This is a genomic window from Bacteroides cellulosilyticus (assembly GCF_020091405.1).
Classification (GTDB): Bacteria; Bacteroidota; Bacteroidia; order Bacteroidales; family Bacteroidaceae; genus Bacteroides.
On the sequence record NZ_CP081903.1, the window covers coordinates 2249187 to 2364529 of the forward strand.

Below are 115343 nucleotides of genomic sequence, written 5' to 3' on the forward strand. Positions count from 1 at the left end.
TACCGCTACTTTCCGTGCCGATGGTTCTTCAAAGTTCTCGCCTAATAAACGTTGGGGTTATTTCCCTTCTATTGGTACCGGATGGGTGATTAGTGAGGAAAACTTCATGAAAGGCATTAAGCAAATTAATTTTCTGAAGCTAAAGGCCAGCTGGGGGCAGTTGGGTAACGATAAGATAGGAAATTATTTATGGTTTCCCACAATCAACCCGATGGGGCAGCAAGTCGTAGTAGATGGAAAGACCTATTATATCCCTACGGTAAGCAATATGGTAGATGAGAATATTCATTGGGAAGTGGTCAGCGGATTTGATGTCGGCATTGAAGGACGTTTCTTTGATTCAAAACTGAGCGTTGACTTAGGCTACTATACTAAAAAGACGAGCGACCTGCTTGCACGTGTAGCTCCTCCGGTTTCTGTGGGTGCAGGTTATGCCATTACTAATGCAGGTTCAATCAGAAACAAGGGATTTGAGTTTGTGATTGGCTGGCGGGATAATATAGATGACTTCTCTTATGGAATAAGTGTCAATGGCTCTACCTTGAAGAATGAAGTGCTTGAGTTAGGCAATGATAATTCTGATATCGTATCCGGTACGTACCATCGTACTTCTGTGGGGCACTCTGTTGGTTCCATGTATGGTTATGTTCAGGACGGTATTTTCCAGAATCAGGCGGAAATAGACAACTACTATCCGGCATCCTGGAAATCCAGACCGGGAGATATCCGTTATAAAGACTTGAATGGTGATAAGAAAATAGATGATAAGGATAGAACTTTTATCGGTAATAACCTTCCTGAATTTACTTATGGCATCAATTTGAATGCAGGTTACAAGAACTTCGATTTGTCAATAGACTTTAATGGATTGACCGGAAGAGACATTATTAATACTAAAAAGCTGATGTCATTCTCCCAGTTCAATTATTATGAATTTAATTTAGGACGTTGGCATGGTGAAGGTACTTCTAATTTTGAGCCTGTTATTGATAATACGCGTTCTCACAACTACTTACCATCAACAAACTTACTTGAAGACGGCTCTTATTTCCGTATCAGAGAGATACAGCTGGGCTATTCGTTTTCCAAGAAGGTACTGAAGAGCCTTGGCGTAAATAAATTCAGAATTTATGTAAATGCCCAGAATCCGCTGACCTTTAAGCATAATTCCGGTTACACCCCTGAAATTACTGGAAGTATCCTGGAAGGTGGTGTTGATGGTGGAGGCACGTATCCTCTTCCTACTACCTATACGGCTGGAGTTTCTTTGAGTTTCTAAACCAATAAAAGATATAACGATGAAAAATGTAATTTATATAATATTGCTGGCATGTGTTTTCACATCCTGTTCTGATAGTTTTCTGGATCGATTTCCTAAGGGACGTTGGCATCATGGGAATTATACTCCCGATCAAGAGTTAGATAATGCGATTCTGGTGCAAGCTAAGCTGCAACAAGCCTATGCCGATTTACGCAATTATTCTTATTGTACAGGGGTTTTAGGCATGGAAAACTTTACAACTCCGGATGCGGAAAAGGGGAGTACCGCCAGTGATGGTGGACAATTGGTAGAGTTCAAACCGATGAGTTATACAGCGGCTAATACACGTATCCGTGATTATTATAAGCTTTGCTATACGACAATCTATAAAACCAATGAAGCTATGGCGTTGTTACAGACTGTTCCGGATAGTGAACCGACCAAAGAAAGGCTTAATGCTGAAGCCATCTTCCTGAGGGCATTAATGTATTTTCGTCTGACCCGGGCTTTTGGGGGAGTTCCCTATGTCGATCATGTGCTGGGGCAAGAAGAAAAGACACCTGCCCGCTCTTCTCAGGAGGAAATTTATGCTAATATAGAACGTGAATTGCTGTGGACTATTGACCGTTTACCAACTCGTAAGGAACTGCTCGCCGAGGGAAATGAAGGAAGAGCTACTCAGAATGCAGCCAGAGCTGTATTAGCGAAAGCATACCTCCAGCAAAATAAATTTTCGGACGCTTTCGGACAGACCTCTGCAATTATAAACTCAGGTGATAATGATTTGTCGACTCCTTATGATCAGATTTTCCGTGAAGTGAATGAGTATGGCCCCGAGTCCGTATTGGAAGTATATGTTGACTTTAAACCTTCTGAAAAGATAAATCTGAACTCACAATGGGCGCAGGTACAGGGAGTTCGTGGAAAACCGAACCTGGGCTGGGGATTTAATGGACCGAGCCAGGTGCTGATGGATGCTTATGAACCGGGAGATCCGAGAAAGGCGGCTACCGTAATAGCCAACGGAGATATACTGGACGGTGACCCAATAGTAGCGGCAGCTAATGCCTATCAATTCTTTAATAAGAAATTGTATCCTGTCAAAGCGGAAAGAAACGTGTGGGGACGTTCAGACGGTAGTCAGGGAAAATGGGTAAACATTCGTTTGATTCGTTATGCGGATGTCTTGCTGATGCATGCGGAAGCTGCTAATGAAATCGGTAATGTAAACGAAGCTTTAGATAAACTTGAAATGGTGAGAGCACGTGCGAGAGGAAACAACACAGATGTATTGCCTAAAGTGACCACCAGAGAACCGAATGAACTGAGAGAGAAAATCCGTCATGAAAGGAGGATTGAACTGGCACTGGAATTTGGGCGCTTCTATGATTTGGTTCGTTGGGGAGTGGCTAAAGATGTCATTAAGAACTTTGTTCCGGGCAAACACGAACTCTTCCCTATTCCACAAGAGGAAATAGATAAGTCTAATGGAGTCATTACTCAGAATCCGAATTATTAATTGCCTCAATAAAGAGAATGATTTATGAAGTTATTGCATATCTTTTTTGTGTTACCTGCATTATTCCTGTTTTCGTGTTCTGACGATGGAGATGGTGAAACCATTGTTGTCGATAAGAATGACTCAACGTATGCGCCCGATGCAGTGAAGAAAATCCTCGACGAAGAACAGCATGCCGCCTTCCGATATTTTTATGATGGGGCGGATAAGAATTCGGGAATGGCGTTGGAGGGCAACGAACGGGGAACTACAATTACCATCGGTGGTAGTGGTTTTGGTATGATGGCTATTATAGTCGGGACAGAACGTGGTTGGGTTACACGTGCACAAGGTGCGGAGCATGTCCTGAAGATGGCGCGTTTCTTGAATGGGGCAGAACGCTATAAAGGTGTTTGGGCTCATTGGTATAATCCTCAAGGTGAATCCGTACCATTTGGAGACCAGGTGGAGACCGGCGATTTGGTTGAGAGTTCATTTATGGTGGCTGGTTTGCTGACTGCTATTGAGTATTTTAAAGAAAGTAATGCCGTAGAAACAGAAATTCGTGAGACGGCTACTTCTTTATGCAACTCAATAGAGTGGAATGCCTATACCGGCGGTAAGGATGTTTTGCATTGGCTGTGGTATTCGCAGGAGGATAAATTGTCTCTTGAGGTCAAGGGGTGGAATGAGTGTATGGAAACTTATTTGTTAGCTCTTGGCGCACCGGAAGCTCATTGTATCAGTCCGGAAGTTTATCAGTCCGGTTGGTTGAGTAATGGTAGCAAGGTGTATCCCAATCGGGATTTTTACGGCTATCCTTTGCCTTTAGGCAATGACTATGGCGGTCCTTTGTTCTTTGCCCATTATTCTTTCTTAGGCTTTAATCCGAGATTGATGCAGGATGAATTTGTTTATTATTGGAGACAAAATCAGGCGCATGCCCTTATTAACCGCCATTATTGCTTGAATACCGCTCCGGAAAAGTTTGCTTATACTGCACAGAACTGGGGACTTTCGGCTTGTTACGGTGCAGGAACTTCTACCGGCTACAAAGCCCGCTCACCGCTTAAAGACGATGGAGTGATTGCTCCTACCGCTGCATTGGCTTCCTATCCCTATGTGCCGTTTTATGCGACACAAGTTCTGATGAATCTGAATAAGAAGAAAGACGCTCATGGTGCTTATGGCTTTTGTGATTCGTATTCTCCTTCTGAGAATGCGTATGAGCGCAAGCACTTGGCTATTGACCAGGGACCGATTGTGGTGATGATTGAGAATTATCGTACCGGGCTGATTTGGAATCTTTTCATGAAAAGTGATTATGCGAAGCGTGCTCTGCAACGTGCCGGAATGGAGAGTCAGCCGAAGCATGAAGAAGGCTTCTATTTGCTACTGACCAGCCCGCAAGTGAAGTCAGTTGACTTGATGGCGCATCCTGATAGGGGAGCGTATGAGATTGATTTCTACTCTACTGTTGGCGGGAGTGCGAAATGCAGCCTGATAGATGCTGTCGGAAATAAAGTTGTGGAAAAGAACGTCTCGGTTTCCACTGGTGGAAATGTGTTCTCAATAGGTTATGATGAAATAAAGAGAGGAAAGGAATATCAGGTTGTGATTCTACTTCCTTCCGATAAAACTATAGAATTAGGAGTAGTATTACATTAAAATTGGGATTTATGAAACAATTATTGGTTATACTTGCATGCGTACTTTTGCTGAGTCCGGTTGCTTATGGGCAGGCGAAAGAGAAGTCATTGTCCGATGAAGAACTGATGACTCTGGTGCAGAAGCAAACTTTCCGTTACTTCTGGGATTACGGGCATCCGGTTTCGGGGTTGGCGCGCGAACGTAGCAATGGCAGTGATGATATTGTGACTATCGGTGGTTCGGGTTTCGGAGTGATGGCTATCATCGTCGGTGCGGAACGTGGTTTCGTCACCCGCGAGCAGGCGGCGGAACGTATGTTGAAGATTGTCCGCTTCCTGAGTGACAAGAGTACGGATAGTTATCACGGCATCTGGGCACACTGGATGGACGGGCAGACAGGAAAGACCGTCCCTTTCAGCCGGAAAGATGACGGAGCCGACTTGGTGGAGTCTGCCTTTATGTTCGAAGGTTTGCTGGCTGCACACCAATACTTTGACAAAGATACCCCGGTGGAAAGAAACATCCGGGGGCTTATCAACGGATTGTGGCGTCAGGCGGAATGGAACTGGTTCACCAATGGCGAAGACGTGCTTTACTGGCACTGGTCGCCTAATAACGGTTGGGCAATGAACCATCAGATTAAGGGGCATAATGAGTGTCACATCACTTATATCCTTGCCGCTGCTTCGCCCACCTATCCCATTGCGGAATCGGTGTATCATAAAGGATGGGCCAACTCCATCGTTTTCAGGAACGGCAAGCAGTTTTATGATATAACATTGCCTTTGGGAACTGATTTTGGCGGCCCGCTGTTCTTTACCCATTATTCCTATATGGGACTCGACCCGCGCGGATTGAAAGACCGTTATGCAGATTACGAGGAGCAGATGAAGGCTCATACTTTGATAAACCGTGCCTATTGCATCGACAACCCGAAGGGATACAAAGGATATAGTGCACAATGCTGGGGACTGACAGCCAGTGACGGGGATAAAGGTTATTCGGCCCATTGCCCCGGCAACGACCGTGGAGTGATTACTCCCACAGCTGCCTTGTCTTCCATCCCTTACGCGCCGGAATATTCGCTTCAGGCCATGCGCTACTTCTATGAAAAGTTGGGCGGTAAACTTTGGGGGGAGTATGGTTTCAAGGATGCTTTTAACCTGACGGAGAAATGGTTTGCACCTTCATATCTGGCCATCGACCAGGGACCTATTGTGGTGATGATTGAAAACTACCGCACGGGTCTGATCTGGAAGCTTTTTATGAGCCATCCGGACGTACAGAGCGGACTGAAGAAATTAGGGTTTACGTCCCCTTACTTAAAATAAATACAAGATACCATGAGAAAGATGTTTTTTAATAGTGTATTAGTTGCTTTCGTCCTGCTTGTCGCTTCGTGCGGCAGGCAGCCGGAAGCTAAGGTCGATGTCATGTCGTTCAACATTCGTTTGGACCACGTGGCGGATAGCTTGAACAACTGGAAGTACCGCAAGGATAATGCGGCAAAGATGATTGCCTACTACGCTCCCGATGTGGTGGGTATGCAGGAAGTCGTGAAGAACCAGTTGGACGATTTAAAGAACCGTCTTCCCCAATACACCGCTCTGGGCGTGGGGCGTGCGGATGGCAAGGAAGCGGGGGAATATTGCTCCCTTTTCTACAAGACGGACCGCTTTGAACTGATAAAGAACGGAAACTTCGGCCTGAGCGAAACTCCCGATACGATTGGAGTGAAGGGGTGGGATGCCGCTTGCGAGCGCATCGTGACCTGGGCTATCCTGAAAGATAAGGCCAGTGGCAAGAAACTGGCAGCTTTCAACACTCACTTCGACCACGTAGGGAAAGTGGCACGCCGTGAGAGTGCCAAGTTACTGCTTGCGAAGATGCACGAACTTGCAGAGGGACTGCCCGTAATCCTGACGGGCGACTTCAACGGAACAGTGGACTCGGAACCGATTACTATCCTCTCTGTGGGTGGAATGAAGAACGCCTATTCCGTTGCCTCTACAGTCTACGGTCCGGCATGGAGCTTCCACGACTTTGGACGCATCCCGGTTGAGAATCGCCAGTTGATTGATTTTATATTTGTCAATGGACAGGTGACTGCTGATAAGTTCCGGGTGATAGACGATAAACCGGATGACGGATATTTGTCAGACCATACCCCCATTATTGCCGGTCTGACGCTTCATTAATCGTTCATTTGATACAGGAACCTATGAAAGATAAACTCTCTTTAGGGCTTGTCCTGCTCCCTTTTGTTCCTTCGGCAACGCTGCAGGGACAGGAGCAAGACATCCAAAATGAACGCCCTAACATCATTTTCATCATGAGCGACGACCATGCCCGTCAGGCAATGAGCATTTACGGGCATCCCATCGGCAAGGTCGCTCCGACTCCGAATATCGACCGTATCGGACACGAAGGAGCGGTTTTCCAGAATAACTACTGCTGCAACTCCATTTCCGGTCCGAGCCGTGCCGCCATCCTTACGGGTAAGCATAGCCACAAGAACGGTTTCATGAAGAACTGGGCGAAAGGTTTCGACGGCGCGCAACAAACCTTGCCGAAGATATTGCAGGCAAATGGCTACGAAACCGCCATCATCGGCAAATGGCACCTTATTTCCCGCCCGACCGGGTTCGACCATTGGATGATTCTTGACGACCAGGGAGAATATTGCAATCCGCATTTCATTACGGAGAAAGATACCACCCGTCATCCGGGATATGTGACGGACCTGATTACCCGTTATACGGAAGAGTGGCTCGACGGTCGGAAAGATAAGAGCAAGCCTTTCTTCCTGATGATGCACCATAAAGCGGTGCACCGCAACTGGGTGCCTGCCGAGAGACATTATCATCTGTATGAGCACACCACCTTCCCGCTTCCCGATAACTATTTCGATGCTTACGAGGGGCGCTATGCCGCACAGATGCAGAAGATGAATATATATTGTGATATGTACGAGGGGCACGACCTGAAAATGGTTGCCGGCATGGACAGCGACAGCTTGCTGTTCGACCCCTGGCCGCATGCTTTCCTGGGGACTATGGAGCCGGATGAGCGCCGCCGCTTCCTCGATGCATATCGCGACCGTAATAATGAGTTCTACTCTAAGCAACGTTCTTTCAAAGAAGTGGCGGAGTGGAAATTCCAGCGTTACCTGCAAGATTATATGGGCGTTGTGGCAAGCGTGGACGAAAGTGTGGGAGAGATTCTGGACTACCTGAAACGTACCGGACTGGACAAGAACACAATAGTTGTCTACACCACCGACCAGGGCTTCTATCTGGGCGAGCATGGATGGTTCGACAAACGTTTTATGTACGAAGAGTCTTTCGGCATGCCGATGGTGATGCGCTGGCCAGGACACATCAAACCGGAAACCCAGGTGACCGGACTGACGCAGAACATTGACTTTGCACCTACCTTCCTGGATATGTGCGGCATTGAAGTTCCCCGGGATATGCAGGGTATGTCTTTCCGTCCGTTGGTGGAGAAGGGAAAAACGCCGCGTGACTGGCGTAAATCGCTCTATTATCATTATTATGAGTTTCCCGGCTTCCATAGCGTCCGTGCACACTATGGCGTGAAGATGGAGCGTTATAAACTGATGCACTTCTACGTGGATGACAAGTGGGAACTGTATGACTTAAAGACCGACCCGACCGAAATGCATAACCTGTATGGGAAAAAGGGCATGGAAAAGGTTACCGCCGAACTTATGGCTGAACTTGAACGTTTACAGAAGCAATATGATGTTCCCGGCGAACTGTGCAAATGAACGAACCCGATAAGAAATCAGAAATGAAGAATATGAAATACCTATTACTGACCGTAGCCTGCCTGATTGCATGGACTACCCTTCCGGCGCAGGATATGCGTCAGGATACCTACTGTAATCCTTTGAACATCGATTACACGTATATGATTTATAATTCCGACCGGGATATTTCCTACCGTTCGGGCGCCGACCCTGCAGTGGTGGAGTTCCGGGGAGAATATTATATGTTCGTTACCCGTTCGCATGGCTACTGGCGTTCGCGCGACTTGCTGAACTGGGAGTTTGTGCGCCCCGGAAAGAACTGGTATCCGCAAGGGTGTAATGCTCCGGCGGCACACAATTATAAGGATTCTGTGCTCTATGTAGCCGGTGATCCTTCCGGTTCTATGAGTATCCTGTATACCGATAATCCGGCTTCGGGCGATTGGGAAGCAACGCCAGCCATCCTGCACAACCTGCAGGACCCTGACTTGTTCATCGACGACGATGGCAAAGCTTACATGTTCTGGGGTTCATCCAACGTCTATCCCATCCGTGGTATGGAACTGGATAAGAACCACCGCTTCACGAAGAAGGGCGAGACGAAAGAGCTCTTTAACCTGGATATGCCCAAGCATGGCTGGGAGCGTTTCGGTGAGAACCATACGGACACTGTGCTGGGCGGATATATCGAAGGTCCCTGGCTGACGAAGCACAACGGGAAATACTATATGCAATACGGTGCACCGGGCACAGAGTTTAATGTCTATGCCGACGGTGTCTATGTGGCAGACCACCCGATGGGACCTTATACCTATCAGAAGCACAATCCCGTTTCCTATAAACCGGGCGGATATATGAATGGTGCCGGACATGGAAGCACCGTCCTTGGACCCAGCGGGCAGTACTGGCATTTTGCTTCGATGTCCCTCTCCATCAATGTGAACTGGGAACGACGCCTTTGTATGTTCCCTGCCGGGTTCGATAAAGACGGTATTATGTATTGCGACACCCGTTTCGGAGATTACCCTCGCTATGCACCTGCCGTTCCGGGTAAAGCCGGTGAGTTCAGGGGCTGGATGCTGCTTTCCTATGGCAAACCGGTCACAGCCTCCACCACAAAAGGGGAGTTCCAACCCTCTGCACTGACGGATGAACTCACCAAGACCTTTTGGCTGGCCGAAGCCAACGATGAGCGCCAATGGGTAATGATCGATTTGGAGAAGCCTGCCGATGTGTGTGCCATTCAGATTAACTATCATGACTATCAGAGTGACATGTACGGCCGTTACGAAGACCTCCGCCACCGTTACATCATTGAAGGCTCGCTGGACGGACAGGACTGGAAAGTGCTGGTGGACCGCAAAGAGAGCTATAAGGACACTCCGAATGATTATGTAGAACTGTCACTGCCCGAACCGGCACGCTATATCCGCTACAGGAATATAGACGTACCTACTCCGAACCTGGCTATTTCCGAGCTTCGCGTATTCGGACTGGGCACAGGCAAGGCACCGCAACAACCGAAAAAGCTGACGCTTGACCGCCTTGTCGACCGTCGTGACATCGCCATCCGCTGGGAGTCCGTGAAAGGTGCGCAGGGCTACAACGTGTTGTGGGGCATCGCTCCCGATAAACTTTACAGTTCTTGGATGGTGTATGGTAAGAATGACCTGCTGATGAAATCTCTCACTACCGACCAGGATTATTATTTCTGTGTGGAGGCATTCAATGAAAATGGCGTATCTTTACGTTCAGAAGTAAAACATGTAAAATGATGCGAATAGCTCCTTTAACTCCTTATTTACATAAATAGTGATTCAGATGAAACGGATAATCAGTGTAGTTTGCGTGCTGATCTCCTTGCTGTCGCTTTCGGCACAGGAGACTTATCAGAAGGAGACTTTTATTTCTTCCCGTGGTGATACGTTGCCCTATCGCCTGCTGCGTCCCGAAACGGTGAAAACCGGAGAGAAATACCCTTTAGTGCTTTTCCTGCACGGCGCCGGAGAGCGTGGCAACGACAATGAAAGACAGTTGACGCATGGAGGACAGATGTTCCTTAACCCGGTGAACAGGGAGAAGCATTCCGCATTTGTGCTTGTGCCGCAATGCCCTGTGAGCGGCTATTGGGCATATATGGAACGTCCAGCTTCATTCATGCCGGGCGAGATGCCATTGGACGCTCCCCTCACGCCTGTGTTCCGGACGGTGAAAGATTTGCTGGATACCTATCTTGCAATGCCGCAGGTGGATAAGAACCGTGTTTATATAATAGGGCTCTCCATGGGCGGTATGGGTACGTTTGATATGGCTATCCGTTATCCTGAGATATTTGCGGCCGCAGTTCCCATTTGCGGAACGGTGAATCCTGCCCGCCTGAAAGCCGCCAAACAGGTGAAGTTCCGCATCTTCCACGGCGATGCCGACAATGTGGTTACTCCGGAAGGTTCGCGTGCGGCATACAGGGCTTTGAAGGCTGCCGGTGCCGATGTGGAATACATCGAATTCCCCGGTTGCAATCATGGCAGTTGGAATCCTGCATTCAATTATCCCGGGTTTATGGAGTGGATATTCAGTCAAAAGAAAACCTCCTGCGATTCTTCGAGGCAAGTGAGTACTTTTGTGGTGTTGCCCGATACGCAAACCTATCTGGAACAGTGTCCGGAGGTTTTCGACTCGCAGATAGACTGGCTGGTGGCTAACCGCAAGAAGATAGACGCCGTTTTCCAGGTGGGCGACCTGACGCAGGGTAACTCGCCGACCGAATGGTCGTATATGCAGAAGTCCTTTGCCCGTGTGGAAAAGGCGGGGATACCTTATTCTGTGGTATGGGGGAACCATGACATCGGCAGCAAGCCGGGCAAGTTCTCGGATGTGCATAATACGACGGTTGCCAATAAGTACTTCCCCCTTTCGTCCTGGCAACAGAGAAAGTACTGGGGAGCAAGTGCCGATGGTAAGACTTTGGATAACTATTACATAACTTTTAAATCGGGTGGGGCGGACTGGTTGGTGCTGAATATGGAGTTCGGTCCGCCTGATGAGGCGCTGATGTGGGCGGATTCCGTGGTGAGCATGAATCCTGATAAGTATGTGATACTGAATACGCACGCTTATTTATATAGTGACAGCACCTTGCTCGACGGGAAAGACTGGTGGCGCCCGCAAGCATACGGCATTGGCCAGGAACCCGGACGAACCGTGAACGACGGAGCCGGAATCTGGGAGAAGCTGCTCTCCAAATATCGCAATGTGATTGCCGTCTTCTGCGGTCATATCCTGAAGAGCGGAGTCGGGACACTTGTTTCGACCGGCGAAAGGGGGAATAAGGTGTATCAGATGCTGGCTAACTTTCAACGTGGTGTGACGGATAGCAAGCTGGGGGGTGAAGGTTATCTCCGTATAGTCACTTTCAACCGGAAGACGAAAGAGATTGACGTGAAGACGTATTCCACCTGGAACAAGTCTTTTCATCCGTCCGAACATCATAACTTTACATTTAAGGATGTAGCTTTTGATAGCTATCATTAGTCCCGATAGGTTGACTAAACTGCCCCTGTGGAGCTCTCATTCCGTGTATGGCAATTGCCAAAACGTGAAATGACACCTTCACAGGGGCTTTTGTTTGGTAGAGTCTCGCGGTAAGTTACGAACTTTGCTTATCATTTTGAAAGCAAAGAAATATGAAACCATTACGCACCGTTTTACTACTATCCTTTCTTCTCCTCATGTTGGGCCTGCAGGCACAAGAGAAGAACGATACCCCTTTCGCTCTCACTACCAATTTTCTCTCATGGGCAACCCTTGCCCCCAATCTCGGAGCCGAAGTTTATATGGGTAAGAAGTGGTCTGTGGCTGCCGATGGCAGCTTGGGTATGTGGGGTTTTTCCCATACCCGGATGGCTACACAAACCTGGAGCGTAGGTGGCGAAGCCCGCTACTGGCTGCAAACCGGCAACTATGGTTTCCGGCGTACCCATATTGGTGTTTCTATACGTGGCGGAGAGTTCGACAGTAACTTCTTTACCGATGGCGGACGTCGTGGCAAGGCTCTACTGGCGGGAGTCACTGCGGGTTACCGTTTTATTTTGCGCGGCAACTGGCTGGTAGATGCCGGACTGGGAGTGGGATATATCCATACCCGCTACGACCGCTATTTCTGGAACAAGCGTTTCGGTAAGTATGAGTTTCAGAGCAGCCGCACACGCAATCTTTTCGGACTGACCGACCTGCACGTCAGTCTGGTTTACCGTATCTCCCTTAAAAACAGATAATCTATGAAGACCTTCCTGAAATATACTGCCTGCCTGCTCGTAATCGCTGCACTGGCGGGATGCAATAAAAAAGAGTTGTACACACATGAAGAATTGTACAACGCCTCTACGTTACTGAAGGTTGACTGGTTGGGCGCCTCTCCGACAGCCTCCACCTTGCAACTGCATGTGTGGAGCGTCGCTGAGGCCATTGCGGTCGATACTTTATTCTGTTTAGCCTCCGATGCCACAGTGCGTCTGGAATTGCCGGAAGCGGAATATGCAGTCGTTGCCACTCACGATGCCGCCCACATCCGTTTTGATGGCGAATGTTTCTGCCTTGCGACGGATGCCGGAGGATTACTTTCCGAACCGGGTGAATTCAGTGCGGGCGCCGGTGTCTTCTGTCCGGTGGCACAGCAGGAAAATACATATGTTCTCCAATTGTTCTCCTTTACCCGGAAGTTGGCGCTCCGTTTCCGCCTCGACCGTGAGGCGGACGGACGCATAGCTTCCATCAATGCCCGCCTTGGCGGTATGGCTTCCGCCCGCCGGCTGACGGACCGTACGACCACGCGCGACGGGGCAGGCATCGTGGAGATAGCCGTGGAGCGTGAAGATGCTTCCGGCATGCGTGCCGCAGATGAGGACGGCATCTTCTTTTCCGGCAGCCGCAATCTGCTGGGCGTCCATACTAACGAACGGCAAATACTTACCCTGACGCTGCACTACACGAATGGTGAAGAGGAAACGCTGGAACAGGACCTGTCCTCTTACTTGCAGGATTTCAACAATTACGCTTCCGGTTCTGTGGAAGACCTCACCTTGAATGCCGGGATCACGATTGCCGGGCAGCCGGGAGTATCAGCCACCCTCGGTGACTGGAAACCGGGGACGGACAGTGACTTGGATGCAACGGAAAAATGAATGGGTGACGAGCTACAAGTGACGAGCTACGAGCTACAAGTTTAATAAAATCATAGATATGAAGAAATACCATTTACACCTTGCAAGCCTCTTACTGCCTTTCTGCCTGTTGGCGGGCGGTTGCAGTGAAGAGCGTGCGGAAGGCGACGCTCCGGAAGCTCCGGTGGCAGTCAGCCTGACGGCAGGCATCGGAGACATTACGGTGACGCGTGTTGCTGACGGAAAGTGGGAGGCAGGCGATGCCATAGGCCTCTGCATGAATGCTGCCGGAAGCACAACGACCTCCAATGCAGTCTTTAACTACCGCTACTCCGTGGTCGCGGCCGGTTCCGGGGGCAAATTGCAGCCGGAGGACGAAGCCAATACCGCCTATTTCCCTGCAGACGGCTCACAGGTAGATTTTCTGGCTTACCACCCTTACGCGGCCGGAGCACTGACAGAAGACTTCCATCTGCCCGTAGATGTCAGCCACCAGCCGGCCACCGACCTGCTGACGGCCCATGCCGATGGCTACAATCGCAACCGTCCTTCCGTAGCGTTGGCTTTCGGCCATTGCCTGGTGAAGGTTATGTTCGTATTGAAAGGCAGCGATACTATAGAAGACGCCTTGCTGGCCGGTGCCCGGCTCACCATCAAAGGGATGGACACAAAAGCCGTCTGTCTGCTGACTGACGGCAGTGTTTCCGGTGCCTCCACACCTCAGGACATTGCTGTTCCGCTTAGTGCTGCGGGTACTTCCGGCACAGCCATCGTTCTGCCCCGTGCCGCTGCTACGGGTGTCAGCTTTGTGGTGACCCTGGCGGACGGCAAGGAGTATACCGCCACCATGAGCGGAACACAAACGCTGGCAGCCGGAACGCAGAACACGTTTACCCTGACCTTGCGCGGCACTCCTGAAGAACCGGACGAAGCGGTCATATCCGCTACCATCGAGCCTTGGACGGACGGCATCCATACTTCCGCCGACGCTTCACTCGTGGAAGTGAAGACTACGAAGGACGCGGCGGGAGGCACCACCGGCGGCTCCGGCGGCAGCACGCCGGACGCTGGCAGCGGTTTTAAACCGGGCGATGCTTTCACCCTTTGGGCGCAGCGCATCGAAGGTGCAGGATATGCCTTTACGCTGGGCGATGATAACCGTTGGGGCAGTACCCCCGTGCTTTACTGGGATGTGCTGAAAGAGGAACAAACCACTTTCTTTGCCCTGCACACTCCGGCAGATGTGCCTTCCGGCAACCGGATGCCCGACCTGCTGACGGCCCGTGCCACCGCAGAGCGCCTGGCTCCCGTTTCGCTGACTTTCCGCCATCTTGCCGCACAACTGAACGTGGTGCTGAAAGCCGGTGCGGGTATGACGCAGCCGGAAGTGGAAACCGCCGTCGTCACCCTGCCGCAAGCTCTTGCCGACTACACGCTGGAAGGCATCACGCTGAAGCCGGGCGACACCCGCAAGGACATCACGCTGGCGGGCGACAAGGATAAACGGCGGGCATTGCTTGTGCCGCAAACCATTGCCGCAGGCGAAAAACTGCTTGCCCTGACCATCGGCACCCAACCCTATTACCTGAAAGCGACGGACACGAACGGTGTGTTCGAAAGCGGGAAGAGCTATACCCTGACCGTCACCGTGAACCGCACGGAAGCATCCATGACCGTAAGCATCGGCCCGTGGCAGGAGGGGGGAGAGAGTGAAGGGGATGCGGGGATGGAAATAGGTATTAAGTAATAGGTATTAAGTAATAAGTATTAAGTATTGGTGATAAGGTGATTTATAAAATATATAAACTATTAAAACATTTAAAAGACATGAGAGCAAGTAAGATTTTAGTGGCTACGGCCATGGTAGCTGCTACTTTCGCCCTGAGCGCGTGCAGCAACAGTGACGAACCGGAAGTGGTGGACATCACGAAACCGATTAGTCTGGAAATTGGAGTAGGCAACGCAACGCAGACACGTGTGGCTATTGTGAACCCTACAGATTTTGAGGCGGGCGATGCCATCGGTATTTATCTGGCAACTGCGGACAAGAATGCCGCTCCGAATGAGAATGATGCGGTGAGTGCCGAAATCAATGCCGGTAAGGCCGTCAACAACGTGAAGTTTACTAGAACTTCCGGTGGCTGGGACGGTGACATCTATTGGCAAAATACCTCGCAGTGGCATACGCTGTATGGTTATTACCCATACGACGGTAGCTTGACGGGTACGTCGACGGAAAAAGACGTCACGGTTGCCGCAGACCAGCATGCACAAGGAACGGTGAGTGGCACCACCAACGTGCCGGGTGCAGGTTATAAGAATGCCGATTACCTGTGGGCAAAGAATACCGCTGTACTGGCAACCACCGGTGCGCAGCCCATGAATTTGCAGCACATGATGAGCCGCATCGTCATCAAGCTGACGGCAGGCGATGACCTGTCGCAAGATGAATTGGCGGCATTGGCTCCCAGCTTGAAGATTGTGAATAAGGATGATAGTGGTAATGGGAAAACTCCCCTGAACGGAACGTTCGAAATAAAGGACGGGACAATAGCTGCCACATCATCACCGACAAAAACAGCGGAGATCACTCCTTATCGTGTAGAAGGTACTGTGTCGGGTGGTACGGATAAAGAATATACCTATTATGCCATCTTGCTGCCGGGCACTTCCTTTACTAAAGATAAGGACTTCGTACAGCTGAAAGCGGCTGATGAAACCACTTACCTTTATAAGCTGGGGACTGCCAGCGACCTGACTACGGTAGCCGGCAGTGAGTATACTTTTACTTTAAAGGCCAACAAGACCGGCATCAGCCTGAACAACTTTACAATCAAGAAGTGGAACAACGGTGGTAGTACCAACGGTGGTGCCGATATGGTGGTTCCCGAGTCTAAGCCTTAAAGACGCTTCTGCTGATTGTAAGCGGTATATCCTCTTTGCAATTTCAGGATAGCCCTCCGCCCCGGACGTCCTGCGTCAAAGTCCGGCGCCGCCCGCTTCGCAACGGGGGCGGAACTAACAAAACAAAAAACGCTCTTTGACATGCTGGAATAACGGATAAGTATTGTTATCTTTGTCATCATAAAGCATTTAGTGATAGGAAGAAAGGAGACTATGGATATGAGAACAATAGATTTAGACGCATACCGCAACGAACTGGCGCGGCAGATACTCAGTACGGACGACCTGGAAGTGCTGAAGAAGGTGAAGAAGTACTTCGCACGTGTTGCTAAAGTAGAAGACACTGCCGCTGTGGCGGAAGAAAAGGAAGACCTTACGCCTTACACGATGGAGGAGATAAACTCTTGGATAGATGAGGGAGAGGCGGAGGAAGAAGCCGGAATACCGGGAATACCCTGGCAGGAGGCAAGGGCTGATTTGCTAAAGGAATGCCCATGGCTATGCAAGTAATTTTAAGAAAGAGTGCCAACAGGCAGTTGAAGACTGTCACGATACAAGGAGAAAGATTGTTTGGAACAATTGTGGCGCAACGCCTTTTCTGTGCTATTGACCATCAGATAGAGTTGCTTGCCGCCAATCCTTATATGGGACATATAGAGCAATTGCTCGAAGCGCGACGCCTCACTTATCGTTCGCTTGTGATACACGAGCATTTTAAGTTGATATACTATATTGATGAGAAAAAGAGTATCCTCTATATAGTAGCATTATGGGATACCCGCCGTGAGCCTTCCGCCTTAGTGCGTGGCATACACAGCAAATAATCCCGCAAAGAAATACCCTTACTTTTATCCGTCCCGCCGTTTCGCCCTTTTCCGCAAGGAAAGGCGAAGCGGCGGGACGGTTCCGTTATTTCCGGTCTCATGTTGAAGCAGCGTTTCCGCACGCCCCCATCCGTACAGATGCCCGGCGCGCACCGAAAGAGGAAACAATGTAAAAACGAACCATGATATGAGAACGAAACAACGATTAAGCGCTTTGCGGAAGAGGCTGTTGACGGCAATGCACCCTGTCGCCCTGCTGTTGCTTGCCGCCTGCCTCCCCCTGCTCAACGCCTGCCGGACGGACGACCTGCCGGGCATGGACAATGGCGGTGACGACACCCCCACGACCACCCCCGAAGAACTCGTAGGCAAGCCCGTCTGCTTTGGCGGGCTGACGGTGACGGAAGTGACCACCGATGCCGCCACCCGTGCCACCACCCGCACCGCTACCGATTACAACGAACCCGGCGCCACCATCACCGTCCGGATGACCGTGACCCCCACCGGCAATGGTAAAAGCGGCACCGGAAGCACCACCACCTATGCCGACTACACCTGTACTGCCGAAGGCTACTGGATACCCGTAGACAAACCCCTTTACTGGGCCGACGCCACCTCACAGCACACCTTCATCGCCTACTCGCCCGCGCTGAGCAACGAAGAGAAGAAAACCGGCGGACGCACCACCATCTCACTGCCCCAGACATGGATAGGTTCCCTGTACGACTACTACAGCGAGTATATGCGGAGCGCCGACCTCAAAACCACCCCCGTGCCCAGCGTCTCACTGACTCTGAAACTCCTGCTGGTACGTGTGCAGGTGAGCATGCAGGACGATGCGACCACTTACGGCCAAAACCTCACCATGCTTATGAAGACCCGGGGCACACTCTCTGCCGATGGCACCGTGAGCGTTCCTGCTGATGCCGACAGCCCGGTTCGTGAAGTATCGCTTTGGAAAGACGGCAACGTGTTTCGAGGATACCTCCTGCCCGGACAAGCCTACGCACAAGGCGAAACGATACTCTGTTATGGCGAAGGCGGCACAACGAATTCGAAACTCTATAAGGCCACGGCCGCCATCACTGCGGCTGTGGGCAACCAACTGAACTTTACCGTAGCGGCCTTGCCCGGCTTCACGGTAGATGCGGGAAATCAGGGAGGCGGCCTGAAAGCGGCTATCGAGGCGTATGAAAAGAACAATGGAGGCACCTGTCCTCCCCGCATTGTGATAACGGGCAAGCTGGATATAAGCGATATGAGAACCCTTGCAGCACTTGGAGACGAGGGCAAGATTGTGTCGGTGGACATGAAGGATGCAAGTGTGGAAAAAACGGCTTTTGGTAACGACCCGTTTCAGAACCCCAATGCGGCTAATATCCCCTTTTATAGCGGAACTCCCAGAGCGGGCATCAAGAACCTCATACTGCCTCGCTGGCTGAAAGCGGTTCCCAGATATGCATTCAACAACTATCTTTTTGACAACGTCGTGTTGCCCGAATCTTTGGAGGCGTTGGGACATAATGCTCTCTATACCCGTAACAGCACGGTGGAGGTGCCTGCTACGTTTAATCAACCGTCATCATCAGGAACCGATAGATACTACAGCGCTTTTGTCGGTTACTCAAGGCTGACCACCGCCATCGTGCATTGCCCGTTGGAGAAGCTGGGGGAATCAGCCTTTAGGGCTACTCCGTTATCGCAGATTATCCTGAAGGACGATGCGCTGAAATCGACAGCGGTGAAGAGCGCCGCCTTTTGGGAATGCACCAACTTGTCGAGCTTGGACTTCCTGCCTTCGTCGGTGACGACGTTGGGAGAGAATGCGTTTTATGGTTGCGGATTTACCTCATTGGACATCCCGGCTCATTTCACGAAGGTAGGGATCGCTGCTTTCTCCTCTTGCAGCAACCTGCAAAGTGTCACTGTGCGTGCCAGGATGGATGAGTGGGGAAGAGACATTTTTTATAACACTTCCCAATTGACCCAAATTACCTTTGCCGATGATGCGCTGCTGACCGAGAAGTTCAGTGATGACGTGTTCCAAGGTTGTACCGGCCTTACTTCCATAGAGCTGCCTCCCAAGATTACCGAAATATCTTCCGGTCAATATTCATACTTTTTCAGTGGTTGCAGCAACCTGGAGAAAATAGCCATAGACGGCTCGATAGCCATTACGGGAAAGTTACCTCAGTCACAATATGGCCCTAAATCTGCCGAACTCTTCCTCTACAACCCCTCCCTGGGGCAGACGGGCGACCACGTGACGAACTTTGCCGGCGACACCAACTGGGCGGAACATTCCTGGGCCAATGTGCACTGGGGCTACAAAGGCAGCGGTGATAAGTTCGATGCAACCAACTACAAGTATCACAAGAAGACCAATTAACTAAAAGCACTCCGATATGAAACCAACCCGATACACCCCTCTATACCTTCTGCTTGCCGCCTTGCCGCTGCTTGCCACCGGATGCGACCACGAACAGGACCCTGCCCCGGCGCAGAAACAAGCCGTCGATTTCACCCGCATCACCACCCGCACCGCAGGCGGAACCGCGCTGCCGGGCGACTTTGCCGACTACGGCACCCTGCACGCCGCCATATCTTCTGGCAACGGCACCCCGAAAACCGCTACACTGACTTATAACAGCTCATCCACCACCTGGACTTGCACCCCTGAACTCTACTGGCCGAGCGTCACCCACAACACCCTCACCCTGATGCGTGGCAGCGGGGGAGACTTCACCCTGCCCGCCGACTTGGGCGCCGCAGCCTCCACTGCCTCCAGCGCCTCCGTCACCAACTATGCCCTGAACGACCGCCTCTGGTTGGGCTACACCGGCTCCATTCCCTCCACTTCGGCCTCCCCCTGGCAACTGGAGCACCGCATGGCGCAGATACGTGTGGAGCTGACCATGGCCGAGGGAGTGACATTGCCTTCGGGCGCTTCACCGCTGACCTCCGCCACCGTCAGCATGACGCTGCCCACCGCCGGGCACTTCGATGCCGGCACCGGCGTCGTGTCTCGCCAACAGGGCGGCGGCGCTACCGGTGAAGTGAAGTTCTATCAGCCCGATCCGTCAGAAGCCGTCTTCTATGCCGTGGCGCTGCCGGGAGCCACCGATACGCGCGAAATCGGCATCACGCTGGGCGGACAGGAGTATCATTACCTCGCTTCCTCCCCCATCTCCCTCACCGCCGGCAGCTGCCACAGTTACAAGCTGGCACTGACCGACCGCATGGATGTGCAGTCCCTGAGCGTGAAGACGGAAGGAGAATGGACGGACGTAACGGTCGGCATCAAGGCCGAGGAGAACGAGTACACGTGTACCACCACCTCTGCCGGAGGGCTTGCCATCGAATTGGCCAAGACAGCTAATATCTATGCGAAAGTCATTGTAAACGTGGCGGCCATGAATGAGGATGACTGGAATGCGTTGACTGCGTTTGTAAATGACAGGACGAAACCCGCCGGTGATTTAACCATCAACTATACGGGCGACAGCGAAGTGGAAATCCCGAGCTACTTCACCCAAACTACTGATGGCCCAATTACTATCTCCTCCCTCACCCTGCGGGGAAATCTTAAACTTGCAAGCTTCAGCTCTAATGGCTATCTGACCAAGCTGGTTATAGGGAAATCGACGAACGGGAAAGCGCCGGTTATCGTCATAGGATGCTTCTATAATTGCGGTTTCTTGAGGGAAGTGACGATAGAGGGGGTGACGTCTTGGGCAGAGAATTCTTTTTTGAACTGCACCAATCTGGCATCGGTAACGCTGACGGAAGGCGTGACAACGATAGGCAGTTCTGCCTTCGAGGGCTGTACGCAGTTGACGAGTATCGCCATCCCGAAAGGGGTGACGTCTTTGGGAGATAAATCTTTTTATGGCTGCACCAATCTGGCATCGGTAACGCTGGCGGAAGGCGTGACAACGATAGGCAGTTCTGCCTTCGAGGGCTGTACGCAGTTGACGAGTATCGCCATCCCGAAAGGGGTGACGTCTTTGGGAGATAAATCTTTTTATGGCTGCACCAATCTGGCATCGGTAACGCTGGCGGAAGGCCTGAAAACGATAGGCTATTCTGCCTTTAGGAACTGCCCGTTGACGAATATCACCATCCCGAAAGGGGTGACGTCTTTGGGAAATTATTCTTTTTATGGCTGCACCAATCTGACATCGGTAACGCTGGCGGAAGGCTTGACAACGATAGGCAATTCTGCCTTTAGGAACTGCCCGTTGACGAATATCACCATCCCGAAAGGGGTGACGTCTTTGGGAGATTATTCTTTTTATGGCTGCACCAATCTGACATCGGTAACGCTGGCGGAAGGCTTGACAACGATAGGCTATTCTGCCTTTCAGAATTGTACCACGTTGGGAGGCTCCATTACAATTCCTTCAACAGTGACTTCCATCAGTGAATTTGCATTTGGGGGGACTGCATTGACAAGTGTTTATATCTATGGAAACATGACTTGGAATGATTCATTTTATGACCCCAATGCCGCTTTTGATGGTTGTACAAAATTGGAGACTATCGTGCTGGGCAGTGATGTAGTCTCTTTGGGCTCAGCGACTTTTCGCGGTTGCAGTGCGCTAAAGAAGATTGTTTTAAATGGCACTTCGGCTATCACCTGCCCTACCGGATGGGGCGGAGTATTTTATAACACACCTACAACTACTGCTTCCATTTACCTCTACGGAAGCATGGACGCCTCAAGTGCTGACGGATGGAAATCTCTGGGCGGCAAAACCTGGGGGAGCGTGCACTACGGTTTCAGCGGTACAGCTTCCAATATTGAAGACCTGCTGGACGAGAGCAAATATTCGAGTACCGTCGCCGTCTCCCCATAACCGGGGCAGCAATCCGTATATCCGCCTCCGTTCCCCCTCCCTGCATCGGTGCAACCATCCCCGGGGGGAAGCGGACGGCAGCTTTTCAGCCCAAGGGATGCCACACCGCAATCAACGAGAATAATTATTCACCCTCTAAACCATCAAAAGTAACAATGGCAAAGAACTCACAACGAGCCAAGCTCGTACTCAAAGCACGTGAAAACCTGCTTACGAAAGACGTTAAGAACGACTTCTACCTCACCGTAAAGTCGCAACGCACCCTCACCCTGGCCGACCTCGCCAAGGAAGTAGCCGCCACGCACGGCCACCAGAACGAGAGCGAAGCGGAAATGCTCGCCCGCGAAATCCTGGAACTCGGTGCATGGTACCTCTCCAACGGCTTCGGCATCACCACCCCGCTGGGCTACCATCACGCCACCGTCAGCGGCACCCTGCTGGACAGCGAACTCAACGCCGCCCCCGACCGTACGAAGTTGAAATTCGGCATCAGCTACGCCATGAGCGACCTCATGCGCAAGTTCCTCGATGAAGCCGAACTGGACCTGGAGATAGACAAAGCCAAGACCGGCCCGCAACTCTTCTCCGTGGTCAGCGCACAGGACGCCCAGCACCCCGATGCAGCCACCCGTGGCGACAGCGTACCCGTGGCAGCCGGCGAAGCCTGCATCCTGAAAGGCCGTAACCTCAAAGTAGGCGGACCCGCCGAAGCCAACGCGGGCGTCACGCTCACCCGCCAGGACAAGCAGGGCGTAACCCCGGTATTCATCCCCGCCGCACGCCTCTTCCCCAATACCCCCACACAGGTAGGCTTCGTGATGCCCGCCGGAGCGGAAGAAGGCTCCGTATGGCAAGTGAAGCTCTGTACGCAACTGGGCAGTAACGGCGCACAACTGCTGAAAGAACCCCGCACGGTGACGATGGATGATAACTTCGTGGTAGGCCAGCCCGCCGAAGATGTCCCCGGTGGCGGTGGTAGCGGAAGCGGCGGTGGACTGGATGAAAATCCGCTGGGCTAACGTGGCTTGCGTCAGGAGGCTGACGGGCACTTTGTCAGGAGGCTGACGGATGCTTTGTCAGCAGGCTGACGTGAACTCCGTCCCCATCCCTGCCTTATTGCCCTGTCACCTTATGACTCTTATAACCACTGCTTATGCATTACTCCCCCGTCCTAAACGACCTCCTGCTCATCCTGCTCCCTGCGACACTCTTGGTGGTGCTGTGCGTGGAGGCATGCTTCGTCATCCGGCTCGTGCGCCGCAACCGTCGTCGCCGCCGTGAACTGGAACGCCAGGCACGCGAACTGGACTGCCGGCTGCGGGAGTTGATGAAATGACGGATATGTGCCTCTTCCGGTTCGCTTGCACTTCGTAACTCTTTCTCCCCTCCCACCTGTTGCATATCCATGAACAATTCGTATCTTTGCGTGTATATATCTGACGGTAAACATCATTAAACCAGATTGCCCCATGAAACAGTACCCCAAGTTTTTCAATACAGCCGGGCCCATTAAGCCGGAGATACATTACAATGTAGACCCTCTCGCCCGCATCAATATCGAAGAGATAGAGCAACTTATCTATCAACAGAAGTTCTTCGTCCTCCATGCCCCCCGTCAGACCGGAAAAACCTCCTGCCTGCTGGCCCTGCGCGATTATCTGAACGCCCGCGGCGAGTTCATCGCCGTATACGCCAATGTGGAAGCGGGACAGGCGGCACGAAACAATGTGGAAGAAGTGGTGCGGGCCACCACCGCCGCCATTGCCAGCCGTGCGGGCACTGTGTTGGGCAACGACATGCCGGAGAGTTTGCTACAGGACATCGTGACCAAGGGGGTACCCGCAGCCTCCCTGCTCACCGCCTATCTCAAATCCCTTTGCGAAGCCCTGCCCCGTCCACTCATCCTTTTCATTGACGAGATTGACGCCCTGATTGGCGATTCGCTCGTCAGCGTCCTGCGCCAGATACGTGCCGGATACGACCAGCGTCCCGAGCACTTCCCGCAAACCATCATCCTCTGCGGCGTGCGCGACGTGCGCGATTACCGCATCGTGCTTTCCAATCAGGACATCATCACCGGAGGCTCCGCCTTCAACATCAAGGCAACGTCCCTCCGCCTTGGCAACTTCTCCCGTGAGGAAATCCACGACCTGTATATGCAGCACACCGCCGCTACCGGTCAGGAATTCGACCCCGGGTGCTTCCCCCTGATATGGACCGCCACCGAGGGACAGCCCTGGCTGGTGAATGCTTTAGGTTACGAAGTCACCATGGAAATGAAGGAGAACCGCGACCGCACCGTCCGCATCATCCCCGAAATGATATACCGTGCCCAGGAGCGCATCATCTACCGGCGCGATACGCACATCGACATCCTCATCGACAAACTGCGCGAAGACCGCGTGCGCAGCGTCATCGCCCCCATATTAGCAGGTGAAGACGGCGAAGTGGAGGCACACCTCAAAACCGACGACATCCAGTATGTGGAAGACCTCGGACTCATCGTTCGCGACCGCCCCCTGCGCATTGCCAATGCCATCTATAAGGAAATCATTCCCCGTGAACTGACTTGGGCACGCCAGCAGACCCTCATCCAGCAGTCCGCCTGGTATATCCGCCCCGATGGCAGCATCGACATGGAGAAACTATTGCTGGACTTCCAGCAATTCTTCCGCCAGAACGCCGACTCGTGGATTGAGCGGTTCGACTACAAGGAAAGTGGCCCGCAACTACTGCTGCAGGCCTTTCTGCAACGTGTGGTGAATGGCGGCGGATACATCGACCGCGAATATGGTCTCGGCCGTGGCCGCACCGACCTGCTCATCACCAAACCCCTGACCGAACACTACGGCGGCCCCGTGCAGCGCATTGTGCTCGAACTGAAAATCTTGCGCAGCAACACGGAAGCCACCATCGAAAAGGGCCTTGAACAGACCACCCGCTACATGGACCATTGCGGCGGCACCGACCTCGAAGGGCACTTCATTCTCTTCGACCGCCGTCCCGGTCGCTCGTGGGACGAGAAACTGTGGCACTACCGCCGTGAGTACAACGGAAAGATGATTGAGGTGTGGGGGATGTAATAATGCATATACTATTCCGGACATTACTTTTCATCACTGCTTTTTTAGCTTTTCCGGCTGTTCTTTCTGCCGGTGAAGCTAAAAAAGCAGTTGCGAAACCCACCTCCACCATCTTCTACATGGACAGCATCTACGTCACCCGTCCCCACCTTGCCCTGCAGATGCTGGACAGCCTCCGATGCTGGAGCGACGAGAACGGCTATCAAGCCCCCGCCACCCGTTCATACGTCAACATGGTCACCTGCCTTGCCTGCATGGTGGCGGGTCAGATGCGCCCCGCCCGCCACTACGGACAAGAAACCGTGGCCGCCGCCCGCACCGAAGACAATCCGCAGAGTGAACTGATGGCCATCAGCCAGCTTTGCGACATTAACCACTACCTGGGAGATGAAGAGGCCCTGGGATACTGGGCGCAGGAACTGGAGAAACGCAATGCCGAAACTCTGCAAAGTGCCTGGTACGAAGCTTATTCCTCCCTCTTCTACGCCAAAGCCCTGCGGATGCGGGGCGAATTTCTCTCCGCCTGGCAGCACCTGGAAAAGCGGATTCAGTCTCTGGACCAACTGGGAGAGTGGCGCACCAGCATGGAAGTTGAAATGATCCCCCTTGCCGCCGCCTTGCTGGGTGAAATGAAGCGTCCCGACGAGGCCATCGCCTTACTGGAACAATCCATCGCCTTGCTGGAGCAGCCCATCCACTCCGCGGCGCAGCCCGGAACCTCTCAGCGAATGGACGAACAAGGGCGAGCCTTGGCCCTGATGGTTTACTACGAATGCCTGATGAACCAATACCTTGCTACCGGCCGTGTCCGGCAAGCCGACCACTACTACCGTCTCCACCAGGACCTGTCGGCACGTTTCAGCGGTTTGGAGCGGGACGACTATTATCCCGGGAAATATCTGATGCAAGCCCATCGTTACCCCGAAGCCGAAACTTATGCCCGCAACAGTCTGGACGGGTTGTTGCAACACTCCGACAGCATCTCCGAGGCTACGAAAAACTGCATGTCCCTCTTGGCCGATGCCTGCCTTGCACAGGGCAAGAAGGCCGAAGCCGCCACCTTCTACCGCCGTGCACTCATGGTCAGTGACAGCCTGGCGGTGCGCAGCCGCAAGCAGGCATATGTGGAGTATAGCCTGATGAGCAAACTGGACAATTACAAAGATACTATCCGCCGGCAGGAGTCGGAGTTGCAACGCCACCAAGTGACTTTGATGTTCAGCGGCACAGTGGCGTTTCTGGTGTTAGTGCTGATTGTCCTGGGAGTGAGGCAGATGCGACGCCAGCGCCGCTTCAACCGCGAATTGCAGGAAGAAAACCGATTGAAGCAGCAGGCGGAGGATGAACTGATGCACCTGAAAGAACTAATGCAAAACCGTACATTGCCTACTGACGCTGCTCCGGCCGAAGATACCCCGGCCGACATTACGGCTTGCTTGAAGGAATTGGACGAATGGCTGATTGAAGAAAACCGCTTCACACAGCCGGACATGGATATAGAAAAAGCCGCCCGGCATTGTGGCATAACCAAACGCGAACTTGCCGAGCGGTGTATGAAATATAAGGAGAAGTCCTTCAACGAATATCTGGCCGACCTGCGCCTGGATTACTCTTGCCGGAGATTGATGGATGAAGACTTCCCAACCATAGAAACCGTAGCACAGGAGTCCGGATTCGCCGTGAGCACTTTCCTGCGGCGGTTTAAGACCAAATACGAAATGTCACCTACGGATTGGAGAAATCTGAAGAAGGAGATTAGGGATTAAGGATTAGGTATTAAGTATTAGGTATTAATGCCATGCGGTGCAATAGCGCAGCCTACTAATACTTAATACCTAATACTTAATACTTAATCCCTAATCCCTAATACTTTTAATCAATATTCCCCATTCGCCTTAATCAGCTCAATCAGTTTCTCCACCGCCTCTTCTTCGGGAATATTCTTTTCGATGCATTCTTTCTTCTTATACAGACTGATTTTTCCACGTCCGGCACCTACGTAGCCATAGTCAGCATCAGCCATTTCTCCGGGACCATTGACGATGCAGCCCATAATACCTATTTTCAATCCTTTCAGGTGTGAAGTTGCGGCTTTTACACGTGCTATGGTGCTTTGAAGATCGAACAGGGTACGTCCGCATCCGGGACAGGAGATATATTCCGTCTTGCTGGTGCGCACGCGTCCGGCTTGCAGAATACCAAAGGCTGTGGCATCTACTACGGCATGAGTGAGACTTCCCTGGTTGAACAGGAAAATACCATCGCAAAGACCGTCGAAGATAAGTGCTCCCATGTCGGCAGCAGATTTTATCTGCAAGTCCTCCGCTTCATTTTCAGCATAGTGCTGGAAGAATACAACCGGATTTTTCAGTCCTTCCTGCATCAACTGGTGAACTAAGGCACGATGTTCCCCAAGTCGGTTAGGATGGTTACTCTGTGATATAATGACTACTTCCGGATGATATTTCAGACAAGCAATCACTTCTTCCGTTTGTGCCATGTAAGGCATGAACATGAATTTCAAATCGGCTTGGCAATTGCCCATAAGTGGCATCTGCTGGTAATTGAAAGCCGGATAAGTTCCGGGCTCTTCTTCCCATACATCCGCATCCAGGATGTATTCCACTCCTTCTTCACGAATTTCCGGTAAGGCACGTCCGGCGTAGATATAATCCGGAATGAATTGCGGGTTCGTATCAAACTTTCCGTCCATGCGTTCGGCAATGACTACAGGCAGGTGATTCCCACCTATGTTGCGTACGGCAGTTGTCTCACGTCGTGTCGGAGAAAGATAGTTGAAACTTTCCGCTTCCACTCCGGGTATATAAGGATGATCCTGGTGCTGCATGATGTAATCCACCAACTTGCGTGCTACAGGTATTTCTGCTTCCGGAGCTTCGCTCAGAGAAACGCGGATGGTATCACCCAGACCGTCGGCTAGCAATGCACCGATGCCCAGGGCAGACTTGATACGTCCGTCCTCACCATCCCCGGCTTCTGTAACGCCAAGGTGCAGCGGGAATTGCATTCCTTCCTTTTCCATTACGGCAGCCAGCAGGCGAACCGTTTTTACCATTACCACTGTATTGGAGGCTTTAATAGAGATAACAACATCTGTAAAGTCTTCTTTTACACAGATGCGCAGGAACTCCATGCACGATTCCACCATACCTTCCGGTGTATCGCCATAGCGAGACATAATGCGGTCGGACAGTGAGCCATGATTTACACCGATGCGGATAGCTGTATGATTCTCCTTGCAGATATTCAGGAAAGGAATGAACCGGTCATGTATCTTCTGCAACTCTTGTGCATACTCTTCGTCTGTATATTCCAGATGCTTGAAGGTGCGTGCGGCATCTACATAGTTTCCCGGATTGATGCGTACTTTCTCAACGTACTGCGCTGCTACGTCTGCCACTTTTGGATTGAAGTGGATGTCGGCAACCAGTGGAACCATATATCCGTCCCGGCGCAAACCGGCATTGATGTTCATCAGGTTTTCCGCTTCTTTAATGCCTTGTGCTGTCAGACGTACATATTCACCTCCGGCATCTACAATGCGTTTGGCCTGTGCCACGCTGGCTTCTGTATCCTGCGTAGCGGTATTTGTCATACTCTGTATGCGTATAGGATTGGAGCCGCCCATAGGGGTGGCTCCAATATTTACTTCTGATGTTTCCCGACGGGAATAGTTGAATAAATCCACGATGAAAATGATGAATTAAGAATGAAGAATGGAGAATTACCATGCGGCATAATTGCGCAGCCAATTCTTTATTCTTCATTCTTCATTATTAATTAACTTTGTACTCGTACTTTACTTCTTTCAGTTCCTCGTTCGCCTTTACGATTTTCTTTTTCAGCCCTTCTTTGTAGGCTGCAAAAGTTTCAGCGAGATCGGCATCGCTCAAAGCTAGCATTTGTATAGCAAGAATGGCAGCATTCATGGCGCCATTGATGGCAACTGTGGCTACAGGGATTCCGGGAGGCATCTGAATGATAGAGTAGAGAGCATCTACGCCATCCAGCACAGAACCTTTAACGGGAACTCCGATGACAGGCAGTGTAGTGTTGGCAGCGATGACTCCGGGCAGAGCGGCGGCCATGCCGGCGGCTGCGATTATCACCTTAACGCCGCGTCCGCGGGCGTTCTTTGCAAAATCCTCTACAGCTTCCGGAGTGCGGTGTGCAGAAAGAGCGTTCATTTCGAACGGTACATGTAAATCATTCAGCAGTTGAGCGGCCTTTTCCATAACAGGAAGGTCGGAGGTGCTGCCCATGATGATGCTTACTAATGGAGACATAATTATTTAGTTATTAGTGTTTAGTGATTAGTGATTAGCAAACTTCTCAATATCAATTTGCTAATCACTAATCACTAATAGTTAATCGTTAATCAACGCTTTGTAGGCAGCAGCATCCAGTAATGAATCAAAATCTGCATCAGCATCCGGCTTCATTTTGATGAGCCAGCCTTCGCCGTACGGATCTTTGTTTACCAGTTCCGGCTGGTCGGCAAGAGCCTCGTTTTGCTCCAGGATTTCTCCGCCTACGGGCAAGAAAAGATCCGAAATGGTTTTCACTACTTCAATGGTCCCGAATACTTCGTCGGCTGCCAATGTTTCGCCCTCTGCCTGGATATCTACGAATACGATATCGCCCAATTGTGCCTGAGCGTAATCGGTGATACCTACATAAGCTACATTGCCTTCAAGGCGTATCCACTCGTGTTCTTTGGTGTACTTTACATTTTCTGGGAAATTCATGATCATTATTTTTAAAGGTTAATACTATAAGTCTATTTATATGGCTGAAATAACATTCTGTTCTTTACTGCTTAAAATAAGAAAACACGGAACAGGATATTACTCAGTGGATGAAGCACCAATAAGGAGCAAATTAATCCTACGGCAAAACCTACCAGTACCTCTCCCAATGTATGATGCTGTAAAATAATACGTGCTGTGCCCAGGACACCTGCAATCAGGATGAACAGACATAGCCACCATACCGGATTGTATCCGAACAAGGCACTGAAAGATACCAGCCCTCCTACAATAGCCCCTACACCTGCCATGTGCTCGCTTAACTTCCATTTCAGATTGACAACAATGCAGATAACCATCATGATCAATGCAGCAAGAATAATCCCCGTCATGTACCAAGGGATATTCAGGCGGTGCATCATCACCAGGCAGAATACGTATGAAGTAATAGTAAGCAGGAATGGCATAAAGCGCCGCTTACGTTCACCCAAGTCTTCGGGACTGAAACCGTTGATTTTACGGAACAGGAAGATGGTGAGCGTAGGCATAAGAATAGTGAAGCAGTACACTACTCCCAGCACAATCAGCTTATACTGTATAGGCATGATGCGCAGGTACGAGAAAAGGAACAGAATCAGAAACGCCAGGAACGGGATGGAAAACGGCGTGAATATAGCCGATATCACCCGGGCTGTCCGGATTAAGGTTCTGTCTGCTACAATATGTTGTTCTTCCATGAATAGAGTTCTCAAATTAATAATTATCTCCTCAACCTTGCCACCGGTATGTTCAACTGTTGCCTGTACTTGGCTACCGTGCGGCGTGCTATAGGATATCCTTTTTCTTTCAGTATATCCGTCAGTTCATCATCCGTATAAGGTTTCTTTTTATCTTCATTGTCAATGCATTCTTTCAATATCTTACGAATCTCACGTACAGACATTTCCTCACCGTCTTCGGTGACGTATCCATCACTGAAGAAGAATTTCAGTGAATAGATGCCATAGTTGGTTTGCACATATTTGCTGTTGCTGACGCGGGAGATGGTTGAAATGTCCAGTCCGGTACGTTCGGCAACGTCTTTCAATATCATAGGGCGCAACAATGATTCGTCTCCTTCGAGGAAGAACGGGCGTTGCAGGTCGATAATGGCTTGCATGGTAGTCATTAATGTATTCTGGCGCTGCTTCACGGCATCAATAAAGCCTTGTGCTGAATCCATCTTCTGCTTCAGGAACATCATGGCTTCTTTCGACTCTTTCGATTGGTTAGCCCTGTTTTTGGTATGTTCTTCCACCATCTCGGTGAAGTCACGGCTCATACGCAGTTCCGGAACGTTCCGGTTGTTCAGAGCCAGGTTGATGGTGCCGTCGTCGTATGTATCTACAATGAAGTCGGGGATGATCTGTTGCATGTTCCGGCCGATGGCTTCACCCAGGGAGGCACCCGGACGCGGATTGAGTTTGCAGATCTCTTTGATAGCCTGTTCAAAAGCATCTTCTTCCAGTCCGAGCTTCTGCTGTATCTTGTCCCAATGCTTACGGGTAAATTCTTCGTAACATTCGGAGATGATCGCTTCTTCTATATAAAGTAGAGGGTTCGGGGTGAAGTGCTGTTGCTCTATCTTGCGATGAATCTGAATGAGCAGGCATTCTTGTAGGTTGCGTGCACCGAGTCCGGCGGGATCAAAGTCCTGGATGATCTTCAGTGCCTCTTCCAATTCTTCCTGGGTACATTCGATGCCGGCATAGATGGCGAGTTCATCACAGATGCTATCCAGAGACTTACGTAACAGGCCATCGTCATCCAATGATCCGATCAGATATTCCGCCAGTTCACGTTGGTGCTCGGTCAAGTCACGTTCGCTTAGCTGCTCCTTCAGGGTTTCGTAAAAAGAAGTGGCGTCGGAGAAAGGAATTTCTTCGGCCTGTTCACCTTTGCTACGGTTGTTTTCCTGCAATTTGTAGTCGGGGATATCGTCTTCGCTCAGATAGTCGCTTAATGAATCATATTCGTTGGCTCCGTTGTCTTCTGCGGAACCTTCCGTATCGGAATTATCAGAAAAGTCGTCACTTGCCGTATCTTCCTTTCCTTCTTCCAGAGCCGGATTTTCCAGAAGTTCCGCATGTATACGGTCTTCCAGTTCTACAGCGGGCAATTCCAGTAGCTTCACTACCAGAATCTGCTGGGGCGACAGTGTTTGTACCTGTTGCTGCGCTTGAGTTTGTACTTGTCTGGAACCTTGTGCCATACTTATTCTTTTCTTTTACTCGCCGCAAAGATAATGCAAACCGAGACAGAATAAAATGAACTCGTTCATTTTTTATGCCGAGGCGCAACTTATCTTCACACTTTTTGCAAAAATAGTGAATAGTTCGGGAACGCGAAATGTTCTCGGCATAAGTTTTTCATGCAAGCATGAAAGATTGGCGCCTAATTTACATTATCTTTGCTAAAAGCGAAGATAAGCTGTACATCAGCAATAAAAAATAGGCAAGCTTATTTTGTGCTGCTTTCGGTTTGCATTATCTTTAAATAAGATAAGCTGCACCTCAGCATTAAAAATAAGCAAGCTTATTTTGTACTGCTTTCGGTTTGCATTATCTTTGTGCGTATCAACTTAAAAAATTGCAACGTTATGTTTGATAAAGAAACTTATGTGCAGCGCAGAGCCCTGCTGAAAAAAAATATTGGCTCCGGAGTGTTACTATTCTTGGGAAATGACGAACAAGGACTGAATTATGAAGATAATGCTTTCCGTTATCGTCAGGATTCTACTTTCCTCTACTATTTCGGCTTGTCGTTTGCCGGACTTTCCGCTATTATTGACATCGATGAGGACAAAGAAATCATTTTCGGAGACGAACTGACTATCGATCATATTGTATGGATGGGTACGCAGCCGACTCTGAAAGAGAAGAGTGAACGGGTAGGCATTCGGGAGACGCTTCCTTCCGCCGGGATTATCAGCTATCTGCACAAAGCCGTACAAAAAGGTCAGACGGTGCATTATCTTCCGCCTTACCGTCCCGAACATAAGTTGAAACTCATGGATTGGCTGGGTATTCCGCCTGCACGTCAGGAAGGTTCCGTGCCGTTTATCCGTGCGGTGGTGGCACAGCGTAATTATAAATCTGCCGAAGAGATTGCAGAGATAGAAAGAGCATGTGATGTGACTGCCGACATGCATATCAAGGCGATGGAAGTGATTCGTCCGGGTATGTACGAATATGAAGTTGTGGCAGAGATGAACCGTGTAGCCGAAATGAATAATTGCGAACTTTCTTTCCCTACAATTGCCACAATCAACGGACAGACTTTGCATAATCATTATCATGGTAATAGAATTAAATCGGGTGACTTGTTCTTGATCGATGCCGGTGCAGAACTTCCATCAGGCTATTGTGGCGATATGTCGTCTACTGTACCTGCCGATAAAACGTTTACTTCGAAGCAACGTGCCGTTTACGAAATTCAGAATGCTATGCATCTGGAATCTGTAAAGGCTCTCCGTCCGGGTATTCCTTATATGGAAGTGTACGACTTATCTGCCCGCGTAATGGTAGAAGGTTTGAAAGGACTGGGTCTGATGAAAGGAAATGCGGATGATGCAGTGCGCGAAGGTGCCCATGCATTGTTCTATCCCCACGGTCTGGGACACATGATGGGACTGGATGTGCATGATATGGAAAATCTGGGCGAAGTGTGGGTAGGCTATGACGGTCAGCCCAAGAGCACACAGTTCGGACGTAAGTCTCAACGTCTTGCTATTCCTTTGGAACCGGGCTTTGTACATACTGTTGAGCCGGGTATCTACTTCATTCCCGAATTGATTGATATGTGGAAAGAAGGTAAGAAATTCACTGACTTTATCAATTATGACAAAGTGGAAGAATATCGTGACTTCGGTGGTATCCGCAATGAAGAAGATTATCTTATTACAGAAACCGGTGCCCGCCGTTTAGGCAAGAAGATACCATTGACTCCGGAAGAAGTGGAAGCTTTGCGATAGTATCAATTTAAGAATGAGCCTAATGAAAAAACTACTATTCTTATTTTGTCTTTTGTCCTGGAGTGCATTAAATGCACAGAAGACGATTAATCGCCCTCCGTTTATAGCAAAGGCAACGGAAACCATTGAGATAGCTGCCGTTCATTTATCGGATACAGCTACCGTGATTGATGTGGATGCAAAATTTACTCCAAAGTACTGGATACGTATTGCCCCTGCTACCTGTCTGGTGGCAGATAATGGTGAACGTTATCAGGTGCGGCAGGGAGTAGGTATTGAGTTGGGACAGGAATTTTGGATGCCGGAATCCGGAGAGGCCTCTTTCTCTTTGATATTTCCACCTTTGCCGCCATCTGTAAAATCATTCGATTTTGTGGAAGGGGAAGGTGAGAGAGATTTTAATCTTTTCGGTATCAGCCTGACCGGAAAGTTGCCTAAGCTCCAATTGCCTAAAGGTTTAGAGAAGGCAGGAAAAATGACTGCTGTAGCTTTGCCGGCTCCTGAAATCAAAGAGGGAACAGCTATCATCAGTGGTCGTATTTTGGATTATAAGCCTTCATTCCGATTGAAAGCTGAATTACATTCTGCTGATTTCTTATCTGTCTATGGACAAAAGAATACAGAGTTAGAATTGGATGAAGCGGGAAACTTCCATACGGAAGTTTCAGTTTCACATCCTTCTATCGCCTATTTAGGTGTGGGTGGATCCGTTGTTTCTTTTTTGTTGTCTCCGGGTGGAGAAACCAAGGTTACCGTAAATCTTCGTGAAATGACGCGTGCTTCCAGTCGTTTACAGAAAGATACGAAGGCTGAAGGGAAGAAGGTTTATTTTGAAGGACTGAATGCAGGATTGAATACGGAGATGAATTCCGGACTGGAAATTCCTCTTTGTTCTGTTGAGCTGAAAGACTTATATGACATGACTCCGGATCAGTATAAAGCATATTGCATGCGGAAATATGAAGAAGCGAACAATGTGATTCGTGCCAATAAGAAAATAAGTGCAGCTTATGCGGAATTGTTGACGGTGCTGAATAAAGATGCATTGTATGGACTATTATGTGGATATGATTATCAGCTATTGCAGGCTTATGCTCAGCAAAAAGGACTGTCGTTGCGTGATGCCGGTAAGGAGTATCTCTCAAAGGAACCGTCAGATGGCTATTTTGACTTTTTAAGTAAACTGGATTACATTAATTCATCCAAGTCTGTGTATTGCTTCAATTATTTCGCTATGGTAAGGAATACTGCATATATCCATTTGCCGTCTGTTAAGACCGTAGGTATCTTTGATTACTTACTTGACTCATCCAAAGTAAGTCCGGAGGATAAGGAAGCCATGAAGAAATACCGTGATAATCCTTCGTCGCAGGATGCTTCTATAATGAGGGTGCTGAGAGATAAGTATGACAACCTCTTTCAGGAGTGTGGCAAGTTGGCTTTGGAAGCTAATCAGAAGGCGGTTGGAGAGGTAATAGGAGGTAAAGGTATCTATCATGATGTGCAGACGGCAATGCAATGTGCTTCGAAACTGGAAGATTTTATGCCTTTGACTGAAGACGATTTTGCTGCATTACGCACGATTGAGAATCCCTATTTCCTGAACCAATTGACTGCAATGAATACAGAGCTGCTTCAGAAGATAGAAGAAAATAAGAAGAAGCGCAGTTTTATGGTTCGTACTCTGCCCGAAGATGTGAAGGACGATGCCCTTTTTGAAGCCATTGTCGATCCGTTCAAGGGTAAAGTAGTGCTTGTTGATTTCTGGGCTACCTGGTGCGGACCTTGTAAGATGGCTATGAAGATGATGAAACCCATGAAGGAGGAACTGATAGATAAAGATATCGTGTATGTCTTTATTGCCGGTGAAAATTCTCCGGAGACAACATGGAACAATATGATACCCGATATTCATGGTGAGCATTACCGGTTGACCAATGCTCAGTGGGCAGCTATTTGTGATAAATTCGAAGTCCGTGGCGTACCTACTTATTTGGTGCTCGACCGTGCAGGGAAACAAACGTACCGGTCAGTAGGTTTTCCGGGAACGGATACGGTGAAAGGTGAATTACTGAAAGCATTAAATTCTTCCGGCAATTAATCCTCTATAACTCTAATAAATGAAAGAAGAGGCAGCCTTAACTGTCTCTTCTTTCATTTATAATTTAATGGGCTTATTAAATAAACTCCCCGTTTTCGTTGATCTTTACTTTCACTTCCTTTTCACTTTACTCCGGTTCTGTCCGGTAGCAATGATTCGTTATCGCCATCACCGTCATCATTCACGGCTTTAATGAGGATGCCGTCTGCTGAATAATGCAGATCCATATCTACATCCTGTGCCGATTCCACTTCTATGATGTAGATGATCTCTTTCTCGGTTCCGGCACGTTCAATGCGCTCCACTTCATTATCTCTCTTCCAGGAAGCGTATTCGCTGCTTTCAAAAGAAGTCTTTATTGCTTGCGGAATATCGCTATATGGCATTTCAGTTTCAGTCATGTACCATGAGCCATCTGCCGTATACCAGGCTTCCGTTTTATACCCGTTGTCGCTCTTGTTGTTGAATTCCGCTTTGTAGTATTGCCCTTGTGAGAGAGTTTTTGTTTCCCAACTCAGATTAGCGGCGTTGGAGAAACTGCTGTCGAATGCATTGCGTACAGCTTCAGGTACTTTGGAGTTTGGAAGATCGTCATCATCATCGCTACAACCTTGCAGGCTTAACATGCCCATAGCCAATAGGGCTAAATACATTTTCAGTTTCATAGTTACTTGTTTTTTTAGAATTTACTAATATTATTGTTTTCTTTGACTATTGCTGATTATACTGCAAAGATGCTGGGCAATTCTGGAAGAAATTGGGAATTTGACTCCAAAAGTGGATAATAAATTCTATATTTGCGATTTTAACATTAAAAAGAGCAGATTACTAATGAACTTATACTAATATGGTACAGGAACTGGAAAAACGCACCCGTATTGACGTAGCCGATGTGCTGCGCGGACTCGCCGTTATGGGCATCATTGTATTACATTCCATTGAACACTTTAATTTCTATTCATTTCCCGATACGGGCACTCAGAGCGCGTGGCTTAACTTTTCAGATAAAGCCATTTGGGACGGACTCTTTTTCATGTTCGGAGGAAAGGCTTATGCTGTGTTTGCCCTGCTTTTTGGGTTTAGTTTCTTTATTCAGGATAATAACCAGCGTATGCGTGGCAGTGATTTTCGTTTGCGTTTCTGCTGGCGATTGATATTATTATTCATTCTTGGCAATATAAATGCGGCCTTTTTCACGGCTGAAGTATTGGTGCTCTATTCTTTAGTCGGATTCATTTTACCACTTACCTGCCGGCTGAAAGATAAATGGCTGTTTATTCTGGCATGTGTGCTTCTGATACAGCCATTGCCACTTTTTTATGTGATATATGCCTGTGTAGACCCTTCTTTTGTTACTCCTTCTATTCCGACAGGTAGTTACTGGGGAGCGGCTTTCCAGGTGCAGAGTCACGGTACATTTCTTGAAACCCTGCGTGTGAATTTGTGGGAAGGGCAGATTGCCAGTCTTGCATGGGCTTGGGACCATGGACGTGTGTTTCAGACTGCCGCTCTTTTCCTGTTCGGCTTGTTGATAGGACGTCGGGGACTTTTCCTGAAGGAGAATCTGAAGTTCTGGAATAAGGTACTTTGTGGTGCTCTTATCGCTTTCTTCCCTCTGTATGGATTGGGCAATATGTTACCGGACTTCATTGCTAATAAGTCTATTCTCAGCCCCTTGTTACTTATCATAACTTCCCTGTCCAAGTTTGCATTTATGCTGGTATTGGTGTCGGGTGTTATCTTTGCTTTTTATCGGACAAACCTGCACGACTGGTTGATGAAGATTACTCCTTACGGTAAGATGAGCCTTACAAATTATATTACCCAGAGTATTATTGGTTCGTTGTTGTTCTATAATTGGGGACTTGCGCTTCACTCTCAGTTGGGTATAACAGCCAGCTTCCTGGTAGGAGTAGTGCTCTTCATCGTGCAGCTCGCTTTCTGCCGGTGGTGGATGAGCCGTCATGCGCACGGGCCGCTGGAATATTTGTGGAAGCGGGCGACTTGGTTGAAATAGAAAAAATTAGGTTCGGCAATAGAAATCTTTATTCATATTTTAAATATATATATTTGGAGTATGCTATGATTTCTATTGCTTGTCTTTTTTAATTTTTTTTGTTGATTCAATCAGCTCATTGATATTGCTATCATTACGGTACAGATTAAAAATCTCATATTGTTCTTCTGCTATTTTTTTAGCATTCTCTGCTGAAATATGTCCTGAGTTTTGTAATACTTTTCGCCCGGTGAATGTGAGGAAGTTGTTTAGTTTTTCTTCCCAGTCAGACATATACATTGGAATATGTTGCATAGCCTGGTCTTCTGCATAATCTAAATACATATTTACAATACGGTTGAGAACTTTAATTTCATCCTCATTCAGATAGTTTTTGGCAACATCAACATCTTTTTTACGGACTTTAGCCCCTTCAAAAGTGGTTAATCCCATATTATCTTTCATTGCATTTGCACGCTCTGCTATTAATTCGGCAGCAGTGTGCCCATGTACGCTATAGTGTAGCTTGTTCTGCACTGTTTTGAAAAATAATTTAGCTTTTTCATCATCTTTGTCGTAATCGATAGAAGTCTTGTATATCTCTTTTATTTTTTCGTAAAATCTTTTTTCTGAGGCACGAATATCACGAATGCGCTCAAGTAATTCATCAAAGTAATCTATTCCGAAAGGTTTTGGGTTTTTTAGACGTTCATCGTTCATCACGAATCCTTTCTTAGCATATTCTGTCAGTACCTTTGTTGCCCAATTTCTAAAATGAAGACCTACTCGTGAACGTACTCGATAGCCAATGGCAAGAATCATATTGAAATCGTAATGAAAAGGTTCTCTTGAAACCTCACGTTCGCCTTCTATTTGAACTATTCGGAATTTCCTAATAGTTGCTTCTTCATTTAATTCACCGTCAGCTATAATATTTTTGATGTGCTCATTTATTGTAGCAGTTGATACCTGATATAAGTCGGCCAAGGCTTTTTGGGTCATCCAAATATTACCATCACTGAAGTATACATCTATTTTTGTATCTCCTTTTTCATTTTGGTAAATAAGGATTTTACCAATATTATTATCTTTATCCATGTGCGTACTTTGATAGTAGTGCAAATATAAAGAATAATATTTGATATTGGTGAATTCAATAGTTCGTTAATTTCTGAATTAACAAATAAAAAGTAGGTCAAGTCCTGCAAATTCATTACAAGAGCAGAGAGCTTATACTAATATGGTACAGGAATTGGAAAAACGCACTCGTATTTGTATGGATTGGGCAATATGTTGCTGGACTTCATTGCTAATAAGGCTATTTTTACTCCTTGCGGTAAGATGAGCCGTCATGCGCACGGGCCGCTGGAATATTTGTGGAAGCGGGCGACTTGGTTGAAATAAAGTATCATTCTGCACCCGCTATTTTTGAGAAAATGTTCTTTCCGTTCTTTCAGAACTCTCTGGATTCCCTGTTCATCGGCATTACGGCTGAAACCTCCAGCCTTATAGTTGCTTCAGGTATCTTTCAGCTGAAGCACCGATGAACAGGGGGATCGGGAAAAACTGAAAGACTGCAGGAGGAAAAAGAACACTTAATGTATTGAATAATATCTGAAAACAAGTAATGTTGTGATCCGGAACAAGTAATGTTGAGAATGATTACATTGCTTGTTCTTATCCACAACAAGCAATGTAATTTCAGGCAAGTCCGATTCCGTTGACTTTAACGTCTATATATCGGTGGTGTTGGATATATAGATACTGCACATCCGATATATAGATGCAACACGTTCGATATATAGATGCGACACGTCCGATATATAGATGTGTCATGTCCGATATATTGATATTCCTTTCCATATCATAATGCAGGTTTATTATAGATATTTCTCCCACAGATAGCGGAGCGGACTGAGTAAATACGCAGTTACGCTCCGTTCATTTGCTATGCTAGGGAGTTCTTCTTTAAAGCTCAATGGTTTACTGTAGGAAGTGCATGAATGTCTAAAATTCTAAAAAAAACGACTGTCATTTTATTGTCTAAAATAATTAAAGTAGAGTCTAATTTTTAAATATGAAAGTTGCTTTTATTGGCATATTACCGGAAGAGAAACTATTAGCCGACACCTTATTCGGAAAATATGAGCTTTCGACTAATACAGTAACTTTCTTAGTGCTATCCAATATTATAGTGGCAGCTTCTTGATTATCTAGAAACATTTTCAAATTAGGACTAATTTCCTGTTCGTTATGGATTAGAATACCATCAGCTTTATATTGAAATGGAGTTATATCGGTGGTATATATATCGTAATACACATAAATATGGGCATTTGTATCTATAAAAATCCCATCTTTAGTTTCATATTTTACGACAACATCCAACATTCTCTCGTTTAGAATTCCATTTTCTTCTTCATTATTATGGCAACTATACAATAATGGAATTAATAACAGTACTATTATGGAATATTTGTTAGCATTCATGTCATTTAAAATATTGGTCCAGGTGCAATATAAATTCTATACCATCCAGTTGTATATTGGGGAGACATATTTAAGAAGTAAGGAGGCTCTCTCTTTCTACTAGGTGGCCATTTCATAGCAGTTGTATCTTTTAGGATAGGATCTCCAAAATTAACAATAACTTGTCCTAGCTCATCATTTCCTACAGTTGTTGTAACTTCATAAGTAACATTTCGACTGACTCTCCCACTAGCCCCGAATTTGGGCCCTATTTTGAGGGATTCTTTTTTCCCCATGTCATAATCAAAATTAGCCGCAAACTCAGTATCTGTAGAAGTAAGTTGGCGAATTACTTGAACTGCATCAACTTCTTCTATTGATATTTTTATACTACTACTATAGTCTTCAAGATTCCAAGGGAACAAAGGTATTGGATCTGTAAATAAAACTCTTTTGAGCGTCATAGAAGAAATCGTGTAAACATCATCTCTAACACTTTCTCCTCTTCCTCCTTCTGTATTTCTTCCACCTGTAATGCCGAATAGATCAGTGGCTTTAACTCTGAAATAAGTTATGAGTTCATTGCCAACTGCTGTTTTGGAGCCAACATAGGTTTTAACTTGAAATTCAAATTCTCCATCAGTCCAATGTCCACCTTTGAATTGAGGGTCATCTGATTGCTCACCAATTTTTTTTATTATGCCATCTGGATCACTGAGCATTTCGAATCCCCAAATGTATTCTCTATATTGGTTATTAAAAGGACCGTTAGGATTTGATGAATAAATTCCATAATAGACGTAATCTCTTTGCCAGCCATTAGCACTTTTTTTATATGCCTCTTTTAATATTTTAAATCTAGGATCCATCTTGGGAATATATTGTCCTTCGCCAGGTCGTGTAGAAGATCCTCCATTTCCCCCTGTCCGGTTAGATTTCGTTTGCATTGTATTATTGAAAGCATCATTTACAAACATTAGTTTAGCATTCAATTCATTTCCTGCTATTTGCTTTGTTAATGGAGAGTTATTGGCAACAATACGTTCATTTTCTTTGATGACGACTACCGGAAACAGTGGGATTTCATTTGGTGCAAGTATTCTTTCATTTTCAAATTCGTCAACTATGGGTACTTCATTAGAGGAGGATAAACGAATAGCTACCTTAGGAATCATATCATTGGTATCCCATATTTCCGCAGAAAAAGCCTCTTCGGGTAACTCCGGTACATATATAGTAAGCGTTGGCAATGAGTTTATAATGATGGATAAAGAATCTTCTGAGATATATTTCAAAAGACTTTTTTCAATAGTATTTCCATTGCGATCTTTACGTTCTTTTATAATTTGGTATAGTACGTCGTAATCATAATTAATTTTTTTAAGGGCTTCTTCTTTAACAATATCTCTGATATCTTTATTCTCTGATAGAATTTTGGCAAAAGCATATCCAAACTGTTTTTTTAGCTGATCTTTAGATACTGTAGCTTTCACCTCTATCGTAGGACTTGTAGTTAATTCTTCTTTATTACATGAGGAAATACAATACATAACTCCAAATAAGCAAACTAATGCTAATAGGCGATAGTTGACTGCTAGATTCTTTAATTTTTTCATGATATATTGTGTTTAAATGGTTGTATAGTATTATAAAGGTAAATATCGTATATATTCAGTTTTATTGGAAATGATGTTTAAATAATAAATTTACCTTGTAAACAAGTATCATCTGAAGAGATTTCTATATAATATGTACTTGAATTTTGTAAGGTTAGGTCAACAAAAGCTGTTGCCGGACTCATGTATTCTTGTGAATAAACGGTTTCACCAGTATCTTCTTTAACAATCTTAATAGTAACTGTTGGCATCACTTCCTTAAAAGATACAGATATTACTTTATTACATAGGTAGGCATGCGCAGGCTGAGGAATGAGACTGCGCGTTTTGGGGACATTTTCTTGGTCTGTATTATTGTCTTTTTTTATATCCTTATAGAGAGTAATTTCCAAACCTTGAATAAAGTTTTGGGCATAAGTCGACATTCCCCAGGCAAAGAATGAGATTAGAATGAATAATAACTTCTTCATATTCTTCGTTTTTTAGTTATTAATATCGCAAATTTAGCGAAGTTTTATTCTAATCAAATGTATCAAAAGTGTATCATTTTTCGAGATAGAGTCTTTTTTAGGGGTATAATCCTTCTTAAAATGGGATAATTTAGTAAATTTCAAGGAAATCTCTTAGTTTACTTATATCAGACGGACAGCTGATTTTCTTTTTAATTTCTTTTTCTTTTCTATAGATGGTGCTTCGGGTTAACTGTATTAGATATGCTAAATTTGCTATAGGAAAATCTGTTAGAAAGAGGCAGCACAGATGTCTTTCTTTCTTTGATAATTTGTACTGGGTGCTCAACCGTGTGATGACTTTATTCCAGCGCATATCTGTTTCGACTATTAGGCACTTCCAGTCCTCTTCGGATAGGCGCTCGTCTGATTTGTCACAGGCTTTATAGGAGGCTATTATCCGCTCCATTTTTGCAGCAATCTTTGAATGCTCAAATACTTCTTTTGCCAACGCATTTCGTTCCTGCTGAAAAGCATTCAGTTCTTGCTGGAGTTGCTGTTTTTTCTTTTCATCGGCTTGCTGTAGATTTATTTCTTGCTGTAGTGTAGTGATTACTATGTCTTTTTTCTTTAGTTTGTTTCTTACCTGTAGGTATCTTTCTTGTAATTCTTGCTGTTCTTGCTTTAACTGCAACTGATTTTGTTCCAAATCGTGCGCTTTCTGTCGGTGTTTGTTTAGAATGATACAGCCGATTATAATGATGAAAATGAGTATGGCGCTTGCTGTGATTAATATAAACTGTTTATGCTTGTCGTAACTCAGAGTGTTCGTGTATTGTTGTTCTGCTACCTTTTTTTCTGCGTTAAGTATATCATTACTTTGTTGTGCTGCATGCAGACTATCCAAATAAAGCGTATACTTATCAGTTAACGTAAGCGACTTTTCTAAATCTCCTTGTATTTGGGCTATTTCGGCCAAGCGCATATAGGCACTGGCTTTGGTGCCATATCCTGTGGTCAATAAGCTTTTATTGATGTATATAGTAGCGGAATCATATTTCCCGATTTTAAAATAAGCATCACCCAAAAGTAAAAAAGCCCTATAGCATCGGGTGGTGTCTTCTCTTAAGGATATATTTAGTTTGGCATATCGAATAGCTTTTTCTTTTTGTTTCATATGGCTGTATAGTGAACTGAGTGAAGCGGCAACGTTAGCTTGTATGTGTTTGTAGTGTGGAGTACTTGTCATATTAAATGCTTTCAATAATTTTTTTTCTGCTACAGAATAATATGCTATTCCTTTCTCTATATTAATTTTTCCCTGAAACGTCAGTGCATCCGCCCAAAGGCTTGTATCATTTCGCTGTATTGCCAGTTGCTCAGCTAATTGATAGATGGAGTCTGCTTCTTCTACTAAGTCTTGCAGATAATATAGGTATCCGGCATGATTGTATATTAATCCCAATAACTTCTGATTTTTTGCTTTCTTTGCTAATGGAATGGCTGTCAGATATTCCAGAACCGCTTCTCCGCACAAGTTTGCATCCCTATATATACATCCTTTGTAATAATGAGCTTTAGCCTGCATAGCCACCTCCCCGATGGAGTCGTAATACGGTATAGCGATCTGTATCAGTGAATCATCCGTCTGCACGATATAGTTTTTATCCCTTGCTTGAGTCATTAATAAAGCATAATAAGCCCGATCCGCCTGTGTGCTCAATTGCTGCGGTTCTATGGTTTGCAGCATGTGCAAAGCACTGTCCGGATATTCTTCCATTACTGAATCGGCTTGCGCTAATAAGACATAAGAATCGTGTTGTTGGGCACACGATGTGAGCGAGAGAAGCCATATTATTATATAGAGTGCATGTTTCATTTTGACTGTTATAAAGTTAGGTGTCTACAAAAGTATCCTTTTTTGGAGAAATATTACTAATCTGATAGTGCTTTTTTAGTCGTATTGAAATAATTTGCATTTTGTCATTTTGTATTTTTAGTTGACTGAGGATGCTCTATTTTCGCCCAACCGTTCGTTGAAATGAAAATATGGAAGTGAAAAGGAACAAGTGGCAGATTGATAGTGAAATATCGAAATGTTTACGTTTGTTTTGGATAGAAAACTTCTTCAAAAAGTACACTTATAGGTGAAAGTTATGATGCCAATAGGTCCACTACCTATAAGTAGTAACCCTTTTACCCGTAAGTAGTAACCCTTTTGCCTATAAGTAGTAACCTTATTGACCGTAAGTAGTAACCCTTTTCTGCATAAAGAGCTTTCTAATCTGCAAGTATATGCAATAATGGGGTATCTTTATGCTCTATTTATTCGTAGAATACTCTGGGATGTAAATTTTAAAACTGATGTGTGCTACTTAAAACATGAATATACTGTCGTTCTGAAGGTAAAACAATCGATGTTGTGTCTTTTGTGTATTTGAAAGCTGTCTTCCTTTATAGGTGTAAATTTAGCCACCGCCATCTGACACGGCAGCTAAATTTATAGGAACTGTTTCCTTTATTTATCGGTGGTAGGCGTCAGCAAGTATTTCAACTCTTCCAGTTGATAAACACTTGGCATATAATGCCCGTTGATGACAACTGCCGGAGTATGGCTGACGTTATTCCGTTCGCAATACTCTTGTTGTTGTCTCCAAAGCAGCTGTGCAACATCGTTGATGTTGTATCTTTCCACATCCGGTATCTCCTGAATTTCAAACCATTCTTCCAGCAGGTAAGTAGCTTTATCCCAACCTTCTGAGAGGTAAGCACTGAGAATGGTTTGTGCTATATGTGCGCCCAGGCGGTCGTTTGTATAGATAACCAGTGAGATGGATATGTCTGCTGATATTTCCCGGATGTGGTGATGTACCTTAGCGCACGCTTTGCAATTGGGGTTTACCACTACCATTAACCTGTCTTTTGTGCTATCGGCAGAGTTATGCAGAGCTATATCCGGGTGGATCATCGTTCTGACTTTAGGCTTCAAAGCCAGAAGTTTCTGAAAAGTGATCGGGTTGAGCAGACCGGATAACTTGCTTTTCAGAAAGTGTTTCTCCTTGTCCGAAGAAACAAGTGCTTTAGCCTGTATCCAGAAAATCACGCAGATAGTGCTGACTGCAATCATTGAGAAAAGAATTCGGATTGAAAACCTCCATTCGAAATTATTCCTTATGATATAAAGTGCTACGGCAGTCAGCCAGACCGAGAAGGTGGTGAGCATACAAAACAGGCATGCTTTACGAATAAAGAATATCTGATATATGATGGAATATAAGGTGAATGCAATTGCAATGAAAACAGACAAGGCTGCCAGAAGATGGAATTCCTTTGGGCAGACAGCTGTGAAAAAGAACATGGTTGTGAAATACATCCACGATAATTCTCCAATACCTATTCCTGCAATATTTGCACCTTTGGATTTGAGTACCTCATTACAATCTATAACTTTCCCTATGTGGCAGAAGCGGTGTAGAAAGTGATTATCTACCATTTCTCTGTATAGAATGATAGTAGAAATGAGAATACCACAGACCAGCGCGGAAAGGTAAAGTGGTAATCCTGTGGGGTAGTTTCTACTCCAGATTGAAGAAAAAACTAAGAGGACGGATATAATTCCCGCAATCAGTATCCTATGTTGCCGGCACATATAATGAATATTGCTGAGCAAGCAGTGAGATTCACAGACTGTTTTCGAAGTTGTTTCGCCAAACAGGACAGTTCCTGTCCACTGGTGCGCAAATAGCTTTCTGCTTATGGGCATGTGGCTGACTTCGGCAGTCGTGATGATGAGCCGGTCCGGTTCTATCTTTTCGACAAGGCAGAATGTGGAATGGCTTGTTTCCAATTGGGTGATAAACGGACCGTGCAACTTCTCCAGATACTTCGGTTGAAGTTGGTAAACTACGTTATTTACATGAAGTGCGTTTAAGGCATCGCTGATACCTTGCATCGTGTTGCCCAACGGACTGTCGAGCAAACGGCATACGGTAGTCCTGCTCACTTTTACGGTCAGTGACCGTAAAAAGTGATGGACTACTTCACTGGTGGCATTGTCAACTCCCAGCATAGTCTTGATTTATAGTTAAAGTTTAGGTTAGGTTCTTTGTTAAAGTGTAAAGTATCCGCTCAACCGGGCTTCTCCCAGTTCAATTTCCAGGTAGTATTCTCCCGGCTCTGTTGCGTTTAAATCAATAGTGATAAGCGTAGGATTAATACTTGTTCCGGAATAAATATTTGCTCCAGAGGCATTTGTAATTGTAATACTTGCCGTAGGTGCATCACAGTTGAAAACTACAGTGACTATATCATTATTAATATAGGCACTGGCGGGTTGGATAATGATGCTCCTGGCTACTGGTCCTCCTTCTTTGGGACCTGCCGGGTTCAGAGGAATCTCTCTTTCATCATCATTGGTCAGAAAGAAATTTTGGGCGTGCAAAGATGTGCTACCCATAACTACTGCTAATACGAAAAATACAAATAATAACTTTTTCATAAGATATACTTTTAATTTGTTATGACGGTGGCAAATTTAGAGAGAATTTCTCCAATAAAAGTGTATAAAAAGTGTAGAAATGTAGAGAATCATCTTGCTGTTGGAGCATTTTTCCCTATTTTAATAGAAATTGTTCTAAGAAATCGCGGAGTGAAATTGATTTATCAGTGCATTTCATCTTTTGTTCCAGTATTCTTTTGCCTTTTTTATATATGGCATCCCTACTACATTCCATTAGGTATCTGAAATGACTGGTGGGTATATCTGTTAAATGCAGGCAACAAAGACATATCTCATCCTGAGATAAGGGATACTTTGCAGCTAAGCGGATGGTAATGTTATTCCAACGTACATCAGTTTCTGCTATTAGTTGTTTCCAGTCTTCTTCATTGAAATGTTCGCTTGATTTATCTGTTTTTTTATATGCTTGAATAATTCGCTTCATCTTTACGTGAACCTCAGAATGTTCATAAGATTCGTTGAGCAAGGCTTGGCGCTCTGTTTTCAGTCTATGCAGTTCTTCTTTTAAACTGTCCCTTTCAGCTTGATTGTTGTTGTGCCGTGCTATTTCTTCTTGCAAAAGATTGATTTGTTCGTTCTTCTGTTGGAGTAAATCTTCTAATTTCTTATTTAGCTCTATTTCCTTTTGCTCGAAATTGCTTTTTTCCTTCCTATGTTTTTTCCATAAAATGAAGAATAACGATAGGAAAATCGCTATTCCGGTGATCATATAATAATAGAATTGGTTTAAATTAGCTTTGTATTCTAATTGTTTACGTTGTATTATGATATTTTTCTCAGTTGTGACAATTGCTACATTCTGTTGTTTTTGTTGAACACGATTCAGATAGAAAGAATATTTTCTTTCCATTTCGAGTGCTGTTTCTAATTTCCCTTGCTTTTTTGCTATATCAGCTAAACGCATATAAGCACCAGCCTTTGTGTATTCATCTTCACTGCAAAGGCTTTTATTTAGATAAATGGATGCAGAATCATATAAGGCTGTTTTGTAGTAGGCATCACCTAAAACTAAATGAGCCCTATCTAAGGTGTTTGAAGTTTCTTGATTGTTGAGGTTTAACTTGGCAAATTCTACAGCCTTTTCTCCCATATTCATGCGTCCATACAGTAGACTTAATGAATAAGCTGTTTTAGCTACCATCTTTTTTTGAGCAATATGGCGTGATATTTTAAAAGCGTGAAGTATCTTCTGTTCCGCTTCATGGTAGTACTCTTTTCCTCTGTCAATAGCAATCATACCCCGTTGTGATAAAGCATCTGCCCAAAGACCGGAATCTTTTTCTTGAATAGCTATTGTCTCTGTAATTTGATAGATTGAGTCAGCCTGTTCATATAATTTCTGTAGAAAGTATAGGTTGGCTATATTATTGTATATATATCCGGTTAGCTTATGGTCAGAAGCCTTTTGAGCATAAGATATAGCAGTGAAAAATCTGCCTAAAGCTTGTGGATAGATTTCTCTGTTCCTCCAAATGCATCCCCAGTAATAATGTGCTTTTGCCTGCATAGATGTACTTTTAATGGAATCATAATATTGCACTGCTATACGTATAAGAGAGTCATTTTCTTGGAATATGTAGTTCTTATCTTGTACTTGTGTCACTAATAAAGCATAGTATGCCCGATCTTCTAATGAGTTAAGTTCTTCTGGTCGAATCTTTTCTAAAAAATATAAGGCGCTGTCCGGGAACTTTTGCATGAGAGAATCAGCTTGTACAAGTTGGGCGTTCGGACTGGAACGGGTACAAGCCGCTAATATGCAATATGCGAGTAATAGCGCAGCTAAGACAGTGGCTTTCATTGGTTTATCATTTGTTGTTGCAGCCTGCAAAAGTACCCGTTTATAATGATAAAACAATGTAATGTCGGTCTGTAAAATCAATAGCCCCTATTCCTGAAAGGAAGTTCAGAAATAGGGGTTATTGATTTAAAGTATGTTTTTTTGTCAGGTATGTAACTCCAGAACAAAGCGGCAACCCTTGGTATAGCTACTGTCCAATGTCAGGCTACCATTCATTTTTGTGGCAATCAGAGAGCAAATGGGTAATCCTAAACCATCCCCTTCTGTAAGGTCTTTCACTTTGGTGAAAGGTTTAAACAAGTCTGCTTGTTCCTCTTCGGCAATACCACTTCCCGTATCACTGACAATGAATTGGTGGGTGTGTGCTCCGCGTTTTTTAAAGTCTAACCAGATTTTACCACCTTCAGGGGTAAACTCGGCTGCATTATTCAGCAAATGGAGCAGAATACGTTCAAGTTGCTCCGGATTGGTCTTGACACTGAGTTTCGGTGCGTTCACGGCAGTAGCTATGTCTGATTTCAAGCCGCTTTTGATCTTATCCATAACACTTTCACAGAAAGTATTAATATTGATTTCACGCATTTCGTAAGCTTCAGAGAGTGTACTTTCCAAATCGGACAACTCCTGAATGTGTTCGGCAAAGCCTTTCAGCGCACGGACGCCCGGTAAGGTAGTATCCAGAGTATTCAGTGTCGGTTCCATTTGTGAGGATATATTCTGGATAAACTTAGTTTTCAGTTCATTGTGCTCATTGGCTATCTGGATAGCTTTCTTTTGCTTCCGGGTAAGAAGGACAAAACGCAGCAATACGATACCGGCTAATACCAGCGCGGCGGCCAGTAGCCCGGCAAGGATGCAAAGGCCGATGATAATGTACTGTTTGGCAGAGAGTGAGCTGTCTTTTTCCTCAATAGTTTGCAGGCTATCGTCATATTTACGTTTCAGCACGTTCAACTCATCCTGGGCAGTAAGAGCTTTTACAGAGTCAGTCCAAAGGATATATTTGTCGTACGTACGGGCTACCAGTCCGGCATTGTTTGCCTTACGGGCAATATCGATCAGGGTTTTATATGACTCGTCTACCTTTGCATAATTCTTCTGTTCCTTATATTGACCGATCAGACGGTTGATATAAGCGTCTCCTTGCGAGTTCATCCCAAAGGTATAGTAGTAATTGGCCTGGGTATAAAGCAAATCATTGCTGAGTGAATCATTTTTGGCTGCCTTGGCTGTCTCTTCCAATTTGGCCAGTTGTTCTTTGGCACGGGCGGGATTCTTGAGGTTGATATACATTTGCAGGCGTTCCTTATTGATACGGAAACGCAGGTCGGGCATCGTCTTGCCACTTTTCTGCTCACCGTCTGTAACCAATAGTTCGGCACCGCGCAACAGTTCAAAAGCTTCTTTATAATAGTTTTCCCGATGGTAGAGGGCACTGGCGTTGACACCGCATTCTACTGCTTTATCATACTTTGCCTGAGAGGAAAAAGCATTGTAAGCCTGGAGGAAAAGATAGCGGGCTTTGATATATTCTTTTTTTGCGAGATTTTCCTGTGCTTGTTTCATTAGTTCATCGGCACGGTTCTGTGAATAGGCTTGGCTGCAGATGCAGAAAGCGGCTAAGAAGAGTAGGGTAATTATCTTTCTCATATATGATTCATTTTATTTGCTTACAAAGTTAAGACATTCTTTTGTAGGTTGTACAAGAAAAGTGCTTAAAAACTTGGCTTACCTTATTTTTTTGATGGTTAGGGTACATGAAATTATATCCTGTTCCGTATGATCTCCGTACCAGCTCCGTGTTATCTCCGTATCTTCTCCGTATCCGCTCCGTACCTTCTCCGTGCCTTCTCCATACCATAGAGTACGGAGCGACTACGGAGTAACTACGGAGCGGGTACGGTGCAGGTACGGCTCGGGTAGGGCAGATGTCAGGGATTAGTATTTGAAACTGCTTCCTCCCAGGAATTCGCGCAGAAGTGATGTCGGCGGGATTTCCTTATCTTGTATCGGAGTAAAGTATTTGATGAATTTCAGCAATCGGTATGCTTCGGCATACTCCGGACAGTTGCGTGGCACACTGGTCAGTATGGGTTCGGCATGGCAACGCAGTACGGCAAACTCAAACAACAGTGCTGAGTTGAACATCACATCGGCATTTTCCTGATAAGGGAAGATCCACTTGTCTTCTCCGGCCCGCACACTGGGCCAGCGGGAAATAGTTTCCCGAGCCGAGTAACCACGGTAATTGAAGTCACGGATGATACGGCGCAACAAGCGGTTGTCTGTTGTGGGAATCCAGTTGTGATCGTCCAAAGAAATGGTAGTCAGGGCGGACACATAGATTTTGTATTTATTCTCTGCCGGTATCTGCGGGGTGAGTTCAGGATTCAGTGCATGAATGCCTTCCAGAATGAGGATCGTGTGCTCGTCTATGCGTAACTTGTCCCCTTTGTATTCCCGTTGTCCGGTAGAGAAGTTGAAGCTTGGCAGATCAATTTCTTCGCCTCTCAACAAAGCTTTCAGGTCTTCCTCGAACTTTTTGAGATCGAGTGCATACAACGATTCGTAGTCATAATCTCCGTTAGCGTCTTTCGGAGTATCTTCGCGGTTTACGAAGTAGTTATCCAGGGCTATGGGGTATGGACGAAGCCCGTTCGTCATAAGCTGTACGGAAAGGCGCTTGCTGAAAGTGGTCTTACCCGAAGAGGACGGGCCGGAGATAAGTACCAGTTTTACGCGGTTGCCATTTTCGCCCCGATTATAGATATCATCGGCAATCTGGGCTATCTTTTTCTCTTGCAGTGCTTCTGCTACGTTGATTAAATCGGTGGCATGTCCTTCTTCACAGGCGAGATTAAAGTCACCGACATTGCTTAATCCCATGATATAATTCCAACGCAGATGTTCCTTAAATACATCCAGCATTTTTTCCTGCTTGACGACTTCTTCCAATACATTAGGATTTTGCCTGTTGGGAATGCGAAGCAACAGCCCATCGTAATATTTCACAATGTCGAACAGCCAGATAAAGCCGGTGCTGGGCAGTAGATTACCATAATAATAATCAATCGTATCTTCTAATGAATAATAATAGGTATAGATAGAGCCGGAAGTTTCCAGCAACTTTACTTTGTCTGTCATTCCCCGTTCATTAAAGATGCGCACAGCTTCGGTTGTGTGGCATTCCGTGCGTCGGTATGTGATGTTTTTGTCTATGATTTCCTGCATGCGCTTTTTAATGGCGGATACATCTTCCAGCGTGATTGTGCGCCCAATGCGCAAGTTGCAGAAGTAGCCTTTGGATACAGGGTGTTCTACAAATAGTTTGCCGTCCGGAAACAATTCGTTGACAGCTTTGTACAGTACAAAGCAAAGACTGCGCACATACGTCCGCAAACCGGAAGAGTCGCGTATATCGAGGAATTCTACATCTTTATTATTGTATACCCGGAAGTTCAGCCCTTCGGATCGGTTATTAACTTTTGCACTGACAACCTGATAGGGGAAATTAAGATTAAAACCGTAATAAATATCCAAAAGTGAACTCCCGATGGGGAATTCTTTAGAAATATTATTATTTTTGCAACAAATTTGTAACATGTGTTTCATGACGTCTCCTTTTTAGGTGATTAATACGTTAAATATAGATATAATAACAGATGTGGCATAAAACCTTCTAATTAATTAAAGATGGAATATTCTTTTTATGATTTTTTAAAGCTGCTTGGCTCGCTGGCATTATTCCTGTACGGAATGAAGATAATGAGTGAAGGACTTCAAAAGTTTGCCGGTGACAGGCTCCGGAAAATTCTAACGGCAATGACTACCAACCGGGTAACCGGTGTACTGACGGGTGTGCTGATCACGGCACTGATTCAATCCTCCTCCGCAACTACCGTTATGGTAGTGAGTTTTGTAAACGCCGGACTGTTAACTTTATCCCAATCCATCGGCGTAATAATGGGAGCCAATATCGGTACTACCGTTACAGCATGGATTATTTCGGCGTTAGGCTTCAAAGTTGATATAGCTGCTTTCGCACTTCCTCTACTGGCCTTCGGTATTCCTCTTCTCTTCTCTCAAAAAAGTCATCGTAAGTCTATCGGTGAATTTATTTTCGGTTTCTCTTTCCTCTTTATGGGACTTTCCATGCTGCAATCCAATGCGCCGGATTTGAAAGCAAATCCGGAAATGTTGGCCTTTGTGCAAAGCTATACCGATATGGGATATATTTCTATTCTGTTGTTTGTGTTTATCGGTACTATTCTGACTATGATTGTGCAGGCATCGGCTGCAACGATGGCAATTACGCTTATCATGTGTGCTAATGGCTGGATTAGCTTTGAATTGGGGGCTGCATTGGTATTGGGAGAGAATATCGGTACCACTATTACTGCCAATCTTGCCGCATTGACCGGTAATACGCAGGCGAGGAGGGCTGCATTGGCTCACTTGGTGTTCAATGTCTTCGGCGTTATCTGGGTACTCTGTCTTTTCACTCCGTTTACGAGTGCCGTATCCTGGTTTGTGGAAAACGTGATGGGAACGAAAGATCCTGCCGTAGCTGTTTCATTTAAGTTATCGGCTTTCCATACTTGCTTTAATATCTGCAATGTATTGCTGCTGATCTGGTTTGTAAAACTGATAGAGCGTACGGTTTGTGCCATCATTCCGCAGAAAGAAGCAGACGAGGAATATCGTCTCCGCTTCATCTCCGGTGGTATGCTTTCTACAGCAGAGCTTTCCATTTTGCAGGCACGCAAGGAAATTCATCTGTTTGCGGAACGTACTCATCGTATGTTCAATATGGTACAGGACTTGTTGCATACGGATAAGGACGATGATTATAATAAGCTGTTCAGCCGTATCGAGAAGTATGAGAATATCAGTGATAATATGGAGCTGGAGATAGCCAATTATCTGAACCAGGTGTCTGACGGGCGTTTGAGTTCGGAGAGTAAGCTCCAGATTCGTGCCATGCTTCGTGAGGTTACGGAAATTGAAAGTATCGGTGATAGTTGTTATAATCTTGCGCGTACTATAAACCGTAAGCGTCAGACCAACCAGGACTTCACGGAAAAACAATATGACCATATTCACTTTATGATGAAACTGACGGATGATGCGTTGGCACAGATGATTGTCGTTGTAGAGCGTTCCGAACACCAAAGCATCGACGTGAATAAGTCATTCAATATTGAGAATGAAATTAATAACTACCGCAATCAGCTGAAGAATCAGAATATTCTGGATGTGAATAACAAGGAATATGATTATCAGATGGGTGTTTACTATATGGACATTATTGCCGAGTGTGAGAAATTGGGTGATTATGTGGTGAATGTAGTAGAGGCAAGTAGTGATGTAAAAGAAAAGAAAGCGTCTTAGGACGCTTTCTCAAATTCTTCTTTTCCAACTCCGCATAGTGGGCAAACCCAATCTTCAGGAAGGTCTTCAAACGATGTTCCCGGCTCAATGCCATTTTCCGGATCGCCCAATTCGGGGTCGTAAACGTAGTCACAAACGGTGCAAATGTACTTGTCCATAAAACTATTTTTTAGGTTTTCTGTATAAATAACAATAAATCCCGCCTTTTTGTTTCCGGTTTTGATTTGAAAGGGATATATTTGTTTCGTATTTATTGTAAATGAACTCTTTATGACGATACTAATTCTGGTCGGTATGGCGGTACTTGTAGGAGTACTGTTGTTATATGTATTTGAACTTGGTAGAAGTAGACGCCTGCTGCTTAAAGCAGGAAATGCCAGGAAAGCATTACGCGGTTCCGAAGAACTGTTTCGTTCTATTATGCAAAATGTCCATGCTTTCATTCTTTTGATAGACAGGGATTTTATTGTTACCCGGACGAATTACTATGATATCACCAAAGCTCGTAAGCCGGAAGGCAGACTGACTCGTGTGGGCGATTTATTGCGTTGTAACAATGCATTGTCTGCCGAAGGCGGTTGCGGAACACATGAACTTTGCGGCAGTTGCCCCATCCGAAGGAAGATAGAGGAGACATTTCGTAGTAAAAGCAATTTCACCGATTTAGAAGCTGTACTCGATATAAGGGATAGAAGAGGCGAAGTATCCGAATGTGATGCGTATGTTTCCGGCGAGTACATGGAAATAGACGATAAGGAGGGGATGGTAATTACTGTGCATGATATAACCCGGCTGAAGAAAGCAGAAGCGGAATTGAACAGAGCCCGTGAAAAAGCGGAGAGTGCGGATCGCTCTAAATCAGCCTTTCTTGCCAATATGAGTCATGAGATACGTACACCGTTGAATGCCATTGTCGGTTTCTCCGAATTGCTGGCTTCTGCCGGTACGGAAGAGGAGAAGACACAGTTTTTGGAAATAGTACATTCTAATAATGAGTTGTTGCAGCAGTTGATTGCTGATATTCTTGACCTTTCAAAAATAGAAGCAGGTACATTGGAGTTTACATTCTCGGAGGTGGATATCAAGCAACTGATGTTTGATATAGAACAATTGTTCCGTATGAGACTGGAAGATAAATCTGCCGTTATTCAGATAATCAGGGAAACGCCTTCTGATGAATGTATTATGTATACAGACAGAAACCGTTTGCAACAGGTAGTTTCCAACTTTATGACCAATGCTGTGAAGTTTACAGATGAGGGTAGCATTACTTTTGGCTATAACCGTTGTGCTGAAGGTCTTTATTTTTATGTGAAAGATACCGGAAGCGGTATTCCGGAAGATAAGGTCAATCATATTTTTGAACGCTTTGTCCGGGTAGAACAGAATAAAAAAGGTACTGGTCTGGGGCTGGCTATCTGCGAAATGATTATCCGTAAATTGGGTGGAAAAATTGGTGTGGAATCTGAATATGGAAAGGGATCTACGTTCTGGTTTACACTTCCGGTCAATGGACGCCAGATAAAGGAACAAGGTACGGAGATTGATGGCAAGACTAACTTATAAAAAGATTTAATAACATTCGCTATCCCAAATTAATATTGTACTTTTGTGGCTCTTAATTAAAGCTAACAATTTGCATGACTGCAATGAAGGATGATTTTTATCATGGCGGACTTACTGACGACGAAGTAAGAAAAAACCGCGAAAAGTACGGAGTCAATCTGTTAACGCCTCCCAAGCGTCCCTCCCTATGGAAGTTATATCTTGAAAAGTTTGAAGATCCTGTTGTCAGGGTGCTTCTGGTTGCTGCACTATTTTCTCTGATCATCTCGATCGTAGAGAATGAATATGCGGAGACAATCGGTATTATTGCCGCTATATTGCTGGCTACGGGAATCGGTTTCTTTTTTGAATATGACGCCAATAAGAAATTCGATCTGCTGAATGCGGTAAATGAGGAAACTTTGGTGAAAGTGATCCGTAATGGTCGTGTGCAGGAGATTCCTCGGAAAGATGTGGTGGTAGGAGATATTATTGTCCTGGAAACAGGAGAAGAAATACCTGCTGACGGTGAACTGCTGGAAGCCATATCTTTGCAGGTTAATGAATCAAATCTGACCGGTGAACCCGTTATAAATAAAACGACTGTAGAAGCGGATTTTGATGAAGAAGCTACGTATGCTTCCAATCGTGTGCTGCGTGGTACTACCGTTGTGGACGGTCATGGGACAATGCGAGTGCTCAGTGTGGGCGATGATACGGAAATCGGAAAAGTGGCCCGACAAAGTACGGAACAGAGTACGGAACCTACTCCCCTGAACATACAGCTTACCAAACTTGCCAATCTGATTGGTAAGATCGGCTTCTCGGTGGCCGGACTGGCATTTGCCATTTTCTTTATTAAAGATGTAATACTGGTATATCCTTTTTCAACCTTCCACACTTTTGCAGACTGGCTTCCGGCATTGAAAGCTACCCTGCAATATTTTATGATGGCAGTGACCCTGATTGTGGTTGCAGTGCCCGAAGGGTTGCCGATGAGTGTGACGCTCAGTCTGGCATTGAATATGCGCCGTATGCTTTCTACCAATAATCTGGTTCGCAAAATGCATGCTTGCGAGACGATGGGGGCAATTACAGTGATTTGTACGGATAAGACGGGTACATTGACTCAGAATCTGATGCAAGTTTATGAGCCGAGCTTCTATGGTTTGAAAAATGGTGGGGAAGTCGGTGAAGATGATATCAGCAAACTGGTGGTAGAAGGTATCAGTACCAATTCTACAGCTTTTCTGGAAGAGATAGCCGAAGGTGAAAAACCGAAAGGAGTCGGAAACCCGACAGAGGTAGCCTTGCTTTTATGGTTGAACAGCAGGAATCGGGATTATCTGGAATTACGTGAGAATGCTCCGGTTGTGGATCAGTTGACTTTCTCTACCGAGCGTAAATTCATGGCGACTTTGGTGAAGTCTCCTTTGATGGGTAAGAAGGTATTGTACGTGAAGGGTGCTCCTGAAATCGTTTTAGGCAAATGTAAGGATGTTATTCTGGACAGCAAACGGGTAGATGCGGCAGAGTATCGCTCTACGGTAGAAAAACAGTTGCTGGGTTATCAGAATATGGCGATGCGTACTCTTGGTTTTGCTTTCAAGATTGTGGAAGATACGGATACAAGGGATTGTGTGGAATTGGTTGCCGATCATGATTTGTCATTCCTGGGTGTGGTCGCTATCAGTGACCCTATCCGTCAGGATGTGCCTGCGGCAGTTGCGAAATGCCAGTCGGCCGGTATCGATATCAAGATTGTTACGGGAGATACACCGGGTACGGCTACGGAAATAGCACGCCAGATTGGTTTGTGGAAACCGGAAGATACGGAACGTAACCGGATAACAGGGGCTGCTTTTGCGGAACTGACAGATGAAGAAGCACTGGACCGTGTGATGGATCTGAAAATTATGTCGCGTGCGCGTCCTACAGACAAGCAACGCCTGGTGCAACTGTTGCAACAAAAAGGTGCAGTGGTAGCCGTAACGGGAGACGGTACGAATGATGCCCCTGCACTGAATCATGCACAGGTAGGTCTTTCTATGGGTACGGGAACGTCTGTGGCCAAGGAAGCCAGTGACATAACCCTGCTTGACGATTCCTTCAATAGTATCGGTACTGCCGTGATGTGGGGACGCTCGCTATACAAGAATATCCAGCGCTTCATTGTTTTCCAGTTGACTATCAATTTTGTGGCTTTGCTTATCGTTTTGCTTGGTTCGTTGATAGGTACGGAATTACCGCTTACTGTAACTCAAATGTTGTGGGTAAATCTTATTATGGATACTTTTGCTGCTTTGGCTCTGGCTTCTATTCCGCCCAGCGAGAGTGTTATGCAAGAGAAACCGCGCAGTGGCAGTGACTTTATTATTTCGAAAGCCATGCGTTCCTATATTTTAGGTGTAGGTGGGGCCTTCCTGATTATACTGATGGGAATGTTGTACTGGTTTAATCATGCCGAGGGCGGTATGACACCGGAACGTCTGACCATATTCTTCACATTCTTCGTGATGCTGCAATTCTGGAACCTTTTCAATGCGCGTGTGTTTGGTACTACAGACTCCGCTTTCAAAGGGATTTCCAAATCGTATGGTATGGAACTGATAGTACTTGCTATCTTGGTAGGACAGTTTCTTATAGTACAGTTCGGGGGTGCCGTATTCCGTACTGTGCCGCTTGATTTAGTCACTTGGGTGATCATTATTGCTTCCACTTCACTGGTATTATGGGTAGGTGAGGCGATACGTTTCATTCGACGTTTAACTCAGAAATAAAATGAAAGAAAAAGGAATTAAAAACCTTATTATCGATTTTGGTGGCGTATTGATTGACTTGGATCGCCAGCATTGTATTGAGAATTTTGCAAAGTTAGGCATGCCCAATGTAGAGGCTATGCTTGATGTCTGTCATCAGCAAGGTTTCTTCTTGCAGCATGAAAAAGGACTGATTACCAGTGCGGAGTTTCGGAATGCGATCCGTGAGCAAATAGGGAAGGTAGTGACCGATGCCCGTATAGATGCTGCCTGGAATAGTTTTCTGGGAAGTATTCCTACCTATAAGTTGGATTTGTTGTTGAAACTGCGTGAGAAATATGTGGTCTATCTATTGAGCAACACCAATGAAATTCACTGGAAATGGTCCTGCAAGCATGCTTTTCATTACAAGGCTTTCCGGGTAGAAGATTATTTTGAGAGAATTTTCCTCTCTTATGAAATGAAGATGGTGAAACCGGACGTTGCCATTTTTGAGAGGCTGTTGGAGGAAACAGGTATAGATCCGAAAGAAACTTTCTTTATAGATGATTCTACTGAGAATTGTCGTGTGGCGGAAACATTGGGTATTTCTACCTACACGCCGAAAGCATGCGAAGACTGGAGTCATCTGTTTAAGTAACCATTAAAAAATTAAAGTAGTGCAGTTGCTTCGTAACATACCGGAAGTGCTTCCTCAGCCTTGTGTTGCTACCATAGGCTTTTTCGACGGAGTACATCGAGGACATCGGTACCTTATTGAACAGGTGCGCGAAGTAGCTGCTGCACATGGATTCGCTTCGGGGGTGGTGACTTTTCCTGTGCATCCGCGTAAGGTTGTACAGCCGGAGTATCACCCTGAATTACTGACCACTTATGAAGAAAAGGTTTCCTTGCTCGCCGAAACAGGTTTGGACTATTGCATGATGCTTGACTTTACTCCTGAAGTTGCCATTCTTTCAGCAAAGGAGTTTATGCTGTTTCTTTACAATCATTATAATATACGTGCCCTTGTTATAGGATACGATCATCGTTTTGGTCATAACCGTAGTGAAGGTTTTGATGACTATGTACGCTATGGGCAGGAGTTGGGGATAGAAGTTATTCTTGCACATGCATATATAGATAAGGATGTTGCAGTAAGCTCTTCCGTTATCCGGCAATTGCTGTCGGAAGGTAACGTCTCGGAAGCTGCTGCTTGCCTGGGATATGATTATTTCTTGAATGGCATGGTAGTAAGTGGTTATCGTGTCGGTCGTAAAATAGGTTTTCCTACTGCAAATCTTCGGGTGGATGATCTGGATAAGTTGGTTCCTTCTGATGGGGTATATGCAGTGCGCGTTACCGTAGCAGGTCAGAGTTATGGCGGTATGCTTAGTATTGGCTATCGTCCTACAATGGCTAACGGTACTGATCGTAGTATTGAAGTGAATATATTTAATTTCCATTCAGATATTTACGAGCAATATATCTGCCTTTCTTTTGTCCGCTATCTCCGTCCTGAGTTGAAGTTTGACTCCATAGATGAACTGATTGCCCAGCTTCATAAAGATAAAGAAATAGCTTCCCGTTATCTTTAATATCTCCTTTTCTGTTTATATTTCTTGTATGATTATCGAAAAACGTACTTTTTTTATTGTTTTTCGATAAATATTTTCTGTTTTACTTGTTAGTCTCAAAAAATACCTTTTTATTTGCATATCGAAAAACGATAAATTATTATTGAATAACAAAACATATAAAGGTTGACGATTATGAAAAAGGCATTTATGAGTATCTCTTTATTAGTGATTTCCCTCTCCATGTTGATGGCTGTTCTTTGCGGTATAGGAGCTACCGTTTGATGATTTAATAGAGAAAATATATCTTTGTAAACTCTAAAGGACGACAACGATGAAAACTGCAATAAAACTGGCTCTTATTTACTTGGCGATGCAAATTCTCGGGGCATTGGCAGTGGGGCCATTCACTATGATCTATGCGTATGTAAAATACGGTACTGTAGACAGAGCAAGCGAATTTGCCTTGGCTCCCACTCTGCTGGCAGGATTTGTTTTTATGCTGATTTATTTGTGGCAAAAAGGCTACTTGACAGGAGATAAGAGGTTATACTCTCCAGTGTCTGTATCTTATTTATCCTGGAGTGCTATGATGGGAATTTCCATGATTTATCTGATTGACTTTCTAATGTCCCATCTCACATTTTTGCCTGACTGGCTGAGCGATACTTTTAATTTATTGCAATCCGGTTGGTTAGGAATTATTTGTGTAGCTATATTGGGACCCATTTTGGAGGAGCTACTGTTTCGTGGAGCAATCACTAAAGTTCTTTTGAAGAAGTATAATCCGGTAGTAGCTATCTTGATATCCGGTCTGATATTCGGTATCTTTCATATGAATCCGGCACAAGTGGTAGGAGCTACGCTGATCGGTTTTATTCTTGCATGGATCTACTATAAGACATATAGTCTGATACCTTGTATTCTGATTCACATCATGAACAACAGCCTTTCTGTTTATCTTGCTCTTAAATTCCCGGATGTGGAATATAGCAGTGAATTAATTGGAGAAAAAGCTTATCTGACAGGTCTCGTAATTGCTTTCCTCTTGTTTATATTGTCCTGGAGAATGATGAATACCTATAAATTATCTAATACAACTACTGAAATATGAAAAGGAGATTGAATATTCTTTGCGTGATCGTATTGCTCGTGCTGGGTTATTCGGTTTTAGAGACTACTTATTATGTCGGTTTGGGGATTAAGACCGGGATTGAGAAAGGGTTTGATTCTAAGATTGATGCAAAGGCTAAAGAAGAGATTAGCAATGTGCAGGTCGTGCAACTGGTACCAAAAGATTTGGGCGGAGATATCTTGATTGATTCTGTTTATAATGAAAAAACCGGTGAATATGTACCTGCTGCTTACGGGCAAATGATTGTCAGTGTGAATACACAACCCAGTATCTTGTCCAGAATTATTTCTCTCTTGATTCTTATTGCAAACTATGTTGCCATTGTCTGGGCTGTAGTACTTTTTATCCGTCTTATTGTGTCGATCAATAAATCCGATATATTCAATTGGAAGAATGTCCGTCGGCTCAGGCGTTTAGGAGTGCTGCTTATTATTGGTTTTGTATGTACCTTCCTTCTTGCATTTCTGAGTTTTCATAACATGGAAAAAGTCTTTTCAGTGACAGGTTATTCATTGAGTATGGCGGATATGGTGCATATTACTTCTCTGGTATTGGGGATTTCAGCCCTGATTGTGGCAGAAGTTTTCGCTATCGGACTGAAAATGAAAGAAGAACAGGAATTGACAATTTAAAGAGATGATACGATTATGAAGAGATTTAGAATATTGGGGATATTAGCGATACTGGTGATTGTAGGAGATTTTGCCATTTCTTTTACTGCCGGTTGGCAAGAAGAACGTGACAGTTTTCTGGCGGGAAGTAAAAGTGCCCGTGCGGAAACACCAGCCTTATACACGCCTGAAGGTATCCCTGTGGAGGTACGACCTCTGGAAACAACAATATTGGACTCATTGCGTAATAGTAAAATGAATGAAAACCTTCCTTACAAAATAGATAAAGTAAGTGTGGCTATTGTTCCGTCGACCTGGAGTAGTATTGTGTTTTGCTTTGGTGCGTTTGCTGCTTTGGCTATTCTCGCCGGAATTTATTGCCTGATACGGGTTTTAATTTCCATATCGAAGCGTAATGTGTTTACTCATGACAATGTGGTGAGAATGCGTGTATTCACTTATTCTTTATTAGCCTTTAGCATCTTGAATGCGTTGATGGAATGGCTGAATTATATTGAAGTGGTGAAACAAGTGAGTCTGCCCGGGTATGAAATAAAGGGTTTCAGCATGTCCGAAGATTGGGTATCATTGGTGGTCATTGTTCTCTTTACCGAGATATTTGCCGTAGGTGTGAAAATGAAGGAAGAACAGGATCTGACTATTTAAAGGGAGAAATACGATGAAAAGTTTATTTAAAAAAAATAGGAAGCAGGAATTGGAGACTGTAATGTCTTGTTTGGTGGTTATTTGCGCGAGTTGTCTTATGATATGGCTTACTCAGACCATGCAATTGTGTTATGAGTTAGGAAAAGATGATACTGATGATTTTATATGGCAGGTTCTTTCCCGAAGTATCACATTAGTAGCAATGGCTGTATGCAGTATTTTTATTTGGATAATGCTTTCTAATGTTAAGAGAAATGAAGTGTTTACGAAGCGGAATGCTAATCTGATAGTCTTTATTGGAGTTACAGTGGAAATAACCGGACTCTTACAATATATTCTGGGAATTTTTACTTTGGAAGGAATAAGTAGGGAATCTTTTATGATATATCTTTTGCTGGGTGTATTTATACTTTTCATAGGTTGTCTTTTTAAAATAGGCATCCGTATGAAAGAAGAACAGGACCTGACTATTTAATCTTAACCTTGATAAAAGTGAATTATATGATTATAGTAAACCTTGATATAATGATGGCTCGGCGAAAGATATCTTTAGGAGAGCTAGCCGAAAAGGTGGATATTACACCTGCTAATTTATCTATTCTGAAAACGGGAAAAGCGAAAGCTATCCGTTTTTCTACACTGGAGGCTATTTGTAAAATTCTGGATTGCCAACCGGGAGATATTTTGGAATATCAGGAGGGAGATGAATAAAATAGCATTTTAGAACTGATATATAGGTGTTTGTTAAATAGAGGGAGGATTTGGAATTTCTGAATCCTCCCTCTATTTATGTATAGCTAGTGTCAGTTTATACTATTTTATGGGTGGAAACTGTTGATTATGCTCTATCAGAAGAACCGAATAAGAACTATCCTGATATATTTTGTAATTATAATCCTGATACAGACAATCCGATTATCGCATTCTATAAGGTGATCAGATGATTAGTTTGACTATTAATGAAATAGCCCGAATAACCAGTATATTCGGGCTATTTTATTTAGTTTTTCAAAACATTCTATATGCTGCTATTTTTTGCCTTGAAAGCCAGCGCATACATCCGCATCTGCTTCACCATAGACAGCAAACCATTGCTACGGGTAGGCGAAAGATGTTCTTTCAATCCTATCTTATCGATGAAATAAAGATCAGCATTCAGAATTTCGTCTGGTGTATGCCCGGAAAGGACTTTCATCAGCAACGAAATGATACCTTTTACAATCAAAGCGTCGCTCTCAGCTTTGAAGATGATTTTTCCATCCTCTTCGTCAGCTTGCAGCCATACGCGACTTTGGCAACCTTCAATCAAGTTCTGTTCCGTTTTATATTTTTCGTCGAGCGGTTCCTGCTCGTTTCCTAAGTCTATGAGGAGCTGATAGCGATCCATCCAGTCGTCAAAGTCGCTGAATTCCGCAATCACTTCGTCTTGTGCTTCGTTGATACTCATACTTCTTGATTTATGTTTTTGATTTATAAATTATTTCTCGCTGTAAATAACTTGCATTACCGTCTGTCCCACTGCTTGCAATGTAGCCTTATCAATGGCATCCATGTCATCTTTCACAGTATGCCAGTGCTCAAAGAAATCACCTTCCGGATAATAAGGAACGATATCAATGGTTGGAATTTTGGCGTACTTGTTGATGAACGTATGGTCATCGGTCACGAAACCGCCTTTTTTCTGTACAAAATGGCGCCCGAAACCTAAAGCATTGGCTGTTTTCCAGACTTTCTCATTGACATTGGGAGCTACTTCATGAGATAAACCTTCATAACGGAATTCTGCATTCTTGCCCCCTACCATGTCCAGCAGTATACCGAAGCGTGCATTATATCCTTGCACATGCGGATTACGTGCCCAATACTGTGAACCGAGTCCCCAGTATTCCTCTTTATGCGGGCCATTGTAAGCCTGATGTGTTCCATAATCTTCGGCATCTACAAAAACAATATCGATACCCATTTCCGGCAATTGTTTCTGCAAATGACGTGCTATTTCCAATAATACGCCTACACCGCTGGCACCGTCATTAGCGCCTAAAATGGGTGTGTAATGCTTTTTAGCGTCCGGGTCAGCGTCTGCCCACGGACGGCTGTCCCAATGCGAAAAAAGGACGATACGCTTTTTCGTATCCGGTTTGTAGGAACCGATAATATTGCGGGCTTTTAGTAATGTACCGGTATAGGCAGGTAAGTCTACATATTGGTTAGTAACCTTTGCACCGAATTCGGTCAGTTTATTTGCCAGATAATTGCCACAATCCACATGCGCTTTCGTATTAGGAACGCGTGGGCCGAAGTCAACCTGTGCTTTCACATACTGGTAAGCACTGTCTGCATTGAACTGTGGAACATTGACGACGTTTTTAGCAGTTGCTTCAGTGTCGTCGCTTGCCTTCTTGGTATTGTTGCTGCATGCTATGAATGCAAGCAACACCAGGCATAAAGGGATGAGAGTATAATTCCGTTTCATTCTTTATCTAAATTAAAACTTAGTTTCACTTCTTTTCTTCCGGTTTCCAGCGTTACTTCCGCTCCGTTTATCATGGGCAGGTTCATGCTGACATGTCCTACCGGGAAATTAAAACAGACGGGGTAATCGTATTCTTTCACGAGGTCGGCAATTGCACCGTATAACTCTTTCCCCAAAGACTTGTTTTCCTCGTATTCCGTAAACTGTCCGATAATAAGGCCGGATAGTTTTTCTAATATACCGCCCAGTTTCAGATTGTAGATCATACGCTCTACTGCATGCGGACGTTCGCCTACATCTTCTATAAAGAGAATGCTTCCTTCTGCAGGAATATCATAAGGGGTGCCGCGCAGTCCATAAAATACGGACAGGTTGCCACCTCGCAAAATGCCGCTGGCAGTTCCTTTATGGTTTAATTTGTGTCCGGGGCAAATATAGCTGAAACCATTTCCTGAGATTTCTACAGATTCTGCCGTCTTCGGATTAAAATGTCCAAAGAGGATATCTTTGAGTGCCAGCGTACAGAAATCATCTTCGGATTCTACCGTCAGATGGCGTGCCATTAGGGCGTGGAGTGATGCAAAACCTTCTTTCTGGAGCACATTATGTAATGCGGTAATGTCACTGAAACCAATCAGCCATTTTGGATGTTCACGAAAGCGGGTAAAATCGAGTTTCCCTAACAGGTGCACGGCTCCGTATCCGCCACGGCTGCATAGAATAACTTTAGCCTTTTCATCATCCAGCGCATTCTGTAAATCTTCTACGCGTTGTTTGATGCTGCCTCCATACGTTCCGTGTGAGCTTCCGGCATGTTTAGCCATTACCACTTCCAGTCCCCAGGATTTCAGACGCTTTTTGGCTCCTTTCAAAAAAGACTTGTCTATCTTGCTGGAAGGAGAAAGGATGATGACACGATCACCTTTTTGTACGTATGACGGAAAAATAAGGCTGCTCATAATTCAATATTTTGCGTATGGGGACAAAAGTACATAAAATAACTCAAAACGAAATTTAGTTTACACCACAGATTACACAGATTAACACAGATTTATTCTAATCATGGTGAAAAGTAATAATCTGCGTTAATCTGTGGTGTAAACTATCAAAATGAAATAAGGCTTGCGAAATTTCCTGGAGTGTTATGCTGCATTTCTCGACATTTTTTCAGATATTTGCTAAAAATCTAACGTTATGGAACCTATTCGAAGCTTTGATCAACTAACCTCGCACTTGAAATCCTTGAACAAAAGGAAACGTATTGCAGTAGTTTGTGCTAATGACCCCAATACGGAATATGCCATTGCCCGTTCTCTGGAAGAAGGGATTGCGGAGTTCCTGATGGTTGGCGACTCTGCGATTCTTGAAAAATATCCTACATTGAAGAAATATCCCCAGTACGTCCGTACGGTGCATATAGAGGATCCCGATGAGGCGGCGCGTGAGGCTGTACGTATTGTTCGTGAGGGTGGAGCGGATATTTTGATGAAAGGGATTATCAATACTGATAACCTTCTGCATGCGATTCTCGATAAGGAAAAAGGTCTGTTGCCTAAGGGTAAAATCCTGACTCATCTGGCTGTAATGCAGATTCCTACGTATGATAAGTTGTTGTTCTTCTCGGATGCCGCCGTAATTCCGCGACCTACTTTGCAGCAACGCATAGAGATGATCTGGTATGCTATCCATACTTGTCGCCACTTTGGTATTGAACAACCTCGCATTTCACTTATTCATTGTACGGAGAAGGTAAGTGCCAAGTTTCCCCATTCGCTGGATTATGTCAATATCGTGGAGTTGGCGGAGGCCGGAGAATTCGGAAATGTAATAATCGATGGTCCATTGGATGTAAAGACTTCCTGTGAGAAGACAAGCGGTGATATCAAAGGGATTGCATCTCCTATCAATGGAGAAGCGGATGTGCTGATCTTCCCTAATATCGAATCGGGAAATGCTTTTTATAAGGCTGTATCCTTGTTTGCCCATGCTGATATGGCAGGTCTGTTGCAAGGTCCTGTATGTCCGGTGGTGTTGCCCTCGCGTAGTGATTCCGGTCTCTCTAAATATTATAGTATTGCCATGGCATGCCTCACTTGTGCCTGTGACTAAGTGACAGGGTGATAAAGTGGGTGATCCTAATCGTAAATTGTAAAACGTCAAATCTTAAATTATGAGAATTCTTGCTATCAATCCCGGTTCTACTTCAACGAAAATTGCAGTATACGAAGACACAACTCCGCTTTTGGTGCGTAACATTCGCCATTCGGTAGGAGAACTTTCCCATTTCCCTCGCGTCATCGACCAGTTTGAATTCCGCAAGAATTTGGTAATAGAAGCCTTAAAAGAGAATGGTATTCCTTTTGAATTTGATGCCATCGTAGGGCGTGGAGGATTACTGAAACCCATTCCGGGCGGAGTGTACGAGGTGAATGACGCCATGCTGGATGATATAGCCCATGCCATGAGAAGCCATGCGTGTAATCTGGGGTGTCTTATTGCTTCCGAATTGGCAGCATTGCTTCCCGATTGCCGTGCTTTTATTGCTGATCCCGGTGTCGTGGATGAACTGGATGAGGTAGCCCGTATCACGGGTTCTCCACTGATGCCACGTATTACCATCTGGCATGCTTTGAACCAGCGTGCCATTGCCCGCCGTTATGCTGCCGAGTTAACAGCCGCTTCTCCCGATCATCCGGTGCGCTACGAAGATTTGAATCTGATTATCTGTCATTTGGGTGGTGGCATTTCTGTTGGGGCTCACCATTACGGGCGTGCCATTGATGTGAATAATGCTCTTGACGGTGAAGGTCCTTTCTCTCCCGAACGTGCGGGAACATTGCCTGCCGGGCAGTTGATTGATCTTTGTTATTCCCATCGTTTCAGAAAGGATGAACTGAAGAAACGTATTTCCGGGCATGCCGGTCTGGCAGCGCATCTTGGTACTACGGATATACCTGCCATCATAAAGTCTATTGAAGACGGAGATGAAAAAGCCGAATTGGTGCTGAATGCCATGATCTATCAGGTTGCCAAAAGTATTGGAGCTGCCGCCGTTGCGCTTTTTGGTAAAATAGACGCAATCTTGCTGACAGGCGGTATTGCCCATTCAGAGTATGTTATTTCCCGCTTGAAAGAGCGTGTTTCTTTCCTTGCCCCAGTACATGTGTACCCTGGAGAAGATGAGTTGGAAGCGCTTGCTGTTAATGTTCTGGGAGCATTGCGCGGAGAGTTGCCGATACAAGTCTATAAGTGATGATTGGTGGGATATAAGCCCGACGGTTGTTTCATTCCATGAAAATTATGTTTATGTCTTAGACTGATATAGGTAGACACATTTATTAGTTGGTAAATGTGTCTACCTATATCAGTCTAAGACAAAATGTTCGTTTCCCTCCGATCAAAAAGATAATTCTCCCAACGGGTTATTAAATGTTTATTGCTAACTTTGCTATATGATATTTAGTGCAACGAATGAAAAACATAATAGAGTGTGACTGATGAATGATAAAATAGGAAATACTTTCAGTGATATCTATGCCTTTTATTATAAGAAATCTTTTTTCTTTGCAAAGTCTTATGTCCACGATGATCTGGCAGCTGAAGACATCGCTTCCGAATCACTGATAAGGCTGTGGGAGAAGCTGAAAATAGAAACGATAGATTATGTGGAACCTCTTCTACTTACTATCCTGAAGAATAAAGCTCTGGATTATCTGAAACATGAGGAGGTGAAACGCACAGCTTTTGAATCTATGACTGACTGGCATCATTTTGAACTTTCCACTCGAATTTCTACTCTGGAAGCCTGTAACCCTAATGAGATTTTTTCGGAAGAAGTGGAATCTATCGTTCGTGAGACTTTAGACCTTTTGCCGGAACAAACACGCCGGATATTTCTTTTAAGCCGTTTTGAGAATAAGTCGAATAAAGAAATTGCCGAAGAAATGAAAATTTCCATTAAAGGAGTGGAATACCATATTTCAAAGGCATTGAAGGTGCTACGGGTATCCTTGAAGGATTATCTGCCCCTCTTTTACTTCTATTTTTATATTAAATTCTAAATTATATGTTGTTCTTAAAATAGAGAACATAAATGAGATTTAATCGGAAATCTATCTTCTTGCCTCTTTTCAATTAGCCGTCTGATAAGAGCATTTCTTATCATTTCTTCTACCGAATAAAGTACTACTTCATTTTTTTTAGTTTTTCTTTTAGGGATGTTTCCACTTTAGTCGTTAACTATATAGAATAGCATAGGATATGGATACAGAGTTATTACAGAAATATATATCCGGTAATGCCACGGAAGCAGAGAAGCGGCACATAACCGAGTGGATGCAGGAAAAGCCTGAGAATATGCGTGAATATATGGCGCAACGCAAACTGTATGATATTGCTTTGTGGCGTACACTGCCGGCAGTGGTAGAAAAGAAAAAAGCAGGAAAAAGATTTTCTGTGCATACACTCTGGGTGGAAATGGCTAAAGCAGCGGCAGTGGTTGCAATCGTCTTATTAGGCACACACTATTGGGATAATAAACATCAGACTGTGGAAAGCAGTGCACTTCAATCTATTTATGCGCCTGCCGGACAACGGACGGAAATAATGTTGGCAGATGGTACGAAGGTGTGGCTGAATTCTCGGAGTACATTGACTTTCCCGGAAAAGTTTAAAGACAATAACCGGAAAGTAAAATTAGATGGTGAGGGCTATTTTGTAGTAGCTAAGAATAAAGAGAGGCCTTTTATAGTGGAAACGAGTAAATGCAATGTAAAGGTATTAGGTACGGAATTCAACGTATTGGCTTATGCGGAAGATAGTGTCTGGGAAACTTCTTTGCTGAAAGGAGCGGTAGAAATTCAGCTATCGGATTCATCCGCAGGAGTGTTGAAGTTAGAGCCAAACACAATGGCAAGCCTGAAAGGTAGCAGGCTGGTGAAAGGACGTATTAAAGAACCGGACTATTTTTTATGGCGTGAAGGTTTGCTTTGTTTTAATGATATACCCGTCAGGGATATGATTGAAAAATTGAAACTTTATTATGGAGTGGATATTGTGGTAAACAATACCAGTATATTCAAGAATCGCTATACAGGCAAGTTCAGAACCAAAGATGGAGTGGAGCATGTGCTGAAAGTACTGAGATTGAATAATAGATTTACTTATACAAAAGATGATGAAAACAATGTGATAACTATTAATTAACCCTTTAAAATATTCTGCCTATGGAATAACACACATTATATTTTATAAAAATGGGACAGTGCTGCAACACTATCCCATGGAAGTCAATGATACATTGACATTTTCTTCTAATAATCTTAAGTTAAAACCTAAAATTAGTAATACAAATATATGAAAAATATTTTGTACCAAGAATCTATTGTAGAAATTAAACATTTATTTCGGGTTATGAAAATCACAGCTCTGGCCTTGTTTTTATTTGTCGGAACAGCTTTTGCCACGAAATCTTATTCACAGACCATGAAAGTTACAGTTGTTTCGGACCGTATATCAACAGGCAAAGTTATCAACGAGATAGAAAAGCAGACTGATTATCTGTTTGTGTATGATATGAATGAGGTTAATCTGAAACGTAACGTCAAAGTTCATGCACAAGATAAACCGGTGGCAGAGGTCTTGAACGAGGTCTTTGAAGGGACTGGTATTTATTATGCTATGGAAGGCAAGAATATCATGCTGATGAATAAAGCAAAAGAGAATGCTTCTGAAAAACAAGCTGATGACAATAAGGTGACGGGATCTATAAAAGATATGGCCGGTGAACCGATCATTGGTGCTAATGTTACGATAAAGGGACAATCAATAGGTACAATTACAGATATAGATGGGCGTTTTATTATCAATGCCCCGGCTAATGCAATTCTACGGGTTACATACATCGGCTATATTCCGCAGGAAATCAAAGTAGAGAATAAGAGAGAACTGAAAATCATTCTGCAGGAAGATACGGAAACGTTAGACGAAGTGGTAGTGGTGGGGTATGGTGTTCAGAAGAAATCGGACGTTACCGGTGCTATGATTCGTGTAAATTCGGACGAACTGAATTCCCGACCGGCAGCCAATGCTTTCGAAGCTATGCAAGGTAAAGCGGCAGGTGTGGATATTGTTAGCAATGAACGTCCGGGTGAAATAGGAACTATCAATGTACGCGGTGTACGTTCATTGAGTGCCAGCAATACTCCGCTTTATGTAGTGGATGGTATTCCTTTAATGTCGACAAGTGGCATTGAGACTTTGAATCCACAGGATATAGAATCCATTGATGTCCTGAAGGATGCCTCTGCTACTGCTATTTATGGTTCACGTGGTGCCAACGGTGTCATTTTGGTTACTACTAAACAGGGCAAGGCGGGCAAGATGTCATTGAACTATTCGGGTACGATGACCATTGAAAATTTGCAGGATTACTCTGAAATGATGAATTCTGCCGAATATATTGAGTGGCGCCGTTGGGCTTATTACTATAAAGAACCGAATAAATATCCGAGAGGTGACGAGCCTGATAAGGATAGTGATTATCTGATTTTTAACGGAGCAAAAGATCCTTATGCCTGGAGGAATATTGAAAAAGGTTGGGCTGGTGGTAGCTGGAATGCATCCGCGGTTCCTACAACGGATTGGGCTGATATGGTTACACAAACCGGTGTTACCCATGAACATACGTTGAGCGCCAGTGGTGGTACGGATAAAGTACAAGGCTATGCTTCTATCGGCTATCTGGATAATGAGGGTACCGTGAAAGGTCAGTCTTACACTCGTTATACAGCCAAAGTCAGCTTGAATCTTGATCCGACCAAATGGTTCAAGATGGGCTTGAATGTCAACGGTACTTTCAGTGAACAGCAATATGGTTCTTCGGCTAAGGCTGTAGGACAGATGATCAGTGACCGGCCATCCAATCTGTATGCAGCTTCTACCAGTTTGTATCCGTATGCCGTGCCCTTTGATGATGAGGGTAACCGCATTGATTATCCGGGTGGAGATGATAAAGTGAAAACGATAGTCAACGAATGGAATTATAGTGAGAATGAACGTCGTATGTTCCGTGCTATCGGTAGTCTGTATGCCCAGTTGAACTTGGGTGAGATCTTCTCTCCTCTGAAAGGGCTCAGGTATCGCTTCAATTTTGGTCCCGACTTTCGTAGTTACCGTAATGGAAGTTTCGCAGATGCGAACTCTGTCAGTCGCGAGGGAACCAATCGTGCCAGTTTAACGAATCAATCTGATTTTTCATGTACACTTGATAATCTTATCTACTATGATAAGGAAATAGGAAAACACTCTTTGGGAGTGACTTTACTGCAAAGTGCCACTAAATATCGTTATGAAGAATCCTCTATGGCTGCTTTAAATATTCCCCTGGCCAGTGCCAAATGGAATGCGTTGAGTAAAGCAAATATTTCTGCGCTGGATGACTGGGGAAGTGATTTAGTAGAGAAGCAGTTACTTTCGTATATGTTCCGTTTAAATTATGATTATAACAGTAGATATCTCCTCACGGTTTCCGGTCGTTGGGATGGCGCTTCGCAGCTTGCCAAAGGTAATAAATGGGCATTTTTCCCCAGTGCAGCATTGGGTTGGCGTCTTGATCAGGAAGGATTTTTGCAGGATGTAAGTTGGCTCAATCAGTTGAAACTACGTGTGGGAGTCGGGGTTACCGGTAACTCTGCTATTGATCCTTACCAAACAAAGGGGGCCGTTGTTCCTATCTATTATCCTTATGGTGACAGTTCCACTTCAGGCTTCGTAGCTTCCGATCCTGTAGCTACGGGGGGTACGGTGGCTATGGCCAATAAAGACTTAACGTGGGAAAAGACTACCCAATATAATATTGGTGTTGATTACTCTGTACTGAACGGAAGAATTTCGGGAGTTTTGGATTTTTATACTTCGCGTACAACAGACTTATTGATGCAGATGGGAATTCCCTCATTAAATGGTTATACCCAAACTTATGCCAATGTTGGGGAAACTTCCAATATAGGTGTGGATATCACATTGAATACTGTGAATATCCGGACCCGGGACTTTGAGTGGGCTACCAGTCTAAATGTCGCCTGGCAGAAAGATAAAATAGAAGAGTTGGCAAATGGTAAAGAAGATGATATTAATAATAATTGGTTCATCGGAAAATCATTAGGAGTGATCTATGGCTATGAGTCTGCCGGAATCTGGAAAGAGGATGATGCGGCTGAAATGGCTGAATTTAATAAGAAAGGACATTCGTTTCAGGTAGGTATGGCACGCCCGGTAGACCAGAATGGTGACCATAAGATTGATCCGAATGATGACCGTATAGTAGTGGGACATACACGTCCACGCTGGACCTTGGGTATGACCAATACTTTCTCTTATAAGAATTTTGAGCTTTCCTTCATGTTGTACGGCCGTTTTGACTATATGGTTGATACAGGTGGTGAGTGGCAGGGAGGCCGCTACACTCAGCGTAAGATAAATTACTATAATGAGAATAATAAGAATGCTGAATATCAGAAACCTATCCATGATGATGGAGGCGGTGATCCCTACTACCGGATTCTGGGATATAAGAACGGTTCGTTCCTGAAAGTGCGTAATATTTCATTAGGTTACGTTTTCCCGAAGAACATGGTGAGCAAATGGAATCTATCTAATCTGAAAGTATATGTGCAGGCTAAGAATCCGGGGCGTATCTTTTCTAATATAGATTTTCTGGAACTGGACGCTTCGCAGAATTTAACATCTACCTGGAACCGTGGTTTCACAATAGGATTGAATGTAGGATTTTAAACTAAAAAGCAAACGATTATGAAATTATATAAGAATATTACATTCGGCTTATTAGCCTTGACCTTGGGAGGCGTGATGGCTTCCTGTAGTGATTTTCTGGATGAAAAGCTTACCACTCAACAGACTACCGATTTCTTTGATACACCGGAAGGCATTGATCAGCTGGCTGTGGGCATTTACAATAACCTGCGTTTCCATTTCTTCAAGGAGAATGCCTATACTACCACTAATTACGGTACGGATGAGTTTACTGTGGGTGGTGATGGTTCCAATAAAGTGTGGAACAATTATGATGGTAGTTTCCAGTCACAGATTGTAGCCGCTAATTCAAATACTACAATGGCCGAAAGCCTTTGGGATGCCATGTATATCGGAATCAACAATGCGAACCTGTTGTTAAGCAAAATAACTCCTGATAGTTATACCGGTACGAATAAGAAGACGTATATGGGCGAAGCCTATTTCCTGCGTGGCTTTAATTATCTGAAGTTGGTTTCCCAGTATGGAGGTGTACCCTTGAAATTAGAGTCGAGCTTTGTACCTGTCCGTGAGTTCACCCGTGCTACGGCAGAAGCTACGGTAGAACAGGCGATTGGTGATTTGAAGAATGCTTATGATCTGTTGCCGGCGACGGTAAGCATGGTGGGGAAGATTAGCAGGGATGCTGCAGCTCATTTTTTAGCTAAGGCTTACTTGTTCCGTGCCAGTGAAATTAACGATGGATGGAACGGTGCGACTAAAGAATCTGACCTGAAAGAAGCCTTGAAACTGGCCAAAGAAGTAATTTCACGTCATCAGTTAGCTCCCAATTTCTCTGATCTATGGCATTATACTGAACCTGACGGGGCGAGTGAAAAATTAGATGAGATTATTCTTTCGGCACAGTTCTCTTCTGACAAATCTTCCAGAAGTGCCGGCACTAACAGATGCCATCTCTTCTTCTTGTCTGTTTACAATAACTTGCCTCAGATGAAACGTGATTTGGCTGGCGGTCGCGAGTACCAACGTTTAAGAACCACATATTATATGTATAATATCTATGATATGGTTAATGATTCCCGTTTCTGGAAAAGTTTTAAGACTAAGTATGCTGTTAATAACCCGAAAGCGGGTTCCGGTTACGAAGTGGGAGATTTGGGCGTGATGTATGTTGTCAATCGTCCGGGCGATACCCGGTTCGATGGAGTGCAACTCAGCGGAAAGGTGATTGATGAGAAGACCGGCAAAGCCATTCCTACTACATTTGTGACTTATCCGAAAGATCGTAACGGTAAGGACGATGTGGCATTATATGATGATGTAAGCCGTTTTGTAGCTCTTAATAAGTATATTGATGGTTCGCGTGAAACGGTCAGTGATATGGGAGGCAATCGGGATGGTATTCTGGCCCGTCTTGGTGAAACTTATCTGATTGCTGCTGAAGTTCTGATTCGCCAAGGCGAATATGGTGATGCTCTGTATTACATTAATGAACTCCGCAAGCGTGCTGCCTATAAGAACGGGGAAGATCGTTCGGCATATTGTGACGGTGGTGCATCATATAATGAAAATGCTTTAGGGTGGCAGATTGACGGCATAAACTCTTATTACACCGAAAATTCTTATTATGAGTCCAATGATATTGATAAGACTACACTTCCCACCGATCTTGAAATTACAGATATACATAGTCTTCCGGCTGAAGATGAGGCTGTTATTTCAAAACTGAAATATAGCTCTGATTATGATCGCATGATGTGCCTTCTGCTGAATGAGCGTTCCCGTGAACTTTGCGGTGAGTTTTATCGTTGGGAAGACTTGTCAAGAACAAAAACATTGGTGGCACGCACCAAAGCTTTTAATTCGGATGCTGCTCCTAATATTGATGAACATCATTGTTTGCGTCCTATCCCTCAAACTTATCTGGATGCTATCCAAAAGGACGGTCATGCGTTGACTTCCGAGGAAAAGAAGCAGCAACAGAATCCTGGTTATTAACAATATTCTAAAGAACCGTCTACTGATATCATTTATAAACAGAAAAAGCGTCTAGCTAAATCAGGAAAAGACACGCTGATATAAAAAGGAGTAAAGTCCCCCAAATGACTTTACTCCTTCCAATCTTCTTTCCCTCGTAACTAATACGGAGAAAACACCACTAATCAAAATTCTATACCTTGGTCTTATTTTAGAAATTGTTCTTTCCTGCATCCCACCAAAGGCGAGTACCACCATTGTCGGCTCCACCTAATAATTGGGTTAATGCGCTGGTTGTTGAAGCATCCAGATCTGTCGGGAAGGTTGCCCGGCGTATCATAATATCCGTACTAATAGTTTTATCACTCAGGTTCACGGCAACTTTAAATAATTGGGGATATCCCGTGCGACGTTGTTCCGCCCAAGCTTCGCAACCGTCAGGATATATGGCAAGCCATTTCTGTGTAATGATACGTTCCAGCTTCTCTTCATCGCTGCCTTCTGCCCATTTCGGGGTAATCTTCGTCATTGCTGCCACGTCGAATGTTTTATCGAAAGCATCTACATAATCGGATGGTGTGGCGTCACTCGCCAAGTAAGCGCTCGCATCACCGGCACCCCATTGTGCAAATGATGTTTCAACACCTTTCTTGTAGTATTCAGCTTCCTTTCCGGCATCTACATAACCTCTCAGTGCAGCTTCGGCACGGAGAAACCATACTTCAGCGGCAGTCATTATAATAATGTCCGTAGATATTGTAGCGGTTGAGCGGGAATGGGTCAAATATCGATTATCCTTATCCAAAGCTGTTCCTTGACGTACGCCTTTAAAAGAGCCTTTTATATCGAAAAGTGCTGGTACTTCACCGTCTGCTCCGGTGTTACCTACTGCCGGCAGGAAGTATTTACTGAGGCGGGGATCCTCATATCCGCATAGGAATGATTCCAGGCTTGCGTTCATGAATACTTCGTTCCAAGCGTTTACGGCACCCAATGGATTACGTACGCCATACTGGCCTACCGTTTCATCTATTGCTTCCAGCACACCGCCATTACTTGCATCCAATGCGGCTTGTGCCTGGGTTCTTGCCAGTGTGGCGTCCACATTTGATACGCGCATGGCAAGGCGTAAGCGCAATGAGTTGGCAAATTTCAACCATTGTTCATACGTGCGTTTACCTTGTGGCATCATGATGTCTGCTGTCTCAAATGTATTGGGTCCACCGTCAGCAACGTGAGCTTTCAACACCTGAATGGCTTCAGTAAGGTCGTTGAAGAAATCAGAATACACATCTTTCTGGGATTGCGGAGCCGGATTAGCCAGCCCGAAGTTCTTGTAGATGATAGGACCGTAATAGTCGCTTACGCGGTGCATCATGGCTACTTTCATAATTTTGGTCAGCGCATAAAATGCAGGATATTCCTCTTTGGTACATAACTTTTCTGCATTGGCAATAGGAGGCATGCCTTGTGCATAGGTGTTACTCCATTGCGATCCTGCCCAACCAGTGTTTAGTTTATAAGATGAATTTTGTATGTTGAAACCACCGTTCATGTCGTGGAAGTATCCGCCGAACATATCGGCCATCAGATTTTGCATAATCTGGTATTGCCAGTCGGTTCCCTCCACACCGGTTTGGTATACAATGGCAGTCTGAATCGTTTTGAAGGGGATAAGTTGCTTCTGGAAATCATACTCCTGCAATTCATCGGTATATGCACCCTGGGTGCTGTTGTAATTATCGAAATTATCAGTACAAGAGGAAAATGAAACGATTCCACCTAGTAATAATGTAGCTATATATTTATATCTTTTCATAATTGCATCGAATTTAGAAAGTGAATTTAAGATTGAAGCCTATGTTTCTTGTAGTCGGCATGCCGAAGATATCAACACCCTGGTTTGCATTTCCTACTGACAGGATAGCGTCAGGATCAAATGGGGCATCCTTATAGAGGAAGAACAAGTTGCGGGCAACGAGAGACAGGTCTATTCCTTTAAATATTCCAGTCTTTTCCAACAGTCTTTGGGGGAAAGAGTAACCCAGTGAAAGTTCGCGTAGACGGATGTTGGTACGATCATAGCGGTAGTAGCTTGTACAACCGTCGCCACGGTTACCGACTGCTGTATAGAAACTTTCTATCTTTTCCCCTTCAAATCGTTGTCCTTCTACTTCTACGTAACCTCTGTCTCGGGCTTCACCGCTATTCTTGCTGACGCCTCTCATGTCGAGTGCGCTTTGCGTCAGTGAAATAACATCACCTCCGATGGCTGCATCGAACAGGAAGTAAAGATTGAAACCTTTATAAGTGAACGTGTTGCCCCAACTGAGCATGCAGTCCGGATTGGCGTTGCCAATCAGTGTATTGTTGCCCGTTTCTATTTTGGGTGCACCGGTATCAGTAACTATAATCTTGCCGTTTTCGTCACGTGCAAAGTCATTGCCATAGATGTCTCCCAATGAACCGCCTTCTTTAACGCGCATACGGTATGGCATACTTACGCCTGAGCCATAGTCAAATTCAGGATTGTCGCCCAAAGAAAGAACTTTGTTTTTGTTGGTTGAGAAGTTTACGTTGGTTTTCCAGCGGAAGTTTTCTGTCATGACCGGAGTTCCTCCGATTGTTAGCTCAATACCGTGGTTGCGTATCTTACCTGCATTGATATACTTATACGGATGATTGCCTGTAGGAGTATTGATATACAATAGCTGGTTTCTGGTATCTGTGCGGTAGTATGTGAAATCGAAATCTAAACGGTTATTGAAAAATCTCCATTCTGCACCGATTTCCCATGAACTGCTGATTTCCGGTTTCAAGTCTTCAGAAAAGTCGTACTGTATTTGTCTTACGATACCGCCTGCTGTGATTTGAGGACTCGGAGAGGTGATGCCGATAGGAAGGTCGTTACCTACTTGTGCCCAGGATGCGCGTATTTTGCCGAAGCTAATCCAGGATGGCAGCTTGATAGTACGGTCGATAATCCAGGATACACCCACTGACGGATAGAAGAAGCCAGAATTCTTGCTGCTGGTGTTTGCCAGTGTGGACGACCAATCGTTGCGGGCGGTTAAGTCCAGATAAAGACTTTCTTTCCAGCCGATCTGGGCGGTGGCGAATACGGACTGGACGACGCGACGTGAATTCAGGGTTTCGTCGATATAGGCTGTGCCGTCGTTCAAAATCATGTTGGGAACACTGAATACATTGGCGTAGTACAAACCTGCTTTACCAGAGTCCAGCTTCAGCATATTTGTTTTAGTCGTATTGTTGCTGACGCCGGCAGCGGCATTTACTGCCCAGTTATTCCAAGTCTTATTGAACATTGCCATTACGTCACCGTACATCATGAATTCTTGATTGTTCATGTCCACATAACGACCGTTTTCGTGGCAGAGGTTGCTTGCCGTACCTGCATAGAATTTCTGTTGGTACTTATCGTTGATGAAATCAATGTTACCGCGTGCCTGAAGGGTTAACCAATCGTTTACTTTCAAGTTGGCGCTTAAAGATGCGATGGCACGATAACGTTTGTCTTTGCTGGTGATACGGTTTGTAATCCAGTAAGGGTTCTGTTCGAAATCTTGGGTAGAAGTATACCAGTTCTGCAACGGCATATTACGTCCTTCATCAAACACTTCATAGTTATCACGATATTCGGCCATGTCTTTTCCGCGTGGGAAGGTGTATAGACCTACCAACGGATTCATGTAGTAACCACCGGAACTGGGGCGGTTGTTGATGGTCTGTGAAATCAGGTTCACGTTGGCATCCAACGTTAGCTTGTCTTTAAACAGAGTAGCTGTTTCGCGTAATGTCAGGTTATGCTTATATAATTTATTGACATTGATAATACCCTTGGCTGTGGTATTGGCGTAAGAGAAGTAAGTCTGCATCTTCTCTTTACCGGTCTGTACGGTAACAGAATTGATGGCAGTTACTCCATTGTCAAAGAAGTGGTCCACATTGTTATAATCCTTCATGTTTGCTTGCTTCTCACCCCAGCTGGAAGTACCGCTAGCTGTGTAAGTGTTTTGGAAATCGGGGAGGCCCATTGCTTTGTCAATGGTCAGGTTAGAAGAGAAAGTAATGCGTTGCATACCTTCTTTGCCTTTCTTTGTAGTGATAAGGATGACGCCATTGGCTGCTTGCGAACCGTAGAGTGCGGCAGCGGAAGCACCTTTCAGGATACTCATGCTTTCAATATCATCGGGATTGAGGTTGGAGATACCGTCGCCTGAGTCACGGTTACCTGCGTCATTATCTCCGCCCATGACGCTGAATGCTTGTTCGGTAGTACTGTTCAGCATAGGTACACCATCGATAACATAAAGAGGCTGATTGTTTCCGCTTTCGTTTGCTGAGCGGATACCACGGATAGATACTTTGGCGGAGCCGCCCAAACCAGAAGCATTCTTGGTGATGGAGACACCTGCTGTTTTACCTGCCAGAGAGTTTATCATGTTGGCATCTTTGGCGCGTGTCAGTTCATCGCCACCCACTTGCTGGGTAGAGTAAGTCAGTGAAGCGGCTTTTTTCTTGATACCCATGGCGGTCACTACTACCGTTTCCAATGATAGTGCTTCTTCCTGCATCTGCACATTGATTGTTTCCTGACCATTCAGGGGAACGCTTACCGGCTGGTATCCGATATAGCTGATAACCAGTGTGGCGTCGGTAGGTGTATTCAGTGTAAATTCACCATCAATATTGGTGATAACACCGTTTGTAGTACCTTTCTCTACCACATTGGCACCGATAATCGGTTCACCTTGCATGTCGGTCACAACACCTTTCACGGGTTTGTTTTCCTGCTGTACGGCGGTGATGGCTTCGGTTGCAGTTTCATTTTGTTTGGTCAGCACGATGTTCTTGCCTTCCATTACATATCTGATGTCCGTGCCATTGAATATTTCATCCAAAACTTCGGACACTGGCTGGTTGTCTGCATCTACATTTACGGTGCGGCGCACGTCCACACTCTTCTTATTGTAGACAAACAAATACTCAGTCTGAGCCTCGATTTTATCGAGGATTTCGCTTACTCGCAACTCAGAGCGGGGGATGCTGATTTTGGCATTCTGAGAGTAGCTACTACTACTGTACGCTTGGAACGTTACAAACAAGAGAAGGAATAGTGTGATCTTCATAGTTCGTAATATTTGCTTAAATACTAAACTTTTTGGGCAAAAAAGCCCATTCAAAGAAATTTTTCTCATATCTTTGTAATGTGTTAAGTTAATAAATTGATTAAGGTCGATTTTTGACTGTTTCGGATCGGAAAGTATGGGGGTACTTTCCGATCTTTTTTGTAGGGGGGATTGGTTGACTGTTTCTTCTATTTCATAATGCTTTTCAGTTTAAGGGGTTAGTACTAAATTTTAAGGTTTTATCTTTGATATCAAATTACTTCTTGTAGATGGTGATTGAGTCTTTTGCTTCGTTAATAGTGAACTCAAAAGGATGATCTTTAGAGATTGTTCGAAGAATGTGTTCTATACCATCTTGTTCCCGGAATTTGCCGGTAAAACTCCCATAATTCAACAATTCAGGATTAGCGACGGTTATTTTTACATTATAGTATTTTTCCAGTCTACCGAGAATACCATTGAAAGGGGCGTCATCAAAGCAGTATAATCCTTCTTTCCAACGCAGATATTCGTAAGAGGGGAGAATGGTTTTCTTACATTTCCCGTCTTCATTCAAGAAAACTTCGTCTTTTTGCAGACGGGTAATCATTTGATTACTATTGGCAGGATAAATATCTACTATGCCTTCTACCAATGTGGTACCGAACTCTTTGCTTCCTGTGTAAGCACAAACATTAAAGCTGGTACCTACGACTTTCACTTTGTTCATCTCTGTGTGCACGTAGAAGGGGATATCTTTGTTTTTTGCCACTTCAAAGTAGGCTTCACCATCCAGTTCTACGTTTCTTTCGCCACGCCCAAAGTTGGAAGCATAGGTCAATGTGGATTGTGCATTCAGCCATACTCGCGTACCATCGGCAAGAGTGATTTGTGCACGTTGTCCGGCGGGGACGGTTACTGTTTGTGGCAGGGATGCCTGATTATATAGATAATCATTAGTCATGAAATAACCGCATACGCCTACGATGATAACGGCTGCTACGCGTATTCCCTATTTTAGTATCGGAGCCAGACGGAATGTCTTTTTTCCGGCACTTTGTCTGTCGGAGAATAAGGCGACATCAAACATCATACGTTCTTTCAAGAAAGCTTCCCGATTTTCTTCCGAGGCTTCCACCCAGTCAAGGATGCGCTTTTCTTCTTCAATGGTGGCGGTTCCTTTAAAATACTTATATAATAGTTCTTGATTCATAAGGTACTTAATTTGTTTGCTGAATAAGAGCGTTTTTTTCTGCCCTTCTATAATTAATACAGGTGAGCTTGAAACTACCCTAACGGAAAATGAAACTTTTTTTGTTTTTTCTTCAAAATGAGTTGGAAACAGAGAAATTGTCAGGAAGTGATGCTCTGGAAACCGGCGGAATGAGATGTGTAATTTTGGTCAGGAACTCTTCTGAGCCGTATCCGGTTCGTTCCTGCTTCTCTTCTATAGGAGGATGAAAATAGCGAAGCAGATACGAGGGGGGTACGAAGAAGATAAGAACCGGGTATGGAGCGGATAGCTTTGTTCTGTTTTTCGGATACTCCAAACGTAAGCGCATAGAATATCCGTGTGATGCACCGGAGGCACATCAGAGCTTTATGGAATGTGACAGGAAATTAATTAATTGCCGGTATTAACTTGCCGGATTGGGAATTATGGATACAATGTAACATTCATCCGGAGCTTCGGCTTTAAATAGATTGTAAGCAATGCCTATGGCTTCCTCCGGAGAGTTTGCTTCAATATTCTTGTTGACATTCAGGGTCTCGAAAACTTGTTCTCCCTCGATAAGCACGTAGTATATTATTACAATATATCTCATAACTACCATGTTTAATAGCCAGCAATATTACTGATTTTGCAAACATATATCTTTTATTTATATTATCAAAGAAAAGCAGGAGAGTTTTACTAAAGTAGGATAGAGGCGAGATAATCTTTCAGTTCCACACGCAGAATACGTAGAGCTTTGGTGATATGGAATTCTACTGTTTTGAGAGAGATATTCAGTTGTTCGGCTATTTTCCTGTTTGGCAGGTTGCTGTAACGGCTGAGCATGAAGATTTCGCGACTTTGTGGTGGCATCTTTTCCAAGGCTTTGTTTACGATATGCTGTATCTCCGTACTGAAAATTTTGTCGGGCTCACAATCTTTCAACGTGGCAATACGCAAGTCTAACTCGCGCTGACGGTGCGAATTCAAATCTTCCTCAATACGCAGGCGGGTTTGTTCGTGTTCCAGATAATTGAGTGCCTTATTCTTGATAATGGTAAGGAGCAATGCGTGCAGACCTTTATCTTCTTCCCAGCGGTTGCGACATTCCCACAGAGAAATCATGGATTCCATAAGAATATCTTCTGCTTCTGCCCAGCTTCTGATGTAGGAATAGGCGAAGGCAAGAAACTTTTCCTGATTCTCCCGAAAGAAACGAGAAAATAAATCCATAGTATATAGGTTACCGGTAACAGGCATTTTTAAATATAATCTCTCTTATTTAAGGTTTATAGGGTAAAGTAACATAATCTTTTTGGAATACGCAAAAGTATGAAAAGGTTTTTCTGGTTTTTCGCTTCCTTTTTTTACAAAAAGAAAGCCCGGCGGGTTTCCGTCGGGCTTTATATACTGAAGAATAAGGTGTTTCTTATTTCTTTTCAGGTCTTTCTTGTCTTTCCGGTCTCGGAAGCAATACTTTGCGGGAAAGTTTGAATTTACCGGTCTTCGGATCAATATCAAGCAGTTTCACTTCGATTTCATCACCTTCCTTGATACCGGCCTCTTCTACTGTTTCCAGACGTTTCCAGTCGATTTCAGAGATGTGCAACAAACCGTCTTTACCCGGCAGGAACTCAACAAAAGCACCATAAGGCATTACAGAACGTACTTTACCTTTGTATACTTCGCCAACTTCCGGTACGGCAACGATGCCCTTGATAAGACGCATAGCGTCATCAATGCTCTTCTTGTTAGTTCCGGAGATTTCTATTCTTCCGATGTTGTCTACTTCTTCGATAGTGATTGTAGCACCGGTCTCTTCCTGCATACCTTGGATGATCTTACCACCAGGGCCGATTACTGCACCGATAAACTCTTTAGGTATAGTCATCGTTTCGATGCGCGGAGCATGAGGTTTCAGTTCTTCGCGTGGTTCTTGGATAGTTTCCAGAATCTTGCCAAGGATGTGCATACGTCCTTCTTTAGCCTGGTTCAAAGCGCGTTCCAGGATTTCGAATGACAGACCGTCTACCTTGATATCCATCTGAGTAGCGGTGATACCATTCTTGGTTCCTGTTACTTTGAAGTCCATGTCGCCCAGGTGGTCTTCATCACCAAGGATGTCGGACAATACAGCATATTTGTCTTCGCCCGGATTCTTGATCAATCCCATAGCGATACCTGATACCGGTTGTTTGATTTTCACACCTGCATCCATCAATGCCAGTGTTCCGGCACATACGGTAGCCATAGAAGAAGAACCGTTAGATTCAAGAATATCGGATACTACGCGCACTACATACGGGTAGTCAGCAGGAATTTGTCCTTTCAGTGCACGCCAAGCTAAGTGTCCGTGACCGACTTCACGACGGCCTACGCCACGTTGTGCCTTGGCTTCTCCGGTAGAGAACGGAGGGAAGTTATAGTGCAACAGGAAACGTTCTTTGCCATGTTCCAGTACGTTGTCGATAATCTTCTCATCCAGTTTTGTACCGAGGGTAACGGTAGACAAGGATTGAGTTTCACCGCGAGTGAAGATAGCAGAGCCATGAGGTCCGGGCAGGTAGTTGATTTCACTCCAGATAGGACGGATCTCGTCAGTCTTACGTCCGTCAAGGCGTTTACCTTCGTCCAGAATGCTGCGGCGCATAGCCTCTTTTTCTACATCGTGGTAGTAGCGGTCGATCAGTGCTGCTTTTTCTGCCAGCTCTTCTTCGCTGAACTGTGCTTTGAACTCTTCGCGAATAGCATCGAAAGCGTCCATGCGTTCATGTTTATTTTTGTTGCCGGAAGCGGCGATGGCATAAGCCTTTGCGTAGCAAGCTTCGTGAACGGCTTTACGCAGTTCTTCATCGTTTACTTCGTGGCAATATTCGCGTTTTACGGTAGAACCAACAGCCTCTGCCAGTTCTTTCTGAGCCTGGCATTGCACTTTGATTGCTTCGTGGGCTGCTTTCATGGCGTTCAGCAAGTCAAGTTCGGAAACTTCACTCATTTCACCTTCTACCATCATGATGTTTTCGTAAGTAGCACCCACCATGAGGTCCATGTCGGCTTTTTCCAGTTGATCGAAAGTAGGGTTGATAACGAACTGTCCGTCGATGCGTGCTACGCGTACTTCGGAAATAGGTCCGTTGAAAGGAATATCTGAAACTGCGAGGGCGGCAGAAGCGGCAAGCCCTGCCAATGCGTCCGGTATATCAATACCGTCGGCGGAATAGAGGATGATGTTTACATATACCTCTGCGTGATAATTATCGGGGAATAAGGGGCGGAGAGCACGGTCAACAAGGCGGCAGGTCAGGATTTCATAATCCGAAGCGCGTCCTTCACGCTTGGTGAAACCGCCGGGAAAACGTCCAGATGCGGAGAATTTTTCTTTGTACTCTACCTGTAACGGCATGAAATCTGTTCCGGGAACTGCGTCCTTAGCGGCACAAACAGTAGCAAGAAGCATGGTGTTACCCATACGAAGCATTACAGAACCGTCTGCCTGTTTTGCCAGCTTTCCCGTTTCGAGTGTGATGGTTCTGCCATCAGGAAGCTCGATCGTCTTAACAATTGGGTTAATCATAAAAAATGTTTTATCTATATTTTCTTTCAAAATTCGTGCAAAGATACATATTAATTCATGTAATCGGGTGGGAATGAGATAAAAAAGTTTATAATTGACTATTTTTTTAGGTTTCCATGTGGAAGAAGCAATGAAAATGCTTTGACTAAACTTGAAAAGAACTATATTTGCACGTTCTTTCTAATAGAAATTAAGAAGCTAAATATGAAAAAGATCTGTTTTGTTGCACTTGCCGCTTTGGCTTTAAGTGCATGTAATTCTGAACCGAAATTCAAAGTTGAAGGTGAAGTTTCAGGTGCTGACGGCAAAATGCTGTACCTGGAAGCTGCTGCTTTGGAGGGCATCGTGCCCTTGGATTCTGTAAAGTTGAAGGGTGACGGTTCTTTCAGTTTCAAACAAACACGTCCGGTATCTCCGGAGTTCTACCGCCTTCGTGTGGACGACAAGGTTATCAATTTCTCTGTGGATTCTACGGAAACTATCGGGCTGAAAGCGCCGTATACTGATTTTGCTACGGCTTATACGGTAGAAGGTTCGGCAAACAGCACCAAGATAAAGGAATTGACGTTGAAGCAAGTGCAGTTGCAGAATGAGGTGAATGAGTTAGTGAAGAAGATGCAGGCTCATCAGATAGGTGCCGATGTTTTTGAAGAAAAACTGGCTGCCTTGATGAAAGATTATAAGGATGAGGTGAAAACTAAATATATTTTTGCAGCTCCCAATATGGCTGCCGCTTATTTTGCTCTGTTCCAGAAACTGAATAATTACCTTATCTTCGATCCTTTGAATAGCAAGGATGATATTAAGTGCTTTGCAGCCGTTGCCACCAGTCTGAATAATTATTATCCACATGCAGATCGCTCCAAGAATCTCTATAATATTGTGATTAAGGGAATGAAGAATACCCGTACACCGCAACAGAAAGTTCTGGAGTTGCCGGAAGAAGTTATTTCCGAAACCGGTATCATCGATATCAGCCTTCGTGATATGAAGGGGAATACCCATAAGTTGAGCGATCTGAAGGGTAAAGTAGTCTTGTTGGACTTTACTATTTACCAAAGTGCAGCTTCTGCTCCACATAACTTCTTGCTGAATGACCTTTATACTAAATATAAAGATCAAGGACTGGTGATCTATCAGGTTTCACTGGATGCTGACGAGCATTTCTGGAAAACAACGGCTGATAATCTGCCTTGGATTTCTGTAAGAGATGCAAATGGAATTTACTCAAATGTGGCTGCTATGTACAACGTTAAGGAGGTTCCTTCTCTGTTCCTGATTAACCGGAATAGTGAGTTGAGCGCTCGTGGAGAGACTATAAAAGACCTGGACGCTGCGGTGAAAGCACTGTTGTAACTTGTTATAAATTAGAAGTTTTTATTTAAATATGTTACATAGCAGCAATTTTTGCTTGACACGCATTAATTAAAAGGCTATCTTTGCAAAAGAAAAATCGGAAGAGGGTTCCAGCATGCTGACCATGTTGGAATTCTTTTTTGTTATATAATACCATTTAGAAACTAAAAAGGAGGAAAAAAGTATGGCTTATATGTCAGAAGAAGGCTACAAGAAATTGATGGCCGAACTGAAAGAATTGGAGACGGTAGAACGTCCTAAGATTTCGGCTGCTATTGCCGAAGCACGTGACAAAGGTGACCTGTCGGAGAATGCAGAGTATGATGCCGCCAAAGAGGCGCAGGGCATGCTTGAGATGAAAATCAATAAATTGAAGACGATTATAGCAGATGCCAAGATTATTGATGAGTCCAAGCTGAAAACGGATTCCGTGCAGATTTTGAACAAGGTGGAACTGAAGAACATAAAGAATGGCATGAAGATGATTTATACCATTGTTTCGGAAAGCGAAGCTAATCTGAAAGAAGGAAAGATTTCTGTTAACACTCCCATTGCACAAGGTTTACTTGGTAAGAAAGTGGGTGATGTAGCTGAAATCAAAGTGCCGCAGGGCATGGTTAATCTTGAAGTAGTGAACATTTCATTTTAAGGTAAAGGCAGGTCCGCATGCGGGCTTGCCTTAATTTATATATCATAAAAGTTATGGCAACAATATTCAGTAGAATTATCGCAGGTGAAATACCAAGCTATAAGGTGGCGGAGGATGATAAGTTCTTTGCATTTCTGGACATCAATCCGCTGGTGAAAGGGCACACGCTCGTCGTTCCCAAGCAGGAAGTGGATTATATCTTTGATCTGGATGATGAAGATCTGGCAGCAATGCATGTTTTCGCCAAGAAGGTGGCTCGTGCCATTGAGAAGGCTTTTCCTTGCAAGAAAGTAGGTGAAGCAGTGATTGGTCTGGAAGTACCTCATGCGCACATTCATCTTATTCCTATGCAGAAAGAGTCGGACATGCTGTTCTCTAATCCAAAGCTGAAACTTTCTGATGAAGAATTTAAAGCAGTTGCCGAAGCGATTCGTGCTGCATTCTAAAAATAAAACTCCTTCCTTTTATAATAAGAACGGGGGCCGAATCCATTTCAGCCCCCGTTCCCTTTATTCTGGTTTGAAAGTCTATGCTTTCAAATTCCGATATCCGATTAGATGTAATCTTCCCCTAATTTTATCTGTGCGTCGTTTACGTATTTACGGATAGAATGTTCTTCATCCTTCTTGCAAATCAGCAATACATTGTCCGATTCAGCGATGAGATAGCCTTCCAGTCCATCAATAACGGCGAGTTTGTTTTGTGGGAGCACCACGATGTTGTCTTTACTGTTGTACATTAGAGACTCACACTTCAAGGTTACATTTCCTTCTTTGTCCTTTGGGGACAAGTCATACAATGAACCCCATGTGCCTAAATCGGACCAGCCGAAATCTCCTAATGAAACATATACATTGTCTGCTTTCTCCATGATGCCGAAGTCGACGGATACATTGGGGCATGCAGGGAAATTTTCGTCGATGAATGCTTTTTCGGCAGGAGTACCGTATACATCTTTACCAGGAATCAATTTGCTTGCCAGTTCGGGAAGTAGTGCTTCCACGGCCTTGATGACAGAGTTTACATTCCACATGAAGAGGCCGGAGTTCCAATAAAATTCTCCGCTTTCTACGAAAACTTTGGCTAACTCCAGTTCAGGTTTTTCGGTAAAGGTTTTCACCTTGTAAAAATTGTCTCCTGCTTGTTCGGCTATCTGAATGTAACCATAACCTGTTTCGGGACGGTTCGGTTTGATACCGAGAGTCAGCAACTTTTCTGATTGAGATACGAACGTCAAGCCTTTTTCGATGGCATCAAGGAACTCTCCTTCCTTCAGAATCAAATGATCGGATGGAGCTACCACGATATTGGCATTCGGGTTTAATGCGCGAATGTGATAAGCTGCCCATGCGATACACGGAGCAGTATTTCTGCGTGTAGGCTCCAGCAAAATTTGTTCGGGATTCAATTCAGGCAGTTGCTCCTTTACAAGATCTGCGTATAAATCGTTTGTAACGATAAGTATGTTCTCTGTGGGAATAACTTTATTGAAGCGGTCGAAGGTTTGTTGCAGTAATGACCTGCCTGTGCCAAAGAAGTCCAGAAACTGTTTAGGGAGTGTTTTTCGACTAAACGGCCAAAAGCGACTGCCGATACCTCCACCCATGATAACACAGAAATTATCCTTATTTGTTGTCATATCGTTTGTTTTAAAAGTTTCTGCTAAAGTACACTATATTTTGGAAACATGGAATGTTTGTAGAATGTTTTATGACTTTTTTCTCCTTTTTTTAGGAAAAGTATTGCAGGTTTAGAAAAAAGCCGTATCTTTGCACCGCAATTAAGAAATCAAGCATGCCCAGATGGCGGAATCGGTAGACGCGCTGGTCTCAAACACCAGTGGATTCACTTCCATCCCGGTTCGACCCCGGGTCTGGGTACTGAAGCGGAGAAAGTTGAAAAACTCTCTCCGCTTTTCTTTTCTACTTCTTGTAACTTATTGATTTGAGATCAAGTTGAAATGTTATACTCTTATTCTCAGGATTTTACCCCAGCTAAACTATTAGCTCTTCTTCTTTCAGCTTATCTAATGTATGAGGACATTTAGTCCTTGTGCCACTTCATTAATCGTTCAAAGACTGGGCAATCATTTGCTTTTGCTCGGTCTGTGTTGCATCAGTATCTTAAGTTCTATTGTATACCAACCTTGCCTAATCGGCTTGTTAACCTTGGTTGATAGGCCGATTGACCTTGGCTAACAGGCCTGTTAATCTTGGTTGACACTCAGTTGTTCCTAAGGGTGAATGGTATTTCTCCTAGTTCCGGATAGGAATACTCTTGATGTAAAACAAATGAATACCATATACTGGGGTAAGTAACTGCGGTAATCTTAATTATAAAATTAGTCAACCCAGGTCAGGATTAGACAAACAAACCAGCTTAAGTAATGAACTAAGACAACCTAATATAGGATTAAGCAGTTGAACCAGTCAACCAAAACCAGGACGAGACATAGTGAGAGTAACATCCTTACTCTCACTCTTAAAAGTTACTCTCACTTATATTTAATGTTTTTATTATTAATGATTTATCTGTAAAGTGAGGGTAGTGATAGTAGATACTATCAACTTTTTATTGAAGCCTTGAATTCAAGTTATAAATGCGACATTTTTTCTATTTCATCAACGTCATACCCTATTTTATATCACAACTTATGTTTAATGCGGATATAAACAACAAAAAGATGAACGTAATATGCAAATTTGTTATTGGATATTTCTTGGGCATTTATTTTTTCCTAACTTTGCAAAGGATAGTTGAGAAGCTTTTGCCATTTTATATTTTAATATTTACCCAATATGCCAAATCAGAATACATTTCTGTATCCCCCTTTGACATTTCGAATACTTGCGGTTGCTATTTTCGCTTGTTTATTTCTGGCGCCCAAGGCGATGGCTGATACGAAAGATCAAGAGTATATTGTTCTTATCAGTTCTTCCACTTTTCGTGAGAAATGGGCTTATGATCTGCTTGAAACTGTAGAAAAGGCATTCAATGAAGAAAATTCGGTGAAGGTATATTCGGAGACTCTCACAACATGGCATTTCAATAATCAACAGGAAATAGATCAGAAGGTTGATTATCTAAAGGATAAATATTCTGTTCCTCCCCAAGCCGTCATATTTGTAGGCGATCCGGGATGGTATGTTTGCAAACCGCTTTTTGACACTATCTGGAAAGGGGTACCTACAATTATTTGCCACTCGATGCCGCATACGTCGGCTGATATAAATAAGTATTATAAAGGTGAATATATACCTGAAGATCAGATTATCGCTACACCGGAAATGCTGGAACGGTATAACGTGACTGCCATAAATATTCCTGTTTGCATTAAAGAAACCATAGAATTGATGGAGGAGATTACTCCTGAAATGAAAAAGGTTGTCTTGTTATCGGATGACAGATTTATCTGTTCTCTAATTCGGAAAAAAGCAGAAGAAATACATCAGCAGTACTTTTCTGATTTGGATATGGAATTTATTACTTATCCCCAGACAAATACAGAAACAATGCTTCACAAGATTAGCGAATCTGGTAGAGAAACAGGCATTATTTACTGTTCATGGGTGAATGTAGCCAGTCAGAGTTTGTCTGAGAAATATTATCCTGATGAGAGAATACATTCTTATATTTCCGGTATAGTTAAAAAACCGGTATTCTCGTTGTCTGACCAGTTCACAAGGGTTCATGCATTATTTGCCGGTGGACATTATATAGGCAGTTCCGATGTGGAAAGTACCGTTATCGGTGAAATTAGAAGTGCACTGAAAAAGGATGGTACATACGGGGCGAAAACGGTTGTTGCCGGTACGCCCAATACCTATCTTAATTACCAGACATTGCTTGACAAGGGAGTTTCATTAGATAACTTTCCTAAAAATGCGGTTTATTATGATGTTCCGCCTGGTTTTATTCAGAAGAATATTATTTATGTTGTGATTGTCCTGGGTACTGCTATTGTCCTACTGCTATTTTACTTTATGCACAAGCGTATCAAAAAAGTGAAAGAAACCGAGTGGCAGGAGCATCTGCATTTGCTTGAAAACATTCTCGATAACCTTCCTATTGCAGCTAAAGTGAAAGATGTCGATAATGATATGCGTTATACTTTTATAAATAAAAAGGCTGAAGAGCTCTTTGAATATCCGGCTAAGGAGGCGATTGGAAGAACTGATTTCGATATAATGCCTGAGGCTGCAACGATGATCAGGAAAGAAGATGAAGAATTGGTAAGAACAGGAGTTGCCCAATCCGGTACCAGGCGTTTCTTTACGAATAAGAACGAGGAACGGTTTACCTTCCAGAATAATAATATAGTTTCATTCTCCGATGGACGTAAATGGATTCTCTATACGGCTTGGGATATTACAGACCAGAAGATTCTGGAACGTAAACTGCGTCTGGCTAAAGAAGAGGCTGAAGAGTCCAATCGTATAAAATCAGCTTTCCTGGCTAATATGAGCCATGAAATACGTACTCCGCTCAATGCAATAGTTGGTTTTTCGAGTATACTGGCCGAAGATGTATCGGAAGAAGAACGGATAGAATACCTCAGTATCATTAGTAAGAATAATGATATATTGTTGCAACTGATCAATGACATCCTGGATTTATCGAAGATAGAAGCCGGTACACTGGAATATGTCTATGCAAATATAGACGTAAATAAGATGTTATCTGAAATAGAGCAGGCTGCCAGGATGAGACAACCGAATGCGAATGTCACTATATGTGCAGTGACACCCCTGCCGGATCTTTTTTTGTACACTGACCAGCGCAGAATTACCCAAGTGCTGAATAATTTCATCAGTAATGCCATGAAGTTTACGAATGCCGGGAGTATTACGTTCGGATATGAAGAACCGAAAGATGGCTATATACGTTTCTTTGTGACAGATACCGGTACCGGTATCCCTTCTGAAAAGGTGGCGGATATATTCAACCGTTTTGTAAAACTTGATTCTTTCAAACAAGGAACCGGACTTGGACTGGCTATTTCACAGAATATCGTGAAGGAACTCAAAGGTGAGATAGGAGTGTTGTCTGAGTTAGGTAAAGGTTCTACTTTCTGGTTTACATTGCCCTATGAAAAGATGGGCGCACACCGTTCCATCCTTCCATAAAGTGGTTTCTAATCATTGATGAGGCAGATTACATTTTATGCCAACCGCATGCTGGCACCGATGAAGCGTATTCTGAAAGAGCTACGGCGCATCCGGGGAAATAATCTGAATATTCGGATTAAGACAGCCGATAACCATGACGAACTGGACGATCTGATAACTTCCAGCAACGGCATGCTCGACTGCATAGACACGGCTTTTGTATCCTAAGGAAGGGAGTATTATTCAGGAAATAGAAGATTTGAAAATATTATCTATTTATGGAGCGAGGATGGAGATTTTATCCAAGCTAAATGCGTATACGAAAGTGTTGATAACCTTTAAGTGACTAATCATTAGACTTTGGTTTTAAAATAAAATGTATCTTTGTGTCGGTCAAAAAAACTATGGAGCATATTTAATATAGATATTATGAAAAAGAAGAACACTCTTTTACTTTTTTTGTGCTTGTTCAGTCTGTGGGCAGTGGCACAAGAAAAGAAACCTGTAAAGATTGCCTGTGTCGGAAACAGTATCACTTATGGCTCAGGAATTAAAAATCAGTTTCAGAATAGTTATCCGGGGTTACTTTCCCAGCTTTTGGGTGAAGGGTACGATGTCCGCAATTTCGGAATTAGTGCCCGGGTATTGTTGAATAAGGGGGATCATCCTTATATGCACGAACAGAAGTTTCGTGATCTTTTGGCATTTCAGCCGGATATCGTTACCATTAAATTGGGAACGAATGACAGCAAACCCTGGAACTGGCGTTATGGAAAAGACTTTAAGAAGGATTTGACGGAAATGCTGGATATTCTTCAGGAATTGCCTTCCAAACCTAAGATATATCTTTGTTTGCCTGTTCCTGCCGTAAAACGGAATTTCGGTATTAACGATAGTGTAATTACAAACGGTATCATTCCTGTGATACGCAGCGTTGCGAAGAAACGTCATCTGCCTGTTGTAGATCTCTATGCACTGCTGAAGCCGTATCCTGATTACTATACAGATGGTATCCACCCCAATGAACAAGGAGCTGCATTGATTGCCGGTGAACTTTATCGTACACTGACTGGTAATGAGGCGCCTGCAATTGTTACCGATCAACCTTTCCCCGGTAAGAAGTCGCAATGGGAAGGGTTCGATCGTTATGATTTTATTTGTAATGCACGCCGCGCTATCGTTGTTGCTCCCCGCAAGGTAGCGGAAGGGCGTCCCTGGATATGGCGTCCTGCATTTTTCGGAGCTTTCCCTTCGGTAGATAAGGCTTTGTTGGAGAAAGGTTTCCATGTGGCGTATTATGATTTGACTCATCTTTATGGAAGTCCGCGTGCGCAACGTCTGGGCAGTGATTTCTATGAAGTCATGCGCAGGTATTATCGTCTTTCTCCCAAAGTGACGTTAGAAGGCTTCAGCCGTGGCGGATTATTCGCATTTAATTGGGCGGCAAATAATCCTGATAAAGTGGCCTGTATCTATGTAGATGCTCCTGTATGCGATATGCTCTATTTCTCCGAGAACTGGGAACGTGATTTCTGGAAAGGTTTCCTTGCAGAATGGGGATTGACTGAAGAAAATGCAAAAGACTTCAAAGGAAATCCGATTGATAACCTGGCTCCATTAGCGGCTGCCGGTATTCCAGTGATGGGCGTTTGTGGTGATAGTGACAAGATTGTGCCGTATGAAAAGCACATGAAGATTGTTGCTGAACGTTATCGTGCTTTGGGAGGTAATGTCGAAATCATATTGAAACCCGGTTGCGATCATCATCCACATAGCTTGGATAATGCTGAACCGGTTGTTGATTTTATAATCCGTAACCAACCGGATTATCAGAAGAAACAAGTGATCCATCAACGTGGTAGCCTTACTAACTCTTATCTGAAGTTTGCGAAAGAGAAAAAAGGTTGTGTCGCTTTTCTGGGTGGTTCCATTACCGAAATGCGTGGTTGGCGGAATATGATACAGGAAGATTTGAAACAGCGTTTCCCGGAGACTGAATTCACGTTCATTGATGCCGGAATACCTTCTACCGGAAGCACTCCTCATGCTTTCCGTTTTGAAAATGATGTATTGCAGAAAGGAATGCCTGATTTATTATTTGTTGAGGCAGCGGTAAATGATGATACAAACGGATTCGATTATATCCGGCAGACACGCGGTATGGAGGGTATTATTCGTCATGCCCGTACTGTCAGTCCGGAAATGGATATTGTCATGCTTCACTTTATCTACGATCCATTCATACCTTTGTTGGACAAGGGTATACAACCCCAGGTTATTATGAATCATGAAAGTGTAGCCAATCATTATTATGTTTCCTCTATCAATTTGGCGGAAGAAGTGGCGCAGCGTATGCTCGATGGTGAGTTTGATTGGAAAGAATTTGGTGGCACACATCCTGCTTGGAACGGTCATACATATTATGCTGCCGCTATAAACCGTCTTTTCGACCTTGAATGGAGTGGCGACGTGGCAAAGAAAACCGTCCGGGCACATGAGGTACCGGAAAAACCGATAGATTCCTATTCTTATGATAAAGGTGTATTTGCGGATATCCGTTCCGCTAAGCAACTGAATGGTTGGAAAGTGGTGGATGACTGGACGCCTACAGTGAAAGGGAATACCCGTAAAGGTTTCGTACATGTTCCCATGTTGGTGGCTGATCGTGCCGGAGCCAGTCTTTCATTCTCTTTTGAAGGACGCGCTGTAGGTATCTTCTGCGCAGCCGGTCCGCAAGCCTGTGTGCTGGAATACAGTGTGGATGGGGCTCCGTTCAAGAAGCTGGATACATTTACTGATTGGAGCCGGAACTTGTACATTCCATGGGTGTATATGCTGGAGACGGAACTGGCTTCCGGTCGGCATACCTTGCGTTTGCGTATAGCCAAAGGTGAGAGAACCGGGTGTCAGATACGTAATTTCGTAGTGAATCAGTAAGTCTTTATCCCCTTCACAGTACCTCTGTGAGGGGGATAAAAACAAATTGTACCTTTATTAATAACATTTCAGGAGCGAGGATTAACCAATCTGTCTCCTCTTCATAACATTCTTTTCAAAGTCTTTCAACTTCATTCCATACATTTGTCGTGGTTTCTTTTGTAAACGAAAAAGAATACAATAAAATCTTTGATATTAACCATTAAACAATGTACAATGAGAAAGACATTCTTTGAAAAGTGCATAAATTTGCATTTATGCCGTGTTGCATTGGTACTGCTACTTCTGGTACCTGCAATCAGTAGCCTTCAGGCTAACCCTTCTCAAAGCAAAACCATTTCGGGAGTTGTGACATCTGCCACGGACAATGAGCCGTTGATTGGTGTCAGCGTTCAGGTGAAAGAGACTTCCACTGGTGGTATTACCGATATGGACGGTAAGTATTCTGTAACTGCCCAGCCCGGGCAAACGCTGGTATTCTCTTATATCGGCTACACGTCTCAGGAATTTAAAGTGGGTGACGCTTCGGTTATCAATGTATCATTAAAAGAAGATACCGAAATGCTGGATGAAGTGGTCGTGGTAGGCTACGGCGTTCAGAAAAAGAAACTGGTGACCGGTGCTACGGTTCAGGTGAAGGGTGAAAACATTGCCAAACTGAATACGACTAACCCCCTCTCGGCTTTGCAGGGGCAAACACCCGGTGTAAACATCGTTTCCACTTCGGGACAGCCGGGTGCCAGCATGAGCGTAACTATTCGTGGTCTGGGTACGGTGGGTAATTCGCAGCCTCTCTATCTTATTGATGGTGTGGGTGGCGACATCTCTACTTTGAATCCCGCTGATATTGAAAGTATCGATGTTCTGAAGGATGCAGCTTCGGCTGCCATCTATGGTGCACAGGCTGCCAATGGTGTAGTGTTGGTTACTACTAAAAGTGGTAAGGAAGGTACTTGCAGAATCAGCTACGACGGTTATGCCGGTTGGCAGACGATAGGACGCAAGTACAGCATGCTCAATGCGTCGGAGTATATGAATATTATGGATGAAGCCCGTCTCAATTCTGGTATGTCGCCGGTAGATTGGGCTTCGCTTAGCTCTATACGTGATGCCAATGGTAATATATATGATACCGACTGGATTGACCAGGCCATTGAAGATGGCGGGTTGACCACCAGCCACAACCTCTCGTTCACGGGCGGCTCCAAAACTTCTACTTATGCCATTTCGGGTGGTTACACCGGTCAGGATGGCTTGATAGGCGGCTCGGACGTTTCTTATTATAAAAGGTATAACTTCCGCGTGAACTCCGAACACAAGATGTGGAACGGACTGGTGACCATAGGCGAGCACGTGAGTTTTGTCTATAAAGATTCGCGTGGCATGAATACCGGGAACATCTGGAACAATAACCTCCGCAGTGCATTCTCCGCATCTCCCATCATTCCCGTTTATGATGCCGACGGCAACTACAATTCTACGGTGAACTCCGATTGGAACGTAAACGACGGTAATCCTTACGGTAACATGATGATGAACCGCTACAACAACAGCAAGAACGGTTCGCTCGATGCCAACGTGTACGTGCAGATTGAACCTATCAAGAACTTGAGGTTCAAGACGGTGTATGGCATCAGTTACGGTGCTTCCGAGTATCGTTCTTATACACCGAAGTACCAGTTCACTCCGCAGACGGCCAACACCGTGAGCAAAGTGAACCAGAGTCATGGTCACGGCCTGTCGATGGTGTGGACCAATACCCTCTCTTACGATTTCGACCTTGCCGACGAGCATCACATAAATGCCTTGATAGGTAGCGAACTGTCCACCTATGATGGCAGCAATACCGAAGGTTCCAACACCGGCCTTATCCCCGGATTCGATGATTGGGACCATGCTTATCTGGTGAATACCGATGGTACGGAGAATAAGACAGTGAAAGGCTCTCCTTATGATTCTACCCGTGGTATGTCATTCTTCGCCCGTTTGGGTTGGACATGGAAAGAACGCTATATGGTGAACGCCACCATGCGTGCCGATGGTTCGTCAAAGTTTGCCAAAGGCAATCGCTGGGGATATTTCCCTTCGGTATCTGCCGGTTGGACTCTCTCCGAAGAGAAGTTCATGGAGTCGGCAAAGTCTTGGCTCGACTTCTTGAAGTTGCGTGTCAGCTGGGGCCAGGTGGGTAACGCCAATATCAATTGCTATCAATATCTTGCTCCCGTATCTACCACGAACACCAATTATAACTTCGGTTCCGGCGGAGGTCAGGATGCCTGGGTTACGGGTTCTTATACCAGCCGTCTGGCCAACGAGAAAGTGAAGTGGGAGACCTCCGAACAATATAATGTGGGTATTGATGCCCGTTTCCTGAATGGTCGCCTCGCATTCACCGCCGACGGGTACATCAAGAACACTAAGGACTGGCTGGTGCAGGCTCCCGTATTGGCTACGGCAGGTACCGATGGCCCTATCATCAACGGTGGTGACGTGAAAAACAAAGGTATCGAACTGGGGCTTTCTTGGAACGACCAGATCGGAAAGAACTTCACTTATAGTGTAGGTGCCAACATGGCATACAACCACAACGAAGTGGGAAGCATCCCTACCGAAGACGGCATCATCCATGGTGCTACCAATCAAATCTACAGTAATGCGGAAGAGTTCTACCGTGCCGAGAACGGCCATGCCATAGGTTACTTCTGGGGGTTCAAGACAGCCGGTGTCTTCCAGAACAAGCAGGAGATTAACGACTGGATTGCTGCCGGAAACGGTGTATATCAAAGTAATGTGCAACCAGGCGACGTGAAGTATGTAGATGTGAATCACGATGGAGCCATCGACGCCAACGATAAGGTGGACTTAGGCAACGGACTTCCCAAATACACATTCGGCCTCAATCTTAACTTGGGATATAAAGGTTTCGACCTCAGCCTGAACGCTACCGGTGCCGCCGGTTTCCAGATTGCCCAGTCCTATCGCGACCCCAACTCTTCACAGTCCAACTACAGCCGCCAGATATTGGACCGCTGGACGGGTGAAGGTACCAGCAACCGGATTCCCCGCGTGACCTACGGTGATGTGGGCAACTGGCAGTTCTCCGATCTCTATTTGCAGGATGGTGATTACATCCGTTTGCAGAACATCACGTTGGGCTACGACTTCAAGCGTCTCATCTCTTGGAAGGGTTTGTCGAAACTGCGCCTCTATGTGCAGGCTCAAAACCTCTTCACACTGACCAAGTACGATGGCATGGACCCCGAAATCGGTTCATTTAACGGTACGGACGGCAACAACAACGATACATGGGTGTCGGGCGTAGATATGGGTTACTATCCGCACCCCCGTACTTTCATCGTGGGCATTAATCTTGCGTTTTAAATCATGAAAAAGAAAAGTAATATGAATACGAAACATATATTATTGACGAGTGCGCTCGTTGTGTCGGCTTTAGCTTTCACCTCGTGTGAAGACTTCTTTGACACTTCATCAAAAAAGGATCTGAATACTGAAACGGCTTACAGCAACCTGGAGTCTGCCGAAATGGCTTTAGTGGGTTGTTACGATGGATGGCAACGTACTATTTCCGATGCAGGAGTAGGCATGTATCTGCTGGCGGAATTTGCTTCCGAGCAGGCTTTAGCCGGTCTCGGTCTCTCTGATGCTAAAAATAATAATGTGATTGACCAGTTCAATCTCGGTATCGCCCCTTCATACAACGATATCTTCAATGTGGATTGGCAGAACTATTATAAAGCCATATTCCGTTGCAACCAGCTCATCGTTCAGGAGGAAAACATCGACTGGGCAGGCGACACCAAAGCTCAAGGACGCGTGATGGGTGAAGCGCATGCTCTTCGCGGCATCCTTTATTTCGACCTTGTCCGTATGTTTGGAGATGTTCCTTTGCTTACGACTCCCTCCGAAGAGAACGTTCCCCGTTCTCCGGCAAGCGATGTCTATAAAGTCATCTTTGAAGATTTCAAGTATGCTATTGAGCATATTCCTGCTGATGCATATCTTTTGGATAATCGGAATACCAACGATGGCCGCATCACCAAGTATGCTGCGGAGGCGTTGATGGCTCGTGCCTACCTTTATTATACCGGTTACTACGGTGCCGAACATGCTTCATGCACCAAAGCTGAGGCAGTGGCTGCCATCAACGATGTGGTGCAGCATGGGGGATATGAACTGGAAAGAAATTATGCCGACTTCTGGATGCCTTCTTGCACTACCGATGCTTCAAGTGGCGATACATACGCCTGGAATACGACCTACGCCGGCAAGTGGTACGATGGTTCTGCCTGGCAAGCCGGACAAGGTAAACTCTCGGCAGAAATTGTGCTCAACCTGAAGATGAATACTACTCACGACTATAATGGCAATGGTGATGGCAATACTTTCTCTGTTTATCTGGGACCTCGCAACAGGAGCGCCACGAGCGTATGCATTGCCAGTGGCTGGGGCGCTTGCCCGGTGACTCCCACTTTCGTGGAGCAATATAAGAACGACCCCCGCTTCAATGCTTGCGTATGGAGTTGCAGCGAAGCCGGTTTCAATGCCGATATCACCGATTCGTATGAATACACGGGTTATTATACCCGCAAGTATGCGCCGATGTGCTTTGCCGACGGCACGCGTCAGGAGGTAGGATTCAAGTTGGGTGAGCAGCACCAGAATATTACTTACTATCAGGATTACACCATCATGCGTTATGCCGATGTATTGCTGATGCATTCCGAACTCAATGGTAATGCCGATGGATTGAATCGGGTTCACCAGCGTGTATATCCCGGTGAGACACTGGCTTACAGCATTGAAAACATCCGTAAGGAACGCGCCATTGAATTGGCTTTCGAGGGTGTGCACTACTGGGACTTGATGCGCTATGAGAAAGAGGGTGCATACGCTGCACGTGTCATCACTGCCGCACAAAATGGTGCCAAAGTGATAAACGGTGGAAATGAAGAAACCACTTCATTCTCCGAAAGCAACTTCACCTCGAAGAAAGGGCTGATGCAGATTCCTAATACACAAATCACCCTTTCGGGTAATGTGCTTACTCAGAATGCCGGTTGGTAAATCCACGAAGGCTTAGGTTTATCAAGGAAAAACATTAAAAATAATAAGATATGAAATTGAATTATTATATATATACGCTCATTGCAGGCTTGGTGTTGATGTTGTCGGCCTGTTCACCCGATGAATATGATATGGGCAAGAAAACCTATGTATCCGATGACTTGGCGGAAGGCATTGCCTACACTGTGACTATTAAGGGAAATGAAGTACGCCTCAAGTCGAATATTACCGGTTGCACCCCGTTGTGGGTTACTCCGCAGGGACGCTCTCAAGAGAGCGAACTTGCCGTCAGCTTGCCTTTTGCAGGTGAGTATGAGGTGACTTTCGGTGTAGAGACGCCCGGCGGTGTGGTATATGGCGAACCTTATACTTTTAATCTGGCGCAAAATGACTTCTCGCTGCTGAGCGATGAGAAGTGGTTCTTGCTATCTTCTAGGGATTTCAAGTCGGGTGATGCCCTTCCCGATGCTGAGACATTGGCTGAAGGGGTTAGTAAAAAATGGTATCCTTGTGATGCGAACTATGGCATCGGCCAGTGCTCGGGGCCTGTGATGTATATGGCTCCATACGATCCTGACGGTGATGGTGCCGGATATACCCAAAAAGAAGCGGATGATTTGGTTTATAAGGATATTGTCTTTGGCGCAGGTAACTGGAAACCCAACTGGGACCCGGGATTTCAAGGCTGGCTCATACCCGAAACCGATCCCTATATGGATTCGTATATGACTTTCAGTATGGATGCCGCCAATGGTTGCGTGGCTACCATGTATCGCGGTGAGGCTGGGGTAAAGGGTTCCAGTACGGGTTCAAACATGAAAGGTAAGTTCAATATGAATCTTGCAGAAAAGACTAAACCGACCATCTCGTTTTCCGATTGTTATTCCATGCACAATGTGGGCTTCGATGAAGTCTGTTCCAATTACACGCAGGATATTCAGATTATAGATCTTACCCCGTATATACTGCAATTAGTGACTAAACGTACTAATTCTGACGGTAGCTGGTATATTGTGTGGAACTTCGTGTCTGAAGAGGTGATTGCAACCAAGGGTGAGTGTATACCCAAAGAAGATAGCGGACAGATAGAGAAGATTGCCCCCGTGCTCCCCACATTCGATAATCTGGCTACCGATCTTTTCACTACCGAAATCAGCGGTGTGACTTATGTAGGCAATCAGATGACATTCAATCTTGATACTGAAATACCTTACGACTGGTTGTGGTGGAACGGTTCTCCCAGCGTGCAAAAGTGGGAAAGTGTGACAGGCGGTGTATACAATGACTCATGGGCTCCTGCTGCCGGTGATGAGGTGGAAGACTTTGAGCTTATTCTGAGTAAGGCTTCCGACGGTTCGTACAATTATGAATACGGTGAAATCAGCGGTAAGGTGAGCTTTGCAAACGGTGTAATTACTTTTGATAAGGAAATCACCATTCTTACTGCTTCAAGCGATCAGCGCACTGTTGCTGTTACAAGCAAAGAATTTACGGTGCTTAGTGTTGAGGCGGGTGAAACATTGACTATCGGTATTCCTGAATCGAAAGATGAGAATGGGGTGGTGAATTCTTATCTTGTAGCCAATCTGCTTTATAAGAAGATTAGTACGGGTGGCGAGACAGGTCCTACTGAGATTAAGGTAGATAACAGTAAGGTACAGATCATCTTCGGTGATGGAAATACTGACCGTCTGCGTTTGCAACTCTACAATCCATGGGGAGGCGATGTGGAGTGGCCCATTGACATTACGAAAGTGAAGTTGAAAAAAAATCAAACCTTGAAAATTCAGTATAAAGTGTTGGGTGGCATCACTTGGAACGATGGCGCGAAACCTAAGACAGTCATCCTGGATAATAACATTGGAAATGCTTGGGAAGATGCTTGTTACGAGTTAGAACATGCTGCACTTTTTGACACTACTGCAGGAGCTACCCAGACAGTTACCGTAACCAATACTACCGGTGCTACCGTAACTTATGACGGAAGTAGCTGCATCTGTATCGGTATCCAGAACAAAGAGCTTGCCACGGTAGCTGTAACAGAAGACGGACAGCCAGACGTGCAGATTGAAGTGCTCTCAATGACTATTGAATAACCCACATTAAAGAAATTAGTATATGAAGACAAAGATATATTTAGGTATTCTGTCACTTGTCATGGGGCTTACATTAGGACTGGCTTCATGTAGTGATGATGACTATGCGATTAACGCTACCCCTCTTCTCACCGACTCGTCCGTAGTGACGGGTTCGGCAGATGTGACTGCCACATCAGCCACACTGCACGGTACCGTATCGGGGCTTAAAAGCCAAGCCTCAAGCGCATACGTCACCGGCTTTAATTACGGTGAAGCGACTGATATGCTGACTGAAAGGATAGTTGCTACAGGTGGTGACGAGTTTTCCGCTACGGTTGTGGGCAGCGTGAACCAAACCATTTACTACCAGGCATACGTCACCCTGCAAGGTAAAGTGACCTATAAGGGTGAAGTGAAAAGCCTTGTGCTGACCAATGCCCGTGCCGTTACCGGTGATGCTACCCAAATAGGGGCTAACAAGGCAACTCTGGCCGGTTCGCTTGCCGATTTCCCCACGGATGCAGAGAGTGGCATCCTGGTGTCGGGTGTGGCAGGTACGGAAAATGTGCGTGCCGGTGTGCGCATCGCCACCAACCCTAAAGGAAGCTACACGGTGAATGTGGAAGGTTTATTGCCAAACACTACCTATTACTATGTGGCTTATCTTGATCTTGGCGCAGGCGTAGTATACGGTGAAGAGAAATCTTTCACTACTACAAATGATCATGTGTTCGATCTTGACAACGACCTTGTAGACCTCGGTCTTTCTACCAAATGGGCGAAATACAATGTAGGTGCTACTTCAGAAACGGAAATCGGTGGTCTGTTTGGTTTCGGTGATATGATTGGTTTCAATACCAGCATCGACCCTGCAAACTTTGCTTCTGCCGATATCTACAAAACAGCCAATGACCTTGTATTTAATGTATTCGAGGGCAAAGCAACCATGCCTACCATTGCCGAGTTTGAAGAGCTCTTTGCACTCTGCACCAGAGAGTGGACGGAAGTAGAAGGTGTTGCCGGATATAAGTTCACCGGTCCTAACGGAAACTCCATCTTTATGCCTGCCGCAGGTTCGCGTACCCAAGCTGCTGTTACCGGAGCCGGAGCAGAAGGCTATTACCTTTCCGGTTCAATCAATGTTTCTGATAACCAGTTTGCTATGAGCTATCATTTCACCAATGCGATCGCTACGCGTGCCACTACTCCTGTCTATCAGGCTCTGGCTGTTCGCGCCGTCTCTACTGCCAAAAATGTACCGTTCGACCGCTCGTTGCTTTACGGTAAGTGGTACATTGACAATGGTCAGGATGGTGAGCAGCATGTATTCGAAGGGCCGTTCACGCAGTGGGGCAAAACGTATAACTGGGCTATAGTATCTAACGGTCAGCCCTTCCTCGAAGATCCGGTCCATTGGGAAATGGGTGTTGACAATGGTTGGATAGGTTATACCTATGGCGTTGACTATGGTTACATGGAGTTCTTCGAAGATGGAACTGTGAACATTCACCGCTTGACTGACGACGGCGTAGCTACCGATGAAACCGGTAAGTACACCATCGACGAAGAGAATAAAGTGATTGATATCGACATCAATGTACTCTGTGCCAATACTTGGGTAGCGGTAAAGAGCGGTAAGCTGAATATCCTGTCTCTGACGAGCGATGGTTTGCAGATTGCCCTTCTCAATAACGACAATTATGCTTACTCAGTCAACTATTACAGCCAGCGCAAGGCGGAAGCCGATACCAAGATTCCGGTATCATTGCTTTGCGCAAGTTCTGATGGGGGTGGTACTTGGGGAGCTGATGCCGGACGTCTGTCTCCGGCTGAGTTGGCGGGTCAGCATACCTTCACGTACGAAGGCTCATGCAGCGATGCTATGGTATTCGCTCTCGATTTTCAGGGATTGATGGGCAAGTATCCCAATACTTTCGTTCGTATTGACGAGATGAAGTGCGATGGCAATGCGATCAAGTTTAATGCTAACAACTTCTTCTATGGAGATATTGAGGGTAATGGTAATTATCGCGTGGAACTTTTTAATATTTATGGTAAGGGTGCTGCCAGTGGCAAAGTTTTGAACAGCGCTTTCAGTAACTCGCAAAATATAGGCTCTGAGCCGGCCGTTCACTTCAACAACAGTCTGGAGGTTACTTATACAGTCTTTACCGATGGCAATGGTGCAGGCACTTATATGCCTACTGTTAATATGGCTTATGATTGGGGTGATAATCAGGTATGGAGTTATAATCAAGGTGCAACGTTTGAAGTGAAATATGAGAATTTCCAATATTCAATAGTTGGCGGACAGTTCGATATTAAGTATCAACTGGAGGAAGGTAAGGATTTCTCCAATGGCACTATGATGACTTTCATCGAGGTGGTTGACCTATATGGCTTCTTCCCGGACACGCATGCCACGTTGGATAATCTCTACCTCGACGGTTCGGAGATAACGTTTGATGCGACGAAAGTGCTCGATGCTAATGAAGGTCCCAAGTATCGCCTGGAACTTTGGAATTGTTATGGAGCGACGAAGACGGGCGGCTGTGCTTTCGGTATGCCCGATGGAGACATAATCAAAGAACTCGGTTTCGGTAGCTCTATGGAAGTGAAGTTTACGTTCCATAACCTATTTACTGTTCCGCAGTGGTAAACAGAGGTGGAATTTATGTTGATCTAATAAATAAGAGGTTGTGTCAACGTTTTGACACAACCTCATTTTTGTTGTTCGCCCAGCATGGGTATATTCTAGCGGTTTCAGGAATACGGTTTGCGGCTATCGAACTTTGGTTAGCCGCAGATTATGCGGCTTAATTTGCGATTTTAACCGCAAGCTGGATGAAAATAGCGATAATTTACTTGCATTTGCCTAAGATAGGCTGCGCTTCAAGGTTGATTTTTGCTGTCTGCCAGTTTGCTTTATCCGATTTATGCGTATATTTGCAGTGCTCTTCATATTAACGCATCGGCAGGGAACCTGCCTAAAGACGTGGCAGGCATTTTTATGCCTGCTTGCGTGAATTCTATATGGGCGGTTTCGTACCCCCATGTAGAGTGTTAATGCACCTACTGCCGATGCGTTGGTGAAGAGTAATGGGACAGGCGAAACCGCTTCTTTTATCTCTGTAAATCTACCTTTCTGCTCTTCCCATTGAATCTTATTTATTTACTTTTTCAAAATTAATGCTTATGGAAACTTTCTGTCTTATTTATTGGCGCGTGACGAGCCTATCCAAGTCCACTTATGCCAGATGTGCTCCAGCGGCCCTTGTTTGTGCTTGCTCAGCCACCATTTGCTGAATTTCACTTGCAGCAGGAATAAGACAAAACCAATCAGCAGACTCAGCGTATAGCCGCAGTAAGGTGCCAGATAAAGTCCGAACGGGAAGTAGATAATGGCTCCCAGGATGGATTGCGTGATATAGTTGGTCAAACTCATCTTTCCATAATACCGGAGACTGGAAACGCCTTTGCTGAAACCTTTTTTCTGATATAACAGGATGAACGAAGCTATCAGTACAAAGGTAAACGCCAGTTTTTGCCACATATCAAATGCCGTTCCCACTGTTTGCTGAACCAAAGCGTCGCTCTTCATAATTAATTCCTTCAACTGATATAGCGGAGCGAAAGCTACGGCTCCGATGATAAGCGCCGTTATCCAAAAACGGATATTCTTCTCATTGGTGACAAACAGTTGCTTTCTGCCTATGTAGAACCCTAACAGGAAAAGCCCCGCTGTCTGCAAAAAACGACCGGCTCCTACTGCCCACAAGAAGCTGGCTTTCTGCCCTAATGTAACATTTCCCCAGAAGAATTGGCCTAAAGTTCCTGTTTTGGTGTACTCTGCCACTTCCGCATACATGGCTCCCACTCCTAAATCGGGTAGCTGGTGTGCCGGATTGATCAGGCTCATTATATAATGATACCATTCTATCGGTTGCAGCAGAAAGAGAATGGCCAACACCAATATCATCTTGTCGCTCAAGTTACGGAATAGAAACAGAACCACCCCTACCACTACAAACAGCAACAGCACGTCACCGGCAGGAAAGAAAGCGGCATTCAGCGTGGCGAAACCTGCAAGCAGTACGAGGCGCCACAGAAAGCGGTAGCCGAAGTCCTTTCCTTGTTTCTTCTGATTGTTGCATTGAATGTAGAAGGTAAATCCGAAAAGCAAGGCGAAAATGGCATAGGCCTTTCCGGCAAACAGGGAGAAGACAGTATTCAGTATGCCTTGGTCCAGAATATTCAGCCAAGCGGGAGAATCAGTGGGATAGACGGGGAAGATGAAGTGTTCCAGGTTGTGCACCAGGATGATAGCCATTACGGCAAAGCCTCTCAAGGCATCTACTACCTCAATGCGAGGCGCTTTCGATAAAGGTTGTTCCATTCGATTCATTGTTTAGTATTCTTTTTATTAGTTTGTTCATCGGCTTTTCAAAACGATAGTAGGACAACAGGCTAAGCAGCAGTATGATGCCCAGAAGAACCGGTACCGATACCATCCAGCTGATTTGCCAGCCGCTCTGCTTCTGCCATTCTACATACGTCAGCAATACGAAGAGGTGGATTAAATAGAAACTGTAACTGATTTCACCTCCTATTATCAGGTAGCGGTTATTTAATAGTCGGGAAAGACTTCCTTTCTGCAACGCAAAGCTCAACAGAATCAGTGACACCGGAAGCCAATAGTAGCAGGAGTAACGATATACTTTAGGTATTTCGGTCGCATAAAGGTAGAACCCTGCAAAGATGGCTATGGACAGCACTTCGATGATAGTGCCTTGCCGGTAACTGATTTCCCGGTCTTTCAGATAGCGATAGACTTGAAACAGGAGCATTCCCACAATGAAGTCGGGAAACCGGGTGATGGGGTTTACATACCAATAGCCTTTGATGTCTTCTTCCGGAGTGAAGTGCATGCCGATGACAACCAGCAGGGTGCAAAAGAGGAAAAAGAGGAATAGCCTTTTGCTGTTTCTTGCCAAAGGTATCAGGAACGGGAAGCAGAAGTAAAACAGTTGTTCGCAGCACAAACTCCATGATGGGCTGTTGAAGGAGAAGAAATAATCCGGCCGGGGAATGTAAGCCTGCGTTAGTGTGAGGGATGCCAGGAAATGTCTGCACCAGTCGGCGGTGCCGGTGTACACCACGTAACCTCCCAACAGGGCTGCCAGCAATAGCGTGAGCCAGTGCAGGGGATAGACGCGGGCGATGCGGGCTATCCAGAATTTCCGTTTGGTGGTGGTGTGTTCCGTCAGTTTCTCCTGATAGTTATAGGCGATGATGAAACCACTTAGTACAAAGAAAAAGCTAACTCCTACGAAGCCTTCTTTAAAGAAATGCACGTCAAAGAAGGGAGCTATTACATAGCAATGCGCTCCAAATACCATAAGTGCAAATATCAACCGTAAGGATGTAAGCGTGTTAATCATGGACAAATTTGTTTAGTAAGGCGGCAAAGTTAGGCGTTTGCCCGATTATAAAAATTCACATAGATTAAAAAAACAACTTTTCTGCACGCAAACGGCTTAAATGTTGGGGGGTGATGCCCAGATAGGAAGCTATGTAGATCAGCTTAGCCCGCTGGATGACGTCGGGCAGCTCTCTTACTAATTGTAGGTAGCGTTCTTTGGCCGGCAGAAAAAGCCGGCTGATGTGATGCTGGTCCATATATAGCAGGCATTCCTGGTGGATAACTCTTCCCCAGTTGGCAATCTCGATATTGGTTTCATAAAGCTGGTTGAGGTCTTCTATGCTGATGGCATATAGCGTACTGTCTTCCAAGAGTTCCACATACTCATAGCCCGGTTCGTTGTGATACAGGTCTTTCATGGCGAAGGTGATATCTCCTTCGCGTGAGAACCAGATGGTGAGTTCTTTGCCGTCCAGCAGGCAATAGGAACGTGCAAAGCCTTTCTCTATGAAATACACGTGGCGGTCAATGACGCCTCCCCGTATCAGGAGATGCTTCTTGGGTAGTTCCGCCTTTTTCATTTTCGAGAAAAGCAGGGCTAAGGAAGCATCGGAAACCGGGTAGTAGCGCCGGATGCCATTGATGATGTTTTGCATATCGTTTGTATTTTAGGAGTATGCTTTCTTTTTGTCAGCAAAGAGAATTGCTATTGTTTGTTGTTTTATAAATAATGCAAATGTATCATTTATATGCAGGGAGAGCAAATCAAGCAAATAAAAACTTGTATGCTGTTAGTAAACAATGCTATGTGAAATTCGCACAATTGGAATAGATCGCTTGCTTTCGGTTTTACCTACTTCCTGCACGAACGATATATATATCCTGCATGTACGATATATATATCCTGCATGTACGATATATATGTCCTGCGTGTACGGTATATATATCCTGCGTGTACGGTATATATGTCCTGCACGCACGATATATATCCTTCCCGGCGGATATGTAATCCGCTGTCTTTTAGTCTTTCCTCGATTTTATAGTCTTCACGCACACTTGATAACATATATAGTTATGCCTCGTAACAAGTAATGTTCCGGATGATAACAAGCAATGTTATCATCCGGAATAAGTAATGTTATTTTAGACAGTGAAGGGGGAGGATCCCGGGATTTTATTGTTTGAGTGGTGAGCGTTCACCATTCAACTTCCCTAAACCCTAAATGGTTGTTTCTTTAGTTTCAGCTTTTCAGCTTGTTCGCAAACGCCCTGTTCATGGTACTTCCGGCTGAAAGTTCCCCCACTGAACCCTGAAAAAGAGAGTTTCAGGAAGAGCCTTCAGCCGAAACTACCATGAGTAGGGCGTTGGACGGAAGCTGAAAGACTGGAAGCAAAAAAAGTAATTTCACTCTATGGTAGGATAATTGAGGGCTCCTCATATTGCGTTTGGGAGACAGTGGTTGTCTTTTTGGGCAGGGAATAAAAAACAGATAATGTATGATGGTAAAGTAATCTTTCATATCTTTGCTAATAAAATATAAAGACTATGGAAAATGCAATGAATGCGACAATTAATGGTTTTTGCTATGTACTAATTTTATTCATTTAAAACGAATAGCCATGAAATACAGAATGATACACGATTTACTTAAATGCGAAATCCGTATTCTTGTGGGTATTATTTTTTGTTCCCTACTTTCCTTAGAAAACGGTATGGCTCAGAACCAGCCGGAACGGCTTCTGAACCTTGATGTGCCGCAAGGTCGGTGGAGTCTGATTTTTATTAATAATATAGTTTGTACTCAGTGGAACTATATCCCTTCACTCGAAAATAGAAATCGCTCTTCTACGGTAATATTGGGGACTGGTGCCGGATTAGAATATGCCTACTGCCGGAACCGGACTTTGTCTCTGACAGCTGAAGTTGGTCTAACTGGTTATGTTCTGTCTATGGAACCTTCGGATTGGGGGCGTGATGCTCGATATTACAACATAAATTTGTTGCACACTTCTTATTGGAAGCATTTTGCCGTGGGGGCCGGACCCACGCTTGGATGGAATGACTGGAGATATATTTATAGAAGAGGAGATTTTTCGGAAGATGAGATGACTGATAGTGAAAAAGAGGACTATTACGGCGAAGAGAACTTTTCTTTCACCCGCTTTGCTGCGGGAGTTGATGTTCAGGTCTATTACTATATCATTTCTCAATTAGGATTCGGTGCAGAATACTCTGCCCGTTGGATGTGGAAGGGAGGTGCCAGAGGGAAATGCGATCACCAATGTGCACTGAAAATGCGATTAAAGTTTGGACTAAACAAGAAGAAACGGTTTTAGCTAACCGGATGCAGTCCTTTTTTATCTCCTCCCAAAATGTACTTACCTGTAAAATAATAGAAAAACGCTCTGTTTCATGTCAGCAAGAAGTTAGGAGTTTGTCAACAGGAAGTTAACTTCTTGTGGACAAACTCCTAACTTCTTGTGAACAGAAAATTGGCTTTTTGTAATACCTTAATAGTCAACAGTAAAAACTCACTTGTGTAAATTTTGCTTGTGAATAAAAATTGATATAAAACGAATGGACTGAACAGTTGCTTGTGTTAAAGAGTAAGTACTTTAGGCAGGGCAAACAACAGATACAGCGGGATGTTTATTAGTTTCCCGTTTTTTTCATACGGCAGTAAACTGGTACGGAAAAGAAGTTGCGGATTGTATTCTTTATCGTACACTTTCAGACTTTTAGCATGTACGTTATTGCCGGCTTTAGCTTCCAACGGATATGCCCGAAGACCATCTGAGAAGAGAAAGTCAACTTCGGCATTTGCATCGGAAGTCCAATAATAGTTGGCATTGAGTTGAGGAAAAAGAGAGAGCTCTTGTAGAACATATTGCTCCGTCAGTGCTCCTTTAAATTCTTCAAATATCCGGCTTCCTTCGATGAATACTTTAGGCGACAGTCCACTCATGACCCGCAAGAGCCCGACATCAAGCAGGAATACTTTAAAAGATTGTAAGTCTTCGTATGCTTTCAATGGTACATCCGGTTTACGTACACGGTAAGTCCGGCGAATAAGTCCGGTGTCATGAAGCCACATTAATGTGTCCTCATATTCGCGGGCACGTGCTCCTTCACGTACCATGCCGTAAACGAATTTCTTATTTTCTTTTGCTAATTGAGAGGGGATACTCTGACACACATATCTGATTTTGGCTATCAGATTAGAAGGAGCATGTTTCGAAAAATCACTTTCATAAGCGCTCAACAGTTGTTCCTGTATCTTTTCCACTTCGAAGAAGTCTTGTGTATCCAGCCAGCTTTGCACGGCAGCGGGCATTCCACCGATGATGAAATAGCGTTTTAAATGCTCTTGTAATTTTTCGGTGAAAGCATTGGTATCTAAATTGCCGTTCATCACATAGTCAAGTAGCAGTTCTTCTCCGTTGGCAAGTAGAAATTCTCGAAAAGAGAGAGGTTGCAGAGTTAAGAATTCTACTTTACCTACAGGAAAAGAAGTTCCCTGATGTAGTGCTACTCCCAGCAGGGAACCTGCACAGCAAATGGCGTATTCGGGAGCCTCTTCAGTGAAGTACTTTAAAGAAGTCAATGCGCGCGGAACTTCCTGCACCTCATCGAAAATGATAAGTGTCTTCCCGAGCTGAATACGTTTGCCATGGAATACGGAAAGTTGTTCAATGATGCGCTCCGGACTGATGCTTCCCTCAAATATATTATTAATGGAATTGTCCTGTTCAAAGTTGATATAGCAGATGTCTTCGAAGCATTCCGTACCGAATGTTTTCAGTAACCAGGTTTTGCCAACCTGTCGTGCTCCTTGAAGTATCAAGGGCTTGCGTCCTTGCTTGTTTTTCCATTGGATAAGTTCTTCTATCAGTAATCGTTTCATTCTTTTCTGCTTTTATGCGCAAATGTACTTATAATAAGAAACTTATGCAAGGGAAATCACGTTTTCCTATGGACAAAAGCCCCGCTTCGTCACATTTTCCTATGGACAAAGCAGGGCTTCTATCACATTTTCCGATGGACTCTTCTGCTTTTTGGGCTATATGTCGGCTATTGGAAACCATTTATCCTGGGGTGATAACAAATCATACCGTTCCATATAACATCCTGAATCGACTGTATGCCCGTTTTGCCCTATCTTTGCCAACACGGGATTTCATCCCTAACCTGACATTTAAGAACGAAAAACATTACGGTCATGAATAAAATTAAAACTTATCTTGTCTTTCTTTTCACGATTGCACTTTCCGCTTTTGCGGTGGCTTGCTCCAGCAATGACGATGAAGCCGTTACACCGGAAATCGTAATCCCTGAAAATATTCTGACGAACGGGCTGAACTTCTCCGAAGCCGGAGGAACGAATACACTTTCTATCAAGTCGAATGTGTCGCTGGAAGTTACCAGCAGTCAGACTTGGTGTACGGTGACCCCGGTTTCTTCCACTTCGAGCACAGTCCTTAAATATACGATAGATGTAGAGCCCAATACCGGTACAGATGAGCGCACGGCTACTATTAGCGTGAGAGGTGGTAACTTGGCGGAACAAAAGTTCGACATCGTGCAGTTGGCCGGTGAGGTTGATGAACCCGATGAGCCCGCTGAACCCGGTTCGAACGAAATTACAGGAGAGACCCCCTGGGCTGTAGCCAAAAGCCTGGGATTGGGCTGGAATCTGGGAAATCAACTGGATGCGCACAGCAATGGCGTAGCTAATGAAACAATCTGGGGTAACCGGAAGGCAACGCAAGCCTTGTTTGACAAACTGGCTGCCGCAGGAATCACTACCGTGCGTATCCCGGTCACATGGATGGGACATATCGGAGCCGCTCCCGGCTATGAGATCGAGAAAGCATGGTTGGATCGTGTTGCCGAGGTAGTGGGCTATGCGGAGAACGCAGGCTTGAATGCCATTGTCAATATTCATCACGATGGGGCGGACAGCAGTTATTGGCTGAATATAAAAGAGGCTGCCAAGAGTGAAAGCAAGAATACTGCCGTCAAGGCCGAGTTGGAAGCTATATGGACGCAAATTGCAGAACGCTTTAAAGATAAAGGGAACTTCCTGGCATTTGAGTCGATGAACGAAATACATGACGGCGGCTGGGGCTGGGGCGAGAACCGCACGGACGGCGGAAAACAATATGCGGTGCTGAACGAGTGGAACCAGGTGTTTGTAAATGCGGTGCGAGCCGTTGGTGGTGAGAATGCTGATCGTTTTCTCGGTGTGCCGGGATACTGCACCAATCCGGAGCTTACGATAAGCTCTTTCAAACTGCCCACGGATAAGGTGCAGAATCGTTTGATGGTAGCTGTGCATTTCTACGACCCTTACGAGTATACATTGAATGCTGCCTATTCTGAATGGGGACATACCGGAGCTGCGGGCAAGAAGGTCAGCGGAGGAGATGAAGACAATGTGAAGAATATATTCGGCAAACTGAAGGCGGCTTACGTGGATAAAGGCATCCCGGTATATATTGGAGAGATGGGCTGTGTGCATCGTGCGAATGCCCGTGAGGAATCCTTCCGCAAGTATTATCTGGAGTATGTGTGCAAAGCGGCGAAAGAGTATGGCATGGCACCGGTCTACTGGGACAACGGTGGCACCGGAGCCGGAAAGGAAGAGTCCGGTCTGTTCAATCATGCTACGGGTGACTATCTGAATAATGCGGAGGAAATTGTAGGAGTGATGAAGAAGGCTGTTTTCACGGAAGATGCTTCCTATACATTACAGTCTGTTTATAACAATGCTCCGCAATAAATTAAGGCTAATGATAAAAAAGAATAAGATGAAAAATACTATTAAACAATTGGGGATTTGCTTGGTGCTGTCGGCATTGTCCCTTTTGCCCGTCTTGACGGCTTGTTCTGACAATGACGACGAACCGGCTGCGCCGGAAATCGTAATTTCCGAAAACATTCTGACGAATGGAATGAATTTTTCCAAAACAGGAGGAACGAGCACACTTTCTATCAAGTCGAATGTGTCGTTGGAAGTCATCAGCAATCAGGATTGGTGTACGGTAACTCCCGCTGCCTCCGCTTCGGCTACAGTTCTTAGGTATACGGTGACGGTGGAAGAAAATCCTGATGCGGTGGAACGTACTGCCACTGTTACCGTGAATGGTGGTGGTTTGACGGAAACGTTCAACGTTGTGCAGGTGGCAGCCAACGGACTGATTGTAGAATCCTGTTCTCCTGAAGCGGTTGCTGCCGAAGGTGGAATCTTTACGGTGAATCTGAAAGCGAATGGCAATGTCACGGTCACTATTCATGATAGCTGGATACGGGAGACCACTACCCGTGCAATGTCTGCGGTGACTAAAACCTTTAGCATTGCCGCCCATTATGGTGAGGCTCGCGAAGGAACCATCACCTTTACTTTAGGAGATTTTACAGAGACTGTTACTGTGAAGCAGCTTGCCGGCGAGTTGCCTGATGTAGGTATGGAGAGTGATGCCATGACTTTGGCTGCGAAGATAAAACTCGGCTGGAATCTGGGTAATTCTTTGGAAGCATGCAATGTGACTTACGCAGACGGTTTTGTGTGGGGAACGAACTCGCTGAGTGACATGGACCCGGGAGAAACCAAATGGGGAAATCCGGCAATGACCCAGAAAATGATCAGTGCCGTAAAAGCTGCCGGTTTCAATGCTGTGCGTATTCCTTGTGCCTGGTATGGGTATATGGAGAATGAGACGGACTATACGATAAAAGCTTCCTGGCTGAACCGTGTGCAGGAAGTGGTAGATTATTGTTATGCCGAGGATATGTATGTCATCCTGAATATCCACTATGATGGAGGCTGGTTGGAAAAGAACTGTAAGGCAGCCGTACAGGACAACGTGAACAAGGTGCAGAAGGCTTTGTGGACACAGATTGCCGAAAGATTCAAGGACTATGATGAGCATCTGTTGTTTGCCGGATGTAATGAGCCCAATGCTGCCAATGCCACTGAAATGGAAGTATTGAAGTCATACGAACAGACCTTCATAGATGCTGTGCGTGCTACGGGTGGAAACAATGCAGTCCGCAACCTGATTGTGCAGGGACCCAATACGGATATCACGAATACTTCGGATTATGGCCAGCTGCCTGTGGACAATGTATCCAACCGTTTGATGGTCGAGATACACTACT

Annotated in this window: 81 protein-coding genes, 1 tRNA gene and 4 pseudogenes (2 of these 86 cut by a window edge); 54 read left to right on the plus strand and 32 right to left on the minus strand. The window is 44.9% G+C overall.

What is annotated here, in order from left to right; translation table 11 throughout:
* The 13 genes and pseudogenes from K6V21_RS07745 to K6V21_RS07805 all read left to right on the plus strand — a co-directional run.
* On the plus strand, positions 1-1279 hold the end of the coding sequence (locus K6V21_RS07745) for a SusC/RagA family TonB-linked outer membrane protein (RefSeq protein WP_224321422.1). It extends 1757 nt beyond the left edge of the window; only the last 1279 of its 3036 coding nucleotides appear in the window; its start codon lies beyond the left edge, outside the window; its stop codon occupies positions 1277-1279.
* A 19-nt stretch (positions 1280-1298) separates the two neighbouring features.
* Positions 1299-2780 carry a RagB/SusD family nutrient uptake outer membrane protein gene (locus K6V21_RS07750; protein ID WP_224321423.1) on the plus strand — a complete coding sequence of 494 codons (1482 nt, stop codon included), beginning with the start codon at positions 1299-1301 and terminating at the stop codon, positions 2778-2780.
* Positions 2781-2804: 24 nt separating this feature from the next.
* Positions 2805-4427: a glucoamylase family protein gene (locus K6V21_RS07755; RefSeq protein ID WP_224321424.1), complete on the plus strand. Its 1623-nt coding sequence runs from the start codon at positions 2805-2807 to the stop codon at positions 4425-4427.
* 11 nt (positions 4428-4438) lie between these two features.
* Positions 4439-5740: a glucoamylase family protein gene (locus K6V21_RS07760; RefSeq protein ID WP_224321425.1), complete on the plus strand. Its 1302-nt coding sequence runs from the start codon at positions 4439-4441 to the stop codon at positions 5738-5740.
* Between the two features lie 12 nt (positions 5741-5752).
* Positions 5753-6607: an endonuclease/exonuclease/phosphatase family protein gene (locus K6V21_RS07765; protein ID WP_224321426.1), complete on the plus strand. Its 855-nt coding sequence runs from the start codon at positions 5753-5755 to the stop codon at positions 6605-6607.
* Positions 6608-6630: 23 nt separating this feature from the next.
* A complete protein-coding gene (locus tag K6V21_RS07770) occupies positions 6631-8199 on the plus strand; it encodes a sulfatase (protein ID WP_224321427.1) in 1569 nt (522 codons plus the stop codon).
* Between the two features lie 32 nt (positions 8200-8231).
* A complete protein-coding gene (locus K6V21_RS07775) occupies positions 8232-9956 on the plus strand; it encodes a family 43 glycosylhydrolase (protein WP_224322011.1) in 1725 nt (574 codons plus the stop codon).
* Between the two features lie 46 nt (positions 9957-10002).
* Positions 10003-10767: pseudogene (locus K6V21_RS07780) on the plus strand (prolyl oligopeptidase family serine peptidase); the annotation flags it as partial.
* 42 nt (positions 10768-10809) lie between these two features.
* Positions 10810-11712, plus strand: a pseudogene (locus K6V21_RS07785) (metallophosphoesterase); the annotation flags it as partial.
* Between the two features lie 152 nt (positions 11713-11864).
* Positions 11865-12455, plus strand: a complete 591-nt coding sequence (locus K6V21_RS07790) for a DUF3575 domain-containing protein (RefSeq protein ID WP_224321428.1) — start codon at positions 11865-11867, stop codon at positions 12453-12455.
* 3 nt (positions 12456-12458) lie between these two features.
* Positions 12459-13361: a hypothetical protein gene (locus tag K6V21_RS07795; RefSeq protein WP_224321429.1), complete on the plus strand. Its 903-nt coding sequence runs from the start codon at positions 12459-12461 to the stop codon at positions 13359-13361.
* Between the two features lie 58 nt (positions 13362-13419).
* Positions 13420-15087 carry a fimbrillin family protein gene (locus K6V21_RS07800; RefSeq protein ID WP_224321430.1) on the plus strand — a complete coding sequence of 556 codons (1668 nt, stop codon included), beginning with the start codon at positions 13420-13422 and terminating at the stop codon, positions 15085-15087.
* A gap of 80 nt (positions 15088-15167) precedes the next feature.
* The gene (locus K6V21_RS07805; RefSeq protein ID WP_224321431.1) at positions 15168-16244 is read left to right on the plus strand and encodes a fimbrillin family protein; all 1077 of its coding nucleotides are present in this window, start codon (positions 15168-15170) and stop codon (positions 16242-16244) included.
* Here K6V21_RS07805 and K6V21_RS07810 read toward each other — a convergent pair.
* Positions 16241-16426, minus strand: coding sequence for a hypothetical protein (locus K6V21_RS07810; protein ID WP_224321432.1), 186 nt, complete (start codon positions 16424-16426; stop codon positions 16241-16243). The two genes, K6V21_RS07805 and K6V21_RS07810, sit on opposite strands and share 4 nt — an antisense overlap.
* A 37-nt stretch (positions 16427-16463) precedes the next feature.
* Between K6V21_RS07810 and K6V21_RS07815 the strand changes: the two genes are divergently transcribed.
* The 8 genes from K6V21_RS07815 to K6V21_RS07850 all read left to right on the plus strand — a co-directional run bounded on the left by K6V21_RS07815 (position 16464) and on the right by K6V21_RS07850 (position 26776).
* The gene (locus K6V21_RS07815; RefSeq protein WP_224321433.1) at positions 16464-16754 is read left to right on the plus strand and encodes a hypothetical protein; all 291 of its coding nucleotides are present in this window, start codon (positions 16464-16466) and stop codon (positions 16752-16754) included.
* Positions 16739-17068, plus strand: a complete 330-nt coding sequence (locus K6V21_RS07820) for a type II toxin-antitoxin system RelE/ParE family toxin (RefSeq protein ID WP_224321434.1) — start codon at positions 16739-16741, stop codon at positions 17066-17068. Before K6V21_RS07815 ends, K6V21_RS07820 begins: the two co-directional genes overlap by 16 nt.
* 316 nt (positions 17069-17384) lie before the next feature.
* Positions 17385-19457, plus strand: a complete 2073-nt coding sequence (locus K6V21_RS07825; RefSeq protein WP_224322013.1) for a leucine-rich repeat protein — start codon at positions 17385-17387, stop codon at positions 19455-19457.
* A gap of 16 nt (positions 19458-19473) precedes the next feature.
* Complete coding sequence (locus K6V21_RS07830) at positions 19474-21927, plus strand: leucine-rich repeat protein (protein ID WP_224321435.1); 2454 nt, start codon at positions 19474-19476, stop codon at positions 21925-21927.
* A gap of 155 nt (positions 21928-22082) precedes the next feature.
* Positions 22083-22946 carry a DUF4469 domain-containing protein gene (locus K6V21_RS07835; RefSeq protein ID WP_224321436.1) on the plus strand — a complete coding sequence of 288 codons (864 nt, stop codon included), beginning with the start codon at positions 22083-22085 and terminating at the stop codon, positions 22944-22946.
* A 112-nt stretch (positions 22947-23058) separates the two neighbouring features.
* A complete protein-coding gene (locus K6V21_RS07840) occupies positions 23059-23208 on the plus strand; it encodes a hypothetical protein (protein WP_224321437.1) in 150 nt (49 codons plus the stop codon).
* Positions 23209-23396: 188 nt separating this feature from the next.
* Entirely contained in the window at positions 23397-25010 is a 1614-nt protein-coding gene (locus K6V21_RS07845; protein WP_224321438.1) for an AAA family ATPase, read from the plus strand.
* Positions 25011-25594: 584 nt separating this feature from the next.
* A complete protein-coding gene (locus K6V21_RS07850) occupies positions 25595-26776 on the plus strand; it encodes a helix-turn-helix domain-containing protein (protein WP_224321439.1) in 1182 nt (393 codons plus the stop codon).
* 110 nt (positions 26777-26886) lie between these two features.
* On the opposite strand, the gene K6V21_RS07855 is transcribed toward K6V21_RS07850, so the two are convergent.
* The 5 genes from K6V21_RS07855 to rpoN all read right to left on the minus strand — a co-directional run bounded on the left by K6V21_RS07855 (position 26887) and on the right by rpoN (position 32030).
* On the minus strand, positions 26887-28719 hold the full coding sequence (locus K6V21_RS07855; RefSeq protein ID WP_224321440.1) for a 4-hydroxy-3-methylbut-2-en-1-yl diphosphate synthase: 1833 nt from the start codon (positions 28717-28719) through the stop codon (positions 26887-26889).
* A gap of 88 nt (positions 28720-28807) precedes the next feature.
* Complete coding sequence (gene purE / locus K6V21_RS07860; protein WP_224321441.1) at positions 28808-29317, minus strand: 5-(carboxyamino)imidazole ribonucleotide mutase; 510 nt, start codon at positions 29315-29317, stop codon at positions 28808-28810.
* 81 nt (positions 29318-29398) lie between these two features.
* Entirely contained in the window at positions 29399-29779 is a 381-nt protein-coding gene (gene gcvH / locus K6V21_RS07865; protein ID WP_224321442.1) for a glycine cleavage system protein GcvH, read from the minus strand.
* A 71-nt stretch (positions 29780-29850) separates the two neighbouring features.
* Positions 29851-30516 carry a membrane protein gene (locus K6V21_RS07870; RefSeq protein WP_044263772.1) on the minus strand — a complete coding sequence of 222 codons (666 nt, stop codon included), beginning with the start codon at positions 30514-30516 and terminating at the stop codon, positions 29851-29853.
* A 23-nt stretch (positions 30517-30539) separates the two neighbouring features.
* Complete coding sequence (gene rpoN / locus K6V21_RS07875) at positions 30540-32030, minus strand: RNA polymerase factor sigma-54 (protein WP_044263770.1); 1491 nt, start codon at positions 32028-32030, stop codon at positions 30540-30542.
* Positions 32031-32417: 387 nt separating this feature from the next.
* Between rpoN and K6V21_RS07880 the strand changes: the two genes are divergently transcribed.
* Positions 32418-33791, plus strand: coding sequence for an aminopeptidase P family protein (locus tag K6V21_RS07880; RefSeq protein WP_217716051.1), 1374 nt, complete (start codon positions 32418-32420; stop codon positions 33789-33791).
* 22 nt (positions 33792-33813) lie between these two features.
* Positions 33814-35892 (plus strand): TlpA family protein disulfide reductase, encoded by a 2079-nt coding sequence (locus tag K6V21_RS07885; protein ID WP_224321443.1) that lies wholly within the window; start codon positions 33814-33816, stop codon positions 35890-35892.
* Positions 35893-36014: 122 nt separating this feature from the next.
* On the opposite strand, the gene K6V21_RS07890 is transcribed toward K6V21_RS07885, so the two are convergent.
* Entirely contained in the window at positions 36015-36557 is a 543-nt protein-coding gene (locus K6V21_RS07890) for a PepSY-like domain-containing protein (RefSeq protein WP_224321444.1), read from the minus strand.
* 182 nt (positions 36558-36739) lie between these two features.
* On the opposite strand from K6V21_RS07890, the gene K6V21_RS07895 reads away from it, so the two are divergent.
* On the plus strand, positions 36740-37909 hold the full coding sequence (locus K6V21_RS07895; RefSeq protein WP_224321445.1) for a DUF418 domain-containing protein: 1170 nt from the start codon (positions 36740-36742) through the stop codon (positions 37907-37909).
* Positions 37910-37981: 72 nt separating this feature from the next.
* On the opposite strand, the gene K6V21_RS07900 is transcribed toward K6V21_RS07895, so the two are convergent.
* The 10 genes from K6V21_RS07900 to K6V21_RS07945 all read right to left on the minus strand — a co-directional run bounded on the left by K6V21_RS07900 (position 37982) and on the right by K6V21_RS07945 (position 52354).
* Complete coding sequence (locus K6V21_RS07900; protein WP_224321446.1) at positions 37982-38986, minus strand: virulence RhuM family protein; 1005 nt, start codon at positions 38984-38986, stop codon at positions 37982-37984.
* Positions 38987-39952: 966 nt separating this feature from the next.
* Entirely contained in the window at positions 39953-40378 is a 426-nt protein-coding gene (locus K6V21_RS07905; RefSeq protein ID WP_217713405.1) for a hypothetical protein, read from the minus strand.
* Positions 40379-40383: 5 nt separating this feature from the next.
* Positions 40384-41973: a hypothetical protein gene (locus tag K6V21_RS07910; protein WP_217713407.1), complete on the minus strand. Its 1590-nt coding sequence runs from the start codon at positions 41971-41973 to the stop codon at positions 40384-40386.
* Between the two features lie 77 nt (positions 41974-42050).
* The gene (locus K6V21_RS07915; RefSeq protein WP_217713409.1) at positions 42051-42443 is read right to left on the minus strand and encodes a DUF3244 domain-containing protein; all 393 of its coding nucleotides are present in this window, start codon (positions 42441-42443) and stop codon (positions 42051-42053) included.
* 130 nt (positions 42444-42573) lie between these two features.
* On the minus strand, positions 42574-44301 hold the full coding sequence (locus K6V21_RS07920) for a tetratricopeptide repeat protein (protein ID WP_224321447.1): 1728 nt from the start codon (positions 44299-44301) through the stop codon (positions 42574-42576).
* Positions 44302-44940: 639 nt separating this feature from the next.
* Positions 44941-46491, minus strand: a complete 1551-nt coding sequence (locus K6V21_RS07925) for a vitamin K epoxide reductase family protein (protein ID WP_217713413.1) — start codon at positions 46489-46491, stop codon at positions 44941-44943.
* A gap of 39 nt (positions 46492-46530) precedes the next feature.
* A complete protein-coding gene (locus K6V21_RS07930) occupies positions 46531-46920 on the minus strand; it encodes a DUF3244 domain-containing protein (RefSeq protein WP_217713415.1) in 390 nt (129 codons plus the stop codon).
* A gap of 115 nt (positions 46921-47035) precedes the next feature.
* Positions 47036-48742 carry a hypothetical protein gene (locus tag K6V21_RS07935; RefSeq protein WP_224321448.1) on the minus strand — a complete coding sequence of 569 codons (1707 nt, stop codon included), beginning with the start codon at positions 48740-48742 and terminating at the stop codon, positions 47036-47038.
* A gap of 144 nt (positions 48743-48886) precedes the next feature.
* Entirely contained in the window at positions 48887-50392 is a 1506-nt protein-coding gene (locus tag K6V21_RS07940) for a sensor histidine kinase (protein ID WP_217713417.1), read from the minus strand.
* Between the two features lie 288 nt (positions 50393-50680).
* Positions 50681-52354: a nucleoside kinase gene (locus K6V21_RS07945; RefSeq protein WP_217713419.1), complete on the minus strand. Its 1674-nt coding sequence runs from the start codon at positions 52352-52354 to the stop codon at positions 50681-50683.
* A gap of 81 nt (positions 52355-52435) precedes the next feature.
* Between K6V21_RS07945 and K6V21_RS07950 the strand changes: the two genes are divergently transcribed.
* A complete protein-coding gene (locus tag K6V21_RS07950; protein WP_224321449.1) occupies positions 52436-54133 on the plus strand; it encodes a Na/Pi cotransporter family protein in 1698 nt (565 codons plus the stop codon).
* Here K6V21_RS07950 and rd read toward each other — a convergent pair.
* Complete coding sequence (gene rd / locus K6V21_RS07955) at positions 54130-54291, minus strand: rubredoxin (protein ID WP_007211919.1); 162 nt, start codon at positions 54289-54291, stop codon at positions 54130-54132. The two genes, K6V21_RS07950 and rd, sit on opposite strands and share 4 nt — an antisense overlap.
* A 112-nt stretch (positions 54292-54403) precedes the next feature.
* On the opposite strand from rd, the gene K6V21_RS07960 reads away from it, so the two are divergent.
* From K6V21_RS07960 to K6V21_RS08000, 9 genes are all read left to right on the plus strand, one after another.
* Entirely contained in the window at positions 54404-55699 is a 1296-nt protein-coding gene (locus K6V21_RS07960) for an ATP-binding protein (protein ID WP_224321450.1), read from the plus strand.
* 74 nt (positions 55700-55773) lie between these two features.
* A complete protein-coding gene (locus tag K6V21_RS07965) occupies positions 55774-58458 on the plus strand; it encodes a calcium-translocating P-type ATPase, PMCA-type (RefSeq protein WP_224321451.1) in 2685 nt (894 codons plus the stop codon).
* 1 nt (position 58459) lies between these two features.
* Complete coding sequence (locus tag K6V21_RS07970; protein ID WP_224321452.1) at positions 58460-59077, plus strand: HAD family hydrolase; 618 nt, start codon at positions 58460-58462, stop codon at positions 59075-59077.
* A gap of 19 nt (positions 59078-59096) precedes the next feature.
* Complete coding sequence (locus K6V21_RS07975) at positions 59097-60014, plus strand: bifunctional riboflavin kinase/FAD synthetase (protein ID WP_224321453.1); 918 nt, start codon at positions 59097-59099, stop codon at positions 60012-60014.
* Between the two features lie 313 nt (positions 60015-60327).
* Positions 60328-61107, plus strand: a complete 780-nt coding sequence (locus K6V21_RS07980) for a type II CAAX prenyl endopeptidase Rce1 family protein (protein ID WP_217713429.1) — start codon at positions 60328-60330, stop codon at positions 61105-61107.
* Positions 61104-61760, plus strand: coding sequence for a DUF2975 domain-containing protein (locus K6V21_RS07985; protein WP_217713431.1), 657 nt, complete (start codon positions 61104-61106; stop codon positions 61758-61760). Before K6V21_RS07980 ends, K6V21_RS07985 begins: the two co-directional genes overlap by 4 nt.
* Positions 61761-61775: 15 nt before the next feature.
* Positions 61776-62405, plus strand: coding sequence for a DUF2975 domain-containing protein (locus K6V21_RS07990; protein ID WP_217713432.1), 630 nt, complete (start codon positions 61776-61778; stop codon positions 62403-62405).
* Between the two features lie 13 nt (positions 62406-62418).
* Positions 62419-62880 (plus strand): DUF2975 domain-containing protein, encoded by a 462-nt coding sequence (locus tag K6V21_RS07995; RefSeq protein ID WP_217713434.1) that lies wholly within the window; start codon positions 62419-62421, stop codon positions 62878-62880.
* Positions 62881-62906: 26 nt separating this feature from the next.
* A complete protein-coding gene (locus tag K6V21_RS08000; RefSeq protein WP_007662013.1) occupies positions 62907-63116 on the plus strand; it encodes a helix-turn-helix domain-containing protein in 210 nt (69 codons plus the stop codon).
* 307 nt (positions 63117-63423) lie between these two features.
* On the opposite strand, the gene K6V21_RS08005 is transcribed toward K6V21_RS08000, so the two are convergent.
* From K6V21_RS08005 to K6V21_RS08015, 3 genes are read right to left on the minus strand one after another with little or no spacing between them, the layout of a single operon-like run.
* Positions 63424-63852, minus strand: a complete 429-nt coding sequence (locus tag K6V21_RS08005) for a SufE family protein (RefSeq protein WP_118294899.1) — start codon at positions 63850-63852, stop codon at positions 63424-63426.
* 30 nt (positions 63853-63882) lie between these two features.
* The gene (locus tag K6V21_RS08010; RefSeq protein WP_217713436.1) at positions 63883-64878 is read right to left on the minus strand and encodes a M28 family peptidase; all 996 of its coding nucleotides are present in this window, start codon (positions 64876-64878) and stop codon (positions 63883-63885) included.
* Positions 64875-65837 carry an LD-carboxypeptidase gene (locus K6V21_RS08015; protein ID WP_217713438.1) on the minus strand — a complete coding sequence of 321 codons (963 nt, stop codon included), beginning with the start codon at positions 65835-65837 and terminating at the stop codon, positions 64875-64877. Before K6V21_RS08015 ends, K6V21_RS08010 begins: the two co-directional genes overlap by 4 nt.
* Positions 65838-66072: 235 nt before the next feature.
* Here K6V21_RS08015 and K6V21_RS08020 point away from each other — a divergent pair, with 235 nt between their 5' ends.
* From K6V21_RS08020 to K6V21_RS08045, 6 genes are all read left to right on the plus strand, one after another.
* On the plus strand, positions 66073-66987 hold the full coding sequence (locus K6V21_RS08020; protein WP_044263702.1) for a phosphate acyltransferase: 915 nt from the start codon (positions 66073-66075) through the stop codon (positions 66985-66987).
* Between the two features lie 61 nt (positions 66988-67048).
* Positions 67049-68131: a butyrate kinase gene (gene buk / locus K6V21_RS08025; RefSeq protein ID WP_224321454.1), complete on the plus strand. Its 1083-nt coding sequence runs from the start codon at positions 67049-67051 to the stop codon at positions 68129-68131.
* Positions 68132-68375: 244 nt separating this feature from the next.
* The gene (locus tag K6V21_RS08030; RefSeq protein ID WP_217713441.1) at positions 68376-68939 is read left to right on the plus strand and encodes an RNA polymerase sigma-70 factor; all 564 of its coding nucleotides are present in this window, start codon (positions 68376-68378) and stop codon (positions 68937-68939) included.
* Between the two features lie 199 nt (positions 68940-69138).
* On the plus strand, positions 69139-70083 hold the full coding sequence (locus K6V21_RS08035) for a FecR family protein (RefSeq protein ID WP_224321455.1): 945 nt from the start codon (positions 69139-69141) through the stop codon (positions 70081-70083).
* Positions 70084-70233: 150 nt separating this feature from the next.
* Positions 70234-73671 carry a TonB-dependent receptor gene (locus K6V21_RS08040; RefSeq protein ID WP_224321456.1) on the plus strand — a complete coding sequence of 1146 codons (3438 nt, stop codon included), beginning with the start codon at positions 70234-70236 and terminating at the stop codon, positions 73669-73671.
* A gap of 18 nt (positions 73672-73689) precedes the next feature.
* Positions 73690-75648: a RagB/SusD family nutrient uptake outer membrane protein gene (locus K6V21_RS08045; RefSeq protein ID WP_224321457.1), complete on the plus strand. Its 1959-nt coding sequence runs from the start codon at positions 73690-73692 to the stop codon at positions 75646-75648.
* A 190-nt stretch (positions 75649-75838) separates the two neighbouring features.
* On the opposite strand, the gene K6V21_RS08050 is transcribed toward K6V21_RS08045, so the two are convergent.
* The 6 genes and pseudogenes from K6V21_RS08050 to pnp all read right to left on the minus strand — a co-directional run bounded on the left by K6V21_RS08050 (position 75839) and on the right by pnp (position 85546).
* Positions 75839-77446, minus strand: coding sequence for a SusD/RagB family nutrient-binding outer membrane lipoprotein (locus tag K6V21_RS08050; RefSeq protein ID WP_224321458.1), 1608 nt, complete (start codon positions 77444-77446; stop codon positions 75839-75841).
* 13 nt (positions 77447-77459) lie between these two features.
* Positions 77460-80846 carry a TonB-dependent receptor gene (locus tag K6V21_RS08055; RefSeq protein ID WP_224321459.1) on the minus strand — a complete coding sequence of 1129 codons (3387 nt, stop codon included), beginning with the start codon at positions 80844-80846 and terminating at the stop codon, positions 77460-77462.
* 187 nt (positions 80847-81033) lie between these two features.
* Positions 81034-81969 (minus strand): annotated as a pseudogene (locus K6V21_RS08060) (FecR family protein).
* 424 nt (positions 81970-82393) lie between these two features.
* Entirely contained in the window at positions 82394-82582 is a 189-nt protein-coding gene (locus tag K6V21_RS08065; protein WP_007219491.1) for a hypothetical protein, read from the minus strand.
* A gap of 89 nt (positions 82583-82671) precedes the next feature.
* Positions 82672-83232, minus strand: coding sequence for an RNA polymerase sigma-70 factor (locus K6V21_RS08070; RefSeq protein WP_224321460.1), 561 nt, complete (start codon positions 83230-83232; stop codon positions 82672-82674).
* 169 nt (positions 83233-83401) lie between these two features.
* The gene (pnp, locus tag K6V21_RS08075; protein ID WP_044263689.1) at positions 83402-85546 is read right to left on the minus strand and encodes a polyribonucleotide nucleotidyltransferase; all 2145 of its coding nucleotides are present in this window, start codon (positions 85544-85546) and stop codon (positions 83402-83404) included.
* 204 nt (positions 85547-85750) lie between these two features.
* On the opposite strand from pnp, the gene K6V21_RS08080 reads away from it, so the two are divergent.
* The 3 genes from K6V21_RS08080 to K6V21_RS08090 all read left to right on the plus strand — a co-directional run bounded on the left by K6V21_RS08080 (position 85751) and on the right by K6V21_RS08090 (position 87997).
* The gene (locus tag K6V21_RS08080) at positions 85751-86902 is read left to right on the plus strand and encodes a TlpA disulfide reductase family protein (protein WP_224321461.1); all 1152 of its coding nucleotides are present in this window, start codon (positions 85751-85753) and stop codon (positions 86900-86902) included.
* A 184-nt stretch (positions 86903-87086) separates the two neighbouring features.
* Complete coding sequence (greA, locus tag K6V21_RS08085) at positions 87087-87551, plus strand: transcription elongation factor GreA (RefSeq protein WP_007211964.1); 465 nt, start codon at positions 87087-87089, stop codon at positions 87549-87551.
* A 53-nt stretch (positions 87552-87604) separates the two neighbouring features.
* A complete protein-coding gene (locus K6V21_RS08090; RefSeq protein ID WP_029426613.1) occupies positions 87605-87997 on the plus strand; it encodes an HIT family protein in 393 nt (130 codons plus the stop codon).
* 107 nt (positions 87998-88104) lie between these two features.
* On the opposite strand, the gene K6V21_RS08095 is transcribed toward K6V21_RS08090, so the two are convergent.
* Positions 88105-89190 (minus strand): mannose-1-phosphate guanylyltransferase, encoded by a 1086-nt coding sequence (locus K6V21_RS08095; RefSeq protein WP_007211966.1) that lies wholly within the window; start codon positions 89188-89190, stop codon positions 88105-88107.
* A gap of 157 nt (positions 89191-89347) precedes the next feature.
* Between K6V21_RS08095 and K6V21_RS08100 the strand changes: the two genes are divergently transcribed.
* The 8 genes and pseudogenes from K6V21_RS08100 to K6V21_RS08135 all read left to right on the plus strand — a co-directional run bounded on the left by K6V21_RS08100 (position 89348) and on the right by K6V21_RS08135 (position 105418).
* Positions 89348-89431 (plus strand) — tRNA-Leu (locus tag K6V21_RS08100).
* Between the two features lie 918 nt (positions 89432-90349).
* Entirely contained in the window at positions 90350-92677 is a 2328-nt protein-coding gene (locus K6V21_RS08105; protein WP_224321462.1) for an ATP-binding protein, read from the plus strand.
* A gap of 36 nt (positions 92678-92713) precedes the next feature.
* A pseudogene (locus tag K6V21_RS08110) lies at positions 92714-92884 on the plus strand (HAMP domain-containing protein); the annotation flags it as partial.
* Positions 92885-93088: 204 nt separating this feature from the next.
* A complete protein-coding gene (locus tag K6V21_RS08115; RefSeq protein ID WP_224321463.1) occupies positions 93089-95596 on the plus strand; it encodes an alpha/beta fold hydrolase in 2508 nt (835 codons plus the stop codon).
* Between the two features lie 216 nt (positions 95597-95812).
* Complete coding sequence (locus K6V21_RS08120) at positions 95813-98977, plus strand: SusC/RagA family TonB-linked outer membrane protein (protein WP_217713469.1); 3165 nt, start codon at positions 95813-95815, stop codon at positions 98975-98977.
* 21 nt (positions 98978-98998) lie between these two features.
* Positions 98999-100681, plus strand: coding sequence for a RagB/SusD family nutrient uptake outer membrane protein (locus tag K6V21_RS08125; RefSeq protein ID WP_217713471.1), 1683 nt, complete (start codon positions 98999-99001; stop codon positions 100679-100681).
* A 50-nt stretch (positions 100682-100731) separates the two neighbouring features.
* The gene (locus tag K6V21_RS08130) at positions 100732-102777 is read left to right on the plus strand and encodes a hypothetical protein (protein WP_224321464.1); all 2046 of its coding nucleotides are present in this window, start codon (positions 100732-100734) and stop codon (positions 102775-102777) included.
* Between the two features lie 22 nt (positions 102778-102799).
* Positions 102800-105418: a hypothetical protein gene (locus tag K6V21_RS08135; RefSeq protein ID WP_224321465.1), complete on the plus strand. Its 2619-nt coding sequence runs from the start codon at positions 102800-102802 to the stop codon at positions 105416-105418.
* Positions 105419-105970: 552 nt separating this feature from the next.
* Here K6V21_RS08135 and K6V21_RS08140 read toward each other — a convergent pair.
* The 3 genes from K6V21_RS08140 to K6V21_RS08150 all read right to left on the minus strand — a co-directional run bounded on the left by K6V21_RS08140 (position 105971) and on the right by K6V21_RS08150 (position 108837).
* Positions 105971-107155: a DUF418 domain-containing protein gene (locus tag K6V21_RS08140; protein ID WP_224321466.1), complete on the minus strand. Its 1185-nt coding sequence runs from the start codon at positions 107153-107155 to the stop codon at positions 105971-105973.
* On the minus strand, positions 107121-108200 hold the full coding sequence (locus K6V21_RS08145; protein ID WP_224321467.1) for an acyltransferase family protein: 1080 nt from the start codon (positions 108198-108200) through the stop codon (positions 107121-107123). Before K6V21_RS08145 ends, K6V21_RS08140 begins: the two co-directional genes overlap by 35 nt.
* A 64-nt stretch (positions 108201-108264) precedes the next feature.
* Positions 108265-108837: a Crp/Fnr family transcriptional regulator gene (locus K6V21_RS08150; protein ID WP_217713481.1), complete on the minus strand. Its 573-nt coding sequence runs from the start codon at positions 108835-108837 to the stop codon at positions 108265-108267.
* Positions 108838-109801: 964 nt separating this feature from the next.
* On the opposite strand from K6V21_RS08150, the gene K6V21_RS08155 reads away from it, so the two are divergent.
* Complete coding sequence (locus tag K6V21_RS08155; RefSeq protein ID WP_224321468.1) at positions 109802-110518, plus strand: hypothetical protein; 717 nt, start codon at positions 109802-109804, stop codon at positions 110516-110518.
* Positions 110519-110781: 263 nt separating this feature from the next.
* On the opposite strand, the gene K6V21_RS08160 is transcribed toward K6V21_RS08155, so the two are convergent.
* Positions 110782-112086: an ATP-binding protein gene (locus K6V21_RS08160; RefSeq protein WP_224321469.1), complete on the minus strand. Its 1305-nt coding sequence runs from the start codon at positions 112084-112086 to the stop codon at positions 110782-110784.
* Between the two features lie 315 nt (positions 112087-112401).
* On the opposite strand from K6V21_RS08160, the gene K6V21_RS08165 reads away from it, so the two are divergent.
* Both K6V21_RS08165 and K6V21_RS08170 read left to right on the plus strand, forming a co-directional pair.
* A complete protein-coding gene (locus K6V21_RS08165; RefSeq protein ID WP_224321470.1) occupies positions 112402-113964 on the plus strand; it encodes a cellulase family glycosylhydrolase in 1563 nt (520 codons plus the stop codon).
* A 28-nt stretch (positions 113965-113992) separates the two neighbouring features.
* Positions 113993-115343 carry the 5' portion of a cellulase family glycosylhydrolase gene (locus K6V21_RS08170; RefSeq protein WP_224321471.1) on the plus strand. It continues 440 nt past the right edge of the window, so only the first 1351 of its 1791 coding nucleotides appear in the window; the start codon lies at positions 113993-113995; its stop codon lies off the right edge, out of view.

What these genes read in the sequence shown, in the direction of transcription:
- K6V21_RS07750 (WP_224321423.1), top strand. Translation starts at nt 1,299, where the DNA reads ATGAAAAATGTAATTTATATAATATTGCTGGCATGTGTTTTCACATCC.
- K6V21_RS07755 (WP_224321424.1), top strand. Translation starts at nt 2,805, where the DNA reads ATGAAGTTATTGCATATCTTTTTTGTGTTACCTGCATTATTCCTGTTT.
- K6V21_RS07760 (WP_224321425.1), top strand. Translation starts at nt 4,439, where the DNA reads ATGAAACAATTATTGGTTATACTTGCATGCGTACTTTTGCTGAGTCCG.
- K6V21_RS07765 (WP_224321426.1), top strand. Translation starts at nt 5,753, where the DNA reads ATGAGAAAGATGTTTTTTAATAGTGTATTAGTTGCTTTCGTCCTGCTT.
- K6V21_RS07770 (WP_224321427.1), top strand. Translation starts at nt 6,631, where the DNA reads ATGAAAGATAAACTCTCTTTAGGGCTTGTCCTGCTCCCTTTTGTTCCT.
- K6V21_RS07775 (WP_224322011.1), top strand. Translation starts at nt 8,232, where the DNA reads ATGAAATACCTATTACTGACCGTAGCCTGCCTGATTGCATGGACTACC.
- K6V21_RS07790 (WP_224321428.1), top strand. Translation starts at nt 11,865, where the DNA reads ATGAAACCATTACGCACCGTTTTACTACTATCCTTTCTTCTCCTCATG.
- K6V21_RS07795 (WP_224321429.1), top strand. Translation starts at nt 12,459, where the DNA reads ATGAAGACCTTCCTGAAATATACTGCCTGCCTGCTCGTAATCGCTGCA.
- K6V21_RS07800 (WP_224321430.1), top strand. Translation starts at nt 13,420, where the DNA reads ATGAAGAAATACCATTTACACCTTGCAAGCCTCTTACTGCCTTTCTGC.
- K6V21_RS07805 (WP_224321431.1), top strand. Translation starts at nt 15,168, where the DNA reads ATGAGAGCAAGTAAGATTTTAGTGGCTACGGCCATGGTAGCTGCTACT.
- K6V21_RS07810 (WP_224321432.1), bottom strand. Translation starts at nt 16,426, where the DNA reads ATGATGACAAAGATAACAATACTTATCCGTTATTCCAGCATGTCAAAG.
- K6V21_RS07815 (WP_224321433.1), top strand. Translation starts at nt 16,464, where the DNA reads ATGAGAACAATAGATTTAGACGCATACCGCAACGAACTGGCGCGGCAG.
- K6V21_RS07820 (WP_224321434.1), top strand. Translation starts at nt 16,739, where the DNA reads ATGGCTATGCAAGTAATTTTAAGAAAGAGTGCCAACAGGCAGTTGAAG.
- K6V21_RS07825 (WP_224322013.1), top strand. Translation starts at nt 17,385, where the DNA reads ATGGACAATGGCGGTGACGACACCCCCACGACCACCCCCGAAGAACTC.
- K6V21_RS07830 (WP_224321435.1), top strand. Translation starts at nt 19,474, where the DNA reads ATGAAACCAACCCGATACACCCCTCTATACCTTCTGCTTGCCGCCTTG.
- K6V21_RS07835 (WP_224321436.1), top strand. Translation starts at nt 22,083, where the DNA reads ATGGCAAAGAACTCACAACGAGCCAAGCTCGTACTCAAAGCACGTGAA.
- K6V21_RS07840 (WP_224321437.1), top strand. Translation starts at nt 23,059, where the DNA reads ATGACTCTTATAACCACTGCTTATGCATTACTCCCCCGTCCTAAACGA.
- K6V21_RS07845 (WP_224321438.1), top strand. Translation starts at nt 23,397, where the DNA reads ATGAAACAGTACCCCAAGTTTTTCAATACAGCCGGGCCCATTAAGCCG.
- K6V21_RS07850 (WP_224321439.1), top strand. Translation starts at nt 25,595, where the DNA reads ATGGAAGTTGAAATGATCCCCCTTGCCGCCGCCTTGCTGGGTGAAATG.
- purE (WP_224321441.1), bottom strand. Translation starts at nt 29,317, where the DNA reads ATGTCTCCATTAGTAAGCATCATCATGGGCAGCACCTCCGACCTTCCT.
- gcvH (WP_224321442.1), bottom strand. Translation starts at nt 29,779, where the DNA reads ATGAATTTCCCAGAAAATGTAAAGTACACCAAAGAACACGAGTGGATA.
- K6V21_RS07870 (WP_044263772.1), bottom strand. Translation starts at nt 30,516, where the DNA reads ATGGAAGAACAACATATTGTAGCAGACAGAACCTTAATCCGGACAGCC.
- rpoN (WP_044263770.1), bottom strand. Translation starts at nt 32,030, where the DNA reads ATGGCACAAGGTTCCAGACAAGTACAAACTCAAGCGCAGCAACAGGTA.
- K6V21_RS07880 (WP_217716051.1), top strand. Translation starts at nt 32,418, where the DNA reads ATGTTTGATAAAGAAACTTATGTGCAGCGCAGAGCCCTGCTGAAAAAA.
- K6V21_RS07885 (WP_224321443.1), top strand. Translation starts at nt 33,814, where the DNA reads ATGAAAAAACTACTATTCTTATTTTGTCTTTTGTCCTGGAGTGCATTA.
- K6V21_RS07890 (WP_224321444.1), bottom strand. Translation starts at nt 36,557, where the DNA reads ATGAAACTGAAAATGTATTTAGCCCTATTGGCTATGGGCATGTTAAGC.
- K6V21_RS07895 (WP_224321445.1), top strand. Translation starts at nt 36,740, where the DNA reads ATGGTACAGGAACTGGAAAAACGCACCCGTATTGACGTAGCCGATGTG.
- K6V21_RS07900 (WP_224321446.1), bottom strand. Translation starts at nt 38,986, where the DNA reads ATGGATAAAGATAATAATATTGGTAAAATCCTTATTTACCAAAATGAA.
- K6V21_RS07905 (WP_217713405.1), bottom strand. Translation starts at nt 40,378, where the DNA reads ATGAATGCTAACAAATATTCCATAATAGTACTGTTATTAATTCCATTA.
- K6V21_RS07910 (WP_217713407.1), bottom strand. Translation starts at nt 41,973, where the DNA reads ATGAAAAAATTAAAGAATCTAGCAGTCAACTATCGCCTATTAGCATTA.
- K6V21_RS07915 (WP_217713409.1), bottom strand. Translation starts at nt 42,443, where the DNA reads ATGAAGAAGTTATTATTCATTCTAATCTCATTCTTTGCCTGGGGAATG.
- K6V21_RS07920 (WP_224321447.1), bottom strand. Translation starts at nt 44,301, where the DNA reads ATGAAACATGCACTCTATATAATAATATGGCTTCTCTCGCTCACATCG.
- K6V21_RS07925 (WP_217713413.1), bottom strand. Translation starts at nt 46,491, where the DNA reads ATGCTGGGAGTTGACAATGCCACCAGTGAAGTAGTCCATCACTTTTTA.
- K6V21_RS07930 (WP_217713415.1), bottom strand. Translation starts at nt 46,920, where the DNA reads ATGAAAAAGTTATTATTTGTATTTTTCGTATTAGCAGTAGTTATGGGT.
- K6V21_RS07935 (WP_224321448.1), bottom strand. Translation starts at nt 48,742, where the DNA reads ATGAAAGCCACTGTCTTAGCTGCGCTATTACTCGCATATTGCATATTA.
- K6V21_RS07940 (WP_217713417.1), bottom strand. Translation starts at nt 50,392, where the DNA reads ATGAGAAAGATAATTACCCTACTCTTCTTAGCCGCTTTCTGCATCTGC.
- K6V21_RS07945 (WP_217713419.1), bottom strand. Translation starts at nt 52,354, where the DNA reads ATGAAACACATGTTACAAATTTGTTGCAAAAATAATAATATTTCTAAA.
- K6V21_RS07950 (WP_224321449.1), top strand. Translation starts at nt 52,436, where the DNA reads ATGGAATATTCTTTTTATGATTTTTTAAAGCTGCTTGGCTCGCTGGCA.
- rd (WP_007211919.1), bottom strand. Translation starts at nt 54,291, where the DNA reads ATGGACAAGTACATTTGCACCGTTTGTGACTACGTTTACGACCCCGAA.
- K6V21_RS07960 (WP_224321450.1), top strand. Translation starts at nt 54,404, where the DNA reads ATGACGATACTAATTCTGGTCGGTATGGCGGTACTTGTAGGAGTACTG.
- K6V21_RS07965 (WP_224321451.1), top strand. Translation starts at nt 55,774, where the DNA reads ATGACTGCAATGAAGGATGATTTTTATCATGGCGGACTTACTGACGAC.
- K6V21_RS07970 (WP_224321452.1), top strand. Translation starts at nt 58,460, where the DNA reads ATGAAAGAAAAAGGAATTAAAAACCTTATTATCGATTTTGGTGGCGTA.
- K6V21_RS07980 (WP_217713429.1), top strand. Translation starts at nt 60,328, where the DNA reads ATGAAAACTGCAATAAAACTGGCTCTTATTTACTTGGCGATGCAAATT.
- K6V21_RS07985 (WP_217713431.1), top strand. Translation starts at nt 61,104, where the DNA reads ATGAAAAGGAGATTGAATATTCTTTGCGTGATCGTATTGCTCGTGCTG.
- K6V21_RS07990 (WP_217713432.1), top strand. Translation starts at nt 61,776, where the DNA reads ATGAAGAGATTTAGAATATTGGGGATATTAGCGATACTGGTGATTGTA.
- K6V21_RS07995 (WP_217713434.1), top strand. Translation starts at nt 62,419, where the DNA reads ATGAAAAGTTTATTTAAAAAAAATAGGAAGCAGGAATTGGAGACTGTA.
- K6V21_RS08000 (WP_007662013.1), top strand. Translation starts at nt 62,907, where the DNA reads ATGATTATAGTAAACCTTGATATAATGATGGCTCGGCGAAAGATATCT.
- K6V21_RS08005 (WP_118294899.1), bottom strand. Translation starts at nt 63,852, where the DNA reads ATGAGTATCAACGAAGCACAAGACGAAGTGATTGCGGAATTCAGCGAC.
- K6V21_RS08010 (WP_217713436.1), bottom strand. Translation starts at nt 64,878, where the DNA reads ATGAAACGGAATTATACTCTCATCCCTTTATGCCTGGTGTTGCTTGCA.
- K6V21_RS08015 (WP_217713438.1), bottom strand. Translation starts at nt 65,837, where the DNA reads ATGAGCAGCCTTATTTTTCCGTCATACGTACAAAAAGGTGATCGTGTC.
- K6V21_RS08020 (WP_044263702.1), top strand. Translation starts at nt 66,073, where the DNA reads ATGGAACCTATTCGAAGCTTTGATCAACTAACCTCGCACTTGAAATCC.
- buk (WP_224321454.1), top strand. Translation starts at nt 67,049, where the DNA reads ATGAGAATTCTTGCTATCAATCCCGGTTCTACTTCAACGAAAATTGCA.
- K6V21_RS08030 (WP_217713441.1), top strand. Translation starts at nt 68,376, where the DNA reads ATGAATGATAAAATAGGAAATACTTTCAGTGATATCTATGCCTTTTAT.
- K6V21_RS08035 (WP_224321455.1), top strand. Translation starts at nt 69,139, where the DNA reads ATGGATACAGAGTTATTACAGAAATATATATCCGGTAATGCCACGGAA.
- K6V21_RS08040 (WP_224321456.1), top strand. Translation starts at nt 70,234, where the DNA reads ATGAAAAATATTTTGTACCAAGAATCTATTGTAGAAATTAAACATTTA.
- K6V21_RS08045 (WP_224321457.1), top strand. Translation starts at nt 73,690, where the DNA reads ATGAAATTATATAAGAATATTACATTCGGCTTATTAGCCTTGACCTTG.
- K6V21_RS08050 (WP_224321458.1), bottom strand. Translation starts at nt 77,446, where the DNA reads ATGAAAAGATATAAATATATAGCTACATTATTACTAGGTGGAATCGTT.
- K6V21_RS08055 (WP_224321459.1), bottom strand. Translation starts at nt 80,846, where the DNA reads ATGAGAAAAATTTCTTTGAATGGGCTTTTTTGCCCAAAAAGTTTAGTA.
- K6V21_RS08065 (WP_007219491.1), bottom strand. Translation starts at nt 82,582, where the DNA reads ATGAGATATATTGTAATAATATACTACGTGCTTATCGAGGGAGAACAA.
- K6V21_RS08070 (WP_224321460.1), bottom strand. Translation starts at nt 83,232, where the DNA reads ATGCCTGTTACCGGTAACCTATATACTATGGATTTATTTTCTCGTTTC.
- pnp (WP_044263689.1), bottom strand. Translation starts at nt 85,546, where the DNA reads ATGATTAACCCAATTGTTAAGACGATCGAGCTTCCTGATGGCAGAACC.
- K6V21_RS08080 (WP_224321461.1), top strand. Translation starts at nt 85,751, where the DNA reads ATGAAAAAGATCTGTTTTGTTGCACTTGCCGCTTTGGCTTTAAGTGCA.
- greA (WP_007211964.1), top strand. Translation starts at nt 87,087, where the DNA reads ATGGCTTATATGTCAGAAGAAGGCTACAAGAAATTGATGGCCGAACTG.
- K6V21_RS08090 (WP_029426613.1), top strand. Translation starts at nt 87,605, where the DNA reads ATGGCAACAATATTCAGTAGAATTATCGCAGGTGAAATACCAAGCTAT.
- K6V21_RS08095 (WP_007211966.1), bottom strand. Translation starts at nt 89,190, where the DNA reads ATGACAACAAATAAGGATAATTTCTGTGTTATCATGGGTGGAGGTATC.
- K6V21_RS08105 (WP_224321462.1), top strand. Translation starts at nt 90,350, where the DNA reads ATGCCAAATCAGAATACATTTCTGTATCCCCCTTTGACATTTCGAATA.
- K6V21_RS08115 (WP_224321463.1), top strand. Translation starts at nt 93,089, where the DNA reads ATGAAAAAGAAGAACACTCTTTTACTTTTTTTGTGCTTGTTCAGTCTG.
- K6V21_RS08120 (WP_217713469.1), top strand. Translation starts at nt 95,813, where the DNA reads ATGAGAAAGACATTCTTTGAAAAGTGCATAAATTTGCATTTATGCCGT.
- K6V21_RS08125 (WP_217713471.1), top strand. Translation starts at nt 98,999, where the DNA reads ATGAATACGAAACATATATTATTGACGAGTGCGCTCGTTGTGTCGGCT.
- K6V21_RS08130 (WP_224321464.1), top strand. Translation starts at nt 100,732, where the DNA reads ATGAAATTGAATTATTATATATATACGCTCATTGCAGGCTTGGTGTTG.
- K6V21_RS08135 (WP_224321465.1), top strand. Translation starts at nt 102,800, where the DNA reads ATGAAGACAAAGATATATTTAGGTATTCTGTCACTTGTCATGGGGCTT.
- K6V21_RS08140 (WP_224321466.1), bottom strand. Translation starts at nt 107,155, where the DNA reads ATGGAACAACCTTTATCGAAAGCGCCTCGCATTGAGGTAGTAGATGCC.
- K6V21_RS08145 (WP_224321467.1), bottom strand. Translation starts at nt 108,200, where the DNA reads ATGATTAACACGCTTACATCCTTACGGTTGATATTTGCACTTATGGTA.
- K6V21_RS08150 (WP_217713481.1), bottom strand. Translation starts at nt 108,837, where the DNA reads ATGCAAAACATCATCAATGGCATCCGGCGCTACTACCCGGTTTCCGAT.
- K6V21_RS08155 (WP_224321468.1), top strand. Translation starts at nt 109,802, where the DNA reads ATGAAATACAGAATGATACACGATTTACTTAAATGCGAAATCCGTATT.
- K6V21_RS08160 (WP_224321469.1), bottom strand. Translation starts at nt 112,086, where the DNA reads ATGAAACGATTACTGATAGAAGAACTTATCCAATGGAAAAACAAGCAA.
- K6V21_RS08165 (WP_224321470.1), top strand. Translation starts at nt 112,402, where the DNA reads ATGAATAAAATTAAAACTTATCTTGTCTTTCTTTTCACGATTGCACTT.